The sequence below is a fragment of the Longispora albida DSM 44784 genome, from assembly GCF_000379825.1.
GTDB classification, from domain to species: Bacteria; Actinomycetota; Actinomycetes; order Mycobacteriales; family Micromonosporaceae; genus Longispora; species Longispora albida.
The window spans coordinates 56,849-165,649 of the sequence record NZ_KB903817.1 but is presented as its reverse complement, the minus strand read 5'-3'; the positions used below and the strand labels follow the sequence as shown (position 1 = coordinate 165,649).

The 108,801-nt window shown below is 70.4% G+C and carries 94 protein-coding genes, 4 tRNA genes, 1 other RNA gene and 2 riboswitches (1 of these 101 running past the window's edge); of the genes, 53 read left to right on the top strand and 46 right to left on the bottom strand.

Annotated features, from left to right (window positions below; translation table 11 throughout):
* From A3G1_RS0110845 to A3G1_RS34250, 4 genes are all read right to left on the bottom strand, one after another.
* Positions 1-236, bottom strand: a 236-nt coding sequence (locus A3G1_RS0110845) for a helix-turn-helix domain-containing protein (protein WP_026212014.1), incomplete at its 3' end; no start/stop codon positions are given.
* 86 nt (positions 237-322) lie between these two features.
* Positions 323-1,846: a precorrin-2 C(20)-methyltransferase gene (locus A3G1_RS34255; protein ID WP_018349497.1), complete on the bottom strand. Its 1,524-nt coding sequence runs from the start codon at positions 1,844-1,846 to the stop codon at positions 323-325.
* Positions 1,843-2,460, bottom strand: a complete 618-nt coding sequence (locus tag A3G1_RS0110835; protein ID WP_018349496.1) for a precorrin-8X methylmutase — start codon at positions 2,458-2,460, stop codon at positions 1,843-1,845. The genes A3G1_RS34255 and A3G1_RS0110835 overlap by 4 nt, the downstream gene beginning before the upstream one ends.
* A complete protein-coding gene (locus A3G1_RS34250; RefSeq protein WP_018349495.1) occupies positions 2,457-3,653 on the bottom strand; it encodes a hypothetical protein in 1,197 nt (398 codons plus the stop codon). The genes A3G1_RS0110835 and A3G1_RS34250 overlap by 4 nt, the downstream gene beginning before the upstream one ends.
* A gap of 126 nt (positions 3,654-3,779) precedes the next feature.
* A riboswitch (cobalamin riboswitch) is annotated at positions 3,780-3,904 on the top strand.
* Positions 3,905-3,971: 67 nt separating this feature from the next.
* Between A3G1_RS34250 and cobN the strand changes: the two genes are divergently transcribed.
* Positions 3,972-7,541 carry a cobaltochelatase subunit CobN gene (cobN, locus tag A3G1_RS0110825; protein ID WP_211216278.1) on the top strand — a complete coding sequence of 1,190 codons (3,570 nt, stop codon included), beginning with the start codon at positions 3,972-3,974 and terminating at the stop codon, positions 7,539-7,541.
* A gap of 66 nt (positions 7,542-7,607) precedes the next feature.
* Here the strand turns inward: cobN and A3G1_RS0110820 are convergent, their stop codons facing one another.
* On the bottom strand, positions 7,608-7,994 hold the full coding sequence (locus A3G1_RS0110820; protein ID WP_018349493.1) for a VOC family protein: 387 nt from the start codon (positions 7,992-7,994) through the stop codon (positions 7,608-7,610).
* A 147-nt stretch (positions 7,995-8,141) separates the two neighbouring features.
* Here A3G1_RS0110820 and A3G1_RS0110815 point away from each other — a divergent pair, with 147 nt between their 5' ends.
* From A3G1_RS0110815 to A3G1_RS0110805, 3 genes are read left to right on the top strand one after another with little or no spacing between them, the layout of a single operon-like run.
* The gene (locus tag A3G1_RS0110815; RefSeq protein WP_018349492.1) at positions 8,142-8,684 is read left to right on the top strand and encodes a hypothetical protein; all 543 of its coding nucleotides are present in this window, start codon (positions 8,142-8,144) and stop codon (positions 8,682-8,684) included.
* A complete protein-coding gene (locus A3G1_RS0110810; protein WP_018349491.1) occupies positions 8,681-8,872 on the top strand; it encodes a DUF1918 domain-containing protein in 192 nt (63 codons plus the stop codon). The genes A3G1_RS0110815 and A3G1_RS0110810 overlap by 4 nt, the downstream gene beginning before the upstream one ends.
* 21 nt (positions 8,873-8,893) lie before the next feature.
* Positions 8,894-9,688, top strand: coding sequence for a hypothetical protein (locus tag A3G1_RS0110805; protein ID WP_018349490.1), 795 nt, complete (start codon positions 8,894-8,896; stop codon positions 9,686-9,688).
* Here the strand turns inward: A3G1_RS0110805 and A3G1_RS0110800 are convergent.
* From A3G1_RS0110800 to A3G1_RS0110775, 6 genes are all read right to left on the bottom strand, one after another.
* A complete protein-coding gene (locus tag A3G1_RS0110800) occupies positions 9,682-10,089 on the bottom strand; it encodes a hypothetical protein (protein ID WP_018349489.1) in 408 nt (135 codons plus the stop codon). The genes A3G1_RS0110805 and A3G1_RS0110800 overlap by 7 nt on opposite strands.
* 151 nt (positions 10,090-10,240) lie before the next feature.
* Entirely contained in the window at positions 10,241-10,462 is a 222-nt protein-coding gene (locus A3G1_RS0110795; protein WP_018349488.1) for a hypothetical protein, read from the bottom strand.
* Between the two features lie 67 nt (positions 10,463-10,529).
* Positions 10,530-11,468 carry a calcium-binding protein gene (locus A3G1_RS34245; protein ID WP_018349487.1) on the bottom strand — a complete coding sequence of 313 codons (939 nt, stop codon included), beginning with the start codon at positions 11,466-11,468 and terminating at the stop codon, positions 10,530-10,532.
* Between the two features lie 160 nt (positions 11,469-11,628).
* Positions 11,629-11,700: transfer RNA gene (locus A3G1_RS0110785), tRNA-Glu, on the bottom strand.
* A 258-nt stretch (positions 11,701-11,958) separates the two neighbouring features.
* Positions 11,959-12,031: transfer RNA gene (locus tag A3G1_RS0110780), tRNA-Ile, on the bottom strand.
* 50 nt (positions 12,032-12,081) lie between these two features.
* Positions 12,082-12,153: transfer RNA gene (locus A3G1_RS0110775), tRNA-Gly, on the bottom strand.
* 441 nt (positions 12,154-12,594) lie between these two features.
* On the opposite strand from A3G1_RS0110775, the gene A3G1_RS34240 reads away from it, so the two are divergent.
* The 4 genes from A3G1_RS34240 (at position 12,595) to A3G1_RS0110750 (ending at position 18,838) form a co-directional block, all read left to right on the top strand.
* Positions 12,595-15,546, top strand: a complete 2,952-nt coding sequence (locus tag A3G1_RS34240; protein ID WP_018349485.1) for an AfsR/SARP family transcriptional regulator — start codon at positions 12,595-12,597, stop codon at positions 15,544-15,546.
* Between the two features lie 93 nt (positions 15,547-15,639).
* Entirely contained in the window at positions 15,640-15,948 is a 309-nt protein-coding gene (locus tag A3G1_RS0110760; RefSeq protein ID WP_018349484.1) for a hypothetical protein, read from the top strand.
* 172 nt (positions 15,949-16,120) lie between these two features.
* Positions 16,121-17,551, top strand: a complete 1,431-nt coding sequence (locus tag A3G1_RS0110755; protein ID WP_018349483.1) for a family 2B encapsulin nanocompartment shell protein — start codon at positions 16,121-16,123, stop codon at positions 17,549-17,551.
* 15 nt (positions 17,552-17,566) lie between these two features.
* Positions 17,567-18,838: a family 2 encapsulin nanocompartment cargo protein terpene cyclase gene (locus A3G1_RS0110750; protein WP_026212012.1), complete on the top strand. Its 1,272-nt coding sequence runs from the start codon at positions 17,567-17,569 to the stop codon at positions 18,836-18,838.
* A gap of 10 nt (positions 18,839-18,848) precedes the next feature.
* On the opposite strand, the gene A3G1_RS0110745 is transcribed toward A3G1_RS0110750, so the two are convergent.
* Together A3G1_RS0110745 and rnpB are read right to left on the bottom strand one after the other, a co-directional pair.
* A complete protein-coding gene (locus A3G1_RS0110745; RefSeq protein WP_157641050.1) occupies positions 18,849-19,052 on the bottom strand; it encodes a hypothetical protein in 204 nt (67 codons plus the stop codon).
* A 265-nt stretch (positions 19,053-19,317) separates the two neighbouring features.
* An RNA gene (gene rnpB, locus A3G1_RS38405) (RNase P RNA component class A) lies at positions 19,318-19,706 on the bottom strand.
* A 65-nt stretch (positions 19,707-19,771) separates the two neighbouring features.
* On the opposite strand from rnpB, the gene A3G1_RS0110740 reads away from it, so the two are divergent.
* On the top strand, positions 19,772-20,482 hold the full coding sequence (locus A3G1_RS0110740) for a sulfite exporter TauE/SafE family protein (RefSeq protein ID WP_018349480.1): 711 nt from the start codon (positions 19,772-19,774) through the stop codon (positions 20,480-20,482).
* On the opposite strand, the gene mctP is transcribed toward A3G1_RS0110740, so the two are convergent.
* From mctP to A3G1_RS0110705, 7 genes are all read right to left on the bottom strand, one after another.
* Positions 20,457-22,019, bottom strand: coding sequence for a monocarboxylate uptake permease MctP (mctP, locus tag A3G1_RS0110735; protein ID WP_018349479.1), 1,563 nt, complete (start codon positions 22,017-22,019; stop codon positions 20,457-20,459). The two genes, A3G1_RS0110740 and mctP, sit on opposite strands and share 26 nt — an antisense overlap.
* A complete protein-coding gene (locus A3G1_RS0110730; RefSeq protein ID WP_026212011.1) occupies positions 22,016-22,249 on the bottom strand; it encodes a DUF3311 domain-containing protein in 234 nt (77 codons plus the stop codon). The genes mctP and A3G1_RS0110730 overlap by 4 nt, the downstream gene beginning before the upstream one ends.
* Positions 22,250-22,424: 175 nt before the next feature.
* A complete protein-coding gene (locus A3G1_RS0110725; RefSeq protein WP_018349477.1) occupies positions 22,425-23,510 on the bottom strand; it encodes a bifunctional RNase H/acid phosphatase in 1,086 nt (361 codons plus the stop codon).
* Between the two features lie 25 nt (positions 23,511-23,535).
* Positions 23,536-24,276 (bottom strand): zinc ribbon domain-containing protein, encoded by a 741-nt coding sequence (locus tag A3G1_RS0110720; protein ID WP_018349476.1) that lies wholly within the window; start codon positions 24,274-24,276, stop codon positions 23,536-23,538.
* 13 nt (positions 24,277-24,289) lie between these two features.
* Positions 24,290-25,090, bottom strand: a complete 801-nt coding sequence (locus A3G1_RS34235) for a Nif3-like dinuclear metal center hexameric protein (protein ID WP_018349475.1) — start codon at positions 25,088-25,090, stop codon at positions 24,290-24,292.
* Positions 25,091-25,290: 200 nt separating this feature from the next.
* Positions 25,291-25,833 (bottom strand): flavoprotein, encoded by a 543-nt coding sequence (locus tag A3G1_RS34230; RefSeq protein ID WP_018349474.1) that lies wholly within the window; start codon positions 25,831-25,833, stop codon positions 25,291-25,293.
* Complete coding sequence (locus tag A3G1_RS0110705; RefSeq protein ID WP_026212010.1) at positions 25,830-27,056, bottom strand: helix-turn-helix domain-containing protein; 1,227 nt, start codon at positions 27,054-27,056, stop codon at positions 25,830-25,832. Before A3G1_RS0110705 ends, A3G1_RS34230 begins: the two co-directional genes overlap by 4 nt.
* Before the next feature lie 142 nt (positions 27,057-27,198).
* Here A3G1_RS0110705 and A3G1_RS34225 point away from each other — a divergent pair, with 142 nt between their 5' ends.
* Positions 27,199-27,789 carry a bifunctional DNA primase/polymerase gene (locus A3G1_RS34225; protein ID WP_157641049.1) on the top strand — a complete coding sequence of 197 codons (591 nt, stop codon included), beginning with the start codon at positions 27,199-27,201 and terminating at the stop codon, positions 27,787-27,789.
* A 293-nt stretch (positions 27,790-28,082) separates the two neighbouring features.
* A complete protein-coding gene (locus A3G1_RS0110695; protein ID WP_018349471.1) occupies positions 28,083-28,796 on the top strand; it encodes a LamG-like jellyroll fold domain-containing protein in 714 nt (237 codons plus the stop codon).
* Between the two features lie 142 nt (positions 28,797-28,938).
* Here A3G1_RS0110695 and hrpA read toward each other — a convergent pair whose 3' ends face one another.
* The 5 genes from hrpA to A3G1_RS34220 form a co-directional block, all read right to left on the bottom strand.
* Positions 28,939-32,802: an ATP-dependent RNA helicase HrpA gene (gene hrpA / locus A3G1_RS0110690; RefSeq protein ID WP_018349470.1), complete on the bottom strand. Its 3,864-nt coding sequence runs from the start codon at positions 32,800-32,802 to the stop codon at positions 28,939-28,941.
* A gap of 96 nt (positions 32,803-32,898) precedes the next feature.
* Positions 32,899-33,885: a hypothetical protein gene (locus tag A3G1_RS0110685; RefSeq protein WP_018349469.1), complete on the bottom strand. Its 987-nt coding sequence runs from the start codon at positions 33,883-33,885 to the stop codon at positions 32,899-32,901.
* Positions 33,882-34,370, bottom strand: coding sequence for a SigE family RNA polymerase sigma factor (locus tag A3G1_RS0110680; RefSeq protein WP_018349468.1), 489 nt, complete (start codon positions 34,368-34,370; stop codon positions 33,882-33,884). Before A3G1_RS0110680 ends, A3G1_RS0110685 begins: the two co-directional genes overlap by 4 nt.
* A 782-nt stretch (positions 34,371-35,152) precedes the next feature.
* Positions 35,153-35,296 (bottom strand): polymorphic toxin type 17 domain-containing protein, encoded by a 144-nt coding sequence (locus A3G1_RS42315; RefSeq protein ID WP_083936854.1) that lies wholly within the window; start codon positions 35,294-35,296, stop codon positions 35,153-35,155.
* A gap of 1,022 nt (positions 35,297-36,318) precedes the next feature.
* Positions 36,319-42,414: an RHS repeat domain-containing protein gene (locus A3G1_RS34220; protein WP_157641046.1), complete on the bottom strand. Its 6,096-nt coding sequence runs from the start codon at positions 42,412-42,414 to the stop codon at positions 36,319-36,321.
* A gap of 332 nt (positions 42,415-42,746) precedes the next feature.
* Here A3G1_RS34220 and A3G1_RS34215 point away from each other — a divergent pair, with 332 nt between their 5' ends.
* From A3G1_RS34215 to A3G1_RS0110655, 3 genes are all read left to right on the top strand, one after another.
* Positions 42,747-43,049 carry a zeta toxin family protein gene (locus A3G1_RS34215; RefSeq protein ID WP_018349465.1) on the top strand — a complete coding sequence of 101 codons (303 nt, stop codon included), beginning with the start codon at positions 42,747-42,749 and terminating at the stop codon, positions 43,047-43,049.
* A gap of 77 nt (positions 43,050-43,126) precedes the next feature.
* Complete coding sequence (locus A3G1_RS0110660) at positions 43,127-44,284, top strand: NAD(P)/FAD-dependent oxidoreductase (RefSeq protein ID WP_018349464.1); 1,158 nt, start codon at positions 43,127-43,129, stop codon at positions 44,282-44,284.
* Positions 44,285-44,322: 38 nt separating this feature from the next.
* Entirely contained in the window at positions 44,323-45,219 is an 897-nt protein-coding gene (locus tag A3G1_RS0110655) for an RNA polymerase sigma-70 factor (protein WP_018349463.1), read from the top strand.
* Positions 45,220-45,304: 85 nt separating this feature from the next.
* Here A3G1_RS0110655 and A3G1_RS0110650 read toward each other — a convergent pair whose 3' ends face one another.
* Together A3G1_RS0110650 and A3G1_RS0110645 are read right to left on the bottom strand one after the other, a co-directional pair.
* Positions 45,305-46,777: a S1 family peptidase gene (locus A3G1_RS0110650; RefSeq protein WP_026212009.1), complete on the bottom strand. Its 1,473-nt coding sequence runs from the start codon at positions 46,775-46,777 to the stop codon at positions 45,305-45,307.
* Positions 46,778-46,895: 118 nt separating this feature from the next.
* Positions 46,896-47,873, bottom strand: coding sequence for a LysR family transcriptional regulator (locus tag A3G1_RS0110645; protein WP_018349461.1), 978 nt, complete (start codon positions 47,871-47,873; stop codon positions 46,896-46,898).
* A gap of 108 nt (positions 47,874-47,981) precedes the next feature.
* Between A3G1_RS0110645 and A3G1_RS38400 the strand changes: the two genes are divergently transcribed.
* The 7 genes from A3G1_RS38400 (at position 47,982) to A3G1_RS0110610 (ending at position 53,674) form a co-directional block, all read left to right on the top strand.
* Positions 47,982-48,353: a YbaB/EbfC family nucleoid-associated protein gene (locus tag A3G1_RS38400; protein WP_018349460.1), complete on the top strand. Its 372-nt coding sequence runs from the start codon at positions 47,982-47,984 to the stop codon at positions 48,351-48,353.
* A gap of 25 nt (positions 48,354-48,378) precedes the next feature.
* Positions 48,379-48,714: a hypothetical protein gene (locus A3G1_RS0110635; protein ID WP_018349459.1), complete on the top strand. Its 336-nt coding sequence runs from the start codon at positions 48,379-48,381 to the stop codon at positions 48,712-48,714.
* Complete coding sequence (locus A3G1_RS38395; RefSeq protein WP_018349458.1) at positions 48,704-49,753, top strand: WXG100 family type VII secretion target; 1,050 nt, start codon at positions 48,704-48,706, stop codon at positions 49,751-49,753. The genes A3G1_RS0110635 and A3G1_RS38395 overlap by 11 nt, the downstream gene beginning before the upstream one ends.
* Entirely contained in the window at positions 49,750-50,514 is a 765-nt protein-coding gene (locus tag A3G1_RS0110625; RefSeq protein ID WP_018349457.1) for a hypothetical protein, read from the top strand. The genes A3G1_RS38395 and A3G1_RS0110625 overlap by 4 nt, the downstream gene beginning before the upstream one ends.
* Before the next feature lies 1 nt (position 50,515).
* Positions 50,516-50,848: a YbaB/EbfC family nucleoid-associated protein gene (locus tag A3G1_RS0110620; RefSeq protein ID WP_018349456.1), complete on the top strand. Its 333-nt coding sequence runs from the start codon at positions 50,516-50,518 to the stop codon at positions 50,846-50,848.
* Between the two features lie 279 nt (positions 50,849-51,127).
* Complete coding sequence (locus A3G1_RS0110615) at positions 51,128-52,108, top strand: ArsR/SmtB family transcription factor (protein WP_018349455.1); 981 nt, start codon at positions 51,128-51,130, stop codon at positions 52,106-52,108.
* Positions 52,109-52,177: 69 nt separating this feature from the next.
* Entirely contained in the window at positions 52,178-53,674 is a 1,497-nt protein-coding gene (locus A3G1_RS0110610; protein ID WP_018349454.1) for an ATP-dependent DNA ligase, read from the top strand.
* Here the strand turns inward: A3G1_RS0110610 and A3G1_RS0110605 are convergent.
* Positions 53,671-54,537 (bottom strand): LysR family transcriptional regulator, encoded by an 867-nt coding sequence (locus tag A3G1_RS0110605; RefSeq protein ID WP_018349453.1) that lies wholly within the window; start codon positions 54,535-54,537, stop codon positions 53,671-53,673. The genes A3G1_RS0110610 and A3G1_RS0110605 overlap by 4 nt on opposite strands.
* A 108-nt stretch (positions 54,538-54,645) precedes the next feature.
* Here A3G1_RS0110605 and A3G1_RS0110600 point away from each other — a divergent pair, with 108 nt between their 5' ends.
* Both A3G1_RS0110600 and A3G1_RS0110595 read left to right on the top strand, forming a co-directional pair.
* Positions 54,646-55,083, top strand: a complete 438-nt coding sequence (locus A3G1_RS0110600) for a hypothetical protein (protein WP_018349452.1) — start codon at positions 54,646-54,648, stop codon at positions 55,081-55,083.
* A gap of 47 nt (positions 55,084-55,130) precedes the next feature.
* Entirely contained in the window at positions 55,131-56,093 is a 963-nt protein-coding gene (locus tag A3G1_RS0110595) for a GNAT family N-acetyltransferase (RefSeq protein ID WP_018349451.1), read from the top strand.
* Between the two features lie 55 nt (positions 56,094-56,148).
* On the opposite strand, the gene A3G1_RS0110590 is transcribed toward A3G1_RS0110595, so the two are convergent.
* Positions 56,149-58,344, bottom strand: coding sequence for a heavy metal translocating P-type ATPase (locus A3G1_RS0110590; RefSeq protein ID WP_018349450.1), 2,196 nt, complete (start codon positions 58,342-58,344; stop codon positions 56,149-56,151).
* 45 nt (positions 58,345-58,389) lie between these two features.
* Positions 58,390-58,596: a copper ion binding protein gene (locus A3G1_RS0110585; RefSeq protein ID WP_018349449.1), complete on the bottom strand. Its 207-nt coding sequence runs from the start codon at positions 58,594-58,596 to the stop codon at positions 58,390-58,392.
* Positions 58,597-58,699: 103 nt separating this feature from the next.
* Between A3G1_RS0110585 and A3G1_RS0110580 the strand changes: the two genes are divergently transcribed.
* From A3G1_RS0110580 to A3G1_RS0110570, 3 genes are all read left to right on the top strand, one after another.
* Positions 58,700-58,990: a metal-sensitive transcriptional regulator gene (locus tag A3G1_RS0110580; RefSeq protein WP_018349448.1), complete on the top strand. Its 291-nt coding sequence runs from the start codon at positions 58,700-58,702 to the stop codon at positions 58,988-58,990.
* Between the two features lie 114 nt (positions 58,991-59,104).
* Positions 59,105-59,797: a DUF4396 domain-containing protein gene (locus A3G1_RS41720; protein WP_018349447.1), complete on the top strand. Its 693-nt coding sequence runs from the start codon at positions 59,105-59,107 to the stop codon at positions 59,795-59,797.
* A gap of 16 nt (positions 59,798-59,813) precedes the next feature.
* Positions 59,814-60,905: a winged helix DNA-binding domain-containing protein gene (locus A3G1_RS0110570; protein WP_018349446.1), complete on the top strand. Its 1,092-nt coding sequence runs from the start codon at positions 59,814-59,816 to the stop codon at positions 60,903-60,905.
* Here the strand turns inward: A3G1_RS0110570 and A3G1_RS0110565 are convergent.
* The 5 genes from A3G1_RS0110565 to A3G1_RS0110545 form a co-directional block, all read right to left on the bottom strand.
* Positions 60,902-61,855: a coiled-coil domain-containing protein gene (locus tag A3G1_RS0110565; RefSeq protein WP_157641045.1), complete on the bottom strand. Its 954-nt coding sequence runs from the start codon at positions 61,853-61,855 to the stop codon at positions 60,902-60,904. The two genes, A3G1_RS0110570 and A3G1_RS0110565, sit on opposite strands and share 4 nt — an antisense overlap.
* Before the next feature lie 48 nt (positions 61,856-61,903).
* Positions 61,904-62,041, bottom strand: a riboswitch (cyclic di-AMP (ydaO/yuaA leader).
* A 197-nt stretch (positions 62,042-62,238) separates the two neighbouring features.
* Positions 62,239-62,310, bottom strand: a tRNA-Val gene (locus A3G1_RS0110560).
* 162 nt (positions 62,311-62,472) lie between these two features.
* The gene (locus tag A3G1_RS0110555; protein WP_018349444.1) at positions 62,473-63,288 is read right to left on the bottom strand and encodes a TrmH family RNA methyltransferase; all 816 of its coding nucleotides are present in this window, start codon (positions 63,286-63,288) and stop codon (positions 62,473-62,475) included.
* Positions 63,281-63,739 (bottom strand): peroxiredoxin, encoded by a 459-nt coding sequence (locus tag A3G1_RS0110550; protein WP_018349443.1) that lies wholly within the window; start codon positions 63,737-63,739, stop codon positions 63,281-63,283. The genes A3G1_RS0110555 and A3G1_RS0110550 overlap by 8 nt, the downstream gene beginning before the upstream one ends.
* The gene (locus tag A3G1_RS0110545) at positions 63,739-64,173 is read right to left on the bottom strand and encodes a DUF3052 domain-containing protein (RefSeq protein WP_018349442.1); all 435 of its coding nucleotides are present in this window, start codon (positions 64,171-64,173) and stop codon (positions 63,739-63,741) included. The genes A3G1_RS0110550 and A3G1_RS0110545 overlap by 1 nt, the downstream gene beginning before the upstream one ends.
* 287 nt (positions 64,174-64,460) lie before the next feature.
* Between A3G1_RS0110545 and aceE the strand changes: the two genes are divergently transcribed.
* Complete coding sequence (aceE, locus tag A3G1_RS0110540) at positions 64,461-67,199, top strand: pyruvate dehydrogenase (acetyl-transferring), homodimeric type (RefSeq protein ID WP_018349441.1); 2,739 nt, start codon at positions 64,461-64,463, stop codon at positions 67,197-67,199.
* 64 nt (positions 67,200-67,263) lie between these two features.
* Here aceE and A3G1_RS34195 read toward each other — a convergent pair whose 3' ends face one another.
* Positions 67,264-67,989: an alpha/beta fold hydrolase gene (locus tag A3G1_RS34195; RefSeq protein ID WP_018349440.1), complete on the bottom strand. Its 726-nt coding sequence runs from the start codon at positions 67,987-67,989 to the stop codon at positions 67,264-67,266.
* A gap of 52 nt (positions 67,990-68,041) precedes the next feature.
* Here A3G1_RS34195 and A3G1_RS0110530 point away from each other — a divergent pair, with 52 nt between their 5' ends.
* From A3G1_RS0110530 to A3G1_RS0110510, 5 genes are all read left to right on the top strand, one after another.
* Positions 68,042-68,536, top strand: coding sequence for a PadR family transcriptional regulator (locus A3G1_RS0110530; protein ID WP_018349439.1), 495 nt, complete (start codon positions 68,042-68,044; stop codon positions 68,534-68,536).
* A 36-nt stretch (positions 68,537-68,572) separates the two neighbouring features.
* A complete protein-coding gene (locus tag A3G1_RS34190; protein ID WP_018349438.1) occupies positions 68,573-69,139 on the top strand; it encodes a GNAT family N-acetyltransferase in 567 nt (188 codons plus the stop codon).
* A 27-nt stretch (positions 69,140-69,166) separates the two neighbouring features.
* Positions 69,167-69,388: a hypothetical protein gene (locus A3G1_RS0110520; RefSeq protein ID WP_018349437.1), complete on the top strand. Its 222-nt coding sequence runs from the start codon at positions 69,167-69,169 to the stop codon at positions 69,386-69,388.
* The gene (locus A3G1_RS0110515; protein ID WP_018349436.1) at positions 69,385-69,783 is read left to right on the top strand and encodes a hypothetical protein; all 399 of its coding nucleotides are present in this window, start codon (positions 69,385-69,387) and stop codon (positions 69,781-69,783) included. The genes A3G1_RS0110520 and A3G1_RS0110515 overlap by 4 nt, the downstream gene beginning before the upstream one ends.
* A gap of 95 nt (positions 69,784-69,878) precedes the next feature.
* Positions 69,879-71,063 carry a PucR family transcriptional regulator gene (locus A3G1_RS0110510; protein WP_018349435.1) on the top strand — a complete coding sequence of 395 codons (1,185 nt, stop codon included), beginning with the start codon at positions 69,879-69,881 and terminating at the stop codon, positions 71,061-71,063.
* Here A3G1_RS0110510 and A3G1_RS0110505 read toward each other — a convergent pair.
* Entirely contained in the window at positions 71,011-71,607 is a 597-nt protein-coding gene (locus A3G1_RS0110505) for a DUF6346 domain-containing protein (RefSeq protein WP_018349434.1), read from the bottom strand. The two genes, A3G1_RS0110510 and A3G1_RS0110505, sit on opposite strands and share 53 nt — an antisense overlap.
* A 178-nt stretch (positions 71,608-71,785) precedes the next feature.
* On the opposite strand from A3G1_RS0110505, the gene A3G1_RS0110500 reads away from it, so the two are divergent.
* The 5 genes from A3G1_RS0110500 (at position 71,786) to A3G1_RS0110480 (ending at position 76,844) form a co-directional block, all read left to right on the top strand.
* Positions 71,786-72,955 carry an acyltransferase domain-containing protein gene (locus A3G1_RS0110500; protein WP_018349433.1) on the top strand — a complete coding sequence of 390 codons (1,170 nt, stop codon included), beginning with the start codon at positions 71,786-71,788 and terminating at the stop codon, positions 72,953-72,955.
* Positions 72,952-73,887 (top strand): beta-ketoacyl-ACP synthase III, encoded by a 936-nt coding sequence (locus A3G1_RS0110495; protein WP_018349432.1) that lies wholly within the window; start codon positions 72,952-72,954, stop codon positions 73,885-73,887. The genes A3G1_RS0110500 and A3G1_RS0110495 overlap by 4 nt, the downstream gene beginning before the upstream one ends.
* 71 nt (positions 73,888-73,958) lie before the next feature.
* Positions 73,959-74,204, top strand: coding sequence for an acyl carrier protein (locus A3G1_RS0110490; RefSeq protein ID WP_018349431.1), 246 nt, complete (start codon positions 73,959-73,961; stop codon positions 74,202-74,204).
* The gene (gene fabF, locus A3G1_RS0110485) at positions 74,201-75,424 is read left to right on the top strand and encodes a beta-ketoacyl-ACP synthase II (RefSeq protein ID WP_018349430.1); all 1,224 of its coding nucleotides are present in this window, start codon (positions 74,201-74,203) and stop codon (positions 75,422-75,424) included. The genes A3G1_RS0110490 and fabF overlap by 4 nt, the downstream gene beginning before the upstream one ends.
* 10 nt (positions 75,425-75,434) lie before the next feature.
* On the top strand, positions 75,435-76,844 hold the full coding sequence (locus tag A3G1_RS0110480) for an acyl-CoA carboxylase subunit beta (RefSeq protein WP_018349429.1): 1,410 nt from the start codon (positions 75,435-75,437) through the stop codon (positions 76,842-76,844).
* Between the two features lie 162 nt (positions 76,845-77,006).
* On the opposite strand, the gene A3G1_RS0110475 is transcribed toward A3G1_RS0110480, so the two are convergent.
* A complete protein-coding gene (locus tag A3G1_RS0110475; protein ID WP_018349428.1) occupies positions 77,007-77,672 on the bottom strand; it encodes a DUF4097 family beta strand repeat-containing protein in 666 nt (221 codons plus the stop codon).
* A gap of 230 nt (positions 77,673-77,902) precedes the next feature.
* Between A3G1_RS0110475 and A3G1_RS0110470 the strand changes: the two genes are divergently transcribed.
* Positions 77,903-78,637 carry a GbsR/MarR family transcriptional regulator gene (locus A3G1_RS0110470; protein WP_026212005.1) on the top strand — a complete coding sequence of 245 codons (735 nt, stop codon included), beginning with the start codon at positions 77,903-77,905 and terminating at the stop codon, positions 78,635-78,637.
* Here A3G1_RS0110470 and A3G1_RS34185 read toward each other — a convergent pair.
* Entirely contained in the window at positions 78,629-79,852 is a 1,224-nt protein-coding gene (locus tag A3G1_RS34185) for a glycoside hydrolase family 3 protein (protein WP_245563474.1), read from the bottom strand. The two genes, A3G1_RS0110470 and A3G1_RS34185, sit on opposite strands and share 9 nt — an antisense overlap.
* A gap of 61 nt (positions 79,853-79,913) precedes the next feature.
* Entirely contained in the window at positions 79,914-80,405 is a 492-nt protein-coding gene (locus A3G1_RS0110460) for a DUF3145 domain-containing protein (protein WP_026212004.1), read from the bottom strand.
* 280 nt (positions 80,406-80,685) lie between these two features.
* On the opposite strand from A3G1_RS0110460, the gene A3G1_RS0110455 reads away from it, so the two are divergent.
* Positions 80,686-81,030 carry a hypothetical protein gene (locus A3G1_RS0110455; protein WP_018349424.1) on the top strand — a complete coding sequence of 115 codons (345 nt, stop codon included), beginning with the start codon at positions 80,686-80,688 and terminating at the stop codon, positions 81,028-81,030.
* Positions 81,031-81,145: 115 nt separating this feature from the next.
* Here A3G1_RS0110455 and A3G1_RS0110450 read toward each other — a convergent pair whose 3' ends face one another.
* Complete coding sequence (locus A3G1_RS0110450) at positions 81,146-81,514, bottom strand: hypothetical protein (RefSeq protein ID WP_018349423.1); 369 nt, start codon at positions 81,512-81,514, stop codon at positions 81,146-81,148.
* 103 nt (positions 81,515-81,617) lie between these two features.
* On the opposite strand from A3G1_RS0110450, the gene A3G1_RS0110445 reads away from it, so the two are divergent.
* Both A3G1_RS0110445 and A3G1_RS0110440 read left to right on the top strand, forming a co-directional pair.
* On the top strand, positions 81,618-82,319 hold the full coding sequence (locus A3G1_RS0110445) for a hypothetical protein (RefSeq protein ID WP_018349422.1): 702 nt from the start codon (positions 81,618-81,620) through the stop codon (positions 82,317-82,319).
* A 68-nt stretch (positions 82,320-82,387) separates the two neighbouring features.
* On the top strand, positions 82,388-83,314 hold the full coding sequence (locus A3G1_RS0110440; protein WP_018349421.1) for a proline-rich domain-containing protein: 927 nt from the start codon (positions 82,388-82,390) through the stop codon (positions 83,312-83,314).
* On the opposite strand, the gene A3G1_RS0110435 is transcribed toward A3G1_RS0110440, so the two are convergent.
* Positions 83,315-86,191, bottom strand: coding sequence for an ATP-binding protein (locus A3G1_RS0110435; protein ID WP_157641044.1), 2,877 nt, complete (start codon positions 86,189-86,191; stop codon positions 83,315-83,317).
* A 149-nt stretch (positions 86,192-86,340) separates the two neighbouring features.
* Between A3G1_RS0110435 and A3G1_RS0110430 the strand changes: the two genes are divergently transcribed.
* From A3G1_RS0110430 to A3G1_RS0110400, 7 genes are all read left to right on the top strand, one after another.
* Entirely contained in the window at positions 86,341-87,273 is a 933-nt protein-coding gene (locus tag A3G1_RS0110430) for a hypothetical protein (protein ID WP_018349419.1), read from the top strand.
* Between the two features lie 109 nt (positions 87,274-87,382).
* A complete protein-coding gene (locus tag A3G1_RS0110425; protein WP_018349418.1) occupies positions 87,383-90,316 on the top strand; it encodes a putative bifunctional diguanylate cyclase/phosphodiesterase in 2,934 nt (977 codons plus the stop codon).
* Positions 90,317-90,334: 18 nt separating this feature from the next.
* Positions 90,335-91,396 (top strand): barstar family protein, encoded by a 1,062-nt coding sequence (locus A3G1_RS0110420; RefSeq protein WP_018349417.1) that lies wholly within the window; start codon positions 90,335-90,337, stop codon positions 91,394-91,396.
* A 197-nt stretch (positions 91,397-91,593) separates the two neighbouring features.
* The gene (locus A3G1_RS0110415) at positions 91,594-92,223 is read left to right on the top strand and encodes an FKBP-type peptidyl-prolyl cis-trans isomerase (RefSeq protein ID WP_018349416.1); all 630 of its coding nucleotides are present in this window, start codon (positions 91,594-91,596) and stop codon (positions 92,221-92,223) included.
* 65 nt (positions 92,224-92,288) lie between these two features.
* Entirely contained in the window at positions 92,289-92,993 is a 705-nt protein-coding gene (locus A3G1_RS34180) for a VOC family protein (protein ID WP_245563473.1), read from the top strand.
* A 48-nt stretch (positions 92,994-93,041) separates the two neighbouring features.
* On the top strand, positions 93,042-94,580 hold the full coding sequence (locus tag A3G1_RS34175; RefSeq protein WP_018349414.1) for a GGDEF domain-containing protein: 1,539 nt from the start codon (positions 93,042-93,044) through the stop codon (positions 94,578-94,580).
* Between the two features lie 81 nt (positions 94,581-94,661).
* Positions 94,662-97,895 carry a S8 family serine peptidase gene (locus A3G1_RS0110400; protein WP_157641043.1) on the top strand — a complete coding sequence of 1,078 codons (3,234 nt, stop codon included), beginning with the start codon at positions 94,662-94,664 and terminating at the stop codon, positions 97,893-97,895.
* Between the two features lie 25 nt (positions 97,896-97,920).
* On the opposite strand, the gene A3G1_RS0110395 is transcribed toward A3G1_RS0110400, so the two are convergent.
* Positions 97,921-98,304: a winged helix-turn-helix transcriptional regulator gene (locus A3G1_RS0110395; RefSeq protein WP_018349412.1), complete on the bottom strand. Its 384-nt coding sequence runs from the start codon at positions 98,302-98,304 to the stop codon at positions 97,921-97,923.
* Positions 98,305-98,387: 83 nt separating this feature from the next.
* Here A3G1_RS0110395 and A3G1_RS0110390 point away from each other — a divergent pair, with 83 nt between their 5' ends.
* From A3G1_RS0110390 to A3G1_RS34170, 3 genes are read left to right on the top strand one after another with little or no spacing between them, the layout of a single operon-like run.
* A complete protein-coding gene (locus A3G1_RS0110390) occupies positions 98,388-99,035 on the top strand; it encodes a nitroreductase family protein (protein WP_018349411.1) in 648 nt (215 codons plus the stop codon).
* A 60-nt stretch (positions 99,036-99,095) separates the two neighbouring features.
* Positions 99,096-100,085, top strand: a complete 990-nt coding sequence (locus tag A3G1_RS0110385; protein WP_018349410.1) for a GNAT family N-acetyltransferase — start codon at positions 99,096-99,098, stop codon at positions 100,083-100,085.
* A 13-nt stretch (positions 100,086-100,098) separates the two neighbouring features.
* On the top strand, positions 100,099-100,677 hold the full coding sequence (locus A3G1_RS34170) for a LuxR C-terminal-related transcriptional regulator (RefSeq protein WP_018349409.1): 579 nt from the start codon (positions 100,099-100,101) through the stop codon (positions 100,675-100,677).
* Here the strand turns inward: A3G1_RS34170 and A3G1_RS34165 are convergent.
* Positions 100,674-103,457, bottom strand: coding sequence for an ATP-binding protein (locus A3G1_RS34165; protein WP_018349408.1), 2,784 nt, complete (start codon positions 103,455-103,457; stop codon positions 100,674-100,676). The genes A3G1_RS34170 and A3G1_RS34165 overlap by 4 nt on opposite strands.
* Positions 103,458-103,588: 131 nt before the next feature.
* Here A3G1_RS34165 and A3G1_RS0110370 point away from each other — a divergent pair, with 131 nt between their 5' ends.
* Positions 103,589-106,735, top strand: coding sequence for an ATP-binding protein (locus tag A3G1_RS0110370; RefSeq protein WP_018349407.1), 3,147 nt, complete (start codon positions 103,589-103,591; stop codon positions 106,733-106,735).
* Here the strand turns inward: A3G1_RS0110370 and A3G1_RS0110365 are convergent.
* Positions 106,719-107,462 carry an ABC transporter permease gene (locus A3G1_RS0110365; RefSeq protein ID WP_018349406.1) on the bottom strand — a complete coding sequence of 248 codons (744 nt, stop codon included), beginning with the start codon at positions 107,460-107,462 and terminating at the stop codon, positions 106,719-106,721. The genes A3G1_RS0110370 and A3G1_RS0110365 overlap by 17 nt on opposite strands.
* Entirely contained in the window at positions 107,459-108,400 is a 942-nt protein-coding gene (locus tag A3G1_RS0110360; RefSeq protein ID WP_026212000.1) for a daunorubicin resistance protein DrrA family ABC transporter ATP-binding protein, read from the bottom strand. Before A3G1_RS0110360 ends, A3G1_RS0110365 begins: the two co-directional genes overlap by 4 nt.
* Before the next feature lie 169 nt (positions 108,401-108,569).
* Here A3G1_RS0110360 and A3G1_RS0110355 point away from each other — a divergent pair, with 169 nt between their 5' ends.
* Positions 108,570-108,801 carry the 5' end (the start) of a DUF4097 family beta strand repeat-containing protein gene (locus A3G1_RS0110355; protein ID WP_018349404.1) on the top strand. The gene runs 599 nt beyond the window's last position, so only the first 232 of its 831 coding nucleotides appear in the window; it begins with the start codon at positions 108,570-108,572; its stop codon lies beyond the right edge, outside the window.

The following is a 108,801-nucleotide window of genomic DNA, read 5'->3' as shown; positions in this document are numbered from 1 at the left end:
ACCGTGGACGGCGAGATCCCCATCAGCGGGGCAAGCTGCCGCATCGTCAGGTTCGTCCGGTAGTACACCGCGATCATCAGCACCCGCTCAGCAAGCGGAAGCTTCCACGGCCTGCCCTCACCCGCATGATCACCACCCCGCCGCCGCACCACCCCGACGAGCCGGGCGAAACGCCCTGCCGGCAGGCCAGTGAACACCTCAACCCACTCCGCGCTCAGACCACGCAGCAACCCCATGCCCGCACAACGGCCAAACACGAGAAGAAGTTATGAAACATCTTTTAGGGCCTGAACGACATCAGGCCCCGGGCCACGTCCAGCGGTTACTGGACCTGGTCCTGGCTCGCGTTCACAGCCACAGCCGGGTACCTGCGCGGCGTGTACACCCGCCCGGCCTCCCACTGGGTCTGCGAGGAACCGACCAGCAGCAGGCAGCGCATGTCGACGTCGGCCGGGTCGAGGTCAGCCAGCCGGACCACCCTCACCGACTCCTCCGGCCCGCCGACGTCCCGGCCGATCACCACCGGGGTGTCCGCCGGGCGGTGCTCCAGGAGGATGTCCCGGGCCGTGCCGACCTGCCAGGTACGCGACTTCGAGGCCGGGTTGTAGATGGCGATCACCAGGTCGGCCTGCGCGGCGGCGCTGAGCCGCTGGGCGATGACCTCCCACGGCTTCAGGTACGTCGACAGCGACAGCACACAGAAGTCGTGGCCGAGGGGCGCGCCGACCCGGCTGGCCACGGCCTGCGCGGCCGTCAGGCCCGGTACGACGCGGACGGGCACGTCCTGCCACCTCGGCTCGGCGGCCACTTCGAGGACGGCGCTGGCCATCGCGAAGATGCCCGGGTCACCGGAGGACACGACCGCGACCCGGGAGCCGCGCGAGGCCAGGTCCAGGGCGAACTCGGCGCGCTCTGCCTCGACGCGGTTGTCGGAGGCGTGCCGCTTCTGCCGGGGGTTGACGGGCACCCGGTCGAGGTACGTGGTGTAGCCGACCAGCTCGTCGGCCGTGGTCAGGGCGGCGGCGGCTTCCGGGGTGAGCCAGTCGCGGCCGGCCGGCCCGAGCCCGACGACGACGACCTCGCCCTTGCGTTCCTCCACAGTGGAGGATTCGGGGAGGCCGCCGGTGGCCGGGGTGAGGCGGGAGGGCACGAGCGCCAGGGAGAAGTACGGCACCGTCGAGGGGTCCACTTCGGACAGCTGCTCGATCCGCTGCTTGTCCGTGGTGGCCCGCTCCACGTACACGGCCTCGGCGAGGCGGCCCGACTCGGCAAGCCCGGAACGGACGTTGCCGAAGGTCCGGCCGAGCTTCATCACGGCGGCGCAGTCCGTGTTCGCCAGGCGCTCGGCGAGCACGTCCGGCGGGAGGGTACCGGGCAGCACCGTCAGGATCTCGTTGCCCTCGACGAGCGGCCGGCCCGACACGGCTGCTGCCGCACTGATCGACGTGACGCCGGGGACGACCTCCGCCGGGTACCGGTGCGCGAGCCGCTTGTGCAGGTGCATGTAGGAGCCGTAGAACATCGGGTCGCCCTCGGCCAGCACGACGACCGTCCGGCCGGCGTCGAGGTGCTCGGCGAGCCGGGCTGCTGCGGCCTCGTAGAAGTCCTCGAGCGCGCCACGGTACCCGCCGGGGTGGTCGGTGGTCTCCGTCGTCACCGGGTACATCAGAAGCTCTTCGATCTGGCCGTTGCGCATGTACGGCGCGGCGACGGAGCGGGCGATGCTCCGGCCGTGGCGTGCGCTGTGGTACGCGATCACGTCGGCGGCACCGATCAGCCGGGCGGCCTTGACCGTGACCAGCTCGGGGTCGCCGGGGCCGAGGCCCACGCCGTACAGCATGCTCATTCCTCCTCGCTGGCCAGGGCGTTGATCGCCGCGGCCGTCATGGCGCTGCCGCCGCGGCGGCCCCGCACGACCAGGTACTCCAGGTCGGAGGCCGCCAGGGCCTCCTTCGACTCGGCGGCCCCGATGAACCCGACCGGGATGCCCAGCACGGCCGCAGGCCGGGGCGCGCCGCCGACGACCATCTCCAGCAGCCGGAAGAGCGAGGTCGGCGCGTTGCCGATCGCGACGACGGACCCGGCGAGCTTGTCCCGCCACAGTTCCATCGCCGCGGCGCTGCGCGTCGTGCCCAGCTCGGCCGCCAGGCCCGGCACCCGGGGGTCCTGGAGCGTGCACAGCACCTCGTTGTCCGCGGGCAGCCGCTTGCGGGTCACGCCAGAGGCGACCATGTTCGCGTCGCACAGGATCGGCGCGCCAGCCCGCAGCGCGGCCTTGCCAGCGGCCACGGCACCCGCCGACCAGGCCAGGTCGCGGACCAGGTCGGTCATGCCACAGGCGTGGATCATGCGGACGGCGACCTTGGCGACGTCGGCCGGTACACCGGAGAAGTCCGTCTCGGCGCGGATGGTGGCAAACGACTGCCGGTAGATCTCGGCGCCGTCCTTGATGTATGTCACTGTCCTGCCACCCTCCGTGCGGCGGTGATGTCCGCCGCGAGCTCCACTGCGCCAACCCCGTTGATCTCGTACCCGGCGTCCGTGGCCAGCACCTCCACGTGCGGCCCGGCCGGCGTGCCGCACCGCCGCCCGCACCCCGACCAGTGCACCGGAAGCCCGCCCGGAATCCCTTGGTGGGCAACGGCCGCGTCGCCGCGCACATCGGACAGTGCCTTGGCGCACCCCGGCTGCCCGGCGCACGACGTGACCCCGATCCACGGGGACTCCGGGTCGTCAATCAGTCCATGCTGGACAGCCGTACCCGGTTCGAGGTCGGGGATGATCAGGCCACGCCACGGCGTCACGATCAGGTCGTGCCCGGTGGGGGCCTGGCTGGCCTGGAACCGGCCCAGCGGAGCGAGCAGCCCGAGCGCCTCGCGGCCGTCGTTCCGGGCGATCCGGCCGACGAGACCCGGCCCTCCGCCGCCCGGCACGGACACCGGCGGCGTCACGGCGTGCACGATGGACACAATGGACGGCCGGAGGGTGAGCCGGTCGGCGACCCGGGCCGCGCCGTCGCGCAGCTCGGCCAGCCGCCAGGCCTTCGACCCCTGGGCCTCCCGCTCGGTCAGGAAGGCCAGCGCGGCGAGGACCATCGTGGCGGACACGGCGGCGGAGCGCATCCGCTGGCCGGTCGGCTCGCCGCCGAGGACCAGCACGAACTCGTCCGGCCCGGTCGCCAGGACCGCGACATCGGCGCCGAGGGCGCTCACGTCACCCCGGCCGTCGTCGATCGCGAACAGGAACCTGCCGGACAACTCGGCCAGCCGGGCGTTGAGCTGGAGACTGCGGTCCAGGGCCCGAGGCAGGCGGCGGACGTCGGCCAGGCCGCCGGCCACACCAGACAGCGGCGAGGCCAGGATGTTGCGGACCTTCTCGTGCGTACGGGAGGGCAGCAGCTCGGCCAGCCGGGCACCCAGCTCGGCCTCGGCACCCGGGGCGACCCCTCTGAGCTGGACGTTTCCGCGCGAGGTCAGCTCCAGCGCGCCATCGCCGAACTCCACGGCCGCGTCGAGCAGCGCCTGCCACTGACCGGCCGTGACCTGCCCGCCGGGCAGCCGGACCCGGACCAGCCCGCCATCGGCCGCCGGGTGCGGGATGAGCACTCCGGGGCAGTTGTCCGGCTTGGACCGGTCGGGCAGGGGCGACAGCACGCGGCGGATCCTACGGGGCGGAGGAATGTGCGGATGGCAGGGGGCGCGGCGCTGGTGGGCGGCGGGCAACTTGACGGCGGCGGGGCCAGACAGCAGAGTGAGGGCGCAACTATGCGGCGACAGGTGGAGGAAGCCGGTGCGAGTCCGGCGCGGTCCCGCCACTGTCACCGGGGAGCAAGCCTCACGATAGTCACTGCCCGTGTTGGGTGGGAAGGCTGAGGGGAGCGGCGATCCGGGAAGCCAGGAGACTCCCGTCGCCGCCGCCGTCGACCTGGGGCGCGGACCCCGGAGTGAGGACCTGCCGTGAGTGCTGCCGTCGTGCCTTCCGCTAGCCGCCTGTTGCTGCTGTCCACCTCCGACACCGACCTGCTCAGCGCCCGCGCCTCCGGTGCCGGGTACCGGCTGGCCAACCCCGCGCGGACGGCGGTCGAGGACGTGCCAGCCCTGCTGGACGGCGTGTCGCTCGTCGTGGTCCGGATCCTCGGTGGCCGCCGGGCTTGGGAGGAGGGGCTCGACCTCGTCCTCGCCTCCGGCCTCCCGGTCGCCGTCCTCGGTGGCGAGCAGGCCCCCGACGCCGAGCTGATGGAGCTGTCCACGGTGCCCAGCGGCGTCGTGGCCGAGACCCACCAGTACCTGGCGCACGGCGGAGCGGCGAACCTGGCCGAGCTGCACAACTTCCTCTCCGACACCGTCCTGCTGACCGGTAACGGCTTCGCTCCCCCGGCGGAGACGCCGGCCTGGGGCGTCCTCGACCGCACGCCCCGGGTGGAGTCCGGCCCGACGGTCGCCGTCCTGTACTACCGGGCGCACCATGTGGCGGGAAACACCTCGTTCGTCGAGACGCTGTGCGAGTCCATCGAGGACGCTGGCGGCCAGGCCCTTCCGGTGTACTGCGCCTCGCTCCGCTCAGCCCCCGCCGAGCTGCTGGAGACGCTGGGCCGGGCCGACGCGCTGATCGTCACGGTGCTCGCGGCCGGCGGCTCCAAGCCTGCCCTCGCCCAGGCCGGCGGGGACGACGACGCGTGGGACGTCGGGGCGCTCGCCGCGCTCGACGTGCCGATCCTCCAGGGCCTGTGCCTGACCAGCAGCCGCGAGGCGTGGGACGCCAACGACGACGGCCTGTCCCCGCTGGACACCGCGACCCAGGTCGCCGTGCCGGAGTTCGACGGCCGGATCATCACCGTCCCGTTCTCGTTCAAGGAGATCGACGGCGACGGCCTCACGGTGTACGTGGCCGACGCCGAGCGCGCCTCCCGGGTGGCGGGCATCGCCGTCCGGCACGCGAAGCTCCGGCACATCCCGGCGGCCGAGAAGAAGATCGCCATCATGCTCTCGGCGTACCCGACGAAGCACTCCCGGATCGGCAACGCCGTCGGCCTCGACACCCCGGCCAGCGTGGTCCGGCTGCTGAAGGCCATGCACGAGCGTGGCTACGACGTCGGTGACCTGCCGGGCGTGGCCAGCCAGGACGGCGACGCGCTGATCCACGCGCTGATCGCGGCCGGCGGCCAGGACCCGGACTGGCTCACCGAGGAGCAGCTCGAAGCGAACAAGGTCCGGATCCCGGCGGCCACGTACCAGCGGTTCTTCGACACGCTGCCGGCCGAGCTGCGCGAGGAGATGGAACAGCACTGGGGTCCGGCGCCCGGCACGCTCTTCGTCGACAACGGCGACATCGTCCTGGCCGCCCTCACCTCCGGCAACGTCGTCGTGGTCGTCCAGCCCCCGCGCGGCTTCGGTGAGAACCCGGTCGCCATCTACCACGACCCCGACCTGCCGCCGAGCCACCACTACCTGGCCGCGTACCGCTGGCTGGGCGAGGTCTTCGGCGCCGACGCCGTCGTGCACGTCGGCAAGCACGGCAACCTGGAGTGGCTGCCGGGCAAGACGCTGGGCCTGTCGGCCGGCTGCGGCCCCGACGCCGCCCTCGGTGACCTGCCGCTGATCTACCCGTTCCTGGTCAACGACCCGGGCGAGGGTACGCAGGCCAAGCGCCGCGCCCACGCCACCCTGGTCGACCATCTCGTCCCGCCGATGGCCCGCGCCGAGTCCTACGGCGACATCGCCCGGCTGGAGCAGCTGCTCGACGAGTACTCGAACATCGCGGCCCTCGACCCGGCCAAGCTGCCGGCGATCCGCGCCCAGATCTGGACGCTGATCCAGGCGGCCAAGCTCGACCACGACCTCGGTTTCGCCGACCGGCCGCACGACGCGGAGTTCGACGACTTCCTGCTGCACGTCGACGGCTGGCTGTGCGAGGTCAAGGACGTGCAGATCCGCGACGGCCTGCACATCCTGGGCGAGGCTCCGGAAGGCGAGGCCCGGGTCAGCCTGGTGCTGGCCATGCTGCGCGCCAAGCAGATGTGGGGCGGGCAGGTCGCGGCGCTGCCGGGTCTCCGCGAGGCCCTGGGTCTGTCCGAAGGGGACAGTGCCCGCGGCGACGTCGACGCGGTCGAGGAGCAGGCCCGGGCACTGGTCCAGGCGATGGAGGACCGTGGCTGGGACCCGGCGGCGGCCGGCGAGCTGGCCGAGGGCCTGGTCGCCGACGTGCTCCGGTTCGCGGCGACGGAGGTCGTGCCCCGGCTCGCGCGGACGACCGACGAGATGACGCACGTGCTGCACGCGCTCGACGGCGGGTACGTCCCGGCCGGGCCGAGCGGTTCGCCACTGCGCGGCCTGATCAACGTGCTGCCGACCGGCCGGAACTTCTACTCCGTCGACCCGAAGGCCGTGCCGAGCCGGCTGGCCTGGGAGACCGGGCAGGCGATGGCCGACTCGCTCCTCGCCAGGTACCGCGCCGACCACGGCGAATGGCCGAGCTCGGTGGGCCTGTCCGTCTGGGGCACCTCGGCGATGCGCACGGCCGGCGACGACATCGCCGAGGTACTGGCGCTGCTGGGCGTCCGCCCGCTGTGGGACGAGGCCTCCCGCCGGGTCAACGGGCTGGAGCCGATCCCGCTCGCGGAACTGGGCCGGCCCCGCATCGACGTGACCATCCGGATCAGCGGTTTCTTCCGGGACGCGTTCCCGCACGTGGTCGCGATGCTCGACGACGCGGTACGGCTGGTCGCCGGCCTCGACGAGGCGCCGGAGGACAACTTCGTCCGGGCGCACGTCGGTGCCGACCTCGCCGGGCACGGCGACGAGCGGCGGGCCACCATGCGGATCTTCGGCTCGAAGCCGGGCGCGTACGGCGCGGGCCTCCTCCAGCTCATCGACAGCCGCAACTGGCGCGACGACAAGGACCTCGCCGAGGTGTACGCGGTGTGGGGCGGCTTCGCCTACGGCCGCGGCCTCGACGGCGTGGCGGCCCGGCCGGACATGGAGACCGCGTACAAGCGGATCGCCGTCGCGGCCAAGAACACCGACACGCTCGAGCACGACATCGCGGACTCCGACGACTACTTCCAGTACCACGGCGGCATGATCGCCACGGTGCGGGCGCTGACCGGCAAGGCCCCGGAGGCCTACGTCGGCGACAGCACCCGGCCCGACGCCGTGCGCACCCGTACCCTCTCCGAGGAGACGGCCCGGATCTTCCGTGCCCGCGTCGTCAACCCGCGCTGGCTGGCCGCGATGCGCAGGCACGGCTACAAGGGCGCGTTCGAGCTGGCCGCCACGGTCGACTACCTGTTCGGCTTCGACGCGACGGCAGGCGTGGTCGCCGACTGGATGTACGAGAAGCTGACCGCCAGCTACGTCCTCGACCCGGAGAACCGCAAGTTCTTCGCCGACTCCAACCCGTGGGCGCTGCACGGCATCGCCGAGCGCCTGCTCGAAGCCGCCGACCGTGGCCTCTGGGAGCACCCGGAACCGGCGACCCTCGAAGCCCTCCGCCAGGCATACCTGGAAACCGAGGGCGACCTGGAGGGCGGCGAGCGTCCATGATCGTGGGACCCCTCACGTCGTTATAGCGACGTGAGGGGTCCCACGCGCTCGTCGTCCGGGGCGGAGTCACATCATCGGCATGCGCTCGCTGATCGCGATCAGGTTGCCCTCGGAGTCGTGGAACCAGGCCCCGCGGAACTCCTGGTCGACGGTGATGCTGTCCTTCGTCTTGAGGCCCGGCGTGTCGTAGTCCTCGAACTTCACGCCGTTGGCCTTCATCCGCCGCACCTCGGCGTCGAGGTCGTCGCACTCGAAGTTTGCCTGCGTGTGCGTGCCGCTCGGCTCCCCGGTGGACGGGAACAGCATGATCTTCGTGTGTTCCGCCAGCTCGTAGACCGCGCCGTCGTCGTTGTCCATGACCGGCTTGATGCCGAGGTTCTTCTCGTAGAAGGCCTTGGCCCGATTCATGTCCTTGGCCGGCAACGTGCCGAACACCCGCCCGGTGACTGTCATGAAAACCCCCTCCTCACCAGCTCGTGAGGGGCTTTCTCATTCTAGTCGCGCCAGGCCCGGCCGCCGGTGGCTCGCGCGATCGGCTGACTGGGCCGCCCTGATTTCGTACAATTTTCTTAAATAGGACAGAGGCCAGGGGAGTGCCCGATGGATCTCAGCTCCTTCTACGCGGTGGTGTCCGGCATCAACTTCACGCTGCTGGGCCTGTGGTGGGTCGCGGCCAAGGACCGGCCAGAGATGGCCGGGCGGGACGCCGCTGGCCGCCGGATGGCCTACCTGGTCTCGCTCCAGTTTCTCGTACCGGGCACGATGGCCCTCCTCGCCCAGGTCGCCCCGACCGTGCCGATGGTGTGGCGGGTGACGTTCACCTTCGCCGGGCTGGCCGGCGCGCTCGGCATCCTGCTGCTCGCCCCGGCGCTCGGCCGGGAGTCGGGGCAGTTCGGGGTGGCCAGGATGTTCCAGTGGGTGGCCGTGCCGGTGTACGTGCTGATCGCGGCCGTCGCCGGGCTGCCGGCCTTCGCGAACGCGATCCGGGGCGACCTGACCGCGCTCCAGGTCGAGGCGATCCTCTTCTGCGTCCTCACGTTCCTCGGGGTGCAGGCCGCGTGGGCTGTTGGCATGGCCCCGAGGGCCGCCGAGGCCGACAATAAGGAGGAAAGCTATCCCGGGAGGAACGGGAGGAAGCCATGAAGGCGAACGTTGGCGACCGGCTGATCGTCGAGGGAGCCCACACCGGGGACAAACGGCGAATCGGGACCATCACCGAGCTGAGGCATCCGGACGGCACCCCGCCGTACATGGTCCGCTGGGAGGACACCGGCGTGGAGGGCTTGGTCTACCCCGGCGTCGACTCGCACGTGGAGGCCACCGCGAAGTAGTGCGTGACATACTGGGCGGCTATGCGCAGTGAGATCGCCAGCGTGCCCGGGCATCCCGGGCGGGCCAATGAGGACTGGGCCGGCACCGGCCCTCGTACCGCCGTCGTCCTGGACGGCCTGACCGAGAGCGCCGAGACGGGCTGCCTGCACGGTACGCCGTGGTATGTCGAGCAGCTCGGCACGGCACTCCTCCGGCTCGCCGCCGACCCGGCCGTGGCCCTGCCCGAAGCGCTCTCCGGGGCGATCACGCACGTGGCCGGCCTGCACGGCGGCCAGTGCGACCTCGGCCATCCCGGTACACCTGCCTCGACTGTCGCTCTGCTGAGGACGGACGGCGCCGGATCGGCCGACTATCTCGTGCTCTCCGACGCCACGGTCGTGCTCGACCTGCCGGGCGAGGTCCGGGCGGTCAGCGACCCGGCCGTCGACGACCACTTCACCGCCCAGCAGGCCGGGGCCGCCACCGCCAGCGGCCTGAGCAGCCTGATCCAGGCCCAGCAGCAGATCCGCAACCAGCCCGGCGGGTACTGGGTCGCACAGGTCGACCCAGCGGCCGCCGGGCACGCCCACACCGGAACGGTGTCCGGGCTGCGCGGTGCGGCCCTGCTCTCGGACGGGGTGTCACTGCTGGTCACCGGGTTCGGGGCGCTGGAGTGGCACGAGCTGCTGGCCGTCGGGTACGCGCAGGGGCCGGGCGAGCTGATCGCGCGCACGCGGGCCTGCGAGGACGCCGATCCGGAGCGGGTGGCGCTGCCCCGGCACAAGCACCATGACGACGCCACCGCCGTGATCTGCCACCTGGGCGGCGGTTACTGAATACAGAGCCAGGTACGGTGCTCGGCCTTGGCCTGAAGCCCGTTGCCGGTCGCGACGACGGCGAGCTGGAAGGAGTTCTCCCCCGCGCCGGAGCAGTCCGGGATCAGCACCCGGTTGTACGTGGCCGGCACGTTGATCGTGGCCACCCAGTCCGTGCAGTTCTCCGAGGCCGCGTCGGAGCAGAACCGTTCGTGCCACAGGAAGACCGGCTGGTTGCCGAGCCCGGAGTGGACGGCGGTGAAGGCGTACTTCGCTTTCACCGTGATCACCCCCGGACCGCTGATCATGACACTCGGGCTGGCGGCGTGGGCCGGTACCGGGCCCAGGATCGCGGGGGTGAGGACGAGGGCCGCACCGAGCAGTGCGGTCGCGGCCCGGGGAAGAAACATCGAAGCAGGCATCGGCAGGCTCCCATCACCAACGGGTGAGCATGCCGGCACCATAGAACGCCGTCCGGCCACAAGGGACGATCGTGGCCAAGGATGGCGCGGCCGATCAGCGCACCGTAAGCGCCCGGCGCGCCGGATCCGCCGCTATGGGTACTAAGAGGTCCTAGCTCTCCTTGGCCAGGCCCTGGTCGATCCACGACCGGATGAGCGCCGACGGCTCCACGCCCCGCCGGGCGGCCGCCGCCTCGATCCGCGCGTCGGCGTCGGCTGTCAGCAGGATGCTCCGGTCGACGACAGTGCCCATGCCGGGCGCCGCGTACGCGAAGGTGATGCTGCCTGCCGCGATAGCCTCCACCACCTCGGCGTAATCGGATTCGTTCTCCATGTTCGTGCCTCCTCATCCCAGCATGAGCGCATCCGGCAGGGGCCGCCATACGCTCGGGCCGGGAGAATCAGAACGCCACCTCGCAGCGCGCCCGGGTGTCGCCGCCCGACCGGCCACGGCAGATGTCGAATCCGCTACCCGAGTCGATCGACTGCACGTCGTTGAAGCTGTCCCCGTGCAGGCCGTCCCGCCCGGAACCGCCGTCGAGCATGTCGTGGGCGCTCTCGCCGTACCCGGGCCCCGACACCGGGTTGTGGTCCCCGATCAGGTACTTGTCGTCGCCGGGACCGCCACTGATCATGTCGTTGCCGCCCCGGCCGGGGCCGACGGTGCCCGCGTAGGTGGCGTTGTCGCCGACCAGGTACACGTCGTCGCCGTCGCCGCCCTCGATGATGTCGTCGCCGCCCTCGCCCATGCTGGTCGCTCCGACGTTGTCGCCGGACGCCGAGTCCCTGCCGGAGCCGAGCTCGATCAGGTCGTCGCCGCCGTCGCCGTAGACCTCGCCGTCGCTGGCGCCGTTGTCCCCGGTGACGTTGTCGTCGCCGTCCCCGCCCTTGATCACGTCGTCGCCGCCCGGGCCACCGGCCTTGCCGCCGTGCCCGGCCGCGCGGTTGTCCCCGGTCAGCCGGTCGTTGCCGTCGCCGCCGATGACGAGGTCCTCCCCGCCGGCCGGCCAGACGTCACCCTCCTCGACGCGGATGTCGCCGACGATGATGTCGTCGCCCGGGCCGCCGTCGAGCTTGTCGTCGCCACGCCCGCCCTGGATCAGGTCGCCGCCGCCGAGCCCGCAGACGAGGTCGTCGCCGCCCTGGCCGTCGATCGCGTCCGGGCTGGCCGAGCCGACGATGACATCCGGGCCCGGGGTACCCGTGATCCAGCCGGCGCCCGTGATCGTCGCGGCCTTCCCGAAGCACCTCGGCGGCGCGGCGTGCGCTGGCACGGCCCCGAGGAACGCCGAAGCCGCCACCACGACCCCGGCAGTGAGAACCCGCAACGTACCGGTCACCTCGGCCCCCTTCCACAGGTGGCCGGAGCCGGCACCCGGCTCCGGACAGCACAGGCTGACGGTAACTGAGCGTTACTGTCACAGGGGGCCGATTGCCGCAAACCGCATCGATAGCCGCCGGGCGTGGACTCCACAGCGGATGGCACCGAGGAAACTCAGGTAGCGCGTACCGGATTCGAACCGGCGTCTCCCAGATGAAAGCCGGGTATCCTGACCCCTAGACCAACGCGCCTCAAGCATCGTGCTGTCCCCCGCCCGGGATTCGAACCCGGAACTGTCGCCTTAGAGGTCCTAACTCAATGACTGGCGGCGCTCTGGCGGCCCCAGAAGACGACCGGACTGCGCAGAATTCGAGGGCGGATACAACACCGGTATCCGCCCTCGAATTCTGCTTGCCGCTCGCCTCCTGGACCTCGCCATAGCACCACCGCCATTAAGTTAGGACCTCTTAGGACGGCGCCGCTCGGTCCTGTTGAGCCAGCGAGGGAAGTCCCGCCGCCAGGAGTCGAACCTGGCTGTGCCGATGTATCAGATCGGTGCCTTCACCGGTTGGCTACGGCGGGATTGGGGTCGGGACCCGGACCATCCCCCCGTGGGGGTCCAGGTCCCGCCGAGCGGCGGCGGGGACTCGAACCCCGTCCTTCTGGTTGGAAGCCAGATGCTCTGCCTGGTGAGCTACAGCCGCGTGCGAGATAATGGCGAATTCTGGCCGGCGAGAGAATGGTTTTCCTTCACCGGAGTTTCGTTTGCTGATTTCTTTTACCGGGAAACAAAAAGCCGCCTCCCGGCTGGCGGGCAGGCGGCGTGTGCGCTGGTGTGCGCTAGCCCCGCTGCCTGGCCAGAATGTGTTCCCTGCCTTCGATACCGCCACCGAACGCAATGCCACCGAGCGCGGCGAGGCGCTTGAGGTCGTGCATCGTGTGCCGGGTCATCGAAAGCTCCTGCTTCCAGGTCTGGTTCAGCGTGGACGGTCCTTGCTGATGCCGCCGACAGTACGGGCGGGCGAAGTGGCCGGGCAACCCATTAACAACCACGGCCGGGCGCCTTGATGATCATTACTCGGGCGACGATAAAGCTGGTACTGAAAGGTGGTTGGAAAGGGAGGAAGCCCATAGGATCACCGGGCATGAGATTCCAGCTTCTCGGCGAGGTCAGGTTCGAGGCTGGGGGCGAGCCGGTGGGGCTCGGCCGGAGGCAGGAGCGCTGCCTGCTCGGGCTGCTGTTACTGGAGACGCGGCGGGTCGTGCCGATCGACCGGCTGGCCGACCTGCTCTGGCACGGCAGTCCCCCGCTGTCGGGACGGGCCGCGATCCACACGTACACCGCGCGGCTGAGGCGGCTCCTGCGCCCGCACGGGCTGACCGTCGAGACGCGCGGCGGCGGGTACCTGATGGACGTGCCACCCGAGCTGGTCGACGTCCACCTGTTCACAGCGGCCCTCGCCGAGGCGCAGCGGACGCCAGCCCCGCAGGCCCGGCTGTCCAAACTGGAGGAAGCGGTCGCGTACTGGCGTGGCCCGCTGCTGGCCGACGTCGCCGACGACCTGCTGAGGGAGCGGGTCGGTTCCGGGCTGGAGGACCTGCGCTTCACGGCCCTGGAGTTGCGGGCACAGTCCTTGCTGGACACTGGCAGGCAGCACGAGGCGGTCAGCCTGCTCAAGACCCTCGCCGCAGCCCATCCGGCCAGGGAGGGACTCGCCGGGCTGCTGATGCGCGCGCTGTACGACACCGGCAGGCAGGCCGAGGCCCTGGCCACGTACCGGACGACCCGGGAGCTGCTCGCCACCGACCTCGGCCTCGAACCCAGCCCGGCGCTGCGCGAGCTGCACCACAGGATGCTGCTGGGCGACGTGGCCCCGCCGGAGCCGGCCGCCCAGCCGAGCCCGCGCCGGTACCTGCCACGGGCCGTACCGGACTTCACCGGCCGGGAGTCCGAGCTGAGCTGGCTCGACGGGGCGGTGGCCGGGCCGTCGGCCGTCGCGGTGATCTCGGCTGTCGCCGGGGCTGGTGGCGTGGGGAAGACAGCGCTGGCCGTCCACTGGGGACAGCAGTCGGCGAGCCGGTTCCCCGATGGCCAGTTCTATCTGGACCTGCGCGGGTACGGTTCGGGTGTGCCGCTCAGCTCTGCCGAGGCGCTGCACCAGCTGCTGCTGATGGCTGGGGTGCGCGCCGACGCGCTCCCGGCCGGGGCTGAGGAAGCCGCGGCGATGTTCCGCCGGGTGCTCGCCGGCCAGCGGGTGCTGGTCATCCTCGACAACGCGCGCTCCGCCGAGCAGGTACGCCCGCTGCTGCCGGGCAGCCCGGAGGCCGCCGTCGTCGTGACCAGCCGCGATCGGCTGGGCGGGCTGGTGGTCAGGGAGGGTGCGCGCCGGATCGATCTCGGTACCCTGTCGCGGGCCGACGCGGCTGGCCTGCTCGGTACGCTGCTCGGCCCTGGGCGGGCAGGCGCGCAGGCCGGGGTGCTGGCCGGGCTGGCCGAGGCGTGCGGCCGGTTCCCGCTCGCGCTGCGGATCGCCGCCGCGAACCTGGCCGAGGACGCCCGCGCGACCGTCCAGTCCTACACCGCGTCTCTCGCGCGTGACGGCCGGGTGGGAGCGCTGCGCGTGGACGGGGATCCCGCGAGTGCTGTCGAGGCGGTGTTCGGGCTCAGTCTCGCCTGGCTCAGCCCGGCCGGCCTGCTGCTCTTCCGGCGGATCGGGTTGCTGCCGGTGGCGAGCCTGCGCGACTGGGTGGCCACGGCGCTGCTCGGCGGGGAGGCGGCCGGGGGTCTGGCGGAGCTGGTCGAGGCCTCCCTGATCACGGCGACGCGCGAAAACCAGTACGCGGTGCATGACCTGGTTCAGGAGTACGCAGCAGGTCTGTCCACTCCGGACGATCAGGCGGCGCTCCGGCGGTGCTACGAGACGCTGCTGGGGCTCGCGGTCGCTGCGGATCGGCAGTTGGCCAGCAGGCATTTCCCGGTACCCGACGCGCCGCTGGACACCGAGCTGCCCGCCGACCCGCTCGTGTGGCTCGCGGCCGAGCAGAGTTTTGTGGCTGCGGCAGCCGTGGACTCCGCAGCCCGTGGCTGGACGGAACTCGCCTGCGACCTGCTGTCCGCCGTCGCGAACTTCGCCGGGAACCCCGACTACATCGGCACGTGGACCGAGGCGGCGGAACACGTACTCGGCGCGGCTGGAGCGGGAGCGCCCGGCCGGGGGCCGCTGCTCCTGGCGCTCGGCGGCCTGCGCCGGGCTCGCGGGCACAACACGACGGCACTGCCCATGCTGCGCGAGGCCCGCCGCGTCCTGGCGCGGACCGGCCAGGTCCTGCTCGCCGGGGTGGCCGCCACGCAGCTGGGCATGGCATACCGGATGACCCGGCAGGTACGGGCGGCCAGTGCCGCGAGCGCGTGGGCGATCGGCCACCTCCGCGGGTACCCGGAATCAGCGCAGCTGGGCTGGGCACACCTGGCCCGCGGCACCCTCCGTCACGAGATCACGCCTGGCGACGAGCAGGCATGCAACGACCACGAGGAAGCACTGGCGATCTTTCGCCGGACAGGCGACCGGGCCGGCGAGGCGAACGCGCTCTCCCGGATCGCCCAGAGCCTGAACAGAGCCGGCCGGCACCGGGAGGCCGCCGCCCGGTTCGAGGAGTCGTGCCAGGTACTCGCCGGGTTCGGCGAGCCGGTCTTCGGCAGCGTCACCGGCTGCCACCTGGCCAGGACCTGGCTGAAGGTCGGGGACATCGCGGCGGCGTGGCGGAGCGCGAGCGACGCGCTGGCGCTGGCCCGGAGTGCGGACGACGCCCGGGCGCTGCGCGACGCGCTGTCCCTGGCAGGTGAGATCGCGCTCAGCCGCTCCGACCCGCCGACAGCGCTCGCGATGTTCACCGAGGCGGCCGGCCTGGCCAGGACGCTGCAGCCGCCGACCTTCCTGCCCAGGATCCTGCAGTACCTCGCGCGGGCCCACGCCGGCCTCGGCGACTTCGAGGCCGCGGCGCTGACCGGGCGCGAGGCCGCGGCACGGTACGCCGAGGCGGACATGCTGGACCAGCACGAGGAGGTGAACCGGTGGCTGTCCACACTGGACGCCTGATCGATCGCGGTAAGGCACTGGTAAGGCGGCGGCCATAGCGTCTGGGCATCGCGGTCGCACGGGGCGATCGCAGGCTGTGACCAGGAGGTTCACATGTCGAAGACCTTCCGCGCCGTGGCACTGGCCGGGGTGCTGAGCGCCGCGGCGCTGGCCGTCCCGCAGGCCGCCCAGGCCGCCCCGACCCAGGGCTGCCAGGACTGGGACTATCCGACGTCCCGCTCGTATCAGATCCGTTGCTTCATCCACAACATGGACCACGCGCGAGCGGCCGTCCGCTGCCTCGACAGGTTCGGCAATGTGGTCACCGAGCGCTACGGCACCACCGTCACGGTCGGCGACTCCGTCGCCACCTGCCCGTGGGGGACCGTCGCCGCGTGGGGCTACGTCGACTACAGCGTCTGATGATCCAGCAGGCGGCTGGTGCGGTCCCGTTTCGCCCGGCACCGCACCAGCCGCCGTCTCGACGCGAGCCCGGGTTTCCAATATGTACGAAAATCAATAAAAATTGTCTGCACCTGGTATTACTGGTCGAGAGCCATCATCGGCGGCCTCCTCGATCGGCAGGTGTATGCAGATGACCAGGTCGGTGGAACGCGCTGAGGAGTCCTCACAGCCAGCGGAGTCCTCGCAGCCCTCGCAGGTCAGCCTGAGCACGGCGGCTGCGCGCAACCTGGCGACGACGACCAAGTCTGTGCCGCAGATGCAGGAGATCAGCTCGCGTTGGCTGCTGCGGATGCTGCCGTGGGTGCGGGTCGGCAGCGGCACGTACCGGGTGAACCGCCGGCTCAGCTACCTGATCGGTGACGGCCGGGTGACGTTCACGCAGGCCGGTGCCGAGGTTCGCGTGGTACCGGCCGAGCTCGGCGAGCTGGCGCTGCTGCGCGGCTTCGACGACGCCGGAGTGCTCGACGAGCTGGCGGGCAGGTTCGGCCAGCACGAGTACGAGGCGGGCCAGGTCATCACCGAGTTCGGCTCGGTGGCCGACCACGTGTATCTGATCGCGTACGGCAAGGTCAGCAAGACCGGCGTCGGGGAGTACGGCAATCCGGTGCAGCTCGCGGTGCTGTCCACCGGGGAGTTCTTCGGCGACCAGTCGCTGCTCGAGGACCAGAGCATCTGGGAGTTCACCGCCACGGCGATGACGGCCGTGACGGTGCTGGCTCTCCCCCGGCAGGCGTTCACGCAGCTCACCGAGCGGTCGGAGTCGCTGCGTGCCCACGTGGAGCAGCATCGGGCCAAGGCCAGCCTGCCGCAGAACAAGCACGGCGAGGCGGCGATCGACCTGTCAGCCGGCCACATCGGCGAGCCGGTGCTGCCGAGCACGTTCGTCGACTACGAGCTGGCGCCGCGCGAGTACGAGCTGAGCGTCGCCCAGACGGTGCTCCGGGTGCACACCCGGGTCGCCGATCTCTACAACGAGCCGATGAACCAGCTCGACCAGCAGTTACGGCTGACGATCGAGGCACTACGGGAACGCCAGGAGCACGAGCTGGTGAACAACCGCGAGTTCGGGCTGCTGCACAACGCGGATCCCCGCCAGCGCATCCACACCCGCACCGGCCCGCCCACGCCCGACGACATGGACGAGCTGCTGTGCATGCGGCGCGGCACGAAGCTGTTCCTCGCGCATCCGAAGGCGATCGCCGCGTTCTTCCGTGAGTGCACCCATCGCGGGATCTACCCGGAGCCGGCGGAGTTGCACGGCCACAACGTGCCCGCCTGGCGGGGCGTGCCGATCCTCCCGTGCGGCAAGATCCCGATCTCGAACGGCCACACCTCGCACATCCTCGCGATGCGTACCGGGGAGGACGAGCAGGGTGTGGTCGGGCTGCACCAGACGGGCATCCCCGACGAGTACGAGGAGAGCCTGACCGTGAAGTTCATGGGCATCGACGAGCGGGCGATCATGTCGTACCTCGTCACGGCCTACTACTCGCAGGCGGTCCTCGTCCCGGACGCGCTCGGCATCCTCGACAGCGTCGAGCTGTCGTACTACCGCGACTAGCGACGGGAGGAAACCGTGTCGCTCCTGTCGCGGGTGAGCGCGCCCGCAGCGGTCCCGGAACTGGCCGATCTCGTCGCAGGGCTGCTGTCCCATGCCAGCCGCCGCTCACAGGAAGGCCAGCCGGAAGGCCAGCAGGAAGGTCTTCAACACCGGGTACTGCACGGGCCGGTGGGGCTGGGCACGGCTTCGGCCAGGTTTCCTCCTGCTGGGCCGGCTGTCCTTCCTGTTCCCCCCGCGCGGCATGCGGAGAGCGGGACGGAGTCGCCACAGCCGCCGTCAGGGCCGACCGGGCTGGGTACCAGTTCGCTGAGGGTGACGGCACCGGCTCGCAGGCAGCGCGTACCCGAGCTGTACTGCCCGCCACCGCTGCGCGACGACCCCGCGCTGGCGGAGGAAGTCAACGACCGGCTCATCGGCTGGGCCGCGGAAACAGGCATCTACCCGGGACGGCTCGACCAGCTCCGGTCAACCAGCTTCGGCCGGTTCATCATGCTCACCCACCCCGACACCGACGACGCCGACCGGCTGCTCGCCGCCGCGAAGTGCGCGGTCGCCGAGTGGGCAGCCGACGACCACTACTGCGACGACGAGTCGGCCGGTTCGCGCCCTGCCGTACTGGCCGCGCGGCTCGGCGTCGCCTACGCGGCGGCGGACCCCGCGCAGATGCCGGCCCGGTACCGGCAGGACCTGGAACAGCAGATGCTCGGCGATCCGGTGCGGGTCGCGCTGCGGTCGGGCATCGCGCACCTGAGCAGGTACGCCAGCCACGCCCAGGTGAACCGGCTGCGCCACGAGCTGGCCATGCTGTTCGTGGCCTTCGACGCCGAGGCGTCCTGGCGGGCCACCGGCCACACGCCGGCCGTCGTCGAGTACCTGATCCACCGGCAGCAGAACAGCTTCCTGCCCTGCATCGGCGCCATCGACGCGATCGGCGGCTACGAGGTGCCGGCGGAGGCGTACGCCCACCCGCGGGTACGCGGCCCGGTCCTGAAAGCCGCGCTGGCCGCCACCCTCGTCAACGACCTGTACTCGCTGGCCAGGCAGAGCACGTCGAACGGCGCCGACTTCGATCTGCCATCGATCATCGCGGCCCAGGAGGGCTGTTCGCTGGCCGAGGGCGTGGCCAGAACCGTGGACATCCACGACGAGCTGGTCCGCGACTTCGAGACCGAAGCGGCGGTGCTGGCGGCGGACGGCTCCCCTGCGGTACTCAGATTCATGGCCGGCGTGTGGGCCTGGCTCGGCGGAAACCTGGCCTGGCACAGCAGCAGCGAACGCTACGGCTGAACCGAGCGGGCTATGGCTTGGAGCCTGGCCGGGGCTGCTGGTCGAACCGGGGGCCGCCGGGCACCTCACCCGGCAGGAACTCCTGGTTGAGCCCGTCCGAACCGTGCTCGGCCGACCCGGCGAACGGGTCACTGCGCCGCTTGCTCACGACGACGAAGATCAGCAGGGCGAGGCCGAGAACGGCCAGCACGCCCATCAACAGGTACGGCCTCATGATCACTCCCCGTGGTAGGCCCGGTCAGGCCTGGTCAGCACAGGATAAGTGCAGGTCACTCCGGGCACCGGAGGCCGGGGCCTGCCCGATCCAGCGCGCCGCCCAACCACCCCTGCCTACGGCGGTCATCTGGTCACCGTCAAAACGATCTCTGGGCCGTCCCTGGGCCGCGGGGCCGTCGCTGGGCCGTCAAACGACCACCAAGAATACCGACCGGCAGCCAACAGCTCCCTGCCCTAGATTGCGGCTGTGAGCTGGGATGGGGCGGACGAGTCGGCCTGTACGCCGGGTTCTGTTCCTGGGGCTTGCCCAGGTGGCGGTCATCCATCTACGCCAGCCGTCGCCGGATGGCTCTAGCGGTCTACCCGCGAGCTCGGGCGGGCAGCCCTCAGACACTCGCGCGGGCCCGGAGGCCCTTTTTGACCTTGCTCCGGGTGGGGTTTACCGAGCCGCCCCGGTCACCCGGGGCGCTGGTGGGCTCTTACCCCACCGTTTCACCCTTACCCCTCGAGAGGGGCGGTTTGTTTTCTGTGGCACTGTCCCGCGGGTCGCCCCGGGTTGCCGTTAGCAACCACCCTGCCCTGTGGAGCCCGGACGTTCCTCGGTACCCGCCTGGTGTGACCCAGTGGGTAACGCGACCGCCCGGCCGGCTCGTCCGCCGTACCGACTAGCTTAGTTGGCATGACGATCACGGTGCCAACCGCCACCGGGGGCCCGCGGTGAACGTGCCGCTGCTGCTCGGGGCCGGGCTGGCTGCCGGGGTGGTGAACGCGATCGCCGGGGGTGGTTCGCTGATCACGTTCCCGGCGCTGCTCGCGGCCGGGTTGCCGCCGGTCGCCGCGAACGTGACGAACTCGATCGCCGTGTGCCCCGGGTACCTGGCGAGCGTGGCGGGGAGCTGGCGGGATCTGCCCGGGCGGGTGGCCTGGGGGCTGGTGCCCGCCGCGCTGGCCGGTACCGCTGCCGGGTGTGCCTTGTTGCTGCTGGGGCCGGAGAGCACGTTCGAGGGCGTGGTGCCCTTTCTCGTGCTCGGGGCGAGCCTCGCGCTGCTGGTACCGAAGAAGGAGTCACGGACCGCGCATCCCGCCGTGACGCACGCACTCGTCGCGGGGATCTCGGTCTACGGGGGTTATTTCGGGGCGGCGCTGGGCGTGATGATGATCGCCGGTCTGTCGTTCGCGCTGGCGGAGCCGTTGCGGCGGATCAGCGCGCTGAAGAACGTGACCTCGCTGGTGAGCGGGCTGACGACGGCGGTCGTGTTCGGGTTGTTCGCGCCGGTGGACTGGCTGGCGGTGGCGGTTGTGGCTCCGGCGGCGATCGTCGGCGGGTTCGCAGGGGCGAAGGCGGCGCGGAGGATACCCGCCCGGATCCTCCGCGCCGCGATTGTGGGATTCGGCGTGCTGGTCAGCGGCTGGCTCTTCCTGCGCTGACCGTGGCAGCAGCTTCCTCGTAGTGTGCTGGTTCGGTGGCGTCGGCCCCGTCCGGCACGCGGCCACGCAGGAGGAGGGTGGCGATCGCGGCGACGAGCAGGTTGACCGTGACGGCGAGCAGGCCAGCGTAGATGGTCACCTTCGTGTCGAGGCCCAGTTGGGACAGCGGGAACGCCGATCCTCCGAAGTGGAGGCGGCCGTTCGCGCCGGGGATCTGGTAGAGCATCCACAGCCCGGCAGCCAGGCCCGCCGCCCACCCCGCGATCAGCCCGGCCCGGTGGAACCAGCGGGTGAACAGGCCCAGCCCGACGGCCGGGAGCGTCTGCAGGATGATCACGCCGCCGATGAGCTGGAGGTCGATCGAGAACTGCGGTTCGAGGAGGAGGATGCACAGGACGGCGCCGACCTTGACCACCAGGGACGTCACCTTGCTGACCGAGGCCTCCTGGGCTGGGGTGGCGGCGCGGTTCAGGTACTCCTTGTAGATGTTGCGGGTGAAGAGGTTCGCGGCGGCGATCGACATGATCGCGGCCGGGACCAGCGCGCCGATGCCGATCGCGGCGAACGCGACGCCGGTGAACCAGTCCGGGAACATCTTGTCGAAGAGCTGGGGCACGATCGTGTTGCTGTCCTTGCCGACCGGCCCGACGTCCGCGGCGATCGCCATGTAGCCGAGCAGGGCGATCAGGCCGAGCAGCAGGCTGTAGGCGGGCAGCGCCGACATGTTGCGCTTGATGACGTTGCGGTCGCGGGCCGCGAGGACACCGGTCACCGAGTGCGGGTAGAGGAACAGCGCGAGGGCAGAGCCGAAGGCCAGCGTGACGTACTGGAGCTGGTTGCTGGCGTTGAGCAGGATGCCGTCGTTCGGGTTCGGCGACTTGGCGAACTTGGCGTCAGCAGCGTCGAAGATCGAACCCCAGCCGCCGAGCTGCGACGGGATGTAGATGACCGCGACGAGGATGACGACGTAGATCAGGATGTCCTTGACGAAGGCGATCAGCGCCGGGGCCCGCAGCCCTGACTGATAGGTGTACGCGGCGAGGATCCCGAACGCCACGATGATCGGCCAGTGGCCGGTGATGCCCATCGACTTGAGTACCGCTTCGATGCCGACGAGCTGCAACGCGATGTAGGGCATCGTGGCGACGATGCCGGTGACGGCGACCGCGAGGGCGAGGCCCGGCGAGCCGAACCGGCCGCGCACGAAGTCGGCCGGCGTGACGTAACCGTGTTCCCGGGAGACCGACCAGAGCCGGATCAGGACCAGGAAAACCAGGGGATAGACCACCACTGTGTACGGGACGGCGAAGAAGCCCATCGCCCCGGCCCCGAAGACCAGGGCGGGCACGGCGACGAAGGTGTACGCGGTGTACAGGTCGCCGCCGATCAGGAACCAGCTGATCCAGGTACCGAAGTTGCGGCCCCCCAGCCCCCACTCGTCCAGGTGCGCCATGGTGTCCGGCCTGCGCCACCGGGACGCCACGAACCCGAGCCCGCTGACCAGCGCGAACAGGCCGATGAAGATCGCTAGGGTCATGCCCGGCCCCTGCGGTACACGATGGTCGTCGTGGTCACGCCGATGGCGATGAACGCCAGCTGGAGCCAGTAGAACCGGGGAAAGCCGAGCAGCCGGGGCCCGTCGCCGTTGTAGAGGAACGTCAGCAGCGGAATGATCACCGGTACGGCGAGCAGCCACCCCCACTGGCTCCGGATTCCTGGGGACCTTCCGGGCGTTCCGGGCTCTTCGGTTGAATGTGGCTCAGGCATCCGGACTCCGTAAACTCGGTAAGTCCGGGCACCGTACCGCCCATACCCCGCTCGGCGGAGCCCTCGGCGCGCCGAACGGTATCCCGGGCGCGCCGAAAGGCCTGCCAGCGTGGCCGAACGGTGTGGGACCCCTCATGCTGCTATAGCAGCATGAGGGGTCCCACCATCACGGTCCCTACGCCAGGTGCGACGTGTCGTTGACCAGGCGGACGGCGACGCCGCCGTCCGGCCACGTGTCGATCAGGGACACGCCCGCCGGGTCAAGGTGCATCCGGTACAGGAAGCCGGGGCCGCCCTCCAGCGCGTCGCGCAGCGTGACCTTGATCGGGCTCACGTGGCTGACCAGAACGACCGTCTGCCCTGGATACTCCGCGCGCAGCCGGGAAACCACCCCCGACACCCGCTCCGCCACGGCGTCGAAGGACTCGCCGCCCGGCGGCGGCAGTGCCGTCGAGCCCAGCCACGACTCCAGCTCCGACGGCCAGCCCTCGGAGACCTCCTGGAAGGTCCGCCCCTCCCAGTCGCCGAAGTCCACCTCGATCAGGTCCGGCTCGACCGCCACCTTGCCACCGAACCGCTCGGCGATCGCCGCCGCCGTCTGCCGGGTCCTGGTCAGCGGGGAGGACACGATCGCGGCGACGTCCGGCACGAGCCGGGCCACCCGCTCGGCCGCAGCCCTGGCCTGGGCCTCGCCGCGCTCGGACAGCGGGATGTCGCCCCGCCCCGAGTACCTCCCTTGGGCCGTGAACGCCGTCTCGCCGTGCCGGACCAGGATCAGCCGGGTCGGCTCCTCCATCCTCCCCGTCCACGAGCGCACGGCCGGGGCCGGGCTGAGGTCCCCGACCGGGGCGCTCGCCACGACCACGCCGTCCATCGCCTTGTTGGCCAGAGCGTCGGCCCGCGAGTTCTGCGCCCGCGGGATCCACTGGTACCTGACGGAGCCGAACTGGCTGGCCAGCTGGGCAGCCTCGGCCGCCAGTACGCGCAGGGCGTCGTTCTTGATCTGCCACCGGCCGGACATCTGCTCGACGACCAGCTTCGAGTCCATCCGGACCAGCACGTCGGCCGCGCCCAGCTCCAGAGCCGCGGCCAGCCCGGCGACCAGCCCCGAGTACTCGGCGACGTTGTTCGTGGCGATCCCGATCGGCTCGGCCCGCTCGGCGAGCACCGTCGAACCGTCGGCACCGAGGACGACAGCCCCGAACCCGGCGATCCCCGGATTGCCCCGCGAGCCGCCGTCCGCCTCCACGATCACGCGCATGGTTCCTCCACGGTCACGCGCACGGCTACAGCCCCGACTCGCCGGTGCGGATCAGGATCCGGCGGCACTCCTCACACCGGACCACCTCGTCGGGAGCTGCGGTGCGCACCCGGGCCAGGTCCCCGCCCGACAGTTCGAGCCGGCAGCCCTCGCAGCGCCGGGCCCGGAGCATCGCGGCGCCGATGCCACCGCTGGACTTACGGATCTTCTCGTACAGCGCGAGCAGATCGGCAGGCACGTTCAGCGCGATCGGGCCGCGCGCTGCCTGCTTCTTCTCCTCCTCGGCCGCGATCTCGGCGAGCAGGGCGTCCCGGCGGGCCGCTGCGGCCTGGAGCTCGGTGGCGATGTGGTCCCGGCGGGCGGTGACCTCGGCGACCACCACCTGCGCGGCCTCACGCTTCTCCATCAGCTCCAGCTCGGTGTCCTCCAGCTCGGCCTGGCGGCGGCCCAGCGAGGTCAGCTCGTGCTGGGTGGCCTCCAGCTCCTTCGGCGAACCCTGACCGGAGTCGAGCCGGGCCTGGTTGCGCGCGGCCCGCTGGCGGACCTGGTCGATGTCGCCCTCGTACCGCTTGATGTCCCGGTCGAGGTCGTCCACCTCGGCCTGGGCACTGGCCCGCTCACCGGTGATCGAGTCGAGCCCGGCGCTCAGCCGGGTGATCTCCGCGTGCTCCGGCAGGTGGCTGCGCTTGTGGGCGAGCTGGCCGAGCGCGGTGTCTACGGCCTGGAGGTCGAGCAAGCGGAGCTGCACAAACGGGTCGGCTTTCACAGCGGCAGCCCTCTCATATGTTCCACGGATCGGTCACGGTGTCAGAGATGACCGTATCGACTCCAGCCTCCGCCCGCATCCGCCGGGCCACGTCGTCCAGCCACGGCCGCTCCGTCGCCCAGTGCGCGGCGTCGATCAGGGCTGGCCCGCCATCGAGCATATGCTCGCTGGCTGGGTGATGGCGCAGGTCAGAGGTCAGAAAGACATCAGCGCCGGACGCCGCGGCGTCCTTGAGGAACGCGTCGCCGGCTCCGCCGGACACCGCCACCAGGTTGACCATCCGGTCCGGGTCACCGGCGGTCCTGACTCCCCACGACGTGGCGGGAAGCACAGCTTTGGCATGTGCGGCGAACTCCGCGAGGGTCAGGGGCCCGTTTTCCGGTACCCCGACGCGCCCGCTCCCCCGCCCGCCACCGGCCCCGGCACCCGTCGCGGCGACCAGCGGCCGGAGCTGCGTCAGCCCCAGCCGGGCGGCGAGGGCGTCGTTGACCCCGGGGTTCGCGATGTCGGCGTTGGTGTGGGCCACGTACAGCGCCACCTCGGCCCGGATCAGGTCCCGGATGATCCGGCCCTTGTACGTCGTCGAGGCCACACTCGACACCCCGCGCAGCAGGAGCGGGTGGTGGGCGACGATCAGGCCGGCCCCGTGGGTGATCGCCTCGGCGACGGTCTCCGGCGTGCAGTCCACAGTGAAATGGACCCGGGACACTGGCAGCTCGGGCTCACCGACGACCAGGCCGACCCGGTCCCAGTCGGCGGCCCATGCGGGCGGATACCACTCGTCCAGCAGCGCGGCAAGCTCGGCGACACTCACGCCGCTTAGGCTAACTGAGCTGGCTGGGGTTGGGTGGGATGCCCGCTCCGTCTGGTTCCCTTCACGCTCCGGCCCGGGGGGCCTCCGCGCGAAGCGAACCGCGGGCATCCCACCCAACCCGTGCCCGGGCGCCGTTTCCCTGACGACGTCTGCCGGCGGTTGACGGTCAGCCCGGTCAGCCGACAGGGGTCGGCTCGGGTTCAGCGGACCGTTGCCAGTTCCGGCAGCGCGGCCAGTGCCTGTTCCCACGGGAACGTGTCGATCAGACCCTCGCCGGCCCGTGGCTCGTGGGGGCGGTGGCCGGTGGTGTCCCAGAGGACGGTCACGCCCCAGCTCGACAGCCTGGCCAGGTTCTCGCCGAAGGCGGGGTGGGCGGCGTGCGCCCGGTTCGTGAAGGGCATCGCGACGATCGGCAGGCCGAGGCCGATGCCCTCGACGATCAGGCCGAGGGCGAGCGTGTCGCAGATCCCGGCGGCCCACTTGTTGATCGTGTTCACTGTGGCCGGTGCGACGATCATGGCGTCCGGCGCCGGGAGCACGTCGGGGTCCTGCGGATTCTTGTACTGGATCCGGACCGGATGCCCTGTCATCGCCGTCAGGGCCGGCAGGTCGAGGAACTTCGCGCCGTCCGGCGTGGCGATCACGCACACCTCCCAGCCCTCGGCCTGGGCCAGGCCGACCAGCCTGCCGATCCGGGCGGCGGCGGGTGAACCGCACGCGATCGCGTACAGGACCCTGCTCATGCCGCCGTACCCATCTGCTCGACGAGTTCGGCGATCGGCTGGGGTGCCGCGCCACGGCTACGCCGGACGATCGCCTGCGCCACCTCGTGCGCGAGCGGCCGGCACAGCACCTCGGACGGTGCGATCGAATGCGCTTCGAGCAGGGCGGTCGTGGCACCGTCCATGTCGCCGTACTGCGTGTACCCGCGCGCCTGGTCCACCAGGTGCGTGGCCCGCCGCTCGGTGAGCATCACGTCGAACTTCGTCATGTCGATGCGCTTGTGGATCTCGGTGGCCAGCTTGCCCTCGCCCATCTCCACGGCGGCGGCTGCCCGGTGGAGCTGGACGTTCGTCGGCCCGAAGCAGGTCCAGTACCGGTTGTCGTCCTTGCCGAGCACCTTGGCCGTCTCCTCTGCCTGGTCGAGGAGTTCCTTGACGCCGGCGTTGTCGCCGAGGTGGGCTGCGGCCATCGCGCCCTGGAGGAGCAGGATGCCGAAGACGCTGAGCCGGTCGGGGTTGAGATCGTCGGCCGGGGCGAGCTGGTTGGCGACGGCGACGTTCAGCTCGAGGGCCGGCTGGTGGCGGCCGAGGGAGCGCAGCGCGTTGGCGACCCGCATCGAGGCCAGCCCGGTGAGCAGCGGGTCGCCGGCTCGCTGGGAGACGTTGATCGCCCGGTCGGCTGCCAGCCAGCACAGCTCGTGCTCGCCGAGCTTGCGGAGCGCCGAGGACGAGATCATGTACACCTGGGCCAGCAGCGACGCCGCCTTGTGCTCCTCCTGGCTGCCCCGGTACGCGCGGTCGGCGGCCTGGGCGTCGGAGATCAGCCGGGGCAGCAGCCGGGCGAGGGTGCCGTACCGGACGTGCTGGAAGGTCGCCCACGCGTGGTTGACCGACTTCTCCAGCTCGACGACGGGCAGCGGCGGCTCGGAGATCACGTTCAGGAACGGGCTGATGCTGTCGTAGCACTCCAGGGAGGACCGGATCTCCTCGACCTCGACCTGGTCCACGCAGTTGACGCTGTCGGGGCGCCGGGACGGCTCCTTGCCCATGAGCATCTGGGCGTCGATCTGGAGCACCTCGGCGATGTCGTGCAGCACCGAGAACTTGTCCAGCCTGCGCACGCCGCGTTCGACCTTGTCGACCCAGCTCTTCGACTTGCCGAGCCGGTCGGCGAAAACTTGTTGGGACAAGTTGCGCCGCAGCCGCCAGTACGCGACCCGGCGGCCGATCGGCAGTTCATCCATCGCCATCTCTGGGACCTCCGATCAGCCATCGCACTTGGTGTGCGGCCCGTTACGTTGGGATAGCTGTACTTTCCTCATGTACCGCGTTCTATCCGGCCCAACGAGCGCCCCGCAGAGAAGTGACGACAGATTGGACAGCCTCATGACGTGGAATCTCGCGCTGCGTACCGTTTTGCGGCGCTCAGCGGCGACCTTCGCCCGGCATGACTGGAATGTCCTACCAGGCGCGTACCCGGCGGGAAGCCGGTACCACTGTGCGACGGCGAGTTGTCCCACCAGCGACTGCCACCCCGCGCACGACGAGATGGGCACAGACTTCGTACCCAGCTCTGATCTCACCCAGATCTCCACTTGGTGGCACAAGTTGCCGTACAGCGTGCTCCTGCCGACCGGCGTCAGCTTCGACGTGCTGGAGATCCCCGCGTACCTCGGCGAGCACGCCGCCCGGGCGCTGCACGGCCGGTGCCCGATCTCGGTGTCGCCGACCGGCCGCTGGATGCTGTTCGTCTCGCCGGGTGACGCGCTCCGGCCCGAGCTGTCCCGGCAGCTCGACATCGTGCACCACAACCTGGGCTCCTGGGTACCCGCGCCGCCCAGCCGCTCACTCACCGGCCGCCTGCGGTGGGAGGTGTCGCCTGCCTCGGTGGGCTGGACTCTGCCGCGCACGTACTCAGTACAACACGCCATTGTGGACGCTCTCCAGCTGGCGGCCCCCCGGGGCGCCACCCTCTGAGCGTGATCACAGCATGACCGTCCGCACTGTACCGGGGATGTACCGCCGCCGGCCAGGATTCTCACCGTACCCGGGAACACCCGGAGATCTGAGCACGTAACGCCAGTACAGGGCGGCCGTCACGGGGCGGCTGCCCTGTTCGCGTCATCCACTGAGGACGATGGGAATGGTGGTACCGCCCCCGGAAAGATGGGGGCTCGCGCCCCAGCCCCCTCAGCCCCGGGATCACCTAGCGTGGGCCTCCCACTACTCCACTCGGAACGGGAGCGATCCCTGTGCATAGATTCGTCCGCATGTTCGCGATGGCCGTCGCCGCTGTCACCGCGGCCATCGTCATCCCAGCCCCGGCCAGCGCCAACCCGGTCGGCGGTGCCCACCTGTGGCTGCGCGCCGACGTCGGCGTCACGGTGAACGGCACCAGCGTCAGCGCCTGGCTCGACCAGAGCGGCAACGCCCGCAACGGCACCATGAGCCTGGCCTCGCGCCAGCCGCAGCTCGTCCAGGGCCAGATCAACGGGCTGCCGGTGATCCGGTTCAGCGGGGCGCAGTCACTCGGCCTCACCTCGCCGGTCAACCCCTACACGTTCACGGTGTTCGTCGTGGGCAAGAACAGCAAGACCAGCGGGTTCAGCATGATCCTCGGCCCGGGCGGCAACTACGCGAACAACCAGCTCCGCTGGGAGAACAGCAGCCAGGCCCTGCTCGTGGGCACAGGTAACAGCTTCCCGGCCGTGACCAGCAACGTCGGCAGCACGATGGTCTACCACGCACTGTCGGCCACCTACGACGGCTCAACCCTTCGCGTGTACCGGGACGGCGCGCTGACCTCCACCCACACCTTCGCGACCAGCGGCGGCTGGACCCTGGCCCAGATCGGCGCCTGGTACTCCTCGTACTTCATGGTCGGCGACCTCGCCGAGGTGATCGTCTACCCGACGAAGCTGTCCGACACGGACCGCCAGACGACAGGCAAGTACCTCGGAGTGAAGTACAACCTGCCTTGGTAGTCCTAGTTCTTCGCTCTTGATCTGACCTGAGGTGGCCCGCTGAGGGCGGATCTGGCAAGCGTCGCGGGCTTCCTCGTACCGGTGTTGTACGTGGAAGCCCGCGACGCGCAGTCCAGATTCGTCCTCAGCGGGTCGGCACCACCTACAGGTCATCCATGGCTTTGTAGATGCGTTGTTCTGAGATCGGGTACGCCGTCTTGATGCCCTGGGCGAACAGGCTGACCCGGAGTTCCTCGATCATCCACCGGATCGCGGTCAGCTCGGGGCTGTGCGGGACAGTCGTGAAGAGTTCCCGGTACTCGTCCTGGACCCGGTGCACGATGTCCGTCCACTGCCGGTCGCGGGACAGGTTGGACGGCAGCCGGTCGAGCCGGACCTCCATCGCCTTCAGGTACCTGGCGAGCTGCGGCAGCTGCCTGCCACCCATCGTCGCCACGAAGCCCGGGTAGACCAGGCCGCGCAGTTGTGCCCTCAGGTCGGCCAGGGCCGCCGGGTCGACCGGGCCGCGCATCCGCTGCTCCACGCCGTGCGCGATGCCCAGCGCCAGCTGCACGTGGCCGACGACGTTGAACGTCGTCTCGTGCAGGCCGCCACGGACGTAGTCGCGCAGCGCCTCGAACCGTTCCTTCGTCCACACCGGACCGCCGAAACCGGCCACGAGGGCGTCGACGGCGGCGTTCTGGCAGTCGGCGTACATCTCGGTGGCCTTGCCGCCCGGGTACCGGGACAGAGCGAGTTTCGCCTGGTTGGACAGCCGGCCCAGCACGGCCTTCACCGGGGACGGGATGGTCAGCAGGAGCAGCCGCCGGGTACCGCCGAGCATGGCCGCCGCCTGTTCGGCCTCGGTCGGGTACACCTTGATCGCCACGGAGGTGCCCTCGTCGGACAGCGCCGGGTACGCCTGCACCGGGTAGCCGCCCATGGTCCGGGTGAGCGAGCGCGGGAGTTCCTCGAAGTCCCAGCTGGTCAGGCCGGAGCGCTCGATGCCCTGCCCGGCGGCGGAGAGCCGCTGGCGGACCTTGGGCTTGAGTTCCTCCTGGAGTGCCGGGAGGTCCTTGCCCTCGGCGAGGGTCGCGCCCTTCTCGTCGAGTACGCGGAAGGTGATTTTCAGGTGGTCCGGGATCCTGGCGAGATCCCAGTCGCCGGGGGCGATCTTCACCCACCCGGACAGCCGCAGCAGCTCGTGGGACAACGCCTCCGGCAGCGGCCCGTTCTCCGGGCCGATCTTCGACAGCGCGGCGGCGGCGAAGTCCGGAGCCGGCACGAAGTTACGCCGGATGCTCTTCGGCAGTGACTTGATCAGCGCGGTGGCCAGTTCGTGGCGCAGGCCGGGGATCTGCCAGCCGAACGGCAGCGGGTCGAGCCCCGGCAGCACCGGCAGCGGCACGTGGACCGTGACGCCGTCGGCGGCCTCGCCCGGCTCGAACTGGTAGGTGAGCCTGAGCCCGTCCCACGCGTCCGGGTAGTCGGCCGGGTTCAGCTGGCCACGGCCCTCATTGATCAGCATCGACTTCGAGTAGCTGAGCAGGTCGGGGTGGGTGTGCCGTTCCTTCTTCCACCAGGAGTCGAAGTGGCGGCCGGAGACGACGTCCGCGGGGATGCGCTCGTCGTAGAAGGCGAACAGCGTCTCGTCGTCGACCAGGATGTCGCGGCGGCGCGCCCGGTGCTCCAGCTCCTCGACCTCGTCGAGCAGCGCCCGGTTCTCGGCGAAGAACTTGTGGTGCGTCTGCCAGTCGCCCTCGACCAGCGCGTGCCGGATGAACAGTTCCCTGGCCACCACCGGCTCGATCCGGCCGTAATTGATCTTGCGCTGGGCGACGATCGGCAGCCCGTACAGCGTGACCTTCTCGTAGGCCATCACCGCGCCCTGCTTCTTCTCCCAGTGCGGCTCGGAGTAGGTCCGTTTCACCAGGTGGGGGGCGATCGGCTCGACCCACTCCGGCTCGATCCGCGCGTTGACCCTCGCCCACAGCCTGCTGGTCTCGACCAGTTCGGCCGACATCACCCAGCGCGGGCGGCCCGGGGTGGCCGCCTTCTCCTGAGCCTGCGGGTTCCTGCTGCCCTTGAACAACGCCGAACCCGGGAAGATCGAGAACCGCGCGCCACGCGCTCCCACGTACTCACGCTTGGTCTCGTCCCACATGCCCAGGTGCGAGAGCAGGCCGGCCAGCAGCGACAGGTGGATCTGCTCGGCGGCGGCCGGAGCGTCGTTGATCGGGACGCCCATGCCCTTCACGACCTGCCGGAGCTGGCTGTAGATGTCCTGCCACTCCCTGACACGCAGATAGTTCAGGAAATCGGTCCGGCACATCTTCCGGAACTGGTTGGACGACAGTTCCTTCTGCTTCTCCAGCAGGTACCGCCACAGGCTCACGAACGAGCCGAAGTCGGAGTCCTTGTCGGCCCAGCGGGAATGCTTCTCCGTCGCGGCCTGCTGATTGTCTGCCGGGCGTTCCCGCGGGTCCTGAATGGACAACGCGGCGGCGATAATCATGACCTCGGAGACGCAGCCGTGTTTCTCGGCCTCGAACACCATACGGGCGAGGCGCGGGTCGACGGGCAGCTGCGCGAGCTTCCGCCCGATCGGTGTCAGGCCCTGGTCGGACAGCGCGCCGAGCTCTTCCAGCAGCTGGACGCCGTCAGCGACGTTGCGCTTGTCCGGCGGCTCGACGAAGGGGAAAGCCGCGATGTCGCCCAGCCCGATCGCCGTCATCTGGAGAATGACGGATGCCAGGTTGGTGCGCAGGATCTCCGGGTCGGTGAACTCGGGCCTGCTGAGGAAGTTCTCCTCGGAATACAGCCGGATGCAGATACCGTCGCTGGTCCGCCCGCACCGGCCCTTGCGCTGGTTGGCCGAGGCCTGCGAGACCGGCTCGATGGGGAGCCTCTGGACCTTCAACCTCTGGCTGTACCGGGAAATGCGCGCCGTCCCCGGATCCACCACGTACTTGATGCCCGGCACCGTCAGCGAGGTCTCGGCGACGTTCGTCGCGAGCACCACCCGGCGGCCGGAGTGCGGGGCGAAGACGCGGTGCTGCTCGGCGACGCTCAGCCGCGCGTAGAGCGGGAGGATCTCCGTGCCACGTAACCGGAGCTTGCCGAGCGCGTCGGCGGTGTCCCGGATCTCCCGCTCGCCGCTGAGGAAGACGAGGATGTCGCCCGGCCCCTCGGCCTGGAGTTCCTCCACCGCGTCACAGATCTGGCTGACCTGGTCGGCTTCCTCGTCCTCCGACGGCCGGTACCGGACCTCGACCGGGAACGTCCGGCCCGACACCTCCACGATCGGCGCCCCGCCGAAGTGGGCGGCGAACCGCTCCGGGTCGATCGTCGCCGAGGTGATGATCAGCTTGAGGTCGGGGCGGGAGGGCAGCAGCTGCCTGAGGTACCCGAGAATGAAGTCGATGTTCAGGCTGCGCTCGTGCGCCTCGTCGATGATCAGCGTGTCGTACTGGCTGAGCATCCGGTCGTTCTGCAGCTCGGCGAGCAGGATGCCGTCCGTCATGAGCTTGACGAGCGTCGTGTCCCGTACCGAGTCCGTGAACCGGACCTTGTAACCGACCGCCTCGCCCAGCGTCGTACCGAGCTCCTCGGCCACCCGGTCGGCGACCGTACGGGCCGCGAGCCGGCGGGGCTGCGTGTGCCCGATCAGGCCCTTGATCCCCCGGCCCAGCTCCAGGCACATCTTCGGGATCTGGGTGGTCTTGCCGGAGCCGGTCTCCCCCGCGATGATCACGACCTGGTTGTCGCGGATCGCGGCGAGGATCTCGTCCCGCTTCTGGCTGACCGGCAGCTGCTCCGGATACGTGATCTCCGGCACCGCCCCGCGCCTGGCGGCCACCCGGGCCTCGGCCTTGGCGAAGTCAGCGGCGATCTGGGGGACTTTGCGCTGGTCACGGCGGGCGCCCTCCAGCCGCCTGCCCAGCCGCCACTCGTCGCGCAGCATCAGCTTGGGAAGGCGTTTACGCAGGTCAGCGAGGGTGGCCTTCTCAGGCTGGGGCGTCTCCATAACGGGATCAAGAATAGGCCCCGGCCGCGCGGCCCCACACCCGGTTTAGCTGGCTGGTCGCAGTGCTGCCCCCGGCAGCACTGCGACCAGCCTCAGCTAGCAGTTCAGCCCGACCGCCCACTCCCCGGTCATCTCACTCGGCACGATCCGAACTGTGACCGCGGTGCCGGCCGCGATTCTCGCCTTCATCCAGGGGAACGCCTCAGAGAGGCCCGATTCAGGATATTTTGAGCCGGTCGCGTAGCTGTACGAGGAAAGCTGCGAGATCTCCTGGTCCCCCACCATGATCCGAAGATGGCCGGGTGTCTGGGTGACGCCAAGGATCGCGCCTGTGGTGGCCGTGCGCTCCGGAACAGTCAGCGCCACCTGCTGTGGCGCGTTGTGCTTACCGGGTACCGACCTGACCTTGACCCCGCACGAAGTCACATCCTCGACCCGGAGAGGCGCAAGCTTGGCCGGCCGTGGCGACACCGGATACTCCGACAACGGAGTCTGTTCCCTGATGGCCAGCCAGAACTCGCCCTCGTCCGGCACAAGCACCAACGGGCGGTGCGGAGCCCCGGGATGCGGAATCCCGTCGGTGACCGTCAAGGTGACGGTGATCGGCTGGCCCGGTCGCGCAATGTGGAGGGCTCCGCTTTTCTCGATATCCGGATGGCAACTGCCGCCACTTGCCGCCGGCTTCCCGTCGACGAAGATGCCGTGGTCCACCATCGCGGAGCACCGTGTGGAGTACCACACCTTGGAGCTTGACGGCGTGAACGTGATCGAGACGGACCGCTCAGGGAACAGGCCCTTGGTCGTCGCCACGATTCTCATGCCGTCGACGTAGTTCCTGAAGCCGTCGACCACCTTCGGGCCATAGGTGGGGACCGCCGGCGGCAGCGCTTCGGTGCCGTGCGGGCGAAGGACGAGATAGCCGGCCCCGAGCCCGGCTATCACGACCCCGGCCAGTGCGGCCGAGATCCGCCGCCGGCGGGCGGCCACTTTGGACCGGATACCAGCGAGGCGTGTGCTCTGCTCCGTGTCCTCCGGGCCAGCGGAACGGTCGTTCAACAGGTCACGCAGGTCTGTGGTGTTCACGCCAGTACCCCCTCAGCACGCAGATTCGGGTCGAGCCGGAGCTTGGCCAGCGCACGGGACGCCTGGCTCTTCACGTTGCCGACGGAACAGCCGAGGACATCAGCGGTTTCCGCCTCGGTGAGGTCCTCGAAATAGCGCAGCACCAGAACCGTGCGCTGCTTGCGGGGAAGCTGGCCGAGCGCCCGCCAGACCCGCTCCCGCTCAGCCAGATCCGCCTCGGCCGCCGGGGTGTCCGGCAGGTCCGCGGTCGGCTGCTCCGAGTTCCACCGTCGCCGCCACCAGGACGAGTAGGTGTTGACGAGGATCCGCCGCACGTACGGCTCCGGATCACCGGAAACTCTCCGCCAGGCCGACCAGGCCCGGGCCAGCGCCGTCTGCAACAGGTCCTCCGCGAGCGCCCAGTCCCGCGTCAGCAGATACGCGGTCCTCAGCAACCGCGGCGAACGGGTCCTGACGAACTCGTCGAACCCGTCGGGTGTGTGCACCGTGCCGCCCTCCTCTCAGTGGTGTTCGCTGTGGAGTACTGGCTGGGGGTTGAGGATGGTTGCATGCTGCGGGGCCACTGGCGGGTGCCGCCTCGCAGGAGGGTGGGCCGGTACTCGCTGTCCGCGCCAGGCGCGGGTTGAGCCAGAAGACGGCGGGCACCAGAAACTTTCTGGTGCCCGCCGCACTGCCTATCCGAGGCCAACAGCACAAACTACTCCGATGCGCATCCAACGCCATATTGGTGAAATCACCACTGATACATCCGTGTCGTGAGGTCCAGGCTGAATCCAGGTTTGCCCCTGCGCTCGCCCGAGGCGTCGTCAATTGTATGAGCGTGGCGAGTCATCTCTCACTTCCGAATGAATCTGGGGAGTGGTGCCGATACGGAGCGTGAGCCCTGCGCATATGCCATCACCCTCCCTCACCCGAAAAGAAGCGCCGCGCCCCTAGGGGCGCGGCGCTCATAACATTCAGTGCCCTAAAGTCTCACGCTCGTAGGTGGTCGAGTTGCTACCCAGATCGGCAGAGAATGAATCAATAGTAATCCTCACGCCGCCTTAGGCCTCCAGTGGGACGCAGTTGTGCCCGGGAAAAGCTGATCACACTTTCATGACCATCGAGCTGAATAGCGTAATGCCGTTGACCTTCATCTACGTCATCAGACACTCCAAGCACAGCCCCCACCCTGCCCACAAGATCATTCCGCCCCGGGGCTGCCAGCACCTCAACCTCCGAAAAGAATGGAAGAACTTCCTCGTCCACCAAAACCTCCATGGGATCGTCAGTGAGTAACTCTACCCTTAAGAGAGACATTGAGATGCTTCCCGTCCGGACTCCACTTGCCCAGCTGGGCAGCACCACGCCGACTTAGCTGCACGCCCCACTCGAACGCCTCAAGTTTTCTAGTGCCCGCCGCACTCCCTATCCAAACTAACTAAGCAAACGAGCTGGCAGCGTAAACAGTGTCCGCCTAACGCAAACTGATGGTTACAAGCCTACGGATACCCGCGTTGCCGGGAAATGGCCCCGGGTACCAGTTCGCGGCTAAGGTGGTTTCTTTCTCGTCCAGCGCGAGCGCGTCGTATCGACCCTCCTTGTGGAGGGCGATACTGCCGGTACTCATGTTGAGCGCCCAGAGCCCTTCTTTGCCATCGCGAGAAGCGGAAACAATGACCTCGCTACGACTCTCTCTTAGGGCTGCTCCGCGAACATCAGTAAACTGCCCACCCACAGTGGAAACGGAACCGTCCCTACCAACCTTGAAGACCGCCCAAGGACTACTCAGCGGCCCAGGCGGCGAAGCCAGGAAGTAACCTGTCCCATCTCGTCCAACGACAGGGAAGCTTGCTCTGCCAAAGGATGCACATTCGGCATAAGAGGTCCCAGCATGGAGATCGCTGGCCGCCCAAGTGATCACGTGGCCCGGGCCGAAAGGCAACTTCCGCCCATCAGCTCTGACAAGTGACATGCACCCATGCCCACCAATCAGCGGAACCCAGCTTGACTCTGGAGAGCCGCCCCATACGACATCATCGCCAGGCAGGCGATCTGTCAATATCGATAAGCCGCCACCGGAATCAACGACTACAACCTTTGCAGGTCCCGCCCCGCAGCGGTCCACAGCCCCGAGCCTGCCGTCAGGAACACGTTGAAGATTGGCCAGCGATGGTGCACCTTTACATCCGCTATAGATAGAAAGCTGGACTTTGGTGGGCCGCTGGCCGGGCCGGACAGCAAACAGTTGGGCTGGGGCGTCTTCTTTATCCCAGTCGAGGTAGTACAGGGTGCCGTCTGACATCCATGCCGATGAACCAATGCTGTTCTCTGACACATGAGGGACGAGATTGACCCCATCTACCGGAGTAGGAGCTTGCCCACAAGCTGCAACTGGGGCCAGAAAAGCACAAATCACTCCAATTCGTGCCCATCGCCCCGATCTTGCCGACATCATTTATGCATCCGTTCCGTGAGGTCCAGACTGAATCCAGGCTTGCCTTCCGGCGCACCCGTGGCACCCCTAAGGTACTTGACAACTTGCCTTTTCACATACTCGACGTTCGGATTTCGCGGCCCCTCCTTCAAGATTCTTTTGCCAATCTCGATACCGATCGCATTATTTCGCACGTCGATGCGGGAGTCCTGACTTCCAAACGCAGACCCGGTGCCATCAATGAAAGCCCCAACCTCGTGCGCAATGCCCATGCGGTACGCGTCTTCCGCTGGCACACCCAGGCCAACGGCAATTGCCATCCACGCCGCGTGATGGAGAGCATTCCATTCAGCGTTCGACCAGTCGCGTTCACGGGGAGGCTGATTACCAAACTCCCCCTCCGCTATTTCTCTGGCCCGCTTCATGATGTCGCAGTCCAAAAGGCCAATGTCAATACACATGGCGAACTCATGACCCGACACCCCGGCCGGACGGTAATCCGCGCAATATGTATTAGGGAGACAAAAATGCAGTCGGCCTCCCCACCTCTTCAGGACTTTGTCTGCATCTTTCTTCTCACTCTCCTCCTGGGGAGTGAGCGGGCATTCCACCTTATTCTTGCCAGAACAGACGGCGGGTGCTGGAGTGCTTGGAACGGGGGACGGATTCGGCGGCTGCCATGCGGAAGGCTGGGTTGGCGCCGAACCACCGGACCTAGAGCAATTCTCACCTTCGTAGCAATTGCGGAGACCAGTAGGGTCGCTGACGGTGATTGGAGCGTTGTTAGCGTAGGCGTAACCGTGCCAGCTTTGCGGATCTAGGCCATCAAATAGTGGGTCAACAGAAGTGAAGCGGCCGGTTGCGGGGTTGTACTGCCGGGCTCCGATGTGGACCAGCCCAGTGTCGGGGTCGTTCACACCGTCGACGAAACCGCGCTGCGTCGGCCAAGACGGGATCGTGCCGCGTACCGCGCCGTAGGGGTCAGTCCGCTTGCGGGTGACGGCCATGGTTGCCGCGTTGATCGTTGCCTGGCCGGTGCCGTGATGGTCGGCGGCCATCCAGGTCAGCCCGCCGGTCGTCGTGCGAACGGCGACCGTTCCGCCGGAGCTGTAGGACCGCGTTGCCGTCGCGCTCGTGGTGAGCGTGTCAGCGTGCAGCTCAGTCGCACCGAGGTAGACGGTGCGGCCAGTGGAGTCAGTGCGCATGATGCGGTTGCCGTCTGCGTCGTACGTGAACGCCGACGTCGAGCCGCCCGCCACTGAGATTGCCGCGACCTTCCCTGACTCGTTCCAGGTGAAGGTCTTGTCGTTGTGGGTTTTGGTGTTGCCAGCCGCGTCATACGTGAACTGATCCGTCGTTGACGAAGCCCCAGCGCCGATCTTCGTGTCGATCTTCGTCAGCGAGTGCGGACGCGCCGACAACGCAGCCGGAGTGGTGTACGTCCGGACCGTGTCACCGGTGCCGCTGTGCTTCGTCTCGGTCTTGCGGCTGCCAGCCTTGTCGAACGTGTACGACGTCCAGTACGGCTCCACACCACCGACGACCCCCTGGGACGGAGTCGCCTGGCAGGCGGCGGCACCCGTGGACCACGCTTCCGTCATCCGGCGCAGGCCGTCGTACTTGTAGCACTCCGTGCTGACAACCGCGCCGTTCTTGGTTTCCGCGATGCCGGTGACGTTGCCCGCCGGGTCGTGGGTGTACTTCTGGTTGTACGCCTCGGTGTAGTCGTCCTCCGGAATACTGGCGCCGTCACGTGGCACCGACAGGATCATGCGCTCGGGGCGCAGGGTCGCCTCGTTGCGCTCGGTCGTCAGCTTGATCAGGAACCCGGGGCCGAGAGTGCGCTGGTACACGCCGCCGTCGTGGTAGTACGAGATCAGCGACACGTACGGGTCGAGGCCCAGCATCGTGATGTTGTGGCCGGTGTCGGCGTACCCGTAGGTGATGGTCTCAGCAGGCAGGCCACCCGCTGCCGGTAGCGTCACCGTCGCCGGAGAGCCGTCCCCCTTGTATGTCGCCGACGTGGTGTATGTACCAGCGAGAGTCCCCAGCGAGGCCGGGACGGTGATGGACGAGCCGAGCGGGCGGTACGCGTCGTCGTAGCCCGTGGCGGCCGTGATCCAGCTTCCAGCGGCGTCGTACTTGGTGGACGACGTCAGCTGGCCCTTTGCCAGGGTGTCGTACTTCCACGACGAGACCATCCGCTCCGCGCCGCTCTGAGTCTGCTCTCCCAGGTGCGTCTTCCGGCCCAGCACGTCGTACTTGTAGACCAGTTTCACGCCGCGCGCGTCCGTCGTCGCGGTGATCTGGCCGGCCAGGTCGTAGTCGGTCCTGGTCGTGCCGGTGTCGGGGTCGGTCTTGACGGTGGGCAGGCCCCGGTCGTTGTAGGTCGTCGTCCACGTGTTGCCCTCGGTGTCCTTGATGGACGTCTGGCGGCCGAGGCGGTCGAAGCCGAACGTCGAGTCCTGGTAGGAGCCCGACACCTGGGAGCCGAGGTACTGGCGCAGGGTCGTGGTCCGTCCTCGCGCGTCGGTGAAGGCCCTCGTCGCCGTGCCACCGGCGGGCGGCTCGACAGTCGTGAAGTGGCCGTCGTAGGAGGTCTTCGCGGTCGAGACAGCGGTGCCGCGAGTGCTGAGGGTGTCGCTGGTCGGGCGGCTGAGGCTGTCGAACGTGATCAGGTGCTGTACCGGCACGTTCGCGTCGAGCGTGAACTTGAGGACGCTGGACGGCGCCGAGTCCGCCTTGTACGAGTTGGTCAGCCAGACGCGGCCGGCCGAGTCGTAGTGCTGGTCGCTGATCGAGGCGACGCCCGTCTGCGTGAGCGTCTGGGTCTGGCGGGGCCGGAGCCGGCCGTCGAAGATCTGGTACGAGTCAATGGTGTTGCTGTTGCCGTTGGGGCCGAGCTTCGTGGTCTTGACCCACGGGGTGCCGTTGCACGAGTAGGACTGGTCGGCGTTGCGCGTGCATGCCGGGTAGCTGTAGGTGTACCTGACGTCGGGCGTGCCGCTGGTCGGGCGGTTCGCGGCCCACATCTTCGTCAGGCGGCCCAGCGGGTCGTACTCCGCGTTGGTGACCTTGCCGTTCGCATCGGTCACGGTGACGGGCAGGCCCCGGCCGGGTTCGATGGTCGTGGTGGCAGCGTGCCCGGCCGGGTTGGTGACCTTTGTCCAGCGCGTCGGCTGCCCGGAGGTGCCGTAGTCGGTCTCCGTCTTGCGGCCGAGGGCGTCCTCGGTCGACAGCGGCCGGCCGTAGGCGTCGTAGGTGGTCCGGGAGACGCGGGAGGTGACCTCGGTTTCCGGGAAGCCGGGCGTGTAGCCCTTGAACTGCGTCTCTGTCGGTACACCGACGGTGGGAGCCGCGCCGAGGGTCAGCGAACCGTCGTAGAACGTGTAGGCGTCGCTGATCGTGTTGGCGTTCGCCTCGCTGACGCAGTTCGTGGTGCGCACCAGCGACGGGTAGCTGATCAGGTGCTTGGTGGTGTTGCGGGCGTAGTAGGTCTTGGTGCAGACGTCGTCGGTGTCACCGACGACGTTGCCCAGGTCCTTGACCGTGACCGGCTGGCCGTACGAGTCGTACGTGTACTCGATCTTGGTTTTCCGCCACCCGGCGGAGACGCCGTACGTGCTGACGTACGTCGCGCCCTCGTTGATCTGGTAGGCCGAGTAGCCGCCCCAGGTCTCCTGCCAGCCGGTGTTCACGATGTTCGGGTCGTGGACCGTGTGGACGCGGGGCTGCGGGGTGCCCGAGCCGTTGTTGTCGTAGACGTACTCCTCGCGGACGAGGCCGGCCTTCTCCTCGCTGTCGGTGTGCGTGTAGCCCCACGAGTCGGTCAGCGTCACCCGGCGGGCGTTGTCCGTCGTGCCGACCCGGTCGCCGTCGAGGCCACGGAAGTACCGCTTGGTGGAGTAGCCGACGGCGCCGTTCTGGCCGTGCCAGGTGTGTACCTGCCCGTAGCCCTGCCAGCGGGACCAGGAGCGCATCCGGTAGTCGTTCTGGATGTTGTTCTCGTCGTGCCGCCACAGCACACCGGTGGACGAGCCGTCGTTGGTGTACGAGTACTGCCACGTCTCGTCGACCCCGCCGCCGGAGATGTCCGATTCCCAGATGGACGCGACGACGTACTTGTGGAACCAGCCCCACCCGCTGCCGTCGTAGGGGTTCTTCGGGTCGAGGGTGAAGTACTGCGGGAAGCACCGCCGGTCGTTGTTGTCGGCGGAGGCCGGCTTCACCGCCGGGCTGCAACCGCCCAGTTCCGGGGTGTTCGGCAGGTAGTTCACGAGGGTCTGCGAGCCGGTCGACGGCGTGATCCGCGTGATCCGGTACTTGTACATCGGCGGCACGCCCTGCGCCACGTCGAAGTCCATCCGGTTCGCGTACTTCGAGCCGTCGAAGTACAGCGGCGGTGAGCCCTCGCTCGCGCCGCCCAGGTAGCCGGTGTGTTCCAGCGAGGCCAGCCACAGCGACGGCGAGGTGCCGTCTCCGGTCGCCGGGAACGTGTGCACGAGACGCCACTGGTCCACCGACCGGAAGCCGCTGATCGTGGTGTCCCAGAACTGGGTGGTGATCGAGGCCAGCCGGTACCCGGACCAGAAGACCGGCGACTGGATGGCCGAGCAGTCCGAGTCGCAGTACTGGTCCCACGGCGTGTCCGGCCACAGGGACGTGTCGCCCTGGCAGGAGGCTCCGGCGACGCAGCGCGCGTCGGTCCCGAACAGCACCCGGTACTGGGTCCCGCTCAGTTCCTGTCCGGCCCGCGTCCCGTAGTCGATCCGGGACAGGACGCCGTTCTTGTTGTACATGTAGTTCGCGGTGTTGTTGAACGAGCCGTACCAGGCGTTCTCGCGCTGGTAGTACATCGTCATCGAGTTGCCCTTGGGGTCGACGACGTAGTCCAGGTTCCAGCGCCAGGCGCGGCGGCAGTGCGAGTCGCGGTACACCGGCTTGTAGCAGGGCTGGCCGGCGGTCGGGGACCACACCGGCACCAGCCAGGTCGACTGGGTGACGTCGCCGGAGTCGACACCCCACCGGCCGCCGAGGCCGAACCAGTACTGCGTGCCGTCCGGGGTCGTGATCCGCCAGTGCTCGCCGTTGCCGCCGTCGGAGTTGGCCGCGCCGTAGAACCGCTCGGCCTTCGAGCCGTCGTCGTTGGTCAGCTTCCACTGGCCGGTGTTCTTGTCGATGATGATCTGGGAGGACCGGCCACCGAGGTTCATGGTGACGTGCTCGGAGGCCCAGCAGAGGTCCGCCGGGTTCGGCAGGCCCTGGCACGACTGGAACTGCCGCTCGACGAACCCGGTGTTCAGGTCCCAGCCCTCACCGGCCCAGGACGTCTGGTTGGCCTGCGAGCGGGTCCGCGCGTCCGTCGACTGCGAGGAGTAGTTCAGCGAGAGCTTCGGGTCCAGGCCGCCAGCGGAGGCCGGCAGCTTGAACGGCACCGAGTACGAGAAGTCACCGGACTGCGCGCCGGCCGCCCACGAGCCCGCCTGCGACAACGGCGTCGACGCCCAGCCACCCGGGGCCGCTGTCGCCGCGTAGGCCGTCGCTGGCGCGGTAGCGAAAGAGGAGAACGCCGTGTCGGCGGCAGCCGTGACCGACCCGGAGACCTGCTTGGCACCCAGCTGGTTGCTGGAGTCGATGACCGCCGACTGCTGACGGCAGGCCGGAACCTCCGGCGTGGTCAGCACACAACCGGGCAGCGCGACCAGCCGCAGCCGCGACCCGAAGTCGCCGCCGAGCCCCTGCGCGAATCCGGCGTAGTCCAGGCCGAGGCCCACCTTGCCCGGCGTCGTCCCCCCGTCGGAGCGCTTCACCGAGAACAGGACGCCGGGAATGCCCGCCTTCTTCGACAGTGCCTGGTCCGCGACGACGATCTTCACGCGGGACGGCGGTGCGGCCAATGCCTCCTTCGCCGTCCGCGGCTCGACGGCGGCCTTCACCGCCGAGGTCTGCGGCGACCGCACGGAGAACGGCGACGAACCGGCCTTCGACCAGCCAGAGGCCGTCTTGGCGGAAAGCTGGCCAGCCTGCGGCATCGCGGAGGTCACCTCCGGGACGTCAGCCTCGAATGCCCCTGCGGCGGGCCAGGAAACCTCCGGCCCCGCCCACTGCTGCATCGGGGCGAACGGCACGGACTTCGACGCGACCGGGGAGACCGGTGCGCCGGGTTCGTTCAGAGTAGGAGCAGGAGTGGCTGGCGCTGCGAGCGCCGGTACTCCTGACAGGAGAGAAGCGACAAGGCCCGCAACGATCGCGGGCACGGCAAAGCCACGGCGCGCTAACACCAAGACCTCCCCAGGCCTGAAGAAACTTATGCGGCGGGGACCCTACGGTCCGCGCCCAGGCCCGGCAACACCCATTCCCCGCAGCACACGCAGCGCTGTTATCCACTTGTGACTGTTCCGAAGACCAAGAGCGACAACCCTTTCCTTGTACCGACAATGCAGTCATGCGGCCATCCATCATCCTCATCACCGGCATTCAGGCGGCCGGGAAGTCCACCGTGGCACAGCTTGTCGCGGAACGCCTGGAGAAGTCCGTGCACGTCCGGGGCGACCTGTTCCGCCGGATGGTGATCGGCGGACGCGCCGAGCCCACGCCCGGCTCGATGCCGGCGGAGGCCGTCCGGCAGCTCCGGCTCACGCCCCGGATCGGCCTGTGGCTCGACAGTTCCGAGCAGACCCCGGAGCAGACGGCGGACGAGATCCTCGCCCGGCTGGCCGAGGCCGCCATCGAGGCGACATTGGAGTGACCTGAGTCACATGTGTCACAGGGAGCGGCACACGGCGTGTCTTGTGGCCGAACCCCTGTGACACCGAGGAGATACCGATGACGAAGAAGACGAACGTGGTTGTGGTCGGCGGCGGCTACGCCGGTGTCATGGCGGCCAACCGGCTGACCCAGAACGGGGACGTGACCGTCACGATGGTCAACCCGCGCACCGAGTTCGTGGCGCGGCTCCGGTTGCACCAGCTCGTCGGCGGGTCGCACAGCGCCGTCTACAGCTACCAGGAGGTCCTGGCCGGCAGCGTCCAGCTCGTCGTGGACAGTGTGGACCGGATCGACGCCGCCGGGCGGACCGTGGCGCTCGCCAGCGGCGGGACACTCGACTACGACTACCTGGTCTACGCGGTCGGCAGCGGCAACTTCGAGCAGCCGGTACCGGGAGCCGGCGAGTTCTCCTACCCCGTCGCGACCCTTGAGGCGGCGAAGCGGCTCCGGGCGGTACTGGAGACCACGCCAGCTTCGGCGGCCGTCACCGTCATCGGGGCCGGCCCGACCGGCCTGGAGACGGCGGCCGAGCTGGCCGAGCAGGGCCGGCGCGTGACGCTGGTCTGCGGCGGCGAGCTCGCGCCGTACCTGCACCCGAAGGCCCGGCGCGGTGCGGCCAAGCGGTTCGCCCAGCTCGGCGTGACCGTGATCGAGGGCTCGGCCGCGAAGGTCACGGCCGTGACGCGGGACGCCGTGCGGCTCGCCGACGGCCGGGTACTGCCCAGCGACGTCACGATCTGGGCCGCCGGTTTCGCCGTGCCGGACCTGGCGGCGCGCAGCGGGCTGACCGTCGACGCCGTGGGCCGGATCATCACCGACGAGTCGCTGACCAGCGTGGACGACGACCGCATCCTCGCGGCCGGCGACTCGGCGGCTCCGTCGAACCTGCCGTTCAGGATGAGTGCCTACGTGGCGTACTGCCTGGGCGCGCACGCCGCCGACACGATCCTCCACCGGCTGGCCGGCGAGCAGCCGACCTCCGCTGACGTGGCCTTCCTGGCCGTCTGTGTCAGCCTGGGCCGCGAGGGCGGCGTCTACCAGCTCACCCGCAAGGACACGTCCCCGCTGCGGCTGTACCTCTCCGGCGGCGCCGGCAAGAAGATGAAGGAGCTGGCCTGCAACTTCAGTGTCAAGCACCTGATCCACGAGGCCAGCAAGCCCGGCTCGCACAAGTGGCTCCGGGACGGCACCCGCAAGGCGAAGCTGGCCGCCTGATGATCAACTCGGAATCCGGCTGGGGGAGAGTAGCGGACATGAAGCCGCACGCCGCTGACCCAGCCACCGAGACTTTCCTCGCCCACCGCAACCTGCTCTTCACCGTCGCCTACGAGATGCTCGGCTCGGCGGCCGACGCCGAGGACGTGCTCCAGGAGACGTGGCTGCGCTGGGTCGCCGTGGATCTCGACCAGGTGCGCGACCAGCGCGCGTACCTGGTCAGGATCACCACCCGGCAGGCGCTCAACCGGCTGCGCAGCATGAAGCAGCGCAAGGAGTCCTACGTCGGCCCGTGGCTGCCGGAGCCCCTGCTGACCGCGCCGGGCGTCGCGGAGGACAGCGACCTCGCCGAGAGCATGTCGATGGCGCTCATGCTGGTCCTGGAGACCCTCACCCCCACCGAACGCGCTGTCTTCGTGCTGCGTGAGGCCTTCGACGTGGACTACGACGAGATCGCGGAGGCGGTCGGCAAGACCCCGGCGGCCGTACGCCAGATCGCGCACCGCGCCCGCCAGCACGTCGACGCCCGCCGCCCCCGCCAGCAGGCCTCGCAGGACCAGGCGTGGGCCGCCGTCGAGTCGCTCCAGCACGCGCTGGAGACCGGGGACGTCCAGTCGCTGCTCAAGGTGCTCGCGCCCGACATCGTCCTGGTCGGTGACGGTGGCGGCGTCAAGCACGCGGCACTGCGGCCGATCCTCGGCCAGGACAAGGTGTTCAGGCTGCTCCAGGGCGGGCTCGGCAAGGCTGGAGCGATCGTCACGTGCGAGGCGGCTGTCGTCAACGGCAACCCTGCGCTGCTGGTCCACCTCGACGGCGAGTTCGACGGCGTCATGGCTGTCCACGTCGACGGCGGCCAGATCACCGGCATGTACTACGTCCGCAACCCGCAGAAGCTGACCCGCCTCGACGAGGAGACCCCGATCACCCTCCGGTAGCGACAGACAGCGGGACCAGCCGAGGTGGGGCTGGTCCCGCTGTCTCCTCTGGGGAGGCTCCGAGAGGTTCGTACCGGTCAGGCGCCTACGGCTTGGTGATGCCGAGCGTGTAGGCCCCGGAACCGGCGTACGCCTGCACGACGTACCGGTAGTAGCCGGCCGTCCCGCTGTAGGAGATGGTCTCGTTGTTGCTGGGGCTGTCGGACTTGGCTACCTGCGCCCACGAGCTGCCGTTCCACTTCTGGAGGAAGAGGTCGAAGTCGGCGCCCGCCGGGCCGCAGAGCCGCCCGCCGTGCGTGCCGGACACAGTGGACTGGTAGTAGCTGTTGTTCGGCTGGACCTGGCTGCCGCCCGCCGACAGGGTGCCCGAGTAGCCCGTGCAGCCACCGGGTGGCGTGCTGGTACCGGTCGGCGTCGGGGTCGGGTTGCCGCCGCCGGTGACGAGGGTGAGGCCGTACACCGAGAGGATCTCGTTGACCGGCTGGAAGTACGTCGTGCCGCCGGACGAGCAGTTGCCGGAGCCGCCGGACGTCACGCCCTGGGCCTGGCTGCCGGAGATCGCCGAGCCGCCCGAGTCTCCGGGCTCCGCGCACACGGTGGTCTGGATCAGGCCGGTGACGGTGCCCTGCGGGTACGTGACGGAGGAGTTGCGGGCCTGGATCGTGCCGCAGCGCCAGCCGGTCGTCGAGCCCGAACGGCAGATCGAGGAGCCGACGGCCGCCTCGGTCGAACCGGCGACGGTCACGGTGCCGCCCGAGTAGTTGTTGACCAGGCCACGCGGGGTGTTACCGGCCGCGACCTGCACCCAGGCGTAGTCGTTGCCCGGGAAGGACGAGCCACGGAACGTACCGCTGGGCTGGGTGGTCGACGCGCCGTTCGAGCCGCAGTGCCCGGCCGTGACGAAGCCGCCGTTGACGGAGAAACCGATGGAACAGCGGGTGCCGCTGCCGATGTAGTACGCGTTGCCGCCGATCACGTCGATCAGCGGACGCGGCGCCTCGGTGCTCTCCACGACCCGCACGGCGGCACCGTCCACACCGGACCCACGGACCAGGTCGGCGGCCTTGGTCATCACACCAGCGTGTGCCTTCACGACGACAGAGTTGGTAGTGACATCGGTGTACCAGACGGGGATGCCCTCCACCCCGGACAGCACTCCGTCGAGCCTGGTCCGGATGGCGTCGAGCTGCCGTTCGCTGCGCGCGACGGTGACCGGCTCGGCTCCGGCGGCCTTCACCTTCCGCGCCTGGTTCTTGTCGGTGACCCCGACCTTGTACGTCTTGCCGTCCGCCGACAGCCATCCGCCGCCGAAGGTTTCGCCGAGCTGGCGGCGCAGGCCGGGCTCGACGCGGGCGGCGCGTTCCTCGGCGCGGAAGCGTTCCTGGGCCGCGCCGGGGGTGAGCCCGAGGTCACGCTCGACGGCGGCCTGGACCTCCGGGGCGATGGGGGCGACGGTGCCGGTACCGGGGTCGGCGGAGGCCGGGATCGTCAGCGCTGTGACGGCGGCTCCGGCCGCCACCAGCCCTGCGATCGCTAGAGCTGTGCGTTTCCTGTTCATGCTGGCTGACTCCTGAGGGGTGAGGAGTTCGACGGATGATCGCCGTCAGGCTAGCCAGCCAGAGATCGGCAGACATAGATACCAGACAGGTCATACCATCCGCGTGCGCGCCAGCCGTCTACAGCGGAACGAGCGTGCCGAACCCGGAGTGCCCCGCCAGCCACTCCCGGTACCTGGCCGAGCGGCCCGCCGCCTCGTCGTACGCCGCCACGGCATGCCGGGCCAGCCTCCCGGCGAACCCTGCGGCCGGCGAGCCGGGCAGCCAGCCGAGCAGGTGCCGCCAGCGCAGCGGATTCCCGGAGAGCGGATAGGCGGCCAGCCCCGGGACCTGGCGGAACGTCGGCTGGCAGAGCGCGACGGCCTCCCCGGCGCGTACCAGGTCGATCACGCCGCCGAGGTCGGCCTCGTACATCGGCTTCGGCGCGAAGCCCGCCCGGACGCAGGCCGCGGCGAAACAGTCGGAGAAGCAACCGTCGCCGGGCGTGGCGGCCCAGTGCTCGCCAGCCAGGGCGGCCAGCGCGACCTCGGGCTGACCGGCCAGCGGATGGTGGTCGGGCAGCAGGACGAACACGGGGTCTGCCGCGATCGCCCGCCACTCCAGCTGCGCCCCCGGGCTGCCCTTCCCCGCAGGCGGGCCAGCGTCCCCGCACACCCCGATCAGGGCGAAGTCGAGGCGGCCGGTGGCGACCAGGCCAGCGAGCTCCGCCGCCGACCAGGCCGGGTGGGTCGTGATGCCGGCCTCGGGCTGCTCGGCGGCCAGCCGGTGCACCAGGCCGCCGAGGATGGGGCCGTTGACGGCTCCGATCCGGTACCGGATGAGGGTTTCGGCACTGGCCAGCCTGGCAGCGTCCGCACGCAGATCCTGGACGGCGGGGAGCAGCACCCTGGCTCTGGCCAGGACCAGCTCACCCAGCGCCGTCGGCCGGGCACCGCGCCGGTCCCGCTCGAAGAGCTGGCCGCCCAGCGAGCCCTCGATCCGGTGCAGCTGGGCGGTGAGCGCGGCCTGGGCGAGCCCGAGCACCGAGGCGGCCTTGGTCACGCTGCCCGTCTCAGCGATCGTGCAGATCACCCGCAGGTGCCGCAGCTCCAGATGCATGCACTGAACACTATGGCGAGACCCAGCTCACACAACACCCCTCTGTCCGAACTGGGCACGGGAACTACCCGGGCGGGCTTCTTGATCACGTTGGTTACGATCCCTGGCGTGCCAGACCTCCCCGATGATCTTCTCCGCAGGCTCCAGGAAGACTCCGAAGAACAGCTCCGCAGGTACGCCGACGTCCGTGAGCGCCTCGCGAACCTCACCGTCACGGTCAGCTCACCCGACGGCGGGGTGGAGGTGACGGCGGCTTCCGGTGGCGCGATCCGCGGCGTGCGGATCTCCGAGTCCGTGATGCGGCACGGCCCCGGCGTCCTCAGCCACGTCATCCTGTCCACCATCCAGGCCGCCGGCGCCAAGGTCGCGCTGGAGACCGCCACGGTGGTGCAGTCGCTGACCGGCGAGCGGATGGACATCGTCGGCCTGGTCCGGTCCAGCATCCCCGAGGAGGCCCTGCCGCCGGAGGACGACCGATGAACGCCCGATGTGGTGGAGGTGCACGATGAGCGTCAAGGCCGATCCGGTGAAGATCCGCGAGATCGCCGCCAAGATCAAGAAGATGGGTGAGAAGGGCGGCGAGACCAAGCAGAAGGCCAAGGACGCCGACATCGACCCCTACCTCTGGGGTGCGCTCGGCTACGCCACCGTCATGCTGCCGGTGATGTACAACTCGGTCTCCGACGAGATCTACGAGCACCTCGACATGATGGTCGAGGGCTTCGAGAGCGCGGTGACCAAGCTCGGCAAGTGCGCCGACGCCTACGAGCACGACGACAACCAGGGCAAGGCCGACCTGGACAGCATGCGGACCATCCTGGAGCAGCGCCGTGGCCGATGACGAACCAGCCAACCCGAACAACCCGTTCAACTACGACAAGGGCTGGACGGAGATCGACAACGGGAAGGACAAGGACCCGACCCTGGTCGAGGGGCCGCTCGACCCGAACGCCATCGACGAGCTGTCCTTCATGGAGCAGTACAAGCAGCTCACCGAGGCCTTCGGCAAGGGCGACGTGCTCAGCCTCCAGGGCGCGGTCATGGACCTGGCTGGCAACGTGGCCAGCGCCATCGTCGACCCGATCACCTGGCTCGTCTCCAACGGGCTCGGCTTCCTGATCGACTGGATCCAGCCGCTGGAGGACGCCCTCGGGCTGGTCACCGGCAACCCGGAGCGGATCGAGAAGGACGCCGACAAGTGGAAAGAGGTCGGCAAGGAGCTGACCGAGCTGGCCAAGGAGCTGCACGACACCGTCAAGGGCCCGGAGATGGCCCAGTGGGTCGGCCAGGCCGGCGACGCGGCGAGGGACCGGCTCGACCAGTTCGCGACCGGCATCCTCGGCATGGCGAGCGAGGTGCAGAGCCTCGGCATGATCCTCGAGGTGTCGAAGGTGCTGATGGAGGTGGCTCAGGCGCTGATCCTCGACATCATCGCCCAGTTCGTCACCTGGTTGATCATCACGTGGCTCGCGGCGCTGGCCGCGGCGGCTCCGACGCTGGGTGCCTCGACGGCGGCCGCCGGCGCCGCCACCGCCGGTAACGCGGCTGTGGCCACGTCGCGGGTGTCGATGGCGCTGACCCGGATCGTCAGCGTGATGGGCCGGCTCAAGACCATCCTCCAGAAGCTCGCGATGGGCATCCGGCGCTACTATGCACGGATGGCCCGCCTGACCCGCAAGTACGACGGCGTGGCCAACACGCTCAACGTGCAGGGCCAGACGATCCGCAAACGACCGTTCGTGCTCGACTTCGCCGGCTGGAAGGCCGAGTCGGCTGGCGCGCTCGGCGGCCTCGGATACAACCTGGCCGCTGACGGCAAGGAGTACCTCGACGGCAGGCAGTCCGAAGAGGACATCGAAAAGGGTTTGAAAGCCATATGACGGACGGCGGCTGGCTCCAGATCCGGATCTACCGGACCACCTGGTCGTACCTGTGGGAGTTCGGCCTGCCGTTCTGGCGGTCGTTCCCCGCCGGTTACCGGACTCCGGAGCGCCGCACCGTCTTCCGGCTCGGCGGGCAGGTCCTCGGCGACCTGCCGCTGGGCGTGCACCTCTTCCCGGTCCCGGCCGGGCGGCACACCGTCGAAGCCGGGTACGAGCCCTCCGCGTCGAACCCGCGTGCCGAGCTGGACGTCCGGCCCGGCCAGGTGACCGCCGTGGACTACCGCTACCTGGGTTCCTTCGGCGCGCCCTACCAGCCGGAGCGGCTGGCCATCCCCAGCGACAGCCGGCAGGATCCAGTCCGGCACTGGCGCAGCCTGTTCATCACCGCCATGATCGCGCTGATCTGGCTGTTCCTGGCGGTCGTGCTCGTCATCCCGCAGGCCGCCGGCAAGCCGCAGCTGCTGCTCAGCCCGCTGCCGGTTCTGCTGGCCTGCACGGCCGCCGGTGTCTACTTCGTCCGGAAGTTTCGCCGGGCCACCTCCGACCACCTCACAGTGGACGGTGCCGGGCTGAGCTGGCGGGTGGCCTCGGCCAGCGGTTCGCTACCCTGGCAGGCGGCGGCCGGGCTGAGCCTCGGGCCACAGGTCCTGCGGGCGGGGGCGGCCGAGATTCCACTGGCCGGCCTGCAGGGAAACGCACCTGAGGTGATCCGGGCCGCCGTGCCCGCATACACCCAGGGGAGGCTGCACGTTGCCTGAGATGGATCCACGCCAGAAGCTGACCGCGCAGATCGCCCAGGCCAACGAGTTCGCGGCCCAGCTCCGTGACCTGGCTGTGGAGCACACCTCCAGCGACTACGCGGTGACAGTGACCGTCCGCCCCGGCGGCGTCGTCACCGGCGTGCAGCTCAGTGAGCGGGCGACCCGGCACACCGCGGCCTCGCTCAGCGAGACCGTCACGTCCGCGATCCACGAGGCCACCGGCCTGGCCAACGCGAAGCTGGCCGCGCTCGCCGCCGAGTACCCGGATCTGCCGGTGGACGTGACCCTGCTCAGCGGCAACCTGCCGGAGATCACCCGCCCCGGGGACTGACACCCCGGTTTCCCGCCAGCCTCCCCGGCGCCTCCGGGGAGGTTGTGCCATTCTGCCCAACCTCCCCCGGCGACCCTCTGGGTGAGGCAGCCCGCGGCGCGCAGACCCCGAAGCTGCGAACCCCCGTGGTGCGGGCCTCTCTAGGGTTGACGGCACCGGCCGGGAGCGCAACGATCTTCGGCCTACGCCGAAAGTCCCTTGTGGAAGGGGGGTCAGGGAGCCCCCACCGGGCCGATCGGCGGGGTAGAGTCCCCCGGCACCCCCTGCCCGGATGGAGTCATGCTCAGGATCTACTTCACCAGCGAGGACGTGGCCCGGACCCGGGTCGCGATGATGCCTGACCCGATGTGGGAGATGGTGCTCAGCCTCCAGATGCTGCGCAGGCAGCGTGGTGACCTGCTCTTCGGCCCGTGGCGGCGGCGGACGATCACCGCCCTGCGCGGTGCGGGCCTCACGGCGAGGCTGCGGACCCTGCTGCGGCTCACCCCCATTTTCGGGTACTTTCCGGACTTCCTCACCCCCGGCGTCCCCGGCGGGCTGGCCGGCGGCCTCGAAGCGATCAGGAGTACCCCGGCGGAGCTGCTGGGCCGGGATCTGCGGCAGCTGTCCGTGCGGGAGGAGCTGCCGTCGAGTACCCGGCTGCTGGCCGACGGCGACGTGGCCGCGCTGGTCCGGCTCACCGACACGATGGCCGAGTACTTCGGCGTGGCGATCACCCCGTACCAGCCGCAGATCGACGCAGCCGTGGACCACGACCGGGCGATCCGGACGCAGGCCCTGGTCAGCAGCGGGGTCGAGGGGATGCTCGGCAGTTTCGGGCCCCGGATGGAGTGGACGGCCGGCGAGCTGCGCGTGCCGGGGCACCGCGACCAGGAGCTGTATCTCGGCGGGCGCGGCCTGGTGCTCGTCCCGTCCTACTTCTGCCTGGTCAACCCGATCACGCTGTTCGACCCGCTGCTGCCCCCGGTGCTGGTGTACCCGGTGGAGGGCATGACGAGCGGGCTGATCGGCCCGGAGGTCCAGCGCGACCCGGCTCTCGGCCAGCTGCTCGGCCAGACCCGGGCCGCGATGCTGGCCGCGATCGGGGCGGGCTGCACGACGAGTGACCTGGCCAGGCGGACCGGCGTGTCCGCGGCGTCGGCGAGCGAGCACGCGACGGTGCTGCGCCGGGCAGGCCTGGTCTCCAGCCACCGCTCGGGCAACCGGATGGTCCACCACCTGACCCGGCTCGGCTGGTCACTGCTCAACCACACCGGCTGATTCCGGCCGATCACGCCGGCTGATCTCGTTCCCCGGAATACTGTCGGGGGTCCTGCGCATAATCGGGGCATGTTGTTCGCCGAGCTCGCCGCCTGCTCGGCCGCTGTCGCGGCCACCTCAGCCCGCAAGGAGAAGATCCGGCTGCTGGCGGCCTGCCTGGGCCAGCTCGGCCCGGAGGAGATCAGGGCAGGCACAGCCTTCCTGGCCGGCGAGCTGCGCCAACGGCAGATCGGGGTCGGCTGGGCCAGCCTGCGCGAGCTGCCGTCCGCGTCCGATCACGCGGTGCTGAGCGTCGCGGCTGTGGACGGGGCCTTCGAGCGGATCGGGGGCATGACAGGGCCAGGCTCCCAGGCGGCGAAGAGATCAGCGGTCGGCGAGTTGTTCGGGGCCGCGACGGCCGGTGAACAGGTGCTGCTGCGCGGCCTGCTCACCGGTGAGGTCCGGCAGGGCGCACTGCTCGGGGTGCTGACCGACGCCGTGGCGCTCGCCGCCGGGCTGCCGGTCGCGCGGATCCGCCGGGCGCTGCTGCTCTCCGGGGATCTCAAGACGGTCGCGGAGGCCGCGCTGCACGGCGACCTGGGCGGGATCGGGCTGGAGGTCGGCCGGCCGCTCGCGCCGATGCTCGCCCAGCCGGCCGCCGACGCCGCAGAGGCGCTCGGCAAGTTCAGCCCGGCGTATGCGGACACCAAGCTCGACGGCATCCGGATCCAGGTACACAAGGACGGTTCCGACATCGGCGTCTACACCCGCAGCCTCGACGACATCACCGCCCGGATGCCCGGCATCGTGGCCGCCGCTGCGGCGCTCCCGGCCAGCCGGGCCATTCTGGACGGTGAGGGGCTCGGGCTCGCCTCTGACGGCCGCCCGCTGGCGTTCCAGGACACGGTGCGCAAGGAGGGCGTCCTGCTGCCGTACTTCTTCGACCTGCTCCACCTCGACGGCCAGGACCTGATCGACGAGCCGGCCAGCGTGCGGTTCGCGGCCCTCGACGCGGCCGTGCCTGCCGGCCAGGTGATCGGCCGCAGGCTGGTGTCCAGTGAGGACGAGATCGGCGAGGCGATGGCCGGCGCGCTCGCCGCCGGGCACGAGGGCATCGTGCTCAAGGACCCGCGGTCGGCGTACGACGCGGGGCGGCGGGGCGGCGCCTGGCTGAAGATCAAGCCACGGCACACGCTCGACCTGGTGATCCTGGCCGCCGAGTGGGGGCACGGCCGCCGCCAGGGCTGGCTGTCGAACCTGCATCTGGGCGCGCGGGACCCGGAGGGTGGCGGGTTCGTGATGCTCGGCAAGACGTTCAAGGGCCTCACGGACGAGATGCTGCGCTGGCAGACCGAGCGGCTGCGCGGGCTGGCCGTCCGGGAGGACGACTGGACGGTGCATGTCCGGCCCGAGCTGGTCGCGGAGATCGCCTTCGACGGGGTGCAGCGCAGCACAAGGTATCCGGGTGGGGTCGCGCTCCGCTTCGCCCGCGTCCTGCGGTACCGGGAGGACAAGCGGCCGGCCGACGCCGACACGCTCGCCTCGGTCCGCGCGCTCGCACCGGCCTCCGCTGTGGACACGCCCTAACCGGTCGCGTCCCTTGCCGCCTGGGCGAAGGCCCTGACCAGCGTGGTCTCACCGGCGGCCCGCCAGATCAGGTACCAGGAGCAGGGCTGGGCGTCGTGGATGGGCACGAAGACGATGCCCGGCCGCTGGTAGTACTTCACGGCGTGCGCGTGGACGGGCGTGATCGATACTCCGGCCGCCACGAGTGTCAGCACCTCCTGGAACGTGACGACCGTGGTGTCCCTGGCGATCGGCCGGCCGCTCGGCGTGCGGAAGGGCGAGATGGCGTCGATCCAGTACTCGGGGGCCTGGGAGGGTACGGCCATCACCGGGTAGCCGGCGAGGTCCTCAAGGGACACCGACTGCCGGGCGGCGAGCGGGTGGCCGTCCGGGACGGCGAGCACGCTGCTCTCCGTGTACACCTCCGGCCCCACCGCCAGGTCCGGCTCCCGGACCGGCCCCCACGTGAGCTGGACGTCGACCTGGCCGGAGCGCAGCGGGCCGAAGGGGTCGCTGAAGTGGGCCTCGCGGAGCTGGAGGGCGCAGGCCGGGTGCCGGGCGCGGAAGAGGTCGAGGATCGGGAAGATCTCGTGGCCCATCGCACCCATGATGCCGAGCGTGAGCGTGCCCTCGTGGCCGCGCGCGACGGCGACCGTGGTCTCGACCACCCGCCGGAGCTCCTCGTACGCCGGGCGCAGTTCGGCGAGGAACTGCTGGCCGATCGGGGTGAGCGTGACCTTGCGGCTGGTCCGCTCGAACAGCGGGGCGCCGATCTGCCGTTCCTGTTTGCTGATCGTCTGGCTGACCCTGGCGGCGGAGATCCGCAGCCGCTCTGCTGTCCGTCCGAAGTGGAGTTCCTCGGCGAGGACCAGGAAGACTTCCATGTCGCGAAGTTCCACCGTGCCCCCAGGTCCCGCAGCGTTAAGCCGTGATTATCGAACCTTTCGCGGTTCGACCTTGTTGCCCCGCCGGGCGGATGTGATCGTAGACGCATGGAGGTGAATGCTTTTCATCATCTTTCGCTGGAGTTTGGGGAGGTACACCCGGTATGGCTGGAGGAGCTGGCTGGCGAGGACCACCCCGGCCACACGCTGGCGGAGGACAGCACGGTCCAGCCGCTGGGTCTGGTACTCACGGTCACCGTGCTCGCCGATGACGGCCGGGCCGTGACCGACGCCGAGGGCCTGGTGCGGCCGTCGGTACCGGACCGGGCGATCCTGCGGGCTCCCACCCCTCGCCCCGGCCAGACCGGCTCGCTGGAGATCTGGGTGACCGCGGCGCTGCTCAGGTACCTGATCAGGGATTTTCCGTATGTCAGTGAGGTGGAGACGGTGGCGACGCCAGCGAATCACCAGCTGTTGCGGGAGCTCGGATTCCGCACGCGGCGCGTCCACCTCGTCGTCGAGGCCCCCGAGACCGGGGACCTGTGACCTCCGGCCAGCATCCCGCCCACCCGCAGAACCTGAGGACATCCGCGATGAGCACTGACACCCTGAGCGCCACGACCACCGCCGCAGAACCGGCTCGCACCCAGATCCGCCAGCTCACCTCACCTGCCGAGATCGACCTCTTCCTCCAGCTGCCCTACGTCCTCAACCACGAACTCGCCGACGATCTTGAGGTCGGCCGCCGCCGTCCCGAGTGGATGTGGATCGCCGAGCGCGCCGGGAAGGTCGTCGGCCGGATCGGCTTCTGGTCGGCTCCGGGTGCCGCCGAACCGGCCATGCTGGACATCTTCGACGTCGACCCCGCGCATCGCGACCTGACCGGCGAGCTGCTGGCCGCCGCGCTGCCGGCCGGGGACCTGCGGCCGGACTACGTGCGGTTCGTCTCGCCGGGCTGGCGCGAGGATCCGGACGAGTACGCCACCGTCAGCGCTCTGATGTCCGCGCTGGAACGCACGGGCGCCCGGCTGCTCGTCGAACGGCTCCGGCTGACCTTCTCGTCCCTCACCGAGGTGCCACCGGAGAGCGGCCGGCTGTCGTACCGGGTGGCCGGCGGCCGCGAAGAGCTGATCCCGCTGATGGAGGAAGTACTCGAAGGCACCCTCGACGCGTACTCCACGATGGACATGCAGGTCATGACACCGCGCGAGACAGCGGAAAGCCACTTCGACCAGGAGTTCGCCCGGTACGCCTCGCCGCGCGAGTGGTGGGAGGTCGCGACGCTGCCGTCCGGGGAGCCGGTCGGGTTCGTGATCCCGGCGAGGAACCCGTACAACCACATCATCGCCTACATCGCCGTGCTGCCGGCCCACCGCGGGCAGGGCTACGTCGCCGACCTGCTGGCCCGGGGTACCCGGACGCTCGTCGAGGCGGGAGCTCCCCGGGTCCGGGCAGCCACCGACCTGGGCAACGTGCCGATGGCGCAGGCTTTCGAGCGGGCCGGCTACTCGGTCTTCGAGCGTGCCCTCACGATGACGTGGAGCCCGGACGCCTGATCAGCCCGGCGGCCCCGGGATGGGAACCCCGGGGCCGTACGCGTCACTGGTTGCCCTACTTCGCTGCCTGGAATCCGCGGAGGCGGAGGCTGTTGGTGACTACGAAGATCGAGGAGAAGGCCATGGCCGCACCGGCGATCATCGGGTTCAGCAGGCCTGCGGCGGCCAGCGGCAGTGCCGCGACGTTGTAGGCGAAAGCCCAGAACAAGTTCCCTTTGATGGTACGGAGGGTGGCGCGCGCCAGCCTGATGGCGTCCGCGGTGGCCCGCAGGTCGCCCCGGACCAGGGTGAGGTCGGAGGCCTCGATCGCCACGTCGGCCCCGGTACCCATCGCGAGGCCCAGGTCGGCCTGCGCCAGCGCCGCCGCGTCGTTCACGCCGTCGCCAGCCATCGCGACCACCCGGCCCTCGGCCTGGAGCCGCTTGACCACGTCCACCTTGCCCTCGGGGAGGACGCCGGCGATGACCTCGCCGATGCCCACCTCGGCGGCCACGGCGCGGGCCACGGTCTCGTTGTCGCCGGTCAGCAGTACCGGGCGCAGCCCCAGCGCCTTCAGCCTGCTGATCGCCTCCGCCGACGTCGGCTTGACCGTGTCCGCCACGGCCAGCAGGCCACGGACCACGCCGTCCCAGCCGACCGCGACCACGGTCCGGCCGTCGTCCGGTACACCGATGTCGAGCGTCATGCCGTGCTCGGCCAGCAGGCTCGGGCGGCCGACGAGCACCTCGCGGCCGTCCACTGTGCCCTGGACGCCGAGCCCCGGCAGGTTCCTGAAGGCCGTGACGGCCGGGCGGTCCGGGACCGCGTGCGCGATGGCCTGGGCGATCGGGTGCTCCGAGCCGGCCTCGACGGCGGCGGCGAACCGCAGGACGGTGTCGCTGTCCTCGCCCGGAGCGGCGATGACCTCGGCCAGCGCCATCTTGCCGGTGGTGACCGTACCCGTCTTGTCCAGCACGATCGTGTCGATCCGCCGGGTCGACTCCAGCACCTCCGGGCCCTTGATCAGGATGCCGAGCTGCGCGCCCCGCCCGGTACCGACCATGAGCGCTGTCGGCGTGGCCAGGCCCAGCGCACACGGGCACGCGATGATCAGGACCGCCACGGCCGCGGTGAAGGCCGCTGCCGCCGTGCCGCCCGTACCGAGCCAGAAGCCCAGGGTCGCGACCGCGAGCGTGATCACGATCGGGACGAAGATGCCAGAGATCCGGTCGGCGAGCCGCTGGACCTCCGCCTTGCCGTTCTGCGCCTCCTCGACGAGGCGGGCCATCTGGGCGAGCTGGGTGTCGGCTCCGACCCGGGTCGCGCGGACGACCAGGCGTCCTCCGGCGTTGACGGTCGCCCCGGTCACCGCGTCACCCGGCCCGACCTCGACCGGCACGGACTCACCGGTCAGCAGGCTGGCGTCCACGGCTGACGTACCCTCGGCCACCACGCCGTCCGTCGCGATCTTCTCGCCGGGGCGGACCACGAACAGCTCACCGACGGCGAGCTGGTCAGCGGGAATCCGGATCTCCTTGCCCTCCCGGAGGACGGCGACGTCCTTGGCGCCCAGTTCGAGCAGCGCGCGGAGTGCGGAGCCCGCCCGCCGCTTGGCCCGGTGCTCGAAATACCGCCCGGCCAGGATGAAGGTGGTGACACCGGCCGCCACCTCGAGATAGATGTTGCCCGCTCCGGCCAGCCGGTCCACGGTGAACGTGAACGGGTGGGTCATGCCGGGCTCGCCGGCGGTACCCAGGAAAAGGGCGTAGAGCGACCAGCCGAAGGCCGCCAGGACACCCATCGAGACCAGTGTGTCCATCGTGGCCGTGCCGGTCTTCATGTTCTTCCAGGTCGCCACGTGGAACGGCCAGGCGCCCCACACGATCACCGGCGCGGCGAGCGTCAGCGACGCCCACTGCCAGTAGGTGAACTGGAGCGCCGGGACCATCGCCATCGCGATCACGGGGATGGCCAGCAGCGCGCTGATCACGGCCCGGTCGCGCAGTGCCCGCAGCGGATCATGCTGCTCGCCGGCCTCCCGGGCCTCGGGCTCCTTCTTCGGCAGCTCCGCCGTGTAACCGGTCTTCTCGACGGTCGCGATCAGCTCGCCGACCGTGGTCTGCGGAGAGAACTGGATGCGCGCCTTCTCCGTGGCGTAGTTGACGGTCGCGAGGACGCCGTCGAGCTTGTTCAGCTTCTTCTCGATCCGGGCCGCGCACGAGGCACAGGTCATGCCGCCGATGCTCAGCTCGACCTGTTCCGTACCGGTCATGACTGCCACTCCCCTCTCCCCTGCGCGGCTCACGTCAGGCCCCGCTCAGCCGGCCAGCTCGTAGCCGGCCTCGTCGACGGCCGCGGCCACCGCCTCCTGGGTGAGCGGGGCGTCGCTGGTCACCGTGACCGCGCCGCTCGCCAGGTCGACCGCGACCTGCGTCACTCCGGCCAGGCTGCCGACCTCGGTGCTGACCGCGTTCACGCAGTGGCCGCACGTCATGCCCTGAACCTGGTACGTGGTGGTGATCATCTGCTCGCCCTCTCTGCTGTCGCTCTCCCCAGCATACCCACCGGGGGTATCGGGTCGCGTTCGACCGTACCATACCCCCCGGGGGTTGGGTATCCTTGGCCGCATGACGACTCCCACCCGCGGGTACTCCGCTACCAAGGACCAGCTTCTCGCCCGGCTCCGGCGGATCGAAGGCCAGGTCAGAGGCATTGAGCGCATGGTGGAGGACGACAGGTGGTGCATCGACATCCTCACCCAGATCTCTGCGGTCCAGGCCGCCCTGGACAAGGTCGGCCTCGGCCTGCTCGACGGCCACGCCCGGCACTGCCTGCACCAGTCCGCGGCGGAAGGCAAGACGGATGAGCTGGCCACGGAGATGATGGCGGCGGTCGGCAGGCTGATGAAGCGGGGCTGACCGGGCCCCCGAAAATTTGATCTTGCGCAAGATACCCCCAGGGGGTATGTTGATCCGGCGCCCGGGGCAAGAACGGACTCCGGGCCCCGAACGCCGGAAAGCGGGAGACCTGTCATGGACCACAACTCGCACCAGCACCACCACACCAGCTCCCGCACGGCTTCCGGAGCCGGAACCGAAGCCGGGGCCGGGCCGCACGAGGGTCATGGGGCTCACGAAGGCGAGCACGGCGCTCACAGCTCCCACAGCGGTGAGCACACCGGGCACGAGAACCACACGGCTCATGAACACCACGGGACTCACACGGGACACGAGAACCACGCAGGGCACGAGCATCACGGGCACGGGGCTCACGGTGGCGGGGCTCCGGTCTCGTGGCGGATGGCCGCCTCGGCCACGCTGCACTGCCTCACCGGCTGCGCGATCGGCGAGGTCCTCGGCATGGTGATCGGCACGGCGCTCGGCTGGTCGAACTGGCCGACTGTCGGCCTCGCTGTCGCGCTCGCCTTCGTGTTCGGCTACTCGCTGACCATGCTCCCGGTGCTGCGGGCCGGGCTGCCGCTGCGGACGGCGATCGGCGTGGCGCTCGCCGCCGACACCGTGTCGATCATCGTCATGGAGATCATCGACAACGCGGCGATGATGGTGATCCCCGGCGCGATGGAGGCCGGCCTGGCCAGCCCCGTGTTCTGGGGCAGCCTCGCGGGAGCCCTGGCGATCGCGTTCGTGGTCACGGTGCCGGTGAACCGCTGGCTGATCGGCAAGGGCAAGGGACACGCCGTCGTTCACCAGTACCACGCCCACTGAGGTATACAGGGGTCCTATGTCGACCATCAGCCTCCGTGGCCTGAACCGGACCCTGCTGACCAGGCAGTACCTGGCCGAGCGGACGAGCACCGCCCCGCTGGACGTGATCAGGCACCTGGTGGCGGTGCAGGGCCAGGAGCCGAACTGGCCGTACGTCGCGCTCTGGTCCAGGGTGGACGGCTTCGCCAGGAAACAGCTCCAGGAACTGCTCGACGACCGTAGCGTCGTGCGGTCCACGATGATCCGCCGGACGGTCCACGTCGCGGCCAGCGAGGACTTCCGCTGGCTGCGGCCGTCCGTCACGGCCATCGTCGAGGCGGCGCTGAAGCATCCGTGGTACCTGGACGAGATCCGCGGCCTCGACCTCGGCGCGCTGGCCACGGCCGGGCACAGTGCCCTGACCGGCGAGCAGCCACTCCCCCGGACCGAGCTCGGCAAGCGGCTGGCTGTCACGTTCCCCGGCAGGCACGCCAAGCGGCTCGCCGACACCGTGGAGCTGCTGCTGCCGCTCGTGCACGATCCGGCGTGCGGCTCGTGGGGTTCCTGGGCGAGCCGGCGGATCTCGGTGGCGCTGGCCGAGGAGTGGCTCGGGGAGCCGATGATCGGGGCGCGGCCGGAGACGATGATCCTGCGGTACCTCGCGGCTTTCGGGCCGGCCGGCGTGATGGACATCCAGGCGTGGGCCGGGGTGACCAGGCTCCGCGAGATCGTCGAGAGGCTCCGCCCGAGGCTTCAGGTCTGGCACGACCAGGACGGCCGGGAACTCTTCGACCTGCCGGGCGCGCCGATCGCCGACCCGGACCTGCCCGTGCCGGTCCGTTTCCTGCCGGCGTTCGACAACGCGCTGCTCGGGTACCGCGACCGGACCCGGATGATGACCGAGGACATCCGCCGCCGGTTCGCGCGGGCCGCCTCCGGTGGCGTACCCATGTACACAGTGGACGGTTTCGTCCACGGGGTCTGGTCGACCAAGGGCTCCGCGCTGACGATCGAGCCACTGCACCCGCTCGGCCGGGCAGGCCGGGCCGCCGTCGAGGACGAGGCGGAGCGGCTGCTGGCCTTCATGTACCCGGAGGACGACGCCCGGGAAGTGAGAGTGGCCGACTAGCGGATGGACAGGTGCACGTGGTCGGTGTGCTCAGCCGAGGGGCCGCCGTAGCCGGAGTATGAGCGCCAGCCCATGCCGGGCATCCAGATCTGGCGGTACCAGATCACGTACAGCACGCCCAGCCGCTCCGAGTTGCCGATGAGCCAGGCGGCGAGCTTGTTGCCATACTCCTTGTCGCCGCCGTACGCCTGCCCGCTGAAACCGTTCGGCGCGGCGGCGAAGTCGCAGGCCCGGCCGCGCGGGTGCTCGTAGCCGTCCTCTGTCGACCGGTAGCACGCCGTGTACCTGCTGAATCCGGCCTTGCGCACCTCGTTGTACGCGTGCAGCGTCCTCGGCGACAGGCAACCGCTGGTCGTCGGGTCCTTCACGGTGCAGCCCTCGGACGAGAAGCCGCCGCTGGCGTTGCGCGGGGCCGGCGTCGCGTTCGCCGGCAGGTCACCGAAGCCGAGGGTCGGGTCGCCGCCGCCAGCTTTCCGCAGGGCCTTCAGCGCTTCGTCCTGGCTCTTGCGCAGCGCGTTCAGCTCGGTGTCCTGGACGAGGATCGCCGCGTCGAGCTGCTTGCGCTGCTCGTCCAGCTTGCCCTGCTCGATCCGCAGGTCCTCGACGGCCTTGCCGTCACGCATCGACAGGTACCGCATCAGGGTCGCCGTGTCGAGGAAACCCGACAGCGACTCACTGTTGAGGAAGACCTGGAGCTGACCGCGCCCAGTGCCCTTGTACTGCTCGGCGGCCAGCAGCCCGACCACCTTGCGCAGCGCGTCCACCCGGCCCTGGGTCTGGGTGATCTGAGTGGACAGTTCCTGCTGGCGCTTCCGCGACTCCGTGATCTTGACACGGGCGTCCTGGTACCTCTGCGAGGCGGCCGACAACGCCGACCGCAGCGCCGGGGTGCCGCCCTCCGGCTCAGCGCTCGCGGGGGTGACACTCAGCAGCCCAGCGACCGCGACCATGACGAGGAGCGCAGCCAAACGTGCGGGTGACCGCAAGACAGCACGAGCCTTTCTTCCGCTTCCCGCCTACCAGGTGAGCTGACGGATTCGGGCGGGAAGATCGCCCTACCGCAGGTGACCTGCGGATTCACCCCACTACCTTGGTTCCCCGGATCACCAGTGCTGGCGACTCGGCGGTACCGACCGGCGCCACCCCCAGCGGGCGGCAATCCCCCCGGCCGACTGAACGCAGATGCTAGGACAACCCCGCAACCCCGGGCAAGCAACCCAGCTCCCGGCGGGTCAGCGCATACGTGTCACCCGTCAGCGCGCGGTCGCACAGCCGGGGAAACAGCGAAGGACCGACCAGGGTTTTCCCCTGGCCGGCCCTTCGGTGCTACGGGTGGGCGCGGAGGGTTTCGAACCCCCGACCCTCCGCTTGTAAGGCGGATGCTCTCCCACTGAGCTACGCGCCCGCAGCGCGAACGACACTCTAGTTCACGCGATGACCACCCTACGGGGCTCCCCCAGCCCGGCGCATCCTGGTTCCCGATTGCCCGGAAGAATGTACCGGTTTGGCAGACACGAACCGGCATCGACCGCGGCGGGCTCTACGGCGTCACGAGCCTCGAACTGGGTTAGGAACGGCGGAGGCGGCGGGTCGCCGAGGGGATCGGACGACGGGGAGCCACAGTTACAGGCTCCTGGTCGCGGCGGACGAGGTCGAAGCAGAGGACGGCCGCCGCGCTCGCGACGTTCAGGGACTCGACGCCGCCCGCCATCGGAATCGACAGCCATTCGTCGATGTGCTTCGCGGTGTCCGGTGACACGCCTTCGGTCTCGTTGCCCAGCACGAAGGCCGAGCGGGACGGGAACTGCGCCTGGTACAGGGTGGACCGGCCGTCGCCGGCCAGCCCGAACGTGGCGAAGCCCGCCTCGCGCAGCTCGCGTACGGCCTCGGCGCCCGTGCCGCTCCGCACGATCGGCGCGCTGAACGCCACCCCGGCCGAGGCTTTGATGACGAGCGGGTCGATCGCCGGGGAGCCGACGTGCGGGAGGACGATGCCGGACAGGCCGGCCGCCGTCGCGGTACGCAGGATCATGCCCACGTTGGACGGGTTGTTCACGCCGTCGAGGACGAGCACGCTGCACCGCGCCGCCGCGCTGTCCACGAACTCGGCCAGCGTGCGCATGCCCGGCGCGACCACGTCAGCGATCACGCCCTGGTCGTGCTTGCCGTTGCCGGCCAGCAGCTTCACCCGGTGCGCCGAGGCGTACCTGACGGGGACGCCGCGCCGCTTGGCCAGGTCGAGGATCCGGCCCAGGTTGTCGCCGCGTGAGCCTTCCGCGATGACGAGCTTGTCGACCTCGCGGGCCGGGTCCTCCAGGATCGCGAGGACGGGCATCCGCCCGTACACGGTGATGAAGGTGTCCTTCGGGGAGCGCTTATCCATGCTCGGCCAGCGCCTCCCGCCACGCTGCCGGGTCACGCGGCTCGCCGATCGGGGTCAGGGCCGCGTAGCGGATGATCCCGGCCCGGTCGACCAGGAAGGTGCCCCGGCCGGCCACGCCCCTGGTCTCGTCGAACACGCCGTACGAGGAAGCGATCGCCCCGTGCGGCCAGAAGTCCGCCAGCAACGGGAAGCCGAAGCCCTCCCGCTGCTGCCACACCTTGTGCGCGAAGTGCGAGTCCACGCTGACCGTGAGGACCTGCACGCGCTCGTTCTGGAAGTCGCCGAGCCCGGCCTGGATCGCGGCCAGCTCACCGGAGCAGATCCCGCTGAACGCCAGCGGGTAGAACACCAGGAGCACGCACCTGCCGCCGCGGTACGACGAGAGGGTGACCTCCTGGTGGTTCTGATCCCTGGTCGTGAAGTCGGGAGCCGCGTGGCCCGGCTGGAGCACTAGCGCTGCTTCTTCGGGGACCTCGGGGTGACCAGCTTGGCCGCCGCCCAGTCCTTGCCGGCGTTCAGCGTCGAGGTCTGCTGGAGGCCTGCTGTCGGGGCCGCCTCGGAGATGTCGCTCGGCTCGACGTGACCGTCACGGCCCGACTTCGGGGTGAGCAGCCAGACGACACCGTCCTCCGCGAGCGGCCCGAGCGCGTCGATGAGCGTCTCGACCAGGTCGCCGTCGCCGTCACGCCACCACAGCAGGACGACGTCGACCACCTCGTCGGTGTCCTCGTCCACCAGTTCGCCGCAGCGGTCGGTCAGTGCTTCGCGGAGCTCCTCGTCGACGTCGTCGTCGAAGCCCATCTCCATTACGACCATGTCCGGCTCTACTCCGAGCCGGTCCGCCAGGCTCTTGATGCCGTCAGCCTGGTCAGCCGTCGCGCTCACTGTCGCGTGCCTCCTCATTGTGGCGCCCCGGTGACGCCTTCCATGTAGTCCACACAGCCATACTGCCCCGGCGCAAGTGGCGCGCGGCGCAGAAATTGGCCAACTCGCCGGAGAATACCTCGTCAGGTGTGCCGGCGGACACGGCGGTCACGCACGTGGCACCCGAAAACTACTGGTGAGTAGGTGTGTTGATCGTCGCGTACCTCGCCGGTCGGCGTGACGGAGCCCTCCCGAGAGGGCAGGATGGGCTTGGAAAAGCAGACTTTCTTGAACACGAAGGAACGCCAGTGACCACCGAACGCAAGCGCCCGGTCATCAGCGACGGCCTTCCCAGCCAGCTTCCGGACATCGATCCGGCTGAGACGCTGGAATGGATCGAGTCGCTGGACGGCGTCATTGATGAACGCGGGCGGCAGCGTGCCCGGTACGTGATGCTGCGCCTGCTCGAGCGTGCCAGGGAACGGCAGGTCGGCGTCCCGCCGCTCACCACCACCGACTACATCAACACCATCCCGCCGGAAGCCGAGCCGTGGTTCCCCGGTGACGAGGCGATCGAGCGCCGGATCCGGGCGTTCATCCGGTGGAACGCCGCGATGATCGTGCAGCGGGCCCAGCGTCCCGGCGTCGGGGTCGGCGGGCACATCTCGACCTTCGCCAGCTCCGCCTCGCTGTACGAGGTGGGCTTCAACCACTTCTTCCGCGGCAAGAACCACGCCGGCGGCGGGGACCAGATCTTCTACCAGGGCCACGCCTCCCCCGGCATGTACGCCCGCGCCTTCATGGAGGGCCGGCTCAGCGAGCAGCAGCTCGACGGGTTCCGCCAGGAGCTGTCCCACCCGGGCGGCGGCCTGCCCTCGTACCCGCACCCGCGGCTCATGCAGGACTTCTGGGAGTTCCCGACCGTCTCGATGGGGCTGGGCTCGCTGAACGCGGTGTACCAGGCCCGGTTCAACCGGTACCTGCACAACCGCGGGATCAAGGACACCTCGCAGCAGCGGGTGTGGGCCTTCCTCGGTGACGGCGAGACGGACGAGCCCGAGGTGCTGGGCTCGATCGCGCTGGCCGCCCGTGAGGAGCTGGACAACCTCACGTTCGTCGTCAACTGCAACCTGCAGCGGCTCGACGGGCCGGTACGCGGCAACGGCAAGATCATGCAGGAGCTGGAGAGCCAGTTCCGCGGGGCCGGCTGGAACGTCATCAAGGTCGTCTGGGGCCGCGAGTGGGACAACCTGCTCGCGGGTGACGCCGACGGCGCCCTGGTGAACCTGATGAACACCACGCCGGACGGCGACTTCCAGACCTACAAGGCCGAGTCGGGCGCGTTCGTCCGCGAGCACTTCTTCGGCCGGGACGTCCGGACCCGCAAGATGGTCGACGGCATGTCCGACGACGAGATCTGGGGCCTCAAGCGCGGCGGCCACGACTACCGCAAGCTGTACGCGGCGTACAAGGCCGCCGTCGAGCACACCGGCCAGCCGACCGTGATCCTCGCCAAGACGATCAAGGGCTGGACGCTGGGCGGCAACTTCGAGGGCCGCAACGCCACGCACCAGATGAAGAAGCTGACCGTCGACGACCTCAAGACGTTCCGCGACCGGCTGTTCATCCCGGTGACGGACGAGCAGCTCGCCGACCCGTACGCGGCTCCGTACTACCACCCGGGCTCGGACTCCGCCGAGTACGAGTACATGATGGAGCGCCGTTCGGCGCTGGGTGGCTCGCTGCCCAGCCGGAACCGCAAGCACATCCCGCTGGCCCTGCCGCCGAAGGAGACCTACGGCGACATCAAGAAGGGTTCCGGCAAGCAGAAGGTCGCCACGACGATGGCGTTCGTCCGGCTGCTCAAGGACCTGATGAAGGACAAGGGCATCGGGAAGCGCTGGGTGCCGATCATCCCGGACGAGGCGCGGACGTTCGGCATGGACGCCATGTTCCCGACCGCGAAGATCTACTCGCCGCACGGCCAGAACTACCTGCCGGTCGACCGGGAGCTGTTCCTGTCGTACAAGGAGTCGACGGCCGGGCAGATCCTGCACGAGGGCATCAACGAGGCCGGGTCGGTGGCGTCGTTCACGGCGGCTGGTTCGTCGTACGCGACGCACGGCGAGCCGATGATCCCGCTGTACATCTTCTACTCGATGTTCGGCTTCCAGCGGACCGCCGACGGGATCTGGGCGGCTGCCGACCAGATGTCGCGCGGGTTCCTGATCGGCGCGACGGCCGGGCGGACCACGCTGAACGGCGAGGGTCTCCAGCACGAGGACGGCCACTCGCTGCTCATCGCGGCGACCAACCCGGCCGTGGTGACGTACGACCCGGCGTGGGCGTACGAGATCGCGTACATCATGGAAGACGCCCTGCGCCGGATGTTCGGTGAGGTGCCCGAGGACCTGATCTACTACCTGACGGTCTACAACGAGCCGATCCAGCAGGTAGCCGAGCCGGCCGACGTCGACGTGAACGGCCTGCTCAAGGGCATCTACCGGTACCTGCCGGCCGCCAGCCACCCCAACCTGCCGCGCGCGAACATCCTCGCGTCCGGCACGGGCATGGGCTGGGCGACCAAGGCCCAGCAGCTGCTGGCCGACGAGTGGGGCGTGGCCGCCGACGTGTGGTCGGTGACCTCGTGGACGGAGCTGCGGCGGGACGCGGTGGAGTGCGAGGAGCACAACCTGCTGAACCCGGAGGCCGCCGCGCGGGTGCCGTTCGTGACCCAGCAGCTCGCCGAGGCGACCGGCCCGAAGGTCGCGGTCAGCGACTTCATGCGGGCCGTGCCGGACCTCATCTCGCGCTGGGTGCCGGGCCGCTACACCTCACTCGGTACCGACGGTTTCGGCCAGTCGGACACGCGGGGCGCGCTGCGCAGGCACTTCCACGTGGACGCCGAGTCGATCGTCGTGGCCACGCTGCGCGAGCTGGCCGCCGACGGGCAGGTGCCCGCCGAGCTGGTCGCGCAGGCCGTGAAGAAGTACCAGCTGCACGACGTCACCGCGATCGACGTGGTCGAGGCCGGCGGCGAGAGCTGACGCGGTAAGCACGGAGAAGGGCGGGTACCTGCGGGTGCCCGCCCTTTCTCGTGCGCTCGGGTTCTCACGTGCCGAGGTTCCGGACGAAGGGTTCGACGATCGCGCGCCAGCCGTCCGGGTTGTCGTAGTGCAGGACGTGGCCGGCGCCCGGTACCTCGGCGTAGCTGCCGAGCGGCAGGAGGGCTGCGGCTTCGCTCAGGGTCTCGCGCGAGGTCGTGCTCAGCTCGCCCTTGACCAGCAGCGCCGGGCACTGGACCGCCGCGAGTTGCGGGCGCAGGTCGCGGTTCTCCCAGGTGGCGACGATCTCCAGCATGTCAGCCACCGCGAAGGGCGGCTTGCCGTCAGGCATCTGTTCCGCGAAGAACCGGCCCATGCCCGCGTGTTCCCTGCCGAAGAAGGCCGCCACTTCGCCGGCGTCGGCGAAGGCCGGCCAGGACTCGAACCACGCGCGGTAGCCGCTGACCCGCTCCGGGATCACCACAGGCATGTCGCCGGCCACGATGCCGCGCACCAGATCGGGGCGGGCGCCGGCCACCTGCCAGGCGGTCATCCCGCCCATCGAGTGGCCGATCAGGACGGAAGGACCAGTCTTTTCGAGTACCTGGATGACGTCGGCGACCCGGGTCTCCTCGCCGAACGGCCCCCGGGGCGCGGCTCCGTGGCCCCGGCTGTCGAGCGCGTACACCCGGCCGAGGTCCGTGAGCCACTCGTGGCCGGTCCAGGACCGCGCGGAGCCCATCATGCCGTGGAGCAGGACGATCGGGGCGCCGGAGCCACCGTAGGACACCATCAGCCATACCTCGATTCGATATACCTCGGTTCGAGGTGCCACGATAGCAGCCATGCTGGTCCTGAGCATCCTGGGTTTCCTGGCCGAGGAACCGCTGCACGGCTACGAGCTGCGTGCCCGCATCCACCAGCTCTCCGGGCACGCCCGCCCGGTCAGCGACGGCAGCCTGTACCCGGCGATCACCCGGCTGACCGAGAAGGGCCTGCTCAGCCGGAGAGCCGAACCGGGCAGCTCAGCGGCCCAGCGGCAGGTACTGGAGCTGACCGAAGCCGGGCGCGCCGAACTGCTCCGGCGGCTCAGGGAACCGACCGACACCGAGATCAGCGACAGCACGCAGTTCTTCACGGTGCTGGCCTTCCTGTCGAAGCTGCCGGAACTGGCCGACCGGAACGCGGTACTCCGGCGCAGGCTCGCGTTCCTGGAGGCCGGCGGGCGGGGCTTCTTCCACCAGGAACAGGCCGACCCGTACCGGCAGGGGATGCTGACGATCGCGAAGGCGAGCAGCAAGGCCGAACGGGCGTGGCTCCGCTCGGTACTGGATAACTAGCTTGTCCGCCCTGAGGGCGATCGGCAGGATCGGGAGATGGAGAAACCAGCTGAGCACCTGACCGCCGGGGACATGACCCTGCGCAGGATGCGGCCAGAATTCGCTGACGAGCTGCACGCGCTGATCGAGGACGCCCGCGACCGGCTGTCGCCCTGGCTGCCGTGGGCGGCCGGGCAGCAGCTCGACGGCACCCGGGACTATCTCGAGAAGTCGGTCACCATGTGGGACGACGACGTGCACTACAACTACGTGATCTTCTGGCGGGGCGAGATGGCCGGCGGCTGCGGGCTGATGACCCGGCAGGGGCCCGGCAGGCTGGAGATCGGCTACTGGCTGGGCAACGCGGCAGAGGGCCACGGCGTGGCCAGCACCGCGTCCCGGCTGCTCACCGAGGCGTCCTTCGCCATCGACGGCATCGAGCACGTCGAGATCCGGCACGACGCGCTGAACGAGCGCAGCGGGGCCGTCCCGGCCCGGCTCGGCTTCACGGAGACCAGCAGGGAACCAGATGAGGACCGGGAACGGATCACCGTGATCTGGGAGCTGACCCGGGAGCGGTTCGCCGAACTTCACCGAACTTCGCCGAACGGGCAGTTGAGCTGATACCCGCGATCGAGCTACGGTGATCGAATGACCGCCGCCCGTACTGCGGCCATCGAAGCCGCTCTCGCCGTACCGCGTAAACCCGTCGACGCCTGGCGCCGCCGCGCTGACAACCTGCGCGAAAAAGGCAAGTCCCCGAGCACCGACGAGTACGCCGACCGGCTGCGGCCGTGGTTCCCCGAGGCTGATCAGCTCGCCGCCACCCTTGTCACGAAGGACGCAGTCGCCCTCGCCCGGCACCGCGCATGATCGGTGGGGTCGGAGGCTGGGTACTGGACGTTGCCGCACTTCTCGAGTTCGCCGACGCCACCACATATGCCGAGGCCGTCACCCGGGCGGCCCGGCGGCACAGCCTGACCATGCTGGTACCCATCGGCGTGCTCGCGGAGGCCTACGCCGCCCGGCCGCTCGCCCGGCACCGCAAGCGGCTCGAACCCATCCGCGACGAGCGCGACATGTGGCTGCTCACGCTGCCGGGTGACGTGCCGGCCGACGAACTGGCCCGGTACACGGCGCTGGCCAGCGGGGACCAGACCGCCGCGCACGTGGCCGTCACGGCGCTCCGGCGCGGCTGGCCGGTCGTGACCGACCGCGACCAGCTCTTCCACCGCATCGCCCCGGGACTGCAGATCATCCCGGCGTGATCGTGGGACCCCTCATGTCGCTATAGGGACATGAGGGGTCCCACGACTCATCGCCGCGCGCACCAGGTCGGCACGGGTGTGGGAGGCTGGGCGGCGTGACGACTCCGGAACCGCCGCTCTCGGCCACGATCAAGAACATCGAACGTGCCGCCGGAGGGCTGGCGACGCAGAGCGTGGCCAAAATGGAGGACGCGCTCGGCTGGTTCCGGGAGCTGCCGGCCGACCAGCGGTCCTGGGTCATGCTCGTCGCGCAGGCCGGCGTGCGGTCCTTCCTGGAGTGGCTGCGCGGCGAGGGTACGCCCGGCGAGGTCAGCGACGAGGTCTTCGACGCCGCGCCGCGCGAGCTGGCCCGGTCGATCACGCTCCAGCACACCGTTGCGCTGATCAAGGTCACCATCGACGTGGTCGAGGAGCAGGTGCCACGGCTCGCCGCGCCCGGCGAGGAGGCCGAGCTGCGGATGGCGGTGCTGCGCTTCTCCCGGGAGATCGCCTTCGCCGCCGCGAGGGTGTACGCGCGGGCCGCCGAGACCAGAGGCGCCTGGGACGCCCGGCTCCAGGCCCTGCTCGTCGACGCGCTGCTCCGAGGCGACTCCTCCGACGTGCTCGCCAGCCGGGCCGCCGCGCTCGGCTGGACGGACGCGAGCCCCGTGGCTGTGGCCGTCGGCCGGTCACCCGGCGGCGAGGCCAGCGCCGTCCTGCACGTCCTGCACCGGTCCGCGCGGCGGGTCGGCGTCGAGATCCTGGGCGGGGTGCACGGCGACCGGCTCGTCGTCGTCCTCGGCGGCACGGCCGACCCGGTCACGACGGCGGAGAAGCTGCTCGGCGGGTTCGGCGACGGGCCGGTCGTGGTGGGGCCCGCCGTCTCCTCGCTGGACGAGGCGACAGAGTCGGCGCGGGCGGCGCTCGCCGGGTACCGGGCAGCGCCGGCCTGGCCTGCCGCGCCGAGGCCCGTACCGGCGGCGGAGCTGCTGCCCGAGCGGGCCATCGCCGGCGACCCGGAGGCACGCCGTGTCCTGAGGGGCGTGATCTACGGCGGGCTGGCCAAGGCCGGCGGGGAACTCCTGGAGACCCTGGACGCCTTCTTCGCCGTCGGCGGGGTACTGGAGAGCGCCGCCCGGCAGTTGTACGTACACCCCAACACGGTGCGTTATCGCCTGCGCCGGATCGCCGAGGTCACCGGGCTGTCCCCGATGAACCCCCGGGAGGCCTTCGCGCTGCGGATCGCGCTCACGATCGGGCGGCTCGATCCGTCGGCGACTCCGCCCGCTGCGACGGTATAGCCGCCTCGGCCGGGGCTTCGGACGGGGCTTCGGGGGCGGGTTCAGCCTCCGGAGCGGGCTCAGCCTCAGAGGCGGGCTCAGCCTCGGTCCCGGCTGGCGTGCCGGGCTCCGGAGTGCTGGAAGGCGACCGGGTGGTGATCACCCGGTACATCAGGAAAAGGCAGAATCCGGCAGCGAGCAGGAGCGGCACGCCCAGCAGGAGCCCCCACAACGCGCTGGTGTGGTCCTTGCGGCGCAGCGCGCCGCCGTTGTCGGTGACCGCGATGTCCCTGCCCCGGTCGGCGGCGCTGAACGCCCGGCCGGTGACGGCACGCTCCTCGACGGCCCCGCCCTGCCAGCTGATCTCCAGCCGGCAGGTGTGCAGGTAGCCGAAGCCGTGCAGGCCAACTGGGGCCGACTTCTGGCAGGCGAGCACCTGGGCGTTCCCGTCGCGGCGGACGGGGTCGGTGAACGGCTCACCGAAGACCCCGAGCACCGTGCGCCAGCCGAGCAGCAGAATCAGGGCCGTGACCAGCAGCGCAATGCTTTTCCACCCGCGGTTCACCTGGATGCCACCTCTGTCGTGAGCTACCTCATAGCCGCCGCACACTAACCTGGGGGCGCAAGAAACCGGGCTGACCTGCGGTTAGGGATCTCGTTGTAGGAACCCTACAAGGTTTGTCGTGCGGATTGGTGGCGCGCGATAGGGCCAGGTTCACGCTGCGTCAGACAGAGTCGAGTACGTGCTTGCCGTTCTCGCTCCCGGCCAAGGCTCCCAGAAGCCCGGCTTCCTGACCCCGTGGCTCGACGTACCCGGCGCCGAGGCCCGGCTCCGCTGGTGGTCCGCGCTGGCGGGCATCGACCTGATCCACCTTGGTACCGAGGCTGGTGCCGACGAGATCAAGGACACCGCGAAGACCCAGCCGCTGCTGGTGGCCGCTGCTCTCCTGGCAGGCGAGCAGCTCCCGCTGCACGACGTCGCCCTCGTCGCCGGGCACAGTGTCGGTGAGCTCGGCGCCGCCGGGCTGGCCGGGGTGCTCAGCCCCGAGGCAGCTGTCACCCTGGCCGGCGTTCGCGGCCGGGAGATGGCGGCAGCCTGCGCGCTGGAGCCGACCAGCATGGCCGCCGTGCTCGGTGGCGTGCCGGAGGAGGTACTGGCGGCGATCGAGGCAGCCGGCCTCTACCCGGCCAACCGGAACGGCGCGGGCCAGATCGTCGCGGCCGGCGCCGCCGAGGGCATCGACAAGCTCGCCGCGAACTCCCCGGCCCGGGCGAAGATCATCCGGCTGGCGGTCGCTGGCGCGTTCCACACCCCGTACATGGCTCCGGCAGAGAAGGCCCTGGACGCCCTCGCGCCCGGCATCACGGTCGGCGACCCGCAGCGCCTCCTGCTGTCGAACCTGGACGGCACGGCCGTCACCTCGGGCTCCGAGGTGCTCCGCCGGCTCGTCGCGCAGGTCACCGCGCCGGTCCGCTGGGACCTGTGCATGGACACCCTCGCCGACCTCGGCGTGACCGCCGTGATCGAGCTGCCGCCGGCCGGTACTCTCGCCGGGCTGGTCAAGCGCGCGATCAAGGGCGTCGAGATCGTCACGGTGAACACCCCGGACGACCTGGCCGCCGCCCGTGACCTGATCGCCCGCCACGGGGTCGCCCCGACCCACGAGCCGATCCCGCAGTTCCACGTGGCCGTCGCGACGGCCGCCGGTAACTTCCGGCCCGCCGAGGACGTGTCCGAGGGCGCGGACGTAAGGAACAACCAGGTGATCGGGTTCGTCGAGACCCGCCAGGGCGACGTCGAGATCGCCACGCACGCAGCAGGCACCCTGATCGAGTGGCTCGCGCACCCGGCAGACCCGGTCGCACCGGGCCAGCCGGTCGCACGCCTGCACCCAGCTGGAGGCACCGCATGACTTTCTCCCGGATCGTGTCCATGGGGCACTACCAGCCGTCCCGGGTGCTGACCAACGACGACCTCGCCCAGATGGTCGACACCAACGACGAGTGGATCCAGTCCCGGGTCGGGATCAAGGAGCGGCGGATCGCCGACAGCGAGACCGTCGCCGACATGGCCTCGGCCGCCGCGGAGAAGGCGCTCGCCGGTTCCGGGCTGTCGGCCGCCGACATCGACCTCGTCGTCGTGGCCACCACCTCGTCGATCGACCGCTGCCCGAACGTGGCCACCCGGGTCGCCAAGAAGCTCGGCATCACCGCGCCGGGCGCCTTCGACCTGAACACCGCGTGCTCCGGCTTCTCCTACGCCCTGGCGACCGCCGACCACGCGATCCGGGCCGGCGCCTCGAAGAACGCGATCGTGATCGGCGCCGAGAAGCTGTCGGACATCACCGACTGGACCGACCGGACGACGTGCGTCATCTTCGCCGACGGCGCCGGTGCCGCCGTGGTCAGCGCCAGCGACACCGAGGGGATCAGCCCGGTGCTGTGGGGCTCGGAGCCCGACAAGGGCGACGCCGTGGTGATCGAGGGCTGGCGGCCGTACATCCAGCAGGCCGGGCAGACCGTGTTCCGCTGGGCGACGTTCAGCCTGCCGAAGCTGGCCGTGGAGGCCTGTGAGCGGGCCGGCGTGAAGCCGCAGGAGCTGGCGGCCTTCGTCCCGCACCAGGCCAACCTGCGGATCATCGAGCCGCTGGCCCGCAAGCTGGGCGCGCCGGACATCATCGTCGCCCGCGACGTGGTCGAGTCCGGCAACACCTCGGCGGCATCGATCCCGATGGCGCTGTCCAAACTGGTCGAGCGGCGGGAGATCCCGTCGGGCGCGCCCGTGCTGCTGTTCGGTTTCGGCGGGGGCCTGACCTATGCCGGTCAGGTCGTCCGCTGCCCGTAGAGTACGCGTTTGTCCACTAGGGACAATTTCTCCCCAGTAACACCCAGGGAACATCCAGGAAAGGAAAGGCAATGACGAAAGAAGAGATCGTGGCCGGCCTCGCCGAGATCCTCGAAGAGGTGGCCGGCGTGAACCCGGAGGACGTCACCGAGGACAAGTCCTTCACCGATGACCTCGATGTCGACTCGCTGTCCATGGTCGAGGTCGTCGTGGCCGCTGAGGAGAAGTTCGGTGTGAAGATCCCGGACGACGAGGTACAGAACCTCAAGTCCGTCGGTGACGCCGCCACCTTCGTCCTGAACCAGCAGGCGGCGTGATCATGGCCGACGTCGTAGTCACCGGACTCGGTGCGACGACCCCGCTGGGCGGGGACGCCGCCTCGACGTGGGCCGGGCTGCTGGCCGGGCGCTCCGGCGTCGGCCCCCTCACCCAGGACTGGGCGGAGCAGCTGACCGTGCGGATCGCCGCGCAGCTCGCCGAGGAACCCAGCCTGAAGATCGACCGGGTGCAGGCCCGGCGGATGGACCGTGCCGAGCAGATCGCCGTCATCGCGGCCCGTGAGGCGTACGCCGACGCCGGTCTCGGCGACGACCTGGACCGCGAGCGCCTCGGCGTCGTCGTCGGTACCGGGATCGGCGGTGCCACCACCATGCTCGCCCAGGACGACATCCTGGAGGCTTCCGGCCCGCGCAAGGTGTCCCCGCACACCGTGCCGATGCTGATGCCGAACGGGCCGGCGGCCTGGGTCGGCCTGACCTTCCAGGCGCAGGCCGGGGTGCACTGCCCGGCGAGTGCCTGCGCGACCGGTGCCGAGGCGATCGCCTGGGGCCTGGACATGATCCGCTCCGGCCGGGCCGACGTGGTGCTGGCCGGTGGCGTGGAGGCCGTGATCCACCCGCTGCCGATGGCCGGGTTCGCCTCGATGCGGGCGATGTCGGTCCGCAACGACGAGCCGCAGCGCGCCTCGCGGCCGTGGGACGCCGCCCGGGACGGTTTCGTCCTCGGCGAGGGAGCCGGCGTGATCGTGCTGGAGAGCGCAGAGCACGCTGCGGCCCGTGGCGCCAGGGTGTACGCGAAGCTGGCCGGCGCCGGGATGAGCTCCGACGGGTACGACATCGTGCAGCCGCACCCCGAGGGGATCGGCGCGGCGCGGGCGATCAAGATGGCCATCCGTGACGGCGGCCTGACCGGCGCTGACGTGCAGCACGTCAACGCGCACGCGACGTCGACCCCGGTCGGCGACATCGCCGAGATCAACTCGATCCGCGCGTCGATCGGTGACCACCCGGTGCTGACCGCGCCGAAGTCGATGCTCGGTCACCTGCTGGGCGCGGCCGGTGCCGTGGAGTCGATCGCGACGATCCTCTCCCTGCACGAGCAGATCATCCCGCCGACCATCAACCTGGAGAACCCCGACGAGGGGCTGACCCTGGACGTGGTCACTGGCGAGCCGCGCAAGATGCAGCTCGACGCCGCGCTGAACAACTCGTTCGGCTTCGGCGGGCACAACGTCGCCCTGCTGTTCACGCGAGCCTAGGAGTCCCTGCATGACTACCTCTCCTGTTTCGGCGGACGCCGTCACCGACGTGCGCGACCCGCTGCCCCGGCTGGAGGCACTGTTCGACGAGGGCACGGTCAAGCCGATGTCCCCGCGCGACGACTCGGGTGTGCTGAGTGTCCGTGGTGAGATCGACGGCGCTCCGGTCATCGCGTACTGCTCCGACGCCCGCCTGATGGGTGGCGCGATGGGTACCGACGGCTGCCAGCACATCGTGGGCGCCATCGACTCCGCGATCCGGGAGCGCATCCCGGTGATCGGCGTGTGGCACTCGGGTGGTGCCCGGCTGGCCGAGGGTGTCGTCGCGCTGGACGCGGTGGGCCAGGTCTTCGCGGCGATGGTCCGGGCCTCCGGCCGTGTCCCGCAGATCTCGGTCGTGCTCGGCCCGGCGGCCGGCGGTGCCGCGTACGGCCCGGCGCTGACCGACATCGTGGTCATGAGCGACACCGGCCGGATCTTCGTGACCGGTCCCGAGGTCGTGCGGAGCGTGACCGGCGAGCAGGTCGACATGGAGCGCCTGGGCGGCCCCGAGCCGCACGGCCGCCGGTCGGGCGTCGTGCACGTGACCACGAAGGACGACGCTTCCGCGCTGGCCAAGGCCCGTGAGCTGGCCTCGCTGCTCGGTCACCACGGCCGGTTCTCCCCGGCGGACGTGCCGGACTCGCCGGAGCTGGGCACGATCCTGCCGGAGCAGGTCAACCGGGCCTACGACGTGAAGCCGGTGGTCAAGGCCCTGCTGGACGCCCCGGGTGTCGAGCTGCACGCGAAGTGGGCGCCGAACATCGTCACGACGCTGGGCAAGTTCGCCGGGCGGACGGTCGGCGTGATCGCGAACAACCCGCTGCGGCTGGGTGGCTGCCTCGACGCGTCGAGCGCGGAGAAGGCCGCCCGGTTCGTCCGGATGTGCGACTCGCTCGGCGTGCCGCTGATCGTGCTCGTGGACGTCCCGGGTTATCTGCCCGGCGTCGGCCAGGAGTGGGACGGCGTGGTCCGCCGGGGCGCGAAGCTGCTGCACGCCTTCTCTGAGGCTGTGGTGCCGCGGGTGACCCTGGTGACCCGCAAGGCCTACGGCGGCGCGTACATCGCGATGAACTCGCGGTCGCTCGGCGCCACCGCCGTGTTCGCCTGGCCGAACTCCGAGGTCGCCGTCATGGGTGCCTCGGCTGCCGTGAACATCCTGCACCGCAAGAAGCTCGCCGCCGCCAAGCCGGAGGACCGGGAGGCGCTGCGGGCCCAGCTGATCGAGGAGCAGATCCAGACGGCAGGCGGGGTCGGCCGGGCGCTGGAGATCGGCGTGGTCGACGAGGTCATCGAGCCGGTCATCACCCGCCGCCGGATCGCTGAGGCCCTGGCCGCCGCGCCGTCCGCCCGTGGGGCCCACGGCAACATCCCGCTGTAAGCACTGCGCTTCAACGACGCACAAGGCCGGGAGGTCCCTTCCGCAGTCACCGCGACTGCGGGAGGTGCCCTCCCGGCCTTCGTTCTTCTCTCTGGTACGAGCAGACGGGCTCCAGCCCCTGCGCCCGCGTCCCCGGCTGACCGGCCCGCGCGCATCCTGCGGTTACAGGCTGCTGGCGGCGATGTTGCCGTAGGCGGTGGTGGCGTGGATGGTCAGGCCGGGCGTACCACCCGTGTTCCGGAGCGCGTTGCTGATCCGGCCGTAGGACGTACCGGCGTCGAGGGTCGCGCTGACCCCGGCCGCAGCGCCCGCCGTGATGTTCCCGGCCTGGGTACGCAGGACGACGGTGCCGCTCGTGGCCTCGCTGACCGTGATGTCGCCCTTCTCCGTCTTGATCTCGGCGGACCCGCCGAGCCTGCCGACCGTGATATCGCCGGCCGCGATGGTCAGCCGGGCGCTCGCGGCCTCGTCGACCTTGATCGAGCCGTGCGCGCTCTCGACGACCGTGTCGCCGAGCCGCCCGACCGCGCGGATCTCCGCGCTGGCCGCCTTCACCTCGGCCCGCGAACCGGCCGGCAGCTGCACCGTGACCTCGATGGCCCCGGACGCCCCGAAGTACTGGTTCTTCGCGCTGGCCTTGATCCGCAGCACACCCTCGGTGAACTCGACCGTGGTCTGCCCGGCGAGCTCCACGTCGCGGCTCTTGCCGGCGTCGGCCGGGCGGATCTCGACGGTGGTGTCCGCGCGGTCGGCGGCGATCAGCTGGATCCGGCCGGCCGGGATGTCGATGGTGGCGGCGATCGGGGCGGTGGTGTCGTACGAGTACATGGTGTGTGCTCCTGTGGTGTGTGGTGCCGTTCTTTCTGACAGGAGAAACGCTACGTTGCTTTCCATCGTCGAGCAACAAGCTCGTTGCGCAAGAGCAGCATTTACACAGCTCATAGCCTTCCAATCATTGCAATGGTTCCGAATTTAATGCAACGTACGGCTCGGGTACGTTGCAATGGATTGCGAGCGAACGCTATGCTGGGGCCTCAGGGACCATGAAGGAGGCCGTGATGCCGGGAGGCAGGCTCACCCAGCAGGAACGCCAGCAGATCGCACTCGGGCTGGCCGACGGCCTGGCGTACGCGGAGATCGCCCGGCGGCTCGACCGGCCCACCTCGACCATCACCCGCGAGGTGATGCGCAACGGCGGCCCGGCCTCCTACCGCGCAGACCTGGCCCACCGCGCCACCGAACGCCGCGCCCACCGCCGCCGGCCGGCCACCCCCCGCACGCCGGAGGCGCTCCCCCAGGCCCACGGGCGCGACCCCGAGGCGGTGCGGGAGTACGAGGAGGCGTTCACGACCGTCCTCATGCAGTCCGGGTTGCCGAAGATGATGGCGCGGGTGCTGTCCTGCCTGTACCTCACCGACTCCGGCAGCCTCACGGCCGCCGAGCTGGTCCAGCGGCTCCAGGTCAGCCCGGCGTCCATCTCCAAGGCGATCACGTTCCTCGACGGTCAGGGGCTCGCCCGCCGGGAGCGCGACGAGCGCCGCCGCGAGCGCTACGTCGTCGACGACGACGTGTGGTACCAGGCGATGGTGGCCAGCGCGCGGGCCAACGCCCAGGTCATCGAGACCGCCCGGAAGGGCGTGAGCATCCTCGGTCACGGCACCCCGGCGGGTACGCGCATGGAGAACATCGCCCGCTTCCTCGACTTCGTCAGCGAGAGCATGACGCGCGCCGCCGAGCAGGCCCGCGCCGTCCTCCACACCCGCCCCGAACCGCCCCAGGAGAGCTCAGGCTGACAGGTCCACCGGGAGCCGGCCCGTGGGGGCTGACTGGCCGGTGAGGACGGCTGCGAGGGCCCGCACGGTGTGCGGGGTCGTGCCGAAGGCCGCGATCAGGGTGGGCGAGGTGGCGTCGGCCAGCACGTACGGGGCACCGAGGGCCACGGTCACCGCCGCGCCGGGTACGAGATCGGCGGGGGTGGCGACCAGGTGGACGCGATGCTCGCCTGGTACGAGATGGGATTGGAGAGACGCGGCCAGATCCTGGAGATCCGGTGGGGCGGTGACCCGGCAGGCGGCCAGGACCGGGTCGCCACGGACCACGGTGATCGCGGCAGCGGCAGCGCGCGCCGCGATGGCCTGATGCGCCGGGGTCCCCACCTCGGTCCGGCGCCGGAGGCTGGCGATCCGTCCGGTGAGGACACGGACGCGCTCGGCGGCCTCGGCCAGCCGGGCGACCGGCAGCCTGCCCGACTGGGCGGTGCGGACGATGCCGTGGAAGGCCGCCTCCGGGTCAGCGGGCATCAGCAGCAGGTCGTTGCCTGCCAGCAGTGCCCGCACCGCGAGTTCGCCCGGATCCCCGGCCAGCGCCTTCATGTCGAGCGCGTCCGTCACGACGACACCACCGAACCCGAGGTCCTCGCGGAGCACGCGGATCACGCGGTCCGACAGGGACGCCGGCACGCCCGGGTCGACGCTCCGCACGTCGAGGTGGCCGATCATGGTCAGCCAGGCTCCCGTGTCCTGGAACGGCCCGAGGGCCACGTCGTCCACGACGGGCAGCTCGTGATGGCTGTCGGCGAGCGTGCCGCCGTGGCCGGGAAAATGCTTCGGGCAGGCCGCGACGCCCTGTGACTGCATGCCCCGCACAGCGGCCCGGACATGCCGAGCCACCGCATCCTCGTCCGCGCCGAACGACCGCGCGCCGATGACCCGGCTCGGGACGGCGAGATCGGCGACCGGAGCGAAGTTGACGCCGATCCCGAGGGCCGACAGCTCGGCCCCCGCCATCCGCCACGCGGCCTCGGTGAGCGCCGGGTCGTCCGCAGCCCCGAAACCCATCGGGGCAGGCAACGGGGTCAGGCCCTCCCGGATCCTGGCGACCGGCCCGTACTCCTGGTCGATGCCGACCAGGCCGGAAGCCGAGTGGCCCGGGAGGTCGTTCCCGGTCATCACGATCAGATGCGGGATGGCGTACGCGGCTGCCAGGGCACGGTGCGCCGCCTCGGGCATCAGCACGGCCGCGGCGAGCCGGGCCAGCTCCGGGGGCGTCGGACCGGCGGCGGGCGGGATGTCAGCCGACCTGGGTGAGCCAGGTGATCGGGGCCCCGTCGCCGGCGTGCCGGTACGGCTCGAGTTCGTGGTCCCAGGCGGAGCCGAGCAGCCGGTCGAGGCCGTGCTGGAGGGCTTCGGCACCGGTCGCGGAGGCCATGAGAGTACGGAGCCGGTCCTCGGAGAGCACGATGTCGCCGTTGGCGCTCATCGCGGCCCGGAACAGGCCCTGGCTGGGCACGAACATGATCCGCTCGCCGTCGTAGCCGGGACTGGGCTCCTCGGTGACCTCGAACCGGGTCATCGGCCACTGCCTCAGGGCAGCGGCGAGCTCAGCTCCCGCTCCGGGGCGACCGGACCAGGTGCATTCCGCCCGCAGGGCGGGCGGCTCGGCGGGCTGTGCGGTCCACTCCAGTCGCACGGGTGTGCGCAGGACACGCCCGATAGCCCACTCGACGTGTGGGCACACGGCGGGCGGGGTCGAGTGGACATACACGACGCCTCGTGTAGGCACTTGTGACCTCCCGGGTGACCGAGGTTCGTCTTCCCCCACGGCCTCGCTCAGCCAGAATGTCGTTACCCATGATGCAGGCTGCGGCGGCTGTTGCGCCAGTGAACCGAGAAACTCCGGTGAAACATCCGCCGAACGGCGAGTGTACCGGTTTGTCCCCTGCGGCCAGCATCACCCCCTGCCCCGCCCCCGGCCCGTTCGACGTGCGGCGGAGGGCTCGGGTAGAGTTGCTTACCGGCCATTGGGCCGATCATTCTTCACGTCCGTATGCAAGGAGTTTCGCGTGGCTAGCAACACGTCGAAGACCGCGCGCGCGTCAGTCCGCGCCGGCCAGGCAGGTGCCGCTGGCGGCGCGCTCAGCGTGCTCGGCGAGTTCAAGTACCTGATCCCGCTGAACGGCGGGAAGCACGTCTACGTGCGGAACCTGACCAACGGCAAGACCGTGCACCTGAGCACCACCTCGGAGAAGTTCGTCGAGGAGATCAAGGTGCTGGCCGCCGCGGGTCACACCGCCAAGATCCGCGCCGAGCTGGCCGTCCTGGCCACCTCGCACCCGAACGACGGCTGGGCCGCCACCGAGGCTCGCCTGGTCGAGGCCGGCGCGTTCGGCGACGAGGCCGCCGCCTAGGTTCCACCACAGTTGTGCCCGGTGCCCCGGGCGGTCATCCGTGACCGCCCGGGGCACCGGTTTTTTGCTTCCGGCGCGGCCGCAGACCAGCCCATACCTGCCACTGGACCTGTGACTAGAAGATGATCATCGCCAGCCAGACCAGCACCAGCACGGGTGCGACCGCTCCGGCGGCGGTGAAGGCCACCGCGATCCCACGGCGGAGTCGCGAGGCCTGGCGCCCGCGCAGGTACAGCGGGGTGGCGACAGTGAAACCGGCGGCCGGTAAGGCGGGAAGCAGGAAGAGGGCGAGCATGAAGTCCTCCGCGTCCCGCAGGCTGCCCGTGTTACTTGTGGCCGCCATGTAGTACACCACCGCGAAGCCCCCGCACCCCACGGCCAGGATCCCGGTCACCATGGCAGCCCAGGTGGTCCAGTGTGGTTCGCGGAGGCCGGCCGCTGTCAGGTTGCCGGTGTAGGCCTGGATCGTTTCCCCGTTGGGCATCTCGCACCTCTCTACGGCTCGCTTGCGTGTCCCGGGACGGTAGCGCAGTGCGCCGCCGCGAGGGTGCCCCGGCGAATATGGCGGGCGGTTATGCTCCCCCGCTATGCCAGAGTTTTCTGACGCGTACGCCCCGCACGTCCCGGCCAGGTACCGGCGGGGGGCTCCGGCCGTCGGGGCGGGGCTCGCCATCCTGCTCGGCGGTCTGCTCGGTGTGATCGCAGGCGGGTTCGGGCTGGCTGTGCTGCTGGGCGAGGCCTCGGGGCCGCTCGGGGCCGGGAGCCTGCTGCTCGGGCTGGGCGGGTTCGGATACGCGGGCTGGGCGGGCGCTGCCTGGTACCGGACGCGGCAGCTCGGCGAGGCCGTCCTCACGGCCGCCGCCCTGGAGGCCATCGCGGAGGGCGACCCGGCGCTCGGGGCCGTGGCGGCGCGGGCGCAGCGGGCCGCCGGGCTGGTACGCGAGAGCCGGCCATACCGCGACAAGTGGCTGCCGATCGCCCCGGCCGAACTGGACAGAGCCGAGTGGACGATCCTCGCCGAGGTCGCGGCGCTCGCCGCCCAGCCGGAGATCCCGGCGGAGCCCGGGCTGGACGACCTGCGGGCCAGCAGGGCCCAGGCGCGCGAGGCCCGGCTCACGGCCCTGGACGGGCAGGCCGCGGCGCTGGAGCAGCTCGCGCTGGGTACGCGAAGACTGGAACTGACGGCCGGGGACGCTGAGCTCCCGGCGGCCGGGGCAGCACCAGCATCCACTCTCGACGATGCCCTGTCCGCGATCTCGGACCTGGAGAGCTATCTCCGCAGCAGGTAATCGGGTACTGTTCGGCAACTTGCCGGCCAGCCGGTGAGATCGACGTCAGCCAACCACGGGAGGAAAGTATGGCCGCAGCCAACGGCCTGGTGATCGAACGGATCCTGCGCGACCGCGAGGGGATCTGGCGGCAGATCATCGAAGAGCGCAAGCTGCGCCAGCTCACCGGCCAGATGCTGGCCAGCTCCGCCATCGCGCTGGCGGTGTACGGTTTCGTGCTCGGGTTCTTCAACAGCTTCGCCCAGGCTGCCGTGTCGATGGTGAAGCTGCCGATCCTGTTCCTGGTGACGCTGGCGATCTGCCTGCCGACGCTGTACCTGTTCAACCTGGTCTTCGGCGCGAAGCTGTCGATCGGGCAGGCGGTGTCGCTCGTGATGACCTCGATCACCGTGATGTCGACCCTCGCGCTCGCCTTCGCGCCGATCAGCCTGTTCTTCCTGCTCACCGCGCCCAACTACTCGTTCTTCAAGCTGCTGAACGTGGCGATCCTGGTGCTGAGCGCGACAGTCGGGCTCAAGTTCCTCACGTCGGGCATGGTCGCCTTCAACGAGCACCACGAGCGGCAGGCGGCGAGGACCGCGCTGGAGCTGGCGAAGGCCGAGGCCGCCGAGGCGCCGAAGGAGGCGGAGGCCGAGCAGCTGGCGCTGGTCGCCGTGGCCGCGCCGCAGAACGGTGCCGTCGTGGCCCCGATGAGCGTGCCGGTCCAGCCCCACCCCATGCAGCAGCACCCCGGGCAGCCTCACCCCGGGCAGCGGATCGTGCACCCGGTCCACCCCGGGCACCCCGGGTACCCGGGTCAGCAGATGCCCCAGCAGCGGCCGGCCAGCATGAGCCTGCTCTACATCTGGATCCTGCTGTTCGGCTTCGTCGGCACGCAGCTCGGCTGGACGCTCCGGCCGTTCTTCGGCGACAAGAGCCTCGAGTTCCAGCTGTTCCGCGGGCTCGAGGGCAACTTCTACGTCGACGTCGTCCGGACGATCTCGCACCTCTTCTAGTCAGCGTCTGGCTGCGGCCGGCGGTGGTTCGACCCCGTCGGCCGGCAGCCCGAGCGCCGACATCGCCGCGACGTAGCGGTCGTAGGCCCTGCCAGCCTCACCGTGCCGCCCGGCGGCGCTCAGCAGCCGGATGCAGTCCTGGTGCCCGGCCGCGTCGTAGGGGTCGGCCTCCAGGAGACGCAGCAGGGCACGGACAGCCCCGTCGGTGTCTCCGGCTTCCGCCGCCAGTCTGGCCAGCGCCCGTTCGACCTGGATGAAGGTCGAGCGGGCGTAGTCGCGTACGGGGGCAGCCCAGTCGTCGTACGGCTCGTCGGCGAGGAAGTCGCCCGGGTAGGCACGGTCGGCGTCGGTGAGCGGCGGGAGCGCGTCCCCGTTGCCGGAGGCCAGCCGGAGACCGTGCTCGGCCGTGCTCAGGAAGCTCTCCAGGTCCACGTCGACGTGACTGAGGTCGAGGGCCGCGCTCGACGAGTCGGCGCGCACGTACCAGTCGGGCCCGCGCCGCTTCTCCGGGTCGAGCACGGCGCGCAGCACCGACAGGGCGACCGTGAGCCGGTGGGCCACTTTGGACGGTTCTTCCCCGCCCGGCCACAGCAGCTCGGCCAGTTCCTCGCGGGGTACGGCGCGGCCGCGCCGGGCGGTGAGGATGCGCAGCAGGTCGCGGGCCTTGCGGGACTGCCAGGCCCCGGCAGGGAGGGGTTCGCCGCCGATCAGCACGGTGAAGTGGCCGAGGGTCCTGACCGCGACACTGTCCACTGTGCCGCTACCCGGCCAGCGCGCCGTGGCGATGCCGAGCGCGGTGAGCCGCCCGGCGGCGACCCGCCCGGCGGACCTGGTCTCGGTGTCGGCCCCGGGAAGCTGGCCGAGCACGGCGCTGAGCCGGTCGGCGTTGAGGCTGGCTCCGGCGTCCTGCCAGGTGCGGCGGGCTTCGAGGTACGCGCGGCGCGCCTCGGCCGGCTCGGTGCTGGCGTGCCCGGCCAGTTCGAGGGCGTCGGCGAGGGCCGCCATGTCGGCGTGCCTGCGGGCGTGGCTGGCTGCGGTACGGGCGGCGGCGGCCGCCTGCTCCTGGTCACCGGCCGCGAGCGCGACCTCGCCGGCCGCCAGGTACGCGAGGGCTGCGAAGTGGCCGGGCTGCCCGCCGGGGCACGCGGCTTCCACTGCGCGCCGGGCGGCGCCGGCGGCGATGGCCGGATCGTCGGCTGCCGCGCTCCGGGCCAGGCCGGCCAGGGCCGGGATCAGCCCTTGCAGGTCGGCGTCGGCACCGGCGATCCGGGCGGCTTCCTCGAAGACGGCACGGGCCAGGGCCAGCCGGCCGTGGAGGCGGTGCAGTTCGGCTGCGCCGTTGAGGGCGTAGGCGACCTTGCGGGAGCCCATGCGCCGGTACAGCTGTGCGCCGCGGGCATAGTCCTGCTCGGATTCGGCGAGGTGGCCGAGGCGGAGGAGGATCTCGGCGCGGTTGCACAGCGCGAGGGCGAGCATGGCGGCGTAGCCGGACTGTTCGGCGAGCTGCACGGCCGGGCGGACCTGGAGCAGCGCCTCCGCGTACCGGCCCTCCTGGTGCAGGATGCTCGCCTGGTTGGCCCTGATCCGCGTCACCTGCACCACGTCCCCGGCGGCCTCGGCGAAGCCCAGTGCCAGGTCGTAGTGCTGGTGCCTGCCGACACGATCGCCGGTCAGCCCGCAGTGGAGCGCCTGGGCGATGTGCGCGGTGGCCAGGGCGGCGTCGTCGGAGAGGCTGGCCGCGAGGTTCATGGCGCGGGCTGCCAGGTCGCCTGCCGACGCCGGGTCGCCGAGCATCCACTTCGCGGCGGCCGACCAGCCGAGCAGGAGCGCGCTGTCGCTGTCGGAGCCGAGGTCAGCGCGTTCGAAGTAGGCACCGGCGGCCTGTGGCTTGCCGCGCAGGTACTCAACGACGCCCGCTCGCCACGCCAGGCCGGCCGGGAGCGAGTCGGCGGGGCCGGCCAGGGCCGCGTACACCTCGGAGGCGCTGTCGCTGTCGCCCGTGACCTGGAGCGCCTCGCCCAGCATGAGACGCAGCTGCGCGTCCCGGCTCTCCGCCGCGCGCAGGCACGTCGCGACCAGCTCGGCATGGCCGGCGGCGATGAGCCCGTCGCCGTGCGCACGCAGCAGGCCAGCTGCCCCTTCGTGATCGGGTGCGTCGAGGAAGCAGCGCACGGCCAGGTCGTATTTCCTGTTTTCCTGGTACCGGGCCGCGCCCTCCACCAGCGCCGCGTGCCGCTCAGCCCCGGTCAGTGGCCGCCAGGCACGCACGGCGTCGGCCACGGCCGGCAGGAGGCGGCCGTCGCGGACGAGCCCGAGCGCGGCCAGCGCGGCCGTGAACGTGACCGGGAATCCGTCCACTGTGGGCAGGTAGGCGGCGGTGCGGAGCTGCTTGCGGAGGGGTACTGGCAACTCGGCCAGCACCTCGTCGATCAGGTACCCGGTGACCGCCGCCGCCGGGTCTCCCCCGCTGGCGAGCGCCCGGCTGGCCAGGTGGACGAGGGCCGGCCAGCCCCCGGTGTACGCGGCCATGTCGCTCGTCCCGTGACGGCCGAGGATCTGAGCGGTCTCCGGCCCGGGCAGCGCGAGGTGCACGGGCCCGACCTCGCCGACGACGCCCCGGCCGCGCCACCTGGCGGGCACGGCGATCCGGTGCCGGGAGGTCAGTACGAGCCGGGTCTCCGGCCAGTTCGCGAAGCGGGCGATCACGTCGTCGGGCAGCCGCGTGCCGGCCGGCAGGTCCTCGGCCACGTACAGGGCCGGGCCTCCGTCGACCGCGCCGAGGTCCGCGAGGGTCACTTCGCGCGCCGAAAGGGACCGTGACCAGCGGCGTACCACTGTGGACTTCCCGTATCCGGCGGCGGCCGTCACAACCGTCACGGCGGCAGGCGGGAGTAACCCGAAACCCTCCATGAATACATCTCACCATGTCGGCCGCCGGACACCCGGTCCTGAGCCGACCCTGAGCCGGCTCTGAGGCTCGTCCGGAAGCTGGTTTCCATCGGCAAAGACGTTCGACGGAGGCAGGCATGAACAGCACCAAGCGTTTCCTCACCGCTCTCGGCATCTCGGTGGCGGTCGTCGCACCCGGCGTCGCGGCGACCGGCACGGCCGCGCAGGCCGACATCACCTTTCCCCCGGCGTGCGGTGAGGTGCGGGACACCACGGCCACGGCCAGCGCGCCGGGCTTCGAGGTCAAGCTGTGCGGGGTGACCGATGTGGACCAGCTCCGGGTGGACCTGATCGGCAACGGCAACACGCACTGCGGGCCGGCCACGGTCTACAACACGCTCAACTACATCGGCAAGAAGCACAACCTGCCGATCACGATGGGCCCGAACGGCACCCCGATGAACCAGACGAACCCGGCCTCCGCAGCCGGCTTCGACGCCACCACCGCATGGCTGGGCTGGCTGGGCCTGGCCGCCGGGCAGGGCTGGGACGGCGGCAGCACCTCGATGTACGGCAACCGGAAGTCCTTCGACGAGGCGACGGCGAAGGCCAGGGCCGCCGGTCACCAGTTCGCCCGGGGCCAGATCGACACGGCCGACACCCCGGAGTTCGGGCACGAGCTGGCCAAGAAGCTGAGCTACGCGCCGGTGCAGATGGTGTTCGGCCGGTACTCGATGACGAACACCAACGCCTGGAAGCGCACCGGCGGGCACTTCGTGACGGTCGTGCAGGCGAAGGGCTCGATCGGCACCGGCAAGGTCGAGCTGCTCGTCCACGACCCGGCCGCCGCGCCCGACCACGGCACCACCGGCTACCTGGAGACTCAGTCGCCGTACCGGCTGGAGACCATCACCCTGGAGCGCAAGACCGTCCTGGTGACCGGCACGGACGCCGAGGGCGACATCATCTTCGCGTACCGGACGGTGTGGGAGCTGACCGGACCGAGCTACGGCGGCACCAAGTTCGTCGAGGCTCTGAACTGGTACGCGTACCTTCCGCCGGTCGGCTAGCCGGCAGAGCACGGTCACGGTCACAGCGGCTCCCCGGCCCGCCCCGGGGAGCCGCTGTTTTCACGGGTTTTACCCCTGAATGGGCATATTATGGGGGCTGGGGGTAACCGTGTGGTCCCGGACCGCGTCCATCGTGCTGGCGTCGTGGCTCGCTCTGCTGGCGATCGTGTACTACGCGGCGGAGCCGGCCCGCCGAACCCTGTGGGTGGTGATCGGCTTCAGCGCGGCCGCGGCGGTGGTGATCGCCGTGCGCAGGTACCGGCCGGAACGCCCTGTCCTCTGGTGGATGCTCGCCGCCGGGATGGCACTGTTCGTCGCGGCTGACCTCGCGACTCCCCTGCTGGGCAGGCAGTGGCGGTCGCAGGGGGCCGAGTCGCTGTTCATCGACGCCTTCTACATCGGGGTACTGATCTGCCTCGGCGCCGCACTGTCCGGCTTCGCGCACTACTCGGCGGGGTGGGGCCGCGCGAGCCTGCTCGACGGGCTGGCGCTGTTGTCGGCGGCCGGCCTGATCTCCTGGACGATGCTGATCGTTCCCCGGCTGGCCAGCCCCCTCGGCGAGGGCCTGAACACGATCGAGCAGATCGCGCTCGCCGCCTACCCGCTCGGCGACCTGTTCCTGCTGGCACTCGTCGTCCGGCTCGTCGTCGGGGCCAGGTGGACGGTGCCCGTCGTCCTGATCGGGCTCGGCGGCCTGTCGTTCTTCACCGCCAACGCCTACTACCAGGGCACCGCGACCCTCGGCAGCTGGGAACCGGGCCACCTGGTCGACCTCGGCTGGTTCGGCTTCCTGCTCGCCTGGGGGCTGGCCGCGCTGCACCCGGGCATGGTGGAGCTGACCCGCCCGGGGCTGGCCCGCTCGGCCGAACTCACCCAGCAGCGGCTGCTGCTCCTCGCGGTCTGCGGGCTGGTCCCGCCGCTCCTGCTGATCACGACGGACCTCTTCGCCGAACACCACGTCCGGGACCGGGTGACCATTCCCGCCGCGCTGGCACTGATCGTGATCCTCAGCCTGATCATGGCCCGGCTGCTGGGCGCGTTCCAGCTCAACCGGCGGGCCCTGCGGCGGGAGCGGAGCCTGCGGGAGGCCGGGGCGCGCTTCGTGGCCGCGACCAGCGAGGCCGAGGCGACCCGTGCTGCCGAGGCCGCCGTGGCCAGCCTGCTGCCCAGAACCCCGCATGAGGTCACACTCGGCCCGGGTAACGGCGAGCCCGCCGCCTTCGCCACGACCGTCCGAAGTGGAGTGCTGCTGGTCGCAGCGGCCGACGAGCCGGCCCTCACAGAGCTGAAACCCTCTTTGGATGTACTGGCCTCACAGGCCGCGATGGCCCTCTCCCGGATCGGCCTCACAGCCGAGGTCAACCGGCGCAACAGCGAGGCGTACTTCCGGACCCTGGTACACAACGCGACGGACGTCATCCTGATCCTCGACGACCACGGGCGCATCCGGTACGGCAGCCCGTCGGCGGCCGTCATGTTCGGTACCGGCTTCGCCCCCGGCGCCGACTTCCTCGGCCAGCTGAGCGACGGCGACCAGCCCGAGCTGGCCCGCTGGCTCCGCGAACCGGCCGACCACGCCAGCGAACCGGCGGCGGAGCACCGGACGTCGTGGACGGTGCTGGGCGCTGGCGGTACACAGATCGAGGTGGAGGCATCCGGCCGTGACCTGCGCTCCGACCCCACCGTCGGCGGCCTGGTCCTGACCCTGCACGACGTGACCGAACGCCGCCAGCTCGAACGCGAGCTGACCCACCGCGCCTTCCACGACCCGCTCACCGGCCTGGCCAACCGGGCGCTGTTCGCCGAGCGGGTGAGCGAGGCGCTGGCCGAGTCCCGGCTGACCGGCAGCCTGTCCGGCGTCATCCTCATCGACCTCGACGACTTCAAGCTGGTCAACGACACGCTCGGCCATCCGGCTGGCGACGAGCTGCTGATCCAGGTCGCCGGGCGGCTCCGCGAGATCCTCCGGCCGTCGGACATGGCAGCCCGCATCGGCGGCGACGAGTTCGCCATCCTCATCACCGGCGTGCAGGACTCCGCCGTCATCGAGAGCGTCGCCAGCCGGGTGGTGCTGGCGATGACAGTGCCGGCCCAGATCGGCGACCACCTGGTCGGCGCGGGCGTCAGCGCCGGCGTCGCGAGCAGCGCGCTGGCCACCGGTACCGAGGAACTGATCGCCAACGCCGACCTCGCCCTCTACGCCGCGAAGGCCGACGGCAAGGGCAGCTGGCACCTGTTCCGCCCAGAGCTGCACAGCGCCGTCACCGAGCGCATGAACCTCCGCAGCGAACTGGAACGGGCCATCGCCGCCGGGGAGTTCAGCGTCCGGTACCAGCCGATCGTGCAGCTCGGCGCGGCCGAAGCGCCACCGGCCGGGCTGGAGGCGCTGGTCCGCTGGGAGCATCCGGTACGCGGCACGCTGCGCCCCGGCGAGTTCATCTCCGTCGCGGAGGAGACCGGCCTGATCGTGCCGATCGGCACGCAGGTCATGCGGCGGGCCATCGCGGCGGCGGCCGGCTGGCCACGCCTGCGGCCGGGTGGGAAACGCCCGTACGTCGCGATCAACGTCTCCGCCCGCCAGTTCCGCACACCCGGCCTGGTCCGGAGCATCCACGCCGAGCTGGACCACGCCGGCCTGTCCCCCACCTGCCTGATGCTGGAGATCACAGAGAGCCTGCTGCTGCACGAGGACGAACGGGTCTGGACGGAGCTGGCCGGGCTGCGCGCGGCCGGCGTCCGCGTCGCCATCGACGACTTCGGCACCGGCTACTCCTCCCTGAGCTACCTCCGGCAGACCGCCGTGGACCTCGTCAAGATCGACCGCTCGTTCATCGCGGGCCTCGACAGGTCCGCCCCGCAGCGCGCCCTCGTCGACGGCATCATCCGCATCGCCCACACCCTCGGCCTCGCCGTCGTCGCCGAGGGCATCGAGACCACGGCCGAACGCAGCATCCTCACAGCCCTGCACTGCGACTACGGCCAGGGCTACCTGTTCTCCCCGCCGATGACCCAGGCGGAAACCACGGAGTGGCTGACCCGCTGATCACCTATCGTCGGCCGGGTGCGATGGACACTGCTGGACGAGTACACGATGGGTGAGCCTGACCGGGTGGTCGCGAGGTGCCTTGAGATCGACGGGCTGTTCGCGGACCTGCCAGCGGCACCGGCCGACCGGTTCACGCTGCTGGGCTGTGTCCCTTCCGGACCACTGGCCGACGTGCTGGAGGGGAACGGCGATCCCTGGCTGGGCAACATCACGTTCGAGGGCGAGCCGTGGTCCGAGGACCTCAGGGACGTGACGGTGCTCGGCCACCGGGCTTCGACGTTGGCACGGGGCGCTGTGGACATCGACGTAACGGGCCGAGAGCTGTCACAGGCGCTGAGCCCAAGGCCGGATTCCTGGCAGCTCTCCGACATGTCGGGCAACCCCATGGGCACGTGCTCTGGACTGGCTGGCATCCCGGTCCCGCCGCCGGCCATTCCGGTGACCCTGCTGGGCTGCCAGCTCGACCTGCCAGGCAAGTCCCTGGATGCCTCGATCCTCAGCGTGACGGACGACGGGCGGGAGGTCGCGGTGGGGCGCAGCATGCACGGCCGGATCACCAGTACACGCCCATCGCGGCTCGGCCTGGGACTGCTGGACGTCACTCTCGACTGCGGGATGCGGCCGATGCCCGCCCGAGCCCGGGAGATCTGGGAGGGGCGGCGCAGCGGGCCACCGGAGCGCCTGGGTTCCTGGGTTCAGTACGACAGGTTGCTCCGCCACGAATGGCTGGGCGCCGCGCTAAACCATCACCGGTATGACAAACCAGACAATGCCCCAGGTGCGACGTATCAGCTCGACGGGCGGCACGTGACCGACATCGAGGGCTTCTACTGCGCGATCGGCGAGGCGATCAACGGGCCAGGCGGGTACTTCGGCTGGAATCTCGGCGCGCTCGACGACTGCCTGCGCGGGTCGTGGGGCGCCCGGCTGCCGTTCACACTCGTCTGGCACGACTCCGGGACAGCCCGCGCCCACCTGGTGGCGGGCTACGACCGGCTTTGGCTGTCACCGGCCCATACGTTCGAGTACCTGCTGGGAATGCTCCACGACACGGGTGCCGCCGTCGAGCTGCGGTGATGGCGGGAATCCGGCATCCGGGGTGAGAGGGGCAGGTAACGGGCTGGTGGTGGCGGTGAGTCGTGAGGTTCGGCTCTGGTCCGGGGATTGTGACTGCCGGTAGCATCTGCGGGGCATGCCGTCGTGGCCTGCCGTGAATTCGCAAGTGATCGCGGGTCTGAGCAGGGCCGCGAGTCCCGAGAGACGTGGGAGACCGGTTGACCACCGCGGCCAGTAAGACGCAGAACGCCCGCCGCCAGGCCAAGAAGGAAGCCGCAGCCCGTGCTGCCGCTGCCAAGGCCGCCGCTGCGAAGAAGCGCAAGATCGTCAACGCCGGCCTGATCGCGCTGGCCGTGATCGTCGTCATCGGCGGCGTGTACTGGATCGCGAACAGCGGCTCCGGCGACAAGAAGACGGCGCAGGCCGGCGCGAGTGCCACGCCGAGCGGCCCTGCCGCCGACGAGACCGCGAACCTGGACCCGGCGCTCAAGACCAAGCCCGTCGTCACCGCCGGCACGGGCCAGATCAGCAAGCTGACCGTGACCCCGCTGGTCACCGGTACCGGGCCGGAGACCAAGGCCGGCCAGACGATCCGGGTGAACTACGTCGGCGTGACCTTCGCCGACGGCAAGGAGTTCGACGCCTCGTGGAAGCGGGGCGAGCCGTTCGAGTTCCAGGTCGGCGGCGGCCGGGTCATCAAGGGCTGGGACGAGGGCCTGGTCGGCGTGAAGGTCGGCAGCCGGGTGCAGCTCGACATCCCGTCCAACATGGCCTACGGCGACGACGCGAGCAGCGGGCGGCCGGTCGGCACGCTGCGGTTCGTGGTGGACGTGCTGTCCGCGAAGTAGTTCCGCGTACTTTTTCAACGCCGCCGGCTGGGTTCAGCCGGCGGCGTTCGCCGTAGGGTCTGGGCATGATCTCGTGGATGTACGCGTTCGCCGACCGGCCAGCCGGGCGGATCGAAGACAGCATCACGTTCTGGACCCAGGTGACCGGCAGCGAAGTGTCTGCGCGGCGCGGGGACAATCAGGAGTTCGCGACGCTCGTACCCGGTGACGGGGACCCGTTCGCGAAGCTGCAGGCCGTGGGTGACGCCGGCGGGGTGCACCTCGACCTGTGCACGGCGGACACGCTTGGCCTGGTCGAGAAGGCCGTCGGGCTGGGCGCGAGTGTCGTCCAGCATCACGGTACGTGGGCTGTGCTGCGGTCGCCCGCCGGGCAGTTGTTCTGCTCGGTGCCGTGGCATGGCGAGCAGAAGCGGCCGGAGCCGGTGCGGGGTACGCGGCTGGGCCAGGTGTGCGTCGATGTGGCCGCGGAGGACTACGAGGCGGAGATCGCCTTCTGGGCCGGGCTGACGGGGTGGGCTGACCGGGCGGCGCGGCTGCCCGGGTTCCATGTGATCGGGGCGCCGGAGGGCATGCCGTTCCGGTTGCTGGTCCAGCGGCTCGGCGAGCCCCGGCCCGCAGGGGCACACCTCGACCTGTTCTGCGCCGACGTGGCCGCGACGGCCGCGTGGCATGCGGAACTGGGTGCGGCCGTCGTCGAGGAACATCCATTCTGGACGGTCATGCGGGACCCGGCCGGCGGCGTGTACTGCCTGATCACCGGGACCCCGTAACCGCACATTACCCGTCAATACCAGGCAGTCCGGGCGTACACTGCGACTGTGCTGACGGCGGCGTCCCCCGCAGGCCGGCGGGCCAGCTGGCGGCTGTGGCTGCTCGCCGTCGGTGTGCTGGCCCTGACCACGTGGTACCTGATCCCCGGTGGCGGGCTGGCGGCCCGGACCTGGTCGTGCTGGCTGGCCCTGGCCGTCCTGCACGGCTGGACGCTGAGTCTCGTCGTCAGGATCACCCGCCGGACGGCGGTTCCGGGGCACCGCCGGCTGTGGCGGGCCAGCGCGGTGACCCTGGCGCTGTTCCTGCTCGGCGACATGATCCAGCTCCTCTCCCTCGCCACCCGCCCGTTGACGGTGTCCACTGTGACCGGTGTACCGGCGCAGTCCGTGCTGGTGGTGGCGGGCATCGCCATTCTCGTGTCCGGGATGCTCGCGACGCCGCTGGGCCTCACGTCCGAGGGGGAACGGCTCCGGTTCTGGTTCGACGTGGGCACCGTGATGGCCGCCGGGCTGGCCTGGGGGCTGTACCTCCTGGCCGAGCCGCCCTCGGACGTGCGCTCGGCGACCGGGCTGCTCGGACCGCCCGTGCTGTTCCTGATCGAGCTGTTCGCCGTCACGAAACTGGTCTTCAGCCAGGTACCGCTGTTCACGCGGGCGGCAGGCACGCTGCTCGTGGCCTCGGCAGCCGTCGAGACGTCGATCCAGGCGGCAGGCGGCCCCTTCTGGGTGGACAACGACCGGCTGCACCTGCTCCTCGCCGCGACCCTCGTCGCGAGCGCCCTGGCCGCCGCGGGTGCCGAGGTTCAGCTCAGCCAGATGCCGGCAGGCACGGGCCTGCGGGCACGATCGTCGCGGCGGCGGTTCAGCGTGCTGCCATACGCCGCGATCGCCAGCGTGTACGTCGTGCTGGTGCTGACCCTGGCCGGCCACGGCCTGGACCTCCGCGCCTGGGTCGCCGTGGCCGCCGCGTTCTGCTGCACGCTCCTGGTCGTCATCCGCCAGGTCCTGGCCTTCCTGGACAACGAGCGCCTGGTCAGGGAGCTGAGCGCGGAGGTGGGTCACCGGCAGCGGCTGGCGGCGGCTCTGCACCATCAGGCGTACCACGACCGGCTGACCGGGCTGGGCAACCGCGCGCTGTTCGCCGAGCGGCTGGACGAGGCGGCCGGCGACACGGCGGTCGTCATCATCGACCTGGACGACTTCAAGCCGGTCAACGACCGGTTCGGGCACCGGGCGGGCGACGAGCTGCTGATCGCGGTCGCCGGGCGGCTGCGGTCGTGTGTCCGCGACACCGATGTCCTGGCCCGGCTGGGCGGGGACGAGTTCGGGGTGCTGATCACCAGCCCGGACCAGGCCGTGGTCAGGGAGGTCGCCGAGCGGATCGTGACGGCCGTCGCCCGGCCCGTGCGGATCACGGGGCACGACCTGGTGATCGGCGCGAGCGTCGGCGCCGCCATCGACCGTGCGGGCGGGCATGCCGCCGAGGAACTGCTGCACGCCGCGGACTCCGCGATGTACGAAGCGAAGAAGGCCGGGAAGAACTCCGCCCGGGTGGTCGTGCTCGACGTGCCGTCCGGGACGGAGTGACCCGGCAGCAGTTAACGGGCAACCTTTGTGCGAGGGCAACGCGTTCCTTCAGTGATCAACACTGTTGGAGGGAGCGCACTCTTGCGTCCACTGAAACGTCCACATTGGTCAGTCGCGCTGGTCGCGACCGCACTGGCCGCCTCAGCGTTACCTGGCGGCGTGGCCAGCGCCGCGCCCGGCACCACCAGTAACGGCAACCTCGGCAGCGGCAAGGATGCCAGCCGGATCGAGGCGGTCACCCTGATCACTGGCGACCGGGTCATCGTCGCCGGCGAGCACGTCACCGTGCGGATGGCACCCGGCCGCGAACGGGTCGGGTACGTCCTCACGCGCGAGAAGGGCCGCGTGCGGGTCGTGCCCGGCGACGCCCTGGCCGAGGTGCGGGCCGAGCGGCTCGATCCCCGGCTGTTCGACGTCACCACCCTGATCGAGTCCGGCTACACGGACGACCGGCGGGCCGACGTGCCGCTGCTGGTGCCGGCGGGTGCCGGGTTGCGGGCCTCTGGCGGGTACACGAGCCAGAAGGTTCTGAAGAAGGACGCGGCAGGCTTCTGGGCCGGTCGCAGCAAGGCCAGGCTGGCAGCGCCCCAGAAGCTGTGGCTGGACGGCATGCGCAAGCCGCTGCTGGACCGCAGTGTCGCGCAGGTCGGCGCGCCGCAGGCGTGGGCTGCCGGGCATGACGGCACCGGCGTGACGGTGGCGGTGCTCGACACGGGCGTCGACGCCGGGCACCCCGACCTCGCCGGGCGGCTCGCCGCCGTGCAGAACTTCTCGCCGGACCCCGACGCGGACGACACGATCGGGCACGGCACGCACGTCGCGTCGACCATCGCGGGGGCTGGGGCGAAGTACAAGGGTGTGGCGCCCGGGGCGAAGCTCGCGATCGGCAAGGTCTGCTTCCGTTTCGGCTGCCCAGAGTCGGCGATCCTCGCCGGGATGCGCTGGGCGGCGGTCGAGCAGCGGGCCAAGGTGGTCAACATCAGCCTCGGGCTGATGGACTCGCCGGGCGTCGACCCCGTCGAGGAGGCGGTGAACACGCTGTCGGCCGAGACCGGCGCGCTGTTCGTCGTCGCGTCGGGCAACAGCGGCCCGGACAGCGTGTCGTCACCGGCCACCGCCGACGCCGCGCTCGCTGTCGGTGCGGTGGACAGCGCGGACAAGGTCGCGCCCTTCAGCAGCGGCGGGCCGCGCTCCGACGACGGGGCCATCAAGCCCGAGATCTCCGCGCCGGGCGTCGGGATCGTCGCGGCCCGGGCCGCGCGGGCAGAACTCGGGCCGCCGATCGACGAGCGGTACACGAAGATGAGCGGCACATCCATGGCCACACCGCACGTCGCGGGCGCGGCGGCCATCCTCGCCGCCCAGCATCCACAGTGGACCGGACAGCAGATCAAGAACGTGCTGATCGGTACCGCGAAGCCCCTCGACCAGCCCGTGCATGGCGTCGGGGCTGGCCGCCTCGACGTGGCCCGGGCGCACAGTCAGACCGTCCTAGCCACGGCTGGGGCGTTGTCGTTCGGCGTGCAGGAGTTCCCGCACGCCGATGACGAGCTGCTCAAGCGCACGGCCTCGTACCGCAACGACGGGACCGCTCCCGTCACGCTGACCGTGCGCACCGAGGGCACCGGGCCGGACGGCAAGCCCGCGCCGGCCGGAATGTTCACAGTGGACAAGGCGCAGGTCGTCGTACCGGCCGGCGGCACGGCCGAGGTGACCGTCACGGCCGACACGCGCGCCGAGGGGCCGGACGGCTGGTACGCGGGCCGGGTCGTCGCGACGGCCGGTGACCTCGTGCTGACCAACCCGCTGACCGTGCACCGCGAGCGGCGCATGGTCCTGGTCACGGTGCGCACGATCGTGCCGGAAGGCTGGGACGTGCGGTTCGCCTCCCCGTGGCTGACGCCCTACGACGAGACGGCGCGTTTCACGTACACCGTGCTGCCGGACGGCGCGCTCGAGTTCCGCGTGCCGCCGGGCCGCTACGACCTGTGGAGCACCATCATCGGCAACGACGGCCGGTACGGCTTCCTGTCGCAGCCGGTGTTCGACGTGACCGGCTCGACGACCATCGAGATGCAGGGCGGGCAGGCGAAGAGACTCCAGCCGAGCGTCCCGGACTCCGGCGCGAAGCTGTTCGGCGTGACACTCCAGTACGCCATCTTCGGCGGGTCGTACGGCCCGAGCACGCTCACGATCGGCGGCACGACAGACCTCTACTCCCTCCACATCGGGCCACCGCCGCCGCCTGGCCGGATCAAGAGCCTGGTCAGCACCGCCTTCGTCCAGGGCGGAGTGGAGCCGGCGGACAGCCCGTACTTCTACCGGCTGGCCTGGGCCGCCGATCAGCTGCCCACCGGCCTGTCGACGGCGGTGCAGCGCGCCGACCTGGCGACCGTGCGGGTCACGACCCCCGGCTTCGATCCGGGGTACCCGGTCATCGAGTACGAGGCGTTCCCGAACGTACCCGGCCTGCCGAAGCCCTTCTTCATCGGCGAGTCCGGGTTCCTGGCGCCGGCCAGGCCCCGGACCACGCGCACCGAGTACTACCTGGGCCAGGGCATGACGTGGTCCCAGAGCGTCCTGCGGTTCGGCGAGCGGTCCGGCGAGGTCCACTTCAACACGGACACGGCGCTGACCTATCTGCCCGGGCGCAGGTACCAGTACCGGGTCCCCGTGGAGCCGGTGTTCGGGCCGGGTGTCGTCCGCAGCACGATGTGGCGGCAGGGTGACGCGTTCGTGGCCTACAACAACCTGTACAGCGCGGGTGATGGCTGGGTCGCCCGCCGGATCGGCGCGGACGTCACCGCGAAGAACACGCTGTACCGCAACGGCGTCAAGCTCGTCGAGGACACCAACCCGAACGGCATCGGCCTGTACCTCCCCGAGGAGACCTCGTCCGGCTACCGGCTCGTGATGGAGTTCGCCGACCCGACAGCACCCGTCAGCGACCGGATCACGTCCGAGTGGACCTTCCGCTCGGGCACGACGCAGACAGTGGCCCCGGTCCGGGCCATCGCCGTGGAAGCCTCGCCGCGTCTCGACGAGGAGGGCTACGCCCCGGCCGGGAAGATGCTCCGGCTTCCGGTCCGGACGGTGACCGCCGACGGCTCGGTGGCCGGCAAGCCGGTCGTCGAGGTCTCCTTCGACGGCGGCACCACCTGGCAGGCACCGCGCATGATCTGCGACGCCTCCGGCTGGCACGCCCAGATCCAGCACCCGGCCACGGCCGGCGACGTGGCCCTGCGGCTCAGCGCGCAGGGCACCGACGGGTCCTCGGTGAAGAGCACGATCCACAAGGCCTACCGGACCAGGTAGATCCACTGTGTACCGGGAAGCCCGGTCAGCTGGCGGTGCCGGCCGACCGGGCTTCCTCGATCTCGTTGATGTGCTCCTCCGTCCACCGGCGGAGCGCGGCGATCGGGACGGCGAGGCTGCGGCCGAGCGGCGTCAGCTCGTACTCGACGCGCGGCGGGATCGTCGGGTGGATGGTCCTGGTCAGGAAGCCGTCCGCTTCGAGCTGACGGAGCGTCTGGGTGAGCATCTTCTGCGAGACGCCGCCGATCCGCCGGCTCAGGTCCGAGTACCGCATCGTGCCGGTGGCCAGCAGGGCGTCGACGATCAGGATCGTCCACTTGCCGGCGATGTGGTCGAGGACCTGCCGGGTGGGGCACTTGGCGGAGTACACGTCGGCGGGGAGGCCGGAGGACGCGACGATCGTCTGCATGGGACCGAGCGTACCCGGAGGAGAGTAGCGCACTATTAAGTGCCTACTTCCCGATAGAGAGCGACTCCCCAATAGTTAGAGGCATGACGCAGCACATTCTCTCGGTCGCAGAATCCATCCGTACCCGCCGGACAGTCCGGCACTACCGGCAGGACCCCGTACCGGCCGCGCACCTCGACGCGCTGCTCGACCTGGCCAACGAGGCCCCGACCAGCTGGAACCTCCAGGACCGCGCGATCGTCGTGGTGTCCTCGGCGGAGGGACGGGCAGCGCTGACCCTCGCGACCGGCGGCCAGCCCCAGCCCCAGGAGGCCCCGGTGATGCTGGTCTTCGTCGCGGAGCCCGGGTCGTGGCGGCAGGACCACAGCGATGTCCACGAACAGGCGATGCGGCTCGGAGCGTGGAACGCCGAGTTCAGCACGGGCTTCGGCGCGGCGTCCGAGGCGTTCCAGCTGGGGCTGGAGCAGCGGGGCCTGCTGCGCGAGTACGCGGTCAAGGACGCCATGATCGCGGCCAGTTTCGTCATGCTCGCCGCCACGGAGCTCGGCCTGGCCACCTCGCCGATGAACGGCTGGGACGAGGACGCGGTGAAGAAGGCGATCGGCGTCGACGGCCGCGAAGACCTGGCCATCGCGCTGCTGGTGTCGGTCGGGTACGCGGCGGCGGAGCCCCGGCACCCCGGCCGGCGGGACCGGTCGCGCGTCGTCCATCTGGAGCGGTACCGGGGCTGAGTCCCGGGATCCGGTGAATTGGGGTTGCGGGCGCCGGGACGCGGGCGGAATCATCCGGCTGTGAAGATCATCGAACTCGATCCACATGATTCCGCCCAGGCCGGGCCCTGGTACGCGGCGATGCGCGCGGGAGCGGCGGCCGGCCGGGTCAGCCCGCTCGTGACGGGTGAGACGGCGCTGCTGTCCTCGCTGCGGTTCAACGACAGCAACCCGAACATGGACCGGCGCGGGTTCGGGGTGTGGGACAGGGACGTGTGCCTCGGTACCGCGCTGCTCGACCTCCCCCAGCGGAGCAACCCGACCGCCGCAGAACTCGACGTCAACGTCCCACCGCAGTACCGGGGCCGTGGCGTCGGCGGCGCGCTGCTCCGCCACAGCCTCGACGTGGCCGGGTCACAGGGCCGGACGCTGATCACCGGCGAGCTGAACATCCCGGGCAAGCAGGCCATCGAGGACTCCGACGGCGGCCGGTTCCTGCTCCGGCACGGATTCGTGAGCGCCCACACCGAAGAACGGCTGATGCTCGAACTGCCGGCCACGGTCCCCGCGCACGACGTGCCGGACGGCTACTCGACCGTGGCGTGGGTCGGCGTGCCACCAGCCCGGTGGCTGGACTCGTTCGCCGAGATGCAGACGCTCATGGGCCGGGACGTGCCGACCGGCGACCTGGGCCTGGAGCCGCCCGTCCGTACCGGACCCGAAGTCGCCGCCGGGCAGCAGCGGCTCGCCGACCAGGGCTACGGGCTGGTGACGGCGCTCGTCCTGGGGCCAGCTGGCAGCCCGGTCGCGTACTCGATGATGTTCGTGCCCGGCGACGACCCGGCGCACGTCATCCAGGACGACACGTTCGTGCTGCGCGCACACCGCGGGCACGGGCTCGGCACGGTCGCGAAGGCCGCGAACCTGGGGCAGCTCACCGAGCACTTCCCGCAGACCAGGTACGTGCACACGTGGACGGCGGAGGTCAACGACGCGATGCGGACGATCAACGAACGGTTCGGCTTCCGCGCCGTGGAGACGATGCACGCGATGAAGCTCGTCACGGGCTAGCGGCGGGCCCGAGATGCGCGACGCCCCGGCCAGGGAGGTCCGGTCATCGAAGGCGGAGACGCCGCTGGCCTTCCAGCGGGGCGCTTCCTACGCGAGCACCAAGTACAACCTCCGGCGGGGCGTGATCTACCGGACTATCCTCCACACCTCCCGGCTCAGCGTGCCAACGCTGCTCGACTACTACCGGGATCTCCAGCGCAGCGGGTACCAGGTCAGGGTGAGCAGCGACTACAACCGCACCGTCGTCCTGCACGACCGCACCAGGGCCTTCGTGCAGCTCGACCCGTCCGACGGCCGGGCTGGCGCGCTGCTGATCCGCAACCCGGGCATCGTGTCCACACTGGCCGACCTATTCGACCAGGCCTGGCTGCACTCCGCGGACCTGGAGACCGCGCTGGCCGCCCCGCCCCAGCCTGCCGACCTGCACCTGCTCACCGTGCTCCAGGGCGCGCCGAAGGACGAGGTCGCCGCCCGCCAGCTCGGGGTGTCCGTCCGGACCTTCCGCCGGCACGTGGCAGAACTCATGCAGCGCCTCGGCGCGGAGAACCGTTTCCAGCTCGCCGCCCTGGCCAAGGAACGCGGCTGGCTCTAGGCGAGCCCCGGGTTGTGCGCGGTCAGCAGGGCGAGGACCCGGCTGGCCTCTGGTGAGCCGGCCTCGGTGAGGATCGCGTGCGCCTCCCGCCAGTGTGCCCCGGCCGCGCCCACGTCCTTCGCCACGATCGCCACACCCAGCTCGATGAGCCCATCCGCGATGGTCAGCGGCTTGTTCTGGCTCCGCCCGGCGGCCACGGCCTGCTCCGCGTAGCCGGTGGCCTCGTCGTGCTCGCCACGGGCGTTGTGGATGGACGCGAGGATCGCGAAGTCCCCGTCCACCGGCTCACCGGCAGCACGCGCGCACGCGATCGCCTGCGTGACCCAGCCGAGTGCCGCGTCGTGCTGCCCCAGGTCACGGTGGACTTTGGCCAGGCCGCTCAGCGCGTTCGCCTCGGCCAGGTGTGCCTGGATCTGCCGGGCCAGATCCAGTGCCAGCTGGTACTCGCGGAGAGCGTCGCCCAGTTCGCCGCGGCCCAGGTGCACCCCGCCGATGATGCTCCGGCACATGGCCTCGGCGAGCGGGTCGACGTCGCCCTGGACGAGCGTGACGGCCTCGTGTGCCGCCAGCCAGGCCTGCCCGGTGTCGCCGCGCCTCGTGTCGACCAGCGCCAGCAGGTGGAGGCTGTCGGCCAGGTTGGCCGGGTCGCCCAGCCTGCGCTGGATGGCCACGCCGCGCACCGCGTGCTCCCTGGCCTGGTCCAGCTGGCCGAGCATCAGGTGCACGTTGCAGAGGTTGTGCACGGTGACGGCCAGGCCGATGTCCGAGCCCAGCTCCGTGAACAGTGCGGCGGCCTCCGTCAGGTATCCGGCGGCGCCGGCCAGGTCCCCTGCCTGGCCGCGCGCCCGGCCCAGGTTGGCCAGGTGAAGCGGCAGCATCTCCCGGGGACCCGAGCGGCGGTTGATCGCCAGCGCGGCGACATAGTGCTCGGTCGCGACCCCCAGCTCGCCCATCGTGATGTACGCGCCGCCCATCGCGCTGTGGATCACGGCCTCGTAGGCCGGCATCGCGGAGGACTCGGCCAGTGGCAGCGCCACCTCGCAGTGCCGCAGCGCAGCCGGGAACTCGCCGCGCATCAACCGGAGATGCGTCATGGCCAGCAGGATCGCGACCTGGGCCGGCGCCTCGTCAGCGGCAGCGGCCGCCGTCAGGCTCGTCTCCGCCACGGCCAGCCACTCGTCGTGCCGGCCGCTGACGGCCATGCAGTTGCGCATCGCGTCGAGCAGCAGCCAGGCGATCTCCGGCCGGCCTCGCTCGATCGCCCGGCGGGCGACGGCGACGAGGTTGTCCTCCTCGGTGCGCAGCCAGGCGAGCGCGGAGGCGGTGTCCATGGGCGACACCGGCTCGCTGTCCGCCCGGCCGTCGTCGAGGCACAGGCCATCGGGGCGTACGAGGCTGACAGCTGCCCTGGCCTGTGCCAGGTACCAGCCGAACAGCCGGGTCGTCGCCTCCTCGGCCTCGTGCGGCTGGCCCGCCACCAGCTCGGCGGCGTACTCGGCCAGCAGGTCGTGCATCGCGTAGCGACCGGGGACGGTGCCCTCGACCAGATGCGCGCGAGCCAGGGTACTGAGCAGGGAACGGGCCTCCGCGAACGTGACGCCGGCGGCCCGCGACGCCGCCTCCACATCGAAGTCCTGGCCGGGAACCACACCCAGCAGGACGAACAGCCGGGCGGCCGGAGCGGGCAGTGCCCGGTGGGACCAGGAGAACACCGCGCGCAGATCGGTGAGCGGCCCACCGCCGGCGTCGAGCCCGTCCAGCCCCTCGCCGCGCAGCTCGGCGACCAGCTCCGCCACCGGCAGGTCACCCAGCCTGGCCACGCGCTCGGCGGCGATCCGCAGCGCCAGCGGGAGGCCTGAGCACAGCCGGACCAGGCTGGCGATGGCCTCCGGCTCGCCGAGCACCCGGTCGGCGCCCAGCAGCTGGCGGAGCAGGCTGACCGCCTCGGCCTCGCTGAGCCGGTCCAGGGCGATCCGGCGCGCGCCGTCCCTCGCGACCAGGCCCGCCATGTCGTCGCGGCTCGTGACCAGGACCAGGACTTCCGGTGTACCGGGCAGCAGCGGCCGGATCTGGTCAGCAGAGCGCGCGTTGTCCAGTACCAGGAGCATGCGCCGGCCAGCGAGGGTACTGCGGAACAGGTCGCTGCGCCCGTCCAGGTCCGGCGGGATCGCCTCGATGCCGAGCGTCCGCAGGAGCCGTTCCAGGGCTGCCGTGGCTGTGACGAGCTGGCCGGGGTCGTAGCCGCGCAGGTTCAGGTAGAGCTGGCCGTCCTCGAACTGCCCGGCCACCCGGTGCGCCCAGTGCACGGCCAGCGCGGTCTTGCCGACGCCAGCCGTGCCGGCGATGGCCGTGATCACCACAGCTGAGCCGGTACCGGCGGCGAGCACCCCATCCAGTTCGGACAGAGTCCCGGCCCGGCCGGTGAACGCCGCCACGTCGGCGGGCAGCAGGCGTACCGGCGGGCGGGAGGGCGTGGCGGGCGCGGGCTGCGCGGCCGGTACGGCTGGGCGCAGGGTTTCCGCCGTGACGTGTTCCCAGGCTTCGGCCCACTCGCGCGCCTCGGCGGGTGTCGCGCCGAGGGCCAGCACCACGGCGTCCAGCACGTCGCCCGGCATGAGCGCCTGGCCGTTGAGGTACTGGCTCAGGCTGCTGCGCGGTACACCGGTGGCGCGGGCCAGGTCCCTGAGGGACACCTGCGCCCTGCCTGTGCCCCGGGCCGCGCGTACCCGCAGCCGGCCAAGCTCAGCGAGCAGTTCCTGTCTGGTCCGCGCCGTGATCACCGCAACACCTTACTTTTCAGGTTGTTCAATGTTACTCGCCAGTGTTCTACATCACCGTCCTCTATGGACCCGGTTACCGGGGCGGCTCTCGGCAGCCGGAGGGGCCGGATCGCCGTGGCAGAATCGGGCGGATGCAGATCAACATGCTCGGCCCGTTCGAGGTCAGGACGGACGACGGCGCCACGGCCGACGTACCGGGAGCCCGGCTGCGCGGCCTGTTGATCGCCCTCGCGCTGGAGGCCGGCCGGGCCGTCCCGAAGGCCACGCTGATCGACTGGATCTGGGGCGAGTACCCGCCCGCCGACGCCGCGAACGCTCTCCAGCGCCTGGCTTCCCGGCTGCGCAAGGTGCTGCCGGCCGGCTCGGTCGAGGGCCAGACCGACGGGTACCGGCTGCGCGTCGAGCCGGACGCCGTCGACGCCGTCCGCTTCGAGCGCCTGATCGGCCAGGCCCGTACCAGCGAGGGGCCCCGGCGGGTCAGCCTGCTCCGCGAGGCCCTCGGGCTGTGGCGCGGCGCGGCGATGCAGGACGTCGGCCTGCCGGACAGCGGGGCCTTCGACGCGGCGGTCACCCGGCTCGACGGGCTGCGGCTGACCGCGACCGAGGACAGGTTCGACGCGGAGGTCGGCCTCGGGCACGGGGCTGACCTGGTCGGCGAGCTCACTGATCTGGTGGCGGCGCATCCGGTACGCGAAAAGCTTGTTTCTGCTCTGATGCGTGCCCTCGTGGCGTCTGGACGCGACTCGGAGGCCTTGCTGGTCTATCAGCGGGCCAGCGAAGTTCTCGCGGACACGCTTGGCGTCGACCCGTCTCCCGAGCTGTCGGAGCTGCATGTCGCGCTGCTGCGCGGCGAACTGGGGCGGCGGGAGGAGACCCGCAAGACCAACCTGCGCGCCGAGCTGACCAGCTATGTCGGCAAGGAAGCCGACGTCGCGGCCGTCCGCGAGCTGGTCGGCGGGCACCGGCTGACCACCCTGACCGGGCCGGGTGGCTCGGGGAAGACCCGGCTGGCCACCGAGACCGCGCGCACGCTGGCCGGCGAGCTGCCCGACGGCACCTGGCTGGTCGAACTCGCGGCCATCGGCCTCGGCGGCGACGTGGCCCAGGCCTCCCTCGCCGGCCTCGGCCTGCGCGACACCCTGCTCGGCGACGCCTCGGACGCCCAGCCGATCGACCGGTTCATCGCGGCGGTCCGCGAGCGGGAGACCCTGCTCGTGCTGGACAACTGCGAGCACCTGATCGAAGAGGCGGCGGCGTTCGCCCACCGCGTGCTCGGCGAGTGCCGGCGGCTGCGCATCCTGGCGACCAGCCGCGAACCGCTCGGGATCACCGGCGAGGCACTGTGGCCGGTCGAGCCGCTGGCCCTGCCCGGTGGCGACGCCAGCCCCGCCGCGATCGAGGCCTCACCTGCCGTCCGGCTGCTGCGGGACCGGGCGGGCGCGGTACGCAAGGACCTGGAAGCCGGCCCCAGCGCGCTGCCGGCGATGGCCCGCGTCTGCCGGGCGCTGGACGGAATGCCGCTGGCGATCGAGCTGGCAGCCGCCCGGCTGCGCACCATGTCCATCGAGCAGCTCGCCAACCGGATCGACGACCGGTTCCGCCTGCTGACCGGGGGCAGCCGGACCGCGCTCCCCCACCACCGGACGCTCCGCGCGATGGTCGACTGGAGCTGGGAACTGCTGACCGGCCCCGAGCAGGCCGTCCTGCGCAGGCTGGCGGTGTTCGCCGGCGGGGCGAGCCTGGAGGCCGCCGAGCGGGTGTGCTCCGGCGAGACCACCGAAGCAGAGGACGTGCTCGAACTTCTCACCGCGCTCGCCGAGAAGTCGCTGCTGGTGGCAGCCGAGGACGACCGGGGAGCGCCCAGGTACCGGATGCTCGGCACGATCAGGGAGTACGCCGGGCACCGGCTCGCCGAGGCGGAGGAGGCCGAGCTGGCCCGCGCCGCGTACCTCGCGTACTTCACCGAACTCGCCGAGACCGCCGACCCGCACCTCCGCCGCGCCGAGCAGCTGGAGTGGCTGGTCACGCTCGAAGCCGAGCACGACAACCTGGGCGCGGCCATGCGGGGCGCGCTCGCGGCCGGCGACGCCCAGGCGGCGATGCGGCTCGCGGCGGCCAGCGGCTGGTACTGGTGGCTCAGCGGGCACAAGGCGGAGGGCATCGAGCTGATCCTCGCGGCCACCGGGCTCCCCGGCGAGGTCGACGACGACGTGCGGGCCTCGGTGTACGCGCTCGTCGTGATGTTCGCCAGTTCCGGGCGGGGCAGCGACGAGAACCAGGCCGAGGAGTGGATCCACAAGACGCTCCTGTACGCGCGGCGCAGCGGGTCACGCAACCCGCTGCTCGGCCTGATCGTCCCGCTGGAACGCATGCTGCACGACCCGACGGACTTCCTGCCGGCCTGGGAGTCGGTGCTGGGCAACGAGGATCCGTGGGTGCGCGCGCTCGCCCGGCTGCAGCTCGGCAAGATGCGGATCATGTTCGGCGAGGGCGGGCTGGAGGCCGACGAGTGCCTGGAGACGGCGCTCGCCGAGTTCCGCGTGATCGGGGAACGGTTCGGGATCTCCTTCGCGCTGACCGAGCTGGCCGACCGGATCGCGACCCGGGGTGACTTCGCGGCGGCGTGCGCGTACTACGAGCAGGCGATCGAGGTCGTCACCGAGGCCGGAGCGATCGAGGACGTCATCCGGATCCAGTCCCGGCAGGCCCAGCTGTACTGGCTGCTGGGCGACGCCGAGGCCAGCGAGTCGACGATCGCCGAGGCCGTCCGGCTGGCCGGCCAGGTCACCTGGCAGGAGTCGCTGGCCGAACTCGCGCTGTCCAGAGTGGACCTCGCCCGCTGGCGGGGCGACGCCCCCGAGGCCCGCCGGCAGCTCGACGCCGCCCTGTCGATCCTCGGCGACAAGGCCGAACAGCCGAGCATCCGGGGGGTCGTGCACGACACGCTCGGGTACCTGACTGACGATCTCGCCGAGGCCCGCAGTCACCGGGCCGCCGCCTGTGAGGCCGCTGCCGAGGCTGGCCACGCGCCGCTCCTCTCGCTCGTACTCGTCGGCGTCGCCGACCTCGCGCTGCGCCGTGACCAGCCCGGGCAGGCCGCCCAGCTGATCGCGGCGAGCACGGCCGCGCGCGGGCTCGCCGATCGTTCCCTGCCGGACCTGGCCCGGATCGAGGAGGAAACGCGGCGCCGCCTCAGCGAGACCGAGTTCGCTGAGGCGGCGCGGGCGGGTGCGGAGACGAGCTGGGGCGAGCTGGTGGCGGTCACGCTCGCTTCGTGAACAGCGAGCGGGCCCACAGGTACCCGACGATGGCGATCACGGCACACCAGGCGACAGCCGTGATCGTGTCGCTGCTGGACGGAGTGCCGTTGAGCAGGCCGCGCATGGTCTCGATGATCGGCGTGAAGGGCTGGTACTCCGCGAACTGCCGGACGCCAGGGCCCATCTTCTCGGCCGGCACGATCGCGCTGCTGAAGAACGGCAGCATGACCAGCGGTACCGCAGCCATGCCAGCCGTTTCCGGCGACTTCGCGAACAGGCCCAGTGCGACCGTGAACCAGCCGGCGGCGGTCGCCAGCAGCACGACCATCCCGGCGACGCCGAGCCAGTCGAGGAAACCCGCCTTCGGGCTGAATCCGAGCGCGAAAGCCACTCCGACCAGGGCGACGATGGCCACCAGGTTGGTCACGACGCTGGAGACGACGTGCCCGGTCAGCACCGCTCCCCGCGAGACGTCCATGACTTTGAACCGGTTGATGATGCCCTTGGTCATGTCGGAGTTCACCGAGGTCGCGGTGCCCCCGAGCCCGTAGCAGACCGCCAGCAGCATCAGCCCTGGTGTCGCGTAGTCGATGTAGTCGACGCCCACGCTGAACGCGTCACCGAGCATGTAGACGAACATGAACATGATGACGATCGGCATCAGGACCGCGTTGAACACCGACGTCGGGTTCCGGGTGACGTGCTTGAAGTTGCGGCGCAACATCACGAGCGAACTGGCCTTCATTTCGCGGTTACCTCCGTGGCGTGCCCGGTCAGGGCGAGGAAGACGTCGTCAAGGTCTGGGGTGTGGACGGAGAACTCCTCGGCACTGACCGAGTGCTCGTCAAGCCGGTCGAGCAGGGCGCGCAGCGACCGGGTGCCACCGTCGCCGGGTACGCGCAGCGTCAGCGCCTCGGTGTCCTTCGTGGACCCGGCGACGGCCCGGGCGGCGGTGTCCAGCTCCGCCTCGCTGGCGAACCTGAGCCGGACGTGTGTACCTGGGATCTGCCGCTTGAGCTCGGCAGCTGTGCCCTGCGCGACGATGCGGCCCTGGTCGAGTACCGCGATGGAGTCGGCGAGCTGGTCGGCCTCCTCCAGGTACTGCGTGGTGAGGAAGATGGTCACGCCGCCGGCCACCAGGTCACGGATGATCGACCACATCGTGCGGCGGCTGCGCGGGTCGAGACCCGTCGTCGGCTCGTCGAGGAAGATGATGCGCGGGCTGCCGACCAGCGTCATCGCCAGGTCGAGCTTGCGGCGCATGCCTCCGGAGTACGTCGAGGCCGGCTTGCCTGCCGCCTCCGTCAGCTCGAAGCGCTCCAGCAGGTCGCCGACGATCCGTTTGCCGTCCTTCGTGGACACCGGGCTGAGGTCCACCATCAGCTGGAGGTTCTCCCGGCCGGTCAGCAGCTCGTCGACCGCCGCGAACTGGCCGGTCACCCCGATCGCCCGCCGGACCTCCCTGGGGCTGGCCGCGATGTCGTGACCGGCGATCCGGATCGTGCCGGCGTCGGCGCTGGTCAGGGTGGTCAGCACGTTCACTGTCGTCGTCTTGCCCGCGCCGTTCGGGCCGAGGAGGGAGAAGATCGTGCCGGCCGGGACATCCAGGTCGATGCCGTCGAGCACCACCTTGTCCTTGTAGGACTTGCGCAGTCCGGAGACCGCGATCGCTGAACTCGTCATGGGGACCACTGTCACGGCCCGGCCTGTCACGGCCCTGTTCCAGCCCTGACACGGTCCCCGGCACCGTGGCGGCCGTGTCAGGGCCGTGGCTGCCCGGTGACAGGGCGACCGGTGATCGTCGAACGTGTCAGGTCGTCACGACGCACGGACCACCCACGGGAGCAGCACCATGCCAGCGTTCACCACCACCGGCCCGATCTCCGCGACCGTCGACATCATCTTCGGGAACATCCGGTTCGCGGCCAGCGACCGCGACAACGCCGTGGTCACGGTCAGCCCCGTCGACCCGGCCTGGGAACTGGACGTCAGGGCCGCGGAGGAGGCCAGGGTCGAGTTCTCCGACGGGAAGCTGACCGTCAGGCACCCGAGGATGCGCAACCTGTGGACCAGCCGGTACGGCA

What these genes read in the sequence shown, in the direction of transcription:
- A3G1_RS34255 (WP_018349497.1), bottom strand. Translation starts at nt 1,846, where the DNA reads ATGAGCATGCTGTACGGCGTGGGCCTCGGCCCCGGCGACCCCGAGCTG.
- A3G1_RS0110820 (WP_018349493.1), bottom strand. Translation starts at nt 7,994, where the DNA reads ATGACAGTCACCGGGCGGGTGTTCGGCACGTTGCCGGCCAAGGACATG.
- A3G1_RS0110815 (WP_018349492.1), top strand. Translation starts at nt 8,142, where the DNA reads ATGGATCTCAGCTCCTTCTACGCGGTGGTGTCCGGCATCAACTTCACG.
- A3G1_RS0110810 (WP_018349491.1), top strand. Translation starts at nt 8,681, where the DNA reads ATGAAGGCGAACGTTGGCGACCGGCTGATCGTCGAGGGAGCCCACACC.
- A3G1_RS0110805 (WP_018349490.1), top strand. Translation starts at nt 8,894, where the DNA reads ATGCGCAGTGAGATCGCCAGCGTGCCCGGGCATCCCGGGCGGGCCAAT.
- A3G1_RS0110800 (WP_018349489.1), bottom strand. Translation starts at nt 10,089, where the DNA reads ATGCCTGCTTCGATGTTTCTTCCCCGGGCCGCGACCGCACTGCTCGGT.
- A3G1_RS0110795 (WP_018349488.1), bottom strand. Translation starts at nt 10,462, where the DNA reads ATGGAGAACGAATCCGATTACGCCGAGGTGGTGGAGGCTATCGCGGCA.
- A3G1_RS34240 (WP_018349485.1), top strand. Translation starts at nt 12,595, where the DNA reads ATGAGATTCCAGCTTCTCGGCGAGGTCAGGTTCGAGGCTGGGGGCGAG.
- A3G1_RS0110760 (WP_018349484.1), top strand. Translation starts at nt 15,640, where the DNA reads ATGTCGAAGACCTTCCGCGCCGTGGCACTGGCCGGGGTGCTGAGCGCC.
- A3G1_RS0110755 (WP_018349483.1), top strand. Translation starts at nt 16,121, where the DNA reads ATGACCAGGTCGGTGGAACGCGCTGAGGAGTCCTCACAGCCAGCGGAG.
- A3G1_RS0110745 (WP_157641050.1), bottom strand. Translation starts at nt 19,052, where the DNA reads ATGAGGCCGTACCTGTTGATGGGCGTGCTGGCCGTTCTCGGCCTCGCC.
- mctP (WP_018349479.1), bottom strand. Translation starts at nt 22,019, where the DNA reads ATGACCCTAGCGATCTTCATCGGCCTGTTCGCGCTGGTCAGCGGGCTC.
- A3G1_RS0110730 (WP_026212011.1), bottom strand. Translation starts at nt 22,249, where the DNA reads ATGCCTGAGCCACATTCAACCGAAGAGCCCGGAACGCCCGGAAGGTCC.
- A3G1_RS0110725 (WP_018349477.1), bottom strand. Translation starts at nt 23,510, where the DNA reads ATGCGCGTGATCGTGGAGGCGGACGGCGGCTCGCGGGGCAATCCGGGG.
- A3G1_RS34230 (WP_018349474.1), bottom strand. Translation starts at nt 25,833, where the DNA reads ATGAGCAGGGTCCTGTACGCGATCGCGTGCGGTTCACCCGCCGCCGCC.
- A3G1_RS0110705 (WP_026212010.1), bottom strand. Translation starts at nt 27,056, where the DNA reads ATGGATGAACTGCCGATCGGCCGCCGGGTCGCGTACTGGCGGCTGCGG.
- A3G1_RS34225 (WP_157641049.1), top strand. Translation starts at nt 27,199, where the DNA reads ATGACGTGGAATCTCGCGCTGCGTACCGTTTTGCGGCGCTCAGCGGCG.
- A3G1_RS0110695 (WP_018349471.1), top strand. Translation starts at nt 28,083, where the DNA reads ATGTTCGCGATGGCCGTCGCCGCTGTCACCGCGGCCATCGTCATCCCA.
- hrpA (WP_018349470.1), bottom strand. Translation starts at nt 32,802, where the DNA reads ATGGAGACGCCCCAGCCTGAGAAGGCCACCCTCGCTGACCTGCGTAAA.
- A3G1_RS34220 (WP_157641046.1), bottom strand. Translation starts at nt 42,414, where the DNA reads ATGCAGCAGTGGGCGGGGCCGGAGGTTTCCTGGCCCGCCGCAGGGGCA.
- A3G1_RS34215 (WP_018349465.1), top strand. Translation starts at nt 42,747, where the DNA reads ATGCGGCCATCCATCATCCTCATCACCGGCATTCAGGCGGCCGGGAAG.
- A3G1_RS0110660 (WP_018349464.1), top strand. Translation starts at nt 43,127, where the DNA reads ATGACGAAGAAGACGAACGTGGTTGTGGTCGGCGGCGGCTACGCCGGT.
- A3G1_RS0110655 (WP_018349463.1), top strand. Translation starts at nt 44,323, where the DNA reads ATGAAGCCGCACGCCGCTGACCCAGCCACCGAGACTTTCCTCGCCCAC.
- A3G1_RS0110650 (WP_026212009.1), bottom strand. Translation starts at nt 46,777, where the DNA reads ATGAACAGGAAACGCACAGCTCTAGCGATCGCAGGGCTGGTGGCGGCC.
- A3G1_RS0110645 (WP_018349461.1), bottom strand. Translation starts at nt 47,873, where the DNA reads ATGCATCTGGAGCTGCGGCACCTGCGGGTGATCTGCACGATCGCTGAG.
- A3G1_RS0110635 (WP_018349459.1), top strand. Translation starts at nt 48,379, where the DNA reads ATGAGCGTCAAGGCCGATCCGGTGAAGATCCGCGAGATCGCCGCCAAG.
- A3G1_RS0110625 (WP_018349457.1), top strand. Translation starts at nt 49,750, where the DNA reads ATGACGGACGGCGGCTGGCTCCAGATCCGGATCTACCGGACCACCTGG.
- A3G1_RS0110620 (WP_018349456.1), top strand. Translation starts at nt 50,516, where the DNA reads ATGGATCCACGCCAGAAGCTGACCGCGCAGATCGCCCAGGCCAACGAG.
- A3G1_RS0110615 (WP_018349455.1), top strand. Translation starts at nt 51,128, where the DNA reads ATGCTCAGGATCTACTTCACCAGCGAGGACGTGGCCCGGACCCGGGTC.
- A3G1_RS0110610 (WP_018349454.1), top strand. Translation starts at nt 52,178, where the DNA reads ATGTTGTTCGCCGAGCTCGCCGCCTGCTCGGCCGCTGTCGCGGCCACC.
- A3G1_RS0110605 (WP_018349453.1), bottom strand. Translation starts at nt 54,537, where the DNA reads ATGGAAGTCTTCCTGGTCCTCGCCGAGGAACTCCACTTCGGACGGACA.
- A3G1_RS0110600 (WP_018349452.1), top strand. Translation starts at nt 54,646, where the DNA reads ATGGAGGTGAATGCTTTTCATCATCTTTCGCTGGAGTTTGGGGAGGTA.
- A3G1_RS0110595 (WP_018349451.1), top strand. Translation starts at nt 55,131, where the DNA reads ATGAGCACTGACACCCTGAGCGCCACGACCACCGCCGCAGAACCGGCT.
- A3G1_RS0110590 (WP_018349450.1), bottom strand. Translation starts at nt 58,344, where the DNA reads ATGACCGGTACGGAACAGGTCGAGCTGAGCATCGGCGGCATGACCTGT.
- A3G1_RS0110585 (WP_018349449.1), bottom strand. Translation starts at nt 58,596, where the DNA reads ATGATCACCACCACGTACCAGGTTCAGGGCATGACGTGCGGCCACTGC.
- A3G1_RS0110580 (WP_018349448.1), top strand. Translation starts at nt 58,700, where the DNA reads ATGACGACTCCCACCCGCGGGTACTCCGCTACCAAGGACCAGCTTCTC.
- A3G1_RS41720 (WP_018349447.1), top strand. Translation starts at nt 59,105, where the DNA reads ATGGACCACAACTCGCACCAGCACCACCACACCAGCTCCCGCACGGCT.
- A3G1_RS0110570 (WP_018349446.1), top strand. Translation starts at nt 59,814, where the DNA reads ATGTCGACCATCAGCCTCCGTGGCCTGAACCGGACCCTGCTGACCAGG.
- A3G1_RS0110565 (WP_157641045.1), bottom strand. Translation starts at nt 61,855, where the DNA reads ATGGTCGCGGTCGCTGGGCTGCTGAGTGTCACCCCCGCGAGCGCTGAG.
- A3G1_RS0110555 (WP_018349444.1), bottom strand. Translation starts at nt 63,288, where the DNA reads ATGGATAAGCGCTCCCCGAAGGACACCTTCATCACCGTGTACGGGCGG.
- A3G1_RS34195 (WP_018349440.1), bottom strand. Translation starts at nt 67,989, where the DNA reads ATGGTGTCCTACGGTGGCTCCGGCGCCCCGATCGTCCTGCTCCACGGC.
- A3G1_RS0110530 (WP_018349439.1), top strand. Translation starts at nt 68,042, where the DNA reads ATGCTGGTCCTGAGCATCCTGGGTTTCCTGGCCGAGGAACCGCTGCAC.
- A3G1_RS34190 (WP_018349438.1), top strand. Translation starts at nt 68,573, where the DNA reads ATGGAGAAACCAGCTGAGCACCTGACCGCCGGGGACATGACCCTGCGC.
- A3G1_RS0110520 (WP_018349437.1), top strand. Translation starts at nt 69,167, where the DNA reads ATGACCGCCGCCCGTACTGCGGCCATCGAAGCCGCTCTCGCCGTACCG.
- A3G1_RS0110515 (WP_018349436.1), top strand. Translation starts at nt 69,385, where the DNA reads ATGATCGGTGGGGTCGGAGGCTGGGTACTGGACGTTGCCGCACTTCTC.
- A3G1_RS0110495 (WP_018349432.1), top strand. Translation starts at nt 72,952, where the DNA reads ATGACTTTCTCCCGGATCGTGTCCATGGGGCACTACCAGCCGTCCCGG.
- A3G1_RS0110490 (WP_018349431.1), top strand. Translation starts at nt 73,959, where the DNA reads ATGACGAAAGAAGAGATCGTGGCCGGCCTCGCCGAGATCCTCGAAGAG.
- A3G1_RS0110480 (WP_018349429.1), top strand. Translation starts at nt 75,435, where the DNA reads ATGACTACCTCTCCTGTTTCGGCGGACGCCGTCACCGACGTGCGCGAC.
- A3G1_RS0110475 (WP_018349428.1), bottom strand. Translation starts at nt 77,672, where the DNA reads ATGTACTCGTACGACACCACCGCCCCGATCGCCGCCACCATCGACATC.
- A3G1_RS0110470 (WP_026212005.1), top strand. Translation starts at nt 77,903, where the DNA reads ATGCCGGGAGGCAGGCTCACCCAGCAGGAACGCCAGCAGATCGCACTC.
- A3G1_RS34185 (WP_245563474.1), bottom strand. Translation starts at nt 79,852, where the DNA reads ATGCCCGAGGCGGCGCACCGTGCCCTGGCAGCCGCGTACGCCATCCCG.
- A3G1_RS0110450 (WP_018349423.1), bottom strand. Translation starts at nt 81,514, where the DNA reads ATGCCCAACGGGGAAACGATCCAGGCCTACACCGGCAACCTGACAGCG.
- A3G1_RS0110445 (WP_018349422.1), top strand. Translation starts at nt 81,618, where the DNA reads ATGCCAGAGTTTTCTGACGCGTACGCCCCGCACGTCCCGGCCAGGTAC.
- A3G1_RS0110440 (WP_018349421.1), top strand. Translation starts at nt 82,388, where the DNA reads ATGGCCGCAGCCAACGGCCTGGTGATCGAACGGATCCTGCGCGACCGC.
- A3G1_RS0110430 (WP_018349419.1), top strand. Translation starts at nt 86,341, where the DNA reads ATGAACAGCACCAAGCGTTTCCTCACCGCTCTCGGCATCTCGGTGGCG.
- A3G1_RS34180 (WP_245563473.1), top strand. Translation starts at nt 92,289, where the DNA reads ATGATCTCGTGGATGTACGCGTTCGCCGACCGGCCAGCCGGGCGGATC.
- A3G1_RS0110395 (WP_018349412.1), bottom strand. Translation starts at nt 98,304, where the DNA reads ATGCAGACGATCGTCGCGTCCTCCGGCCTCCCCGCCGACGTGTACTCC.
- A3G1_RS0110390 (WP_018349411.1), top strand. Translation starts at nt 98,388, where the DNA reads ATGACGCAGCACATTCTCTCGGTCGCAGAATCCATCCGTACCCGCCGG.
- A3G1_RS34170 (WP_018349409.1), top strand. Translation starts at nt 100,099, where the DNA reads ATGCGCGACGCCCCGGCCAGGGAGGTCCGGTCATCGAAGGCGGAGACG.
- A3G1_RS0110370 (WP_018349407.1), top strand. Translation starts at nt 103,589, where the DNA reads ATGCAGATCAACATGCTCGGCCCGTTCGAGGTCAGGACGGACGACGGC.
- A3G1_RS0110365 (WP_018349406.1), bottom strand. Translation starts at nt 107,462, where the DNA reads ATGAAGGCCAGTTCGCTCGTGATGTTGCGCCGCAACTTCAAGCACGTC.
- A3G1_RS0110360 (WP_026212000.1), bottom strand. Translation starts at nt 108,400, where the DNA reads ATGACGAGTTCAGCGATCGCGGTCTCCGGACTGCGCAAGTCCTACAAG.